Below are 115,343 nucleotides of genomic sequence, written 5' to 3'. Positions count from 1 at the left end.
ATTTGCCAGTTGGAGAATGGTTTTTATTTGGCCAAAAAGAAAAGAAATATGTTGGAAAACAATCTTATTTACTGTCTTGTGCAGCAGATGAAATCTTAATTTTCGTAAAAGGAAACACTATTATTCCTACAATTAAAGAAGATAACTATCATTTTGAACAATTAGATACTGTTTCATTAGAATTAAACCTTTATGGAACATTACCATCAAAATACGAGTTAAAGTTTAAGCTTAACCAAAATTTAATTGTAATTACTTATCAAAACCAAAAATTTAATATTTCGTCAGACCATAATTATGTTGTAAAATAGCAAGTATTTACATTTTTCCTCTAAAAAAGAGTATAATATATATGGTAATTATTTTATTGCCATTATTCCACTTATACATTTAAAATTAATACTTCTTGCTTAATACTTTAAGTAGAGGAGACATAATTATGCAAATAACGATATGAGTATTAATCATTATTGCCGTTGCAATTGGTTTTTACTTTCTTGGATTTTTATTTGAAAAATATCTAAGATTTAAATTAATTAAAAAAACAAAATTAAAAATTAAACAAGCTGAAGAAAAGGCAAAAAAAATTATTAATGCTGCAAAAGCTGACGGAAAAGTTGAGGCAGCACAAATTAGACAAGAAATGAATAATGAGTTAGCTCGTAAACGTGAAGAATTTTTAGAAACTGAAAAGTTTCTAACAAATAGGGAGCGTTTAATTATTGAGCGCGAAGAAGTATTATATAATAAAGAGCAAGAAACATTTCGCAAGAAAGAAGAATTACAGGGAAAGATTAATTATTATCAAGAAATGGTTGAACATAATCTTCAACAACTTGAGAAAGTTGCTGGCTATTCTTTAGAAGAAGCGAAAGATGTACTTTTTAAAGAAATAAGTGACCGGTACCAAAAAGAAATTGGTGAATTTTTAAAGAATGCTGAAAATACAGCAAAAATTAACGCTAAAGAAACAGCTATTAGTATTGTTACTAGCGCAATTGAGCGTTATGCAGTAAATATTGTAGTAGAAAAAACAACAACTTCTGTTTATTTAGAAGATGATAATATGAAAGGACGAATTATTGGGAAAGATGGTCGTAATATTCGGACTTTTGAAATAGCAGCGGGAGTTGATCTAATTATTGATGATACTCCAAATGTTGTTCAAATTTCATCTTTTAATCCCATTCGCCGTGAAATTGCAAAGAAAACATTAGAAAAATTGTTAATTGATGGGCGGATTCAACCAAACCGGATTGAAGAAACAATTAAGTTAGAACAAGAAGAAATTGAAATGACAATTTTAGAAACAGGTAAAGAAGTTGTTGCTGAATTGGAGTTAGATAATTTAGATATAGAATTAATTCGTCATTTAGGAATTTTAAAATACCGCACTAGTTATGGACAAAATGTTTTATTGCATTCGATTGAAGTTGCTAAATTAACAGCAATGATGGCTAGTGAATTAGGTTTGGATGCAACGATTGCCATGCGAGCTGGTTTATTACATGACATTGGGAAAGCAGTTGATTTTGATAATGAAGGAAGTCATGTTACATTGGGGATTAAATTAGCAACCAAATGTGCTGAGAATTCAATTGTTATCAATGCGATTGCTTCGCACCATGGGGAGGTTCCTGCTAATAATCCATATTCAGTTTTAGTTTCAGCAGCTGATACCTTATCAGCAGCACGGCCAGGAAGTCGTAATAATAATCTTGAAAACTATATTGCACGGATGTCAGAATTAGAAAAAATCTGTCAGACAGTGGTTGGTGTTCAGTCGGTTTATGCTTTACAAGCAGGTCGCCAAATTCGTGTTATTGTTAATCCCGTTATTAGTGATGATGATCGTACCCACAAAATTGCTATTGATATTAAAGAAAAAATTAAAAAAGCAAAGGTAATTCCAGGGGACATTATTATTACCGTAATTAGAGAGTTACGAATAACTGAAACTGTTATTTAAAAGAATAAATTTTTATTCTTTTTTTATAATAATTTTAGTATTATAATTAGTAGGAAAGCTTTTGATATAAAAAATAGAGGAGAATTAGTGATGATTGGAGACTTTTTAGCAAATCGATTGAAGAAATCAATTGAAAAAAATATGAAAAAATCAACCCTAACTAGTGATGCTATTAGTGAAACAATGCGTGAAATTAGGTTAGCATTATTAGAAGCGGATGTTAATAATGAAGTGGTAAAAGATTTTATTAAGGCTGTTGAAGCAAAAGCCCGTGGTGAATATATTTTAGATGGTTTAAATGCATCACAGATGATGGTTAAAATCGTACATGAAGAATTAGTTAATATTTTTGGAAAAACAGCAAAGGAATTATCTTTTACTTCAAAACCAACAATTGTGATGATGGTTGGATTACAAGGGAGTGGGAAAACAACAACAACTGGTAAGATTGCCAAATTAGTGGAGAAGAAATATCAGAAGAAACCATTATTGGTAGCTTGTGATATTTATCGTCCTGCTGCGATTGATCAGTTAAAAACAATTGGAAAAAATTTAAATCTTGAAGTATTTGAACGAGGAACACAAAATCCTGTTAAAACCGCCCAAGAAGCAATTAATTATGCGAAGGAAAACAAAAATGATGTTATTTTAATTGATACTGCAGGTCGTTTGCATATTGATGCAGAATTAATGCAAGAATTAAAAGAAATTAAAAATAATATTACTCCAGATGAAATTTTACTTGTAGTTGATGGAATGACAGGGCAAGATATTATTAATGTTGCAACAGAATTTAACCAATTATTAAAATTAACTGGAGTTGTTGTTACTAAGTTAGATGGTGATGCACGAGGAGGAGCAGCATTATCAATTACGCATTTGACCAAATTACCAATTACTTTTATTGGAACTGGAGAAGGAATGAGTAATTTACAAATCTTTTATCCAGATCGAATGGCTGATCGAATTTTAGGGATGGGAGATGTTCAAACTCTAGTTGAAAAAGCAAAAGATGTCTTAGATGAACGTGATATTAAAAAAACAATGAATCGAATGATGATGGGGCAGTTTGATTTACAGGACTTGTTAAATCAAATGCGACAAATCTCAAAAATGGGTAAAATGGGGGGAATTATGAAATTACTGCCTGGAATGCCAAAAATGAGTGATGAAAAAATTGCTGATGCGGAACGTAAATTAAAAGCAACAGAAGTTTTATTATCTTCAATGACCGTTAAAGAGCGTCGTGAACCACGATTGTTAAAACACTTATCACGAAAGAATCGCATTTTAAAAGGTTCAGGTCGTACAGAAAAAGAATATAATGAGTTAATTAACCAATTTGAAAAAACAAAGAAACAAGTCGATGAAATTGCTCGCCAAATTAAATCAGGTCGTATGCCAAACATTCCGGGTATGGGTGGTTTAAGTGGTATGGGCTTTAATTAAAAAACATATAAAAACAAGTTTAAGTTCCAATTTAATTGAACTTAAACTTGTTTTTAATAGTATTTATTTTTTGCTATTTCATATTAGTTCTTTGTGCTATTGAAAATTGCATGCCATATTCATTGCCATCAGCACCCAGATTTGATGCAAATGAATAGTATAAACCATTGTCAAAATTTTCACCAAAAGTAAACATAATAGTTCATGCTTCTCGTAAATTATAATCTCATTTTAGTGCTAATCATTGATCAAATATTTCTACTCCTTTGAGATTTGGCAATTGGAGGTGTTTTGTAATGTTAAATAAGTTAAGATCTTCTAAATCTTTGGCTTCTTCAGAAGTTTTAAAATTTTTTACCAAAAACTTAAGAACACTTTGAAGGCCATCTTTCTTATTTTGCTCTAATACTTTTTTAAATATTTCATTTGGAAATCTTCATTCAACAAAACTGCCAGAAATAATTCCCCCGCGGGCATATTTAATAAATTGAATAATTATTTTTCCTCAATTTGCTAATTTTTTGTCAATTGCTACTTGTGATAAATTTAAAGTAACTGTAACATCTTCGTTATTTTTATCAGTTACATAGCCAGTTAATCCGAGCCCATAGATGTTAAAATAATTTAGATTAATTCTAAAGGTTCCTAATTGTAAATCAAGGTTATCAGTAAGATTAAAAACAGAACCTACATTTTTTTTATAAAAATTCACAAAATCAGTGGGTTTAACATTATCAATGAATTCTCAACCAATACCATTGTTAAATTTCTCTCCAATTCATTTTGCTAAGATAACATCAAGTTGCTTTATTTTTTTTGATAAACCATCATATCCTTTGTTTTCTGATGTTAAGGCACCATTTTGTGTTTTTTCAATCAAATTATTATCATTATAACTTATTGTAATATCTTTAAACTTTTTTTCCTCTGCAATATAACCTTTGATAGCAGTTTTAAAAATATCGTCTAATGGTTTAGTATTTTTTGTAAAATCTCAAATCATTTGACTATATAGTGTTTTAAAAATTTCATTTTCACCAAAATTAACATTTTCTAATTTTATAAAATAGTCTTTAATATTTTGAATTAGAAAGTTGACTGCCTTATCAGAAAAAGCCTGTAAGGCAGTTACATTTTCAGTAACATTATAGATGCTTGTTATTTCAAAACTAGCATACATTTGTTTAAATTTTAATTGAATTGTTACTTTGTAATCAACCCGCACTGCTGAAAATGGCTCAGGATTAACATCAGCGGGAAACTTATTGCGCAAGTTTTCAACATTAATGTAAGTAACTTTTACAATATTTTTTTCATCATCTAAGGTTAAGGGCAATGTATTAGGAAAATAATTTGAATATTCGTTTTGTAAATCACGATTAACACTATCAAAAACGTTTTTAAAACTATTAATAAAATAAGCAGCTAATGTATTATCTTCAGGATTCTTTAATCGCAATTGGTAAGGTTCAGTATCATCTTTATTTACTTTCGAATAGATTTTTCCTAAATTATTTTGCCCACTATCAATATAAGGAATCTTTGTGATTTTTTCTTTCATTTTTGTCTCTGCTTTTGCTTGAATTTCATTAAAGACTTGAATATCTTTTGCGGTAAGACTTTCAGTGCTAAGTGGTTTTTTACTATGACAAGCAACAACATTGGGAACAACGGTTCCAGTTAATGTGATTGTTCCCAAAATACTTAATAATTTCTTCATTGTTTTTCTCCTTTTTATTATTTCATATTAAAAAATTATTGGCAGGGCAATAGTAATTTAATTAGTATTTTGTAATATTTATTTTTTTGGGTTTAAGTTAATGGTGGTGCATGTCCTTTTTTAAATTGACTAATATATTTCGAATTACGAAAATTAGTAAATAATAGTCCTTCTTGGAATTTTAAAAGTTTTGAAAGGAAGATATTTAAAATAATTATTAATGTTAATTGTTTTTTATTAATTAAAGTTTTAGAATAAAAGATTTTAATTTGAGCGGCACTTTTTTTAAGATATTTAAAAAGTTCAATTCTAGTTTTAAGACAATAAATAAAAAGAAACAAAATAACAGATGAATAATACAAATGATTATCAATTGCCAAATCAGTTTCTATCATGGTTGCATTATAAGCAAAATAGATAGTTACCAAAATAAAGTATAAAGTTAAATAACTGGTAAAGAATTTGTTTTTCATTTGTTTGTTCCTTTTTATTTATGTTAGTTATATTTATAACAATTATTTTTAAAAACAAGTGGATAGTTTTATTGGTTAATATTCTTTTATTTTTTGTGGTTTTTCGTCAAAATTAACTTTAAAATTAAAATATTAGGTGAAAATTTTATTATGCTAGCAAAAACAGTAGAACAAAAATAAGAAAACCATAAAAAGTACAATATATAAATTTTTACTTTATATAAACTTGCATTTATTATGACCATTTACAGTATATGACTTTTTATAATCATTTGCAAAAAAAAAAAAAAAAAAGGTAAAATAAAAGTACCTCAAAGGCACATAACTGATTAAAAAAATAACTATTAAAAATTTTTGGTTTAGTTGTTAATAATTTAGATATTAACTGTCTTTATCAAAAAAGTTTTTCAACTTAATTGAGGTAAACTAGGGTATTTGTTGTTTTTTAATAACAAAGCATATTTTTAATTATAAAACTTTAACATATTAGGAGGAGAAAAATGAAGAGAATTTTAACTCTTTTAGGAGCAATATCACTTGTGGGATCAAGTACTGTTTCAGTTGTTGCTTGTAATCGTTATTATCCTGTTGGAGAAAAAGTGTCAGTTGATGACATTAAAAAAGAATTAGAAGAATATACTGATACACCATTTTTTGCTTCTTCATCACAAATAACAAATGATAAATTAGCATCAGAATTAGCTAGTCGAATGACATTAGGAAGTTATGAATTAGTTGTTAAAAATGATACAACATTTTTGCAACCAAACATTACTGATGATAATGTTTTACAAGCAGAAACATTAAAGGATTTTAAACAACAACTAGCATCAACCGTAGTACAAGGCGAATTAGTTGTCAATAACGGAACTGCCGTTGTTAGTTTAAAAAAAGATGATAATGAATTATTTAGTGTTAAAATTAAGTGATCATCAAATGAATTGCTATTTTTAGCAAACACAATTAATAAGATTAATAAGGTGGGGGAGACAACCCAAAATATTAAATTTCCGTTGCCATCACTTATCCCAGGAATAAATCTTACCCTTGCTGATTTATATAGTTTTCTGGAGATAATTGACTTACCAGAAAAATTAATCAATAGTATTGATTTAACTCAAATCAGTAGTGGTCCAAATTTTGTTATTAAGTTTAATCACCTATTACAAAACATTAGTAGGAATTTAGCAAGTAAAGGTATTGGTGGTGATTTCTTAACAAAAAAAATAGCTCTTAATATTAAATTAGATGAAAAACTTTATCTTAAGGGGTACAACAATAGTAAAAAAGAAGAAGGGACAATTAGTGATTTATTACATAACATTGCCCCAGATTTTATTGCGTTATTGCAATGATACCTTAACGAAGGTCAGCAAAAGATTAAAGAAACACATAATACCGTTTTACCATTAATCCAATATTTATTATCACCAGTTAATTCAGATTTAAAAGAAAATATTAAAACTGAATTTGGTGAAAAAGAGTGATTTTATAAAAATACCACAACTAATTTTGATAGTTTAATTTTTCATTTGTTAGCAGGTTATAAAGGTAAACCAACTACAGATGATAGTCGTTATATTATTAAAATTGTTGGGAAATATGATACTAAATCAATATTCGGTGAGATAAACATTAATTTGGAATTTAATCAAAAATTCATTGGTGACCAACAGTACATAATGATATTTAAGTACGTTGCAATGGAATTAAAACCAACCTTGTTAATTGCAAGTATGTTAAATATTTTTAGCAAAAACAGTGGGCAAGGGATTGATGCTGTTGGAGAAAGCATTTTGCAATCAAAAACATGGTTAGGATTGAGTAGTTTTATCCAGGGTCTGATTCCAAATCTTAATGTTTTTTAGGGCCAAGTATTATGCAATTTGCTAGCAAATATATTTTACAAAACCTAGGTTTAAGTAATAGTGAAATAGACCACAATAATGTTACAATGATTGCTGGAACAGTTAAGTTACAACTTAAAAATAAAAATGATCAATGAGAAGATTTTAAAACAATAACAATGTTTAAAGAAGTTGACAAGACAGATAAGGATGGTAAACCAGTTACTGATAAGGAAGGTAACCCAGTGAAGGTGAAGGTTGGTCCTGATTTAAATCAAATTTTAAATGCAACTGATATAAAATTTAGTTTTATGAATGTTAAATTTAAAGTTACATTAAAAAATAATGATAAGTTTATTTATGAACCAAATAGTAACATAAATTTTGATTTATGATTATCAGATGATATAAATTAAATATTGAAAAAAGTATTTTACATTTATATTTTTTACCGAATTAGATGTACTTTGTAGTAATATAAATTACACTTTGATCTGAATGAATTATTAGTTTTTTCAGATCTTTTTTATTTGGAATTGTTGCTATTCTTTTTAATAAAGTGCTTATTAATCCTGAAGTTGTTATTGAATTTGAGATTGTATAAGCAAGTATTTTTTTAATGTTAAATCAATGAATTAAATTAGATTTTTTAATATGACTATGTTTAATGATAGTGACATCAGTAGTTCCTATTAAATTTGGTTTCATTTGGTTAAATTTATGTTTTAGTAAGTTCTTTTTGCTTATTTGATTTGATAATTTTTTAATGACAGAAACTTGTCTTACTTATTAGGGATAAATTTATGCTAGAATTCAATTTTTTTCTTAAAGATAGGATGAAATAATTGGAACCAAGACTAATTTTATTTTGCTTATTTTTTTAAAACAATTTATAATATATTAGGAATAAAAAAGAAAAAGAGAGGAATGTTATAATGGCATTACAATATAAGCGTGTTTTATTAAAATTGTCTGGTGAAGCATTAGGAAATCCTGATGACTTGTATGACTCAAAGAGAATTCATGACATTGCTAGACAAATTGTTAAATTACAAAAAGAAGGACTTCAAATTGCAATTGTTGTTGGTGGTGGCAATATTTGACGTGGTAATCGTGCTGATAGTATTAATATGAATCCGATTAGTGCAGATTATATGGGAATGTTAGCAACGGTTATGAATGCATTAGCATTAGAAGCAGTTTTAAAAAATGAAGGAAGTGAAAATGTTGTTGTAACTTCAAAAATTCAAGTTCCAGAAGTAGCATCACCATATTTATTTAAGAAAGCAAAGGCTGCTTTAGAAAAAGGGGCAATTGTTATTATGGCTGGTGGAACGGGCCAACCAAAATTTACAACTGATACTGCCGCAACGATTCGGGCAATTGAAATTGATGCGGATGTGATGTTAATGGCCAAGAATGGTGTTGATGGAATTTATGACAAAGATCCACACGAAAACTCTGATGCAATTCGATTTGATAATATTAGTTTAAATGAATTACAAGAAAAGCAATTAAAAGTGATGGATTTAACAGCATCAAGTTTAGCAATGGAAGATAATGTTAAAATTGTTGTTTTTGACATTAATGAACCAGATAATATTTATAAGGCAGCACATGGGAACGCTCGTTCAACAGTCGTTACAGGAGGAAAAAAATAAATGTCACAAGAAATTATTAACCAAACAAAAGATAAGATGACAAAAGTCTTAGGGTCATTTGAAAATGAATTAGTAAAGATTCGTACTGGTCGAGCTAATCCAAATATGCTGGCACATATTATGATTGATTATTATGGAACATTAACGCCAATTCAACAATTAGCTAATATTATGGTTCCTGAGGCGCGCCAATTAGTAATTAAACCTTATGATCGGGGAACAATTAGTTTAATTGTTACAGCAATTAATAAATCAGATTTAGGATTATCACCAAATTCAGAAGCAGATTTAATTCGTTTAAATATTCCTCCTTTAACAGAAGAACGTCGTAAAATGTTAGTAAAAGATATGTGAAAAGAAGTTGAACATTTTAAAATTGCAATTCGCAATGAACGTCGTGATAGTAATGAACAAATTAAAAAAGATGCTAATTTAACTGATGATGATAAAAAATACTACGAAGGAGAAATTCAAAAATTAACAGATAGTTTTATTAAAAAACTTGATGAAAAAGGAGCATTAAAAGAAAAAGAACTAATGGAAGTATAAACTTTCATTTTTTATTATGCCCGATATAATAAATAATAAGTAAGACAAGAAAGAAGGAACAAGGGATATGAATGTACCGCAACATATTGCTATTATTTTAGATGGTAATGGTCGTTGAGCAACAAAGCAAGGTTTAAAGCGAACCGCTGGGCATGAAGAAGGCGCAAAACGAATTAAAGAAGTTGCCTTAAAAGCAAATGCATTAGGCGTTAAATATTTAACCCTTTATTGTTTTTCAACTGAAAATTGAAAGCGTAGTAAAAGTGAAGTTGCTTATTTAATGGCAATGCCAGAGCGATTGCTGAATCATAAACAAGTAAATAATTTTAAAAATGAGAATATTGTGTTAAATCATATTGGTCGGACAACAAAAATGCCAGCAAAAACATTAGCTGCAATTAACGAAGCTATTAGGCAGACGAAGGACAATAGTGGCTTGGTACTAACTTTTGCCTTTGATTATGGGGCAATTGAAGAATTGCTTACTGCTATTAATGAAATGTTAACAGCTCAGTTATCTGTAGTTGATGAAAAAACTTTGTTTAATTATTTATATACCAAAAATTTACCACCCGTTGATTTAATGATTCGTTGTGGTGGTGAACAACGCTTAAGTAATTTTTTGTTGTTACAAAATTGTTATGCTGAATTATATTTTACAAATATATTTTGACCAGAATTTGATGAAAATGCTTTGTGAACAGCAATATTAGATTATAATAATAGAAATAGAAGATTTGGAGGGGTTAAAAGTGATGAATAATAAGCAAGATAATGTCCTTGTTGATGAAACAAATGCACCATCAGACACAAAAGGTAATAATATTACCGAAACAAATAAAATTGAACAAAAAAAAGGAATGTTTCAAAAAAAATATGTTGCTCGCCATATTACCTTTTATGTTTTATTAATTTTTTTAGGGTTATATCTCTTTACTGGTGCAATTGCCACAGAATGACATGATAAAGTTACTCATATTGAAATTGCGAATTATGTTTTTATTGGTATTAATGCCGTGATTTTAGGATTAGTTAATTATGAAATTCTACGGTTAGTGGGTGGAACAAAGTGACCAATTTATACCCAAGTTATTACTTATTTATTAATGCTTTTCTTATTTTTGTTTCCCGCTGAATCTGTTGCAGACAATTATGGTGGCATTGGGGCCATTAATTATCCGTTTTATACGTTATTAAATTGAAATTGATTAAAACCATGAATTATTTTTGTTATTTATTTATGTGCAATTTTAGTATATTATTGTTTAACTTTTAGTTCAAAAGAAATTACATTTGGAAAGATGACTTTAGTATTAATTTTTACGTTATACTTAATTTTTGCTTTAAAAGCAATGAATAAATTTATGTTAAATCCTGATTATGGTTGAAGCAGTGTTGTTTGATTAGCATTAATTATCATTTTAACTGATACTTTTGCTTTTGTTGGGGGAGTTAGTTACGGAAAACACAAATTAGCGCCAAATGTTTCACCAAACAAAACGTGAGAAGGAGCTTTGACAGGAACAATTATGGCGGCGGGAATTGCTATTGCGTATGCTGTTTTAATGTTTAATTTTGGGGATGAAAAAAACTGGGTTTTTAATTTCTTTTCAAATGATAATGATAAAAATGTCATGCGTTATGTTATTTATGTTTTGTTAGCTTTTGTGTTGAGTATTTTATCACAATTAGGTGATTTATCATTTTCTTGAATTAAACGTCGTTATGATATTAAAGATTTTAGTAATTTATTACCTGGCCATGGTGGTATTTTAGATCGTTTGGATTCATTTTCGTTAGTCTTTTTTGTAATGTTTATTATTTCGAATGTGGCATTACAGCGTTAATTGTTAATGCGCGAACTTATTATTTTTGGGGTTTCCGGATCTATTGGTCAACAAGCCTTACAAATTGTAAAAACTAATCCAAATGATTTTATCCTAAGGGCCGTTAGTGTTTATCACAATGTGGTGATTCTTGAGAAAATATTACAGACACACCCAACAATTAAGATGGTTCATGTTGCGAATGCTAATCAGCAAGCAACATTAGCTGCTAAATATCCAGCAATTACTTTTGTGACAGGTGAAGATGGTTTTGACCAAATTTTAGCAACTTTTCAAACAGCATTCGTTCTGAATGCTATAGGAGGATTTGCTGGGTTATATCCAACTTTACAGACTTTGCAAGGACATCAGCGGACTTTATTATTGGCAAATAAAGAATCATTAGTATTGGCAGGAGATTTAATTAATCAGTTGCTAGTAGCACACCAAAACCAGTTGTTCCCAATTGATTCTGAACATTGTGCTATTTTTCAATGCTTAGAACAAAATAATGCTGTACAAGAGATTATTTTAACTGCTTCGGGAGGAATGTTTGCTAACAAAACACTAACTGAATTAACAACAATTGATGAAAGTCAAGCTTTGTCTCATCCAAATTGACAAATGGGTCAAAATATTACGATTGATTCTTCCACAATGGTTAATAAAGCCTTTGAAATTATTGAGGCATATCATTTATTTAAGACAAAAAACATTACTGTTGTGTTGCATCCGCAATCAATTTTACACTCAGCAGTGCAATATGAAGATTATTCAATCATAGCACAATTATCACAGCCAACAATGTTGCAAGTTTTGAATTATTTTTTCTATTATCCACTTCGGAAAAAAAATCCTTTATTAAAACCGTTGGATTTTAGTGATTTAATGACTTTAACATTTCAAAAGGCAGATTTACTACGGTGAAAAGCATTACAATTAGCATATCGTTGTTTAAATGAAAACAATGCTTTAGCTGTTGCTTTTCATGTTGCCAATGAACAGTTGCGTTTGCTATTTTTAGCCGGAAAAATTAAGTTTTATCAAATTGTTGATTACATTGAATTTTTTATGGATAAAATTAAACCACAAAAACTATCTAATTATCAGCAAATAAAACAATTAAATGATACTATTAAAAGAGAAATTATTAATTATTTTTCCGAAAAATAATGGTACGAAAAAATATGGTTAGGAGTTAGTTAATAAATGTCAGCGGGAATGATAGTTTTAGGATTTGTAATTGGAATTATAATTTTATTAATGCTAGTTACAATTCATGAATTTGCCCATTTTGTTATTGCAAAATTGTCGGGAGCATATGTTTATGAGTTTGCAATTGGTTTTGGGCCAAAGATTTTTTCTTGAGGAAAAAAAGAAACGCGTTATTCAATTCGAATTTTTCCTTTTGGTGGTTATGTTTATATTGCTAGTGAATTGGTTGACCCCCCAAAAGGGCGCGAAGAAGAGGAAGTACCAAAAGAACGAAAAATGGAAAACATTGCCAAATGAAAACGGTTAATTTTTATTGTGGCAGGAGCTTTAATGAATTTTTTTATTGCTGTTTTTATTTTTACAACAACCTTTGCTGCTTTAAATGCTAAACCATCTGATATGACATATTGAGGGGCCAAATATGATGTTGGTGGTGCCGCATATAATGCCTTGATGACAAGTAAAATTCCAATTGGCCAAGATATTGTTATTTTAAATTATTGGTTAGGTCCGAACCAAACAGCTGTTAAAGCAGCACAAAACTTTTATCGCGATCACAATTCTGATGATCCGAACAATGCTGCTAATAAGATTTTAGCGAGTCATATTGGTACTATTCATAATATTCCAAATTATCAAACAACTGTTTATAATTTTATTAATAATTTAAAAAAACAATATGATCAAAGTGACCCCCAACACCGTGTTAATTTTATTACATTAGATTTTGTCCGGGTTAATAATAAAAAAGAAGTAACAACTGCCCCAAATGATCGTTTATTTCAAACAGAACCAGTTGAATTAAAAATAACTGGTAATACTTATACGGTTGGGATTCGAGCGCCTGATCGTCAGTTTGTTTCAACAGCCCAAGCTTATGGTTATGGTTGACGAGAAACTTTTACAGAATCAGTGACAATTTTAAAATCATTTGGATTATTATTTACTGGTCAATGGGGACAATTATCAGGACCAGTTGGAATTGCTAAAACAGTTTCATCAATATTAACAGAAGGGCCAGCATTATTTTTTATGTATGTTGCAATGTTATCAGCAAACTTATTTGTTTTAAACTTAATTCCCATTCCCCCTTTAGATGGATACAAATTCTTAGAAACATTAATTGAAGGAATTGTTGGCGGTGGGAAACGTTTGAAAGGACGTTTTCAAATTTGAAAACATCGTCATAATCCAACCGAACAAAAGTTATTACTAGAAAAATATCAAACAAAAGAACAAAATTGACAGCTCCCGCATAAAGCAAAAATCATTATTAATGTTACGGGGGCAGTGCTCTTTATTTTATTATTTATTGGAATAACAATTAAAGATGTCTTTTTTTAAAAGCGAAGGATAGATGAGGGATGACAAATGGATCAACAATTGACAAAACTATTTACAGTTAACAACTTAGAATTTACGGATAATTATTTTGCTGATGCAAAAATTGTTAAAAGTGAGTACAGTACAAGTGAATCGTTTTTTCGTGTTATTATTGAAATTAATGATTTCTTACCAACTGATGTCTTATTAAAATTAGAAACAACTTTATTAAAAAATTCAACGTTACCAACAAAAGTTTCATTTCAGGTAAGAAATAAAACTTATCAATTGGAAACTATTTTTACTTATTTAGAATACATTCGTTTTAATAAATCAGAATTAAAAAATAGTTTTTTTAGTAAATTACCACCATCACGTTTTTCTTTGGCCGATAACGTGTTAAAGATTATTGTTCATTCGGATAGTGAAAAAAAACTTGTTAGTGAACATTGTCATTATTATGAAAACAAATTACGTCGTTATGGTTTTAATAATTTACGTTTAGATTTAATCGTTGATTTACAAGAAAATAATATTTTAGAAATTAATGAACAAGAATTAATAAAATATCAGGAAAATCAACAAAAAAATGAAAGTTTAACCTTAAAGCCTGCAATTTCAACAACTCAACCTCGGAATGGAACTAGTAATTATATAAAAGGCAAAATGGGGGAAGTCAGTTATGAACGCCTTATTGATATTGATCAAGATGCCCCTAATGTAACAATTTATGGCAAAATTGTTAATAAGGACCGGCAATTAATTTCAACAAAAAAATTTATTTATACAATTACGGTAACTGACTATAGTGATACTATTGCTGGTAAATTTTTTACGCGCACTGAACAAGCAGATGATTTTTTTGAAGGATTAAAAGTCGATGAATGAGTTAGCATTTTTGGTGACATTCGCTACGATACTTATGCTAATGAACAAATGCTTTTTATTAAAAAAATTGCACGATTAGACCGCGAAGACTTATATCGAGAAGACAATGCTCTTGAAAAACGAGTGGAATTACATTTGCATACGAAAATGAGTGCAATGGATGGTGTTGTTGATATTCCAGCTCTTTTTAAAACATTGAAACATTGAAATCATTCGGCAATTGCTTTTACTGATCACTTGAATGTGCAAGCTTATCCTGAAATTTATAATATTAATATGAAATATCCAGACATCAAAGTTATTTATGGGGTGGAAGCGGATATGCTTGATGACAAAGTTTGGTATGTTAAAAATCCCCATCATCATGATTTACGAACAGCCAAATATGTTATTTTTGACTTAGAAACAACTGGTTTGAGTAGTAGTTATGATGAAATTATTGAGTTTGGAGCAGTTATTATGGATGGGATTAGTGGCGAACGAAAAATTATTAACCATTTATTTAAGCCAACAATTAAGTTATCTTCTTTTACAACAGAGTTAACAGGGATTACTGATGAATTATTAGCTGATAAACCAACTTTTATTGAATCAATTGACCAAATTTTAGAGTATTTTAAAGATGCGATTTTAATTGCCCATAATGCCGAATTTGACTTAGGTTTTATTCAATCATGGTTAGAAAAAGCAGGGCGTTCTAAAATTAATAACACTGTTATTGATACTTTGCAACTGTCAAGGATTTTAGAACCAAATTTAAAGAACTATCGTTTAGGAACAATTGCTCGTTGTTATAATGTTATTTATAATGAAGAAGTAGCCCACCGTGGGGACTATGATGCGATTGTCTTGACTGATGTTTATGAGCACCAACTACGAAAAATGATTAATGTTTATGGTGTGGAATTTGATGATGATATTGACCAAATTCATGATCCTGCAGTTTATAAAAAGTTACGACCAAAACATATGACAATTCTTGCTAAAAATCAACAGGGATTATTAGATTTATTTAAATTAATTACTGCGGCACATACGACATATTTTTATTCATCCCCAAAATTATTACGTAGTGTAATTAACGAACATCGTGCTAATTTATTAATTGGATCATCGTGTGTCAATGGTGATGTTTTTGAAGTTGCTCGGAATAAAGATCTTAGCGAGTTAACAGAAGTTATTAGTTTTTATGATTATATTGAAATTCAACCACCAAGTGTTTATAAACATTTGGTTCAAATGGGTGATTTAACAGAAGAACGTTTATTAACAGTGATTAAAGATATTATTTATACCGCCAAAAAATTAAATAAATTAGTTGTGGCAACAGGTGATGTTCATTATCTTAATCCGGAAGATAAGATTTTTCGTGAGGTTTATATTAATGCAAAAGGAATTGGGGGGAGACCACATCCCTTGTATGATTATAAACAACGAGTTACTGATTACCCTGATCAATTTTTACGAACAACAACCGAAATGTTAAATGAGTTTAAATTTTTAAATGATGAAACATTAATTCAAGAAATTGTTGTTACAAATGCAAATATTATTGCAAATCAAGTTGAGAAAGTTGAAATTATTAAAGACAAATTATATACGCCAAAAATTGATGGTAGCAATGAACTTTTAAAGGAATTGTGTTATCAAAATGCTTATAAAATTTATGGTAATCCATTACCAGAAATTGTAGCAAAGCGATTAGAACGTGAATTGAATGCAATTATTAAACATGGCTTTGCTGTTATTTATTGAATTGCTCATAAATTAGTTGATAAATCATTACAAGATGGTTATTTAGTTGGTTCACGGGGAAGTGTTGGAAGTAGTTTTGTTGCAACAATGAGTAATATTACGGAAGTTAATCCGTTACAGCCACATTATTTATGTCCAAATTGTACTTATAGTGAGTTTATTGTTGATGGATCTGTGAAGTGTGGTTATGATTTACCAGCTCGTAATTGTCCAAAGTGTCAGCAGCCATTAAAAGGAGAAGGACATGATATTCCGTTTGAAACATTCTTAGGATTTGAAGCGGATAAAGTTCCTGATATTGACTTAAACTTTTCTGGTGAGTATCAACCAATTGCACATGATTTTACAAAGGAAATGTTTGGTGAACGAAACGTGTATCGTGCTGGAACAATTTCTACTGTGGCAGAAAAAACGGCCTATGGATATGTTAAGGGCTATTTTGAAAATAAAAATATGTTACATTTAAAACGCCGAGCAGAATTAGAACGAATTGCAAAAGGGTGTGAAGGTGTTAAACGAACAACTGGTCAACATCCGGGGGGGATTGTTGTTATTCCAAAGGAATATCAAGTTGAGGAATTTACTCCGGTTAATTTTCCCGCTGATGATATTAAGTCAAATTGATTAACAACACATTTTGATTTTCATGCGATTCATGATAATGTTTTAAAACTAGATATTTTAGGACATGTTGATCCAACAGCCTTACGAATGTTAGAAGATTTAACTGGGATTGATCCAAAAACCATTCCAACCAATGACGAAGCAGTGTTGAGTCTTTTTCGTAGTTTAGATGTTTTAAAAATTAAACCAGAAGATATTAATGGTGAAAAAACTGGAGCAATTGGAATTCCAGAGTTTGGGACCTTTTTTGTTCGCAAAATGTTATTAGATACTAAACCAACTTCTTTTGCCGATTTAGTGCAAATTTCAGGGTTATCGCATGGAACCGATGTCTGAATTGGAAATGCTCAAGATCTAATTCGTAACCAAAATATTCGAATTTCAGAAGTTATTGGGTGTCGTGATGATATTATGGTTAATTTAATTTATAAAGGATTACCAGCACAAAGTGCTTTTAAAATTATGGAAGATGTACGAAAGGGAAAAGGGCTAACAGCCGAACACGAGCAATTAATGCGGAAAAATAATGTTGAACAATGATACATTGAGTCATGTAATAAGATTAAATATATGTTCCCTAAAGCACATGCAACAGCATATGTCTTGATGGCGTGACGAGTGGCTTGGTTTAAAATAAATTATCCAGTTGAATATTATGCAACATTCTTTTCAACTAGAACTGATGTTTTTGACATTAAAACAATCTTAAAGGGAGCTGAAACAATTAAGCAAGTTTTACGCGATATTCAAGTTCGTCTTGATAATAAAGACTTTAATGCGCCAAATAAGCCATCACAAAAAGAAAAAGATTTAATTCCGGTTTATGAAATTGCCCTTGAAATGTATGCACGGGGGATTAAAATGAATAATATTGATTTAAAAACAAGTATGAATAAAAATTTTACTGTTGTTGAAAATGATAATCATGAAAAAATAATTTTACCACCTTTTTCTGCTATTGATGGTTTGGGAGGGGCAGTTGGAGACAGTATCATTAATGCACGGAATGAGAAACCATTCTTATCAATTGCTGATTTACAAAAACGAACAAATATTACAAAAGCTCATTTAGAATCGTTTGAAGAACTTGGCATTTTAAAAGACTTATCACTAGATGATCAAATTGCATTTGAGTTTTAAAATAATAATTTTTTGAATGATTTTCCTTTATAATTAAGTTAACTACGAGGTGATAAAAATGACAATTAAATCAGGGTTTGTGGCAATTGTTGGCCGTCCAAATGTGGGGAAGTCAACATTATTAAATACAATTTTAAATAATAAAGTCGCAATTGTGACAGCAAAAGCACAAACAACGCGAAATCGGATTCAAGGAATTTATAATGACAAGGAAGCACAGATTGTTTTTATGGATACGCCAGGAATTCATAAAGCGCATCATGAAATGGGCAAATTTATGAACAAAGTTGCTTTGTCAACAACAAAAGCAGCAGATGTTATTTTATTTTTAGCACCCGTAAATGAACACATTGGGGATAATGATCGCTATATTATTAAAGCGTTACAAGAGCGAGGGGTTCCGATTATTTTAGTTGTTACTAAAATTGATTTAGTGTCAAAAGGAGATTTAATGGTTAAAATTGCTGAATGAGAAAAAGTGCATGATTTTACAGCTGTTATTCCAATTTCAGCATTAAAGCATGAAAATGTTCTTAATTTATTAGCACTATTAAAAGATCATTTGACAGAAGGCCCACAATATTATCCCGATGATATGTTAACTGATCAGCCAGAAAAGTTTTTAATTCGTGAAATTATTCGCGAAAAGATTTTGCTTTTAACAGAAGATGAAATTCCCCATAGTGTCGCAATTTTAATTGACAAGGTTGAAGAACAACCAACATTGTTAAAAATTATGGCATCAATTTGTGTTGAACGTGATTCGCAAAAAGGGATTGTGATTGGTAAAAATGGGCGGTTAATTAAAGAAATTGGAACACAAGCTCGTTTGGAATTAGAACAAATTTTGGGAACAAAAATATTTTTAGAATTATTTGTTAAAGTAGTTGAAAAATGACGTGATAAACCATCAATGATTGCTCGTTTAGGATATAACAAAGAAAGTTACTAAGCAATAATGACAACGAAAGTTACTGGCATTGTTATTAACAAACAAAGTTATGAAGATGACAGTGAAATTATAACGGTGTTTACCAAAGAATTAGGAAAATTAGGATTTGTTGCGCCGGGAGTTCGGAAAATTACTTCAAAAAATCAATATGCGGTACAATTATTAGCAACTAGTGAATTTGAAATATTTTTATCTTATCAGGCAAATAAACTAAGTAAATTAAAAACAGGAAATTTAGTAGTAACACGAATTAAATTAACGCAAAATTATGATGATTACTTACTAGCAACACTACTTTGTGAAATTACTGAACAAGCGGTTGAAGAACGCTTTGCTGATTTAAAATTATATGATTTACTAACAACAGCATTAGATAATTTAGTTGCTTGAGAAGATAATTTAAGTGTGGTCATTGTTTTTATGTTGCAAAGTTTGCGATGGTACGGATTACAATGAAATCTAACAATGTGTAAACGTTGTGGTGGCAAAACTAATATTAAAACAATTAGTTTTATTGAAGAAGGATATATTTGTAAAAACTGTTATTTACCAACAGATTATCTTTTTTCAATTGAATTAGTTAAAATTTTTAGTACTACCCCATTAGATAATTTTTACTTTCATAACAAAATCAATATAAAGGAAATGATTATATTATTTAAAATGTTATGTGAGTATTATTTAACAAAGGTTGGGATTTTTTCTTATAGTATTTATGAAATGCAGAAAAAATCAATCTATTTTAAATAATAACATAGTATAATTAAGGTTAGAGAAATAAGAAGGAGTTATATTTAATGCAATATACATTAGAAGAAGTTGTTAATCATTTGAAATCACAAGGTTTTGTTTTTCAAGGTAGTGAAATTTATGGTGGATTAGCAAATAGCTGAGATTTTGGTCCATTAGGTGTTGAATTAGAACGAAATTTAAAAAATTTATGATGACAACATTTTATTACAAAGTCAAAGTATAATGTTGGTCTTGATAGTGCAATTTTAATGAATAATAGTGTGTGAAAGGCTTCAGGACATTTAGGGAATTTTGCTGATCCATTATTAGATTGCAAAAAATGTAAAACCCGTATGCGTGCAGATAAATTAATTGAAGATAATTATCCGGAGCTTAATTGTGGAGGATGAAGTAATGAACAATTAAAAGCTTTTATTGAGGAAAAAAACTTGTTATGTCCAAATTGTGGGGCGCATGATTTTACTGATATTCGTCAGTTTGAATTAATGTTTAGAACAAATCAAGGGGTAATTGAAGATGAAAAATCAATGATCTACTTACGTCCAGAAACAGCCCAAGGTATTTTTGTTAATTTTAAAAACGTCCAACGCTCATTACGCAAAAAATTGCCGTTTGGAATTGGCCAAATTGGAAAGTCATTTCGGAATGAAATCACACCAGGAAATTTTATTTTTCGAACACGTGAATTTGAACAAATGGAGTTAGAATTTTTTTATGATCCAAATGATCAAACAGATTGATTTGAATATTGAGTTAAAGAAGTTACTAAGTTCTTAAATTTAATTAATTTAAATCCGAAAAATTATTTTTTCCGCCACCATGATGCGAGTGAATTAGCACACTATGCTAAACGAACAATTGATGTTGAATATAAGTTTCCGTTTGGAACAGGAGAATTATGAGGAATTGCTGATCGTGGTGATTTTGATTTGCATCAACACAGCATATTGAGTAAACAAGATTTAACTTATTTAAATCCCGAAACAAACAAAAAAATTTTACCGTATGTAATTGAACCATCAGTTGGTGTTGGTCGTTTATTGTTAGCAATATTATATGATGCTTATCATGTTGAACTAGTTGGAGATAATGATTCACGGATTGTTTTAAAACTAAGTCCGTTATTAGCACCATATCAAATTGCTGTTATTCCGTTAAGTAAACAATTAAACGAAACTGCTTATCAATTATATGAAAAATTATTAAGTCAGTTCCAATGTACTTATGATGAAACAGGAAACATTGGGAAACGTTATCGTCGGCAAGATGCAATTGGAACACCATTTTGTGTGACCTTTGACTTTGAATCATTAGAGGATCAAAAAGTTACTGTTCGTAATCGTGATACAATGGAACAAAAACGAATTGCAATTGCTGATTTAGAAGATTATCTTAATGTGCTATTAAAGTAATTATAAAAGGAGGAGGAAGGTATGGCATTAATTAGTAATGAAAAGATTGATTTAATTCGGTCAAAAGTAAATATTGTTACAGTAATGTCAGAGTATTTATCGTTGGAGAAACGCGGGCGAAATTATTGAGCTGTTTGTCCTTTTCATCAAGACTCACATCCTTCAATGAGTATTTCACCAGAAAAGCAAATTTATCGTTGTTTTGCTTGTTCGGCTGGTGGTAATGTTTTTACTTTTTTACAAGAATATGAAAATATTAGTTTTATTGAGGCGTTAAAAAAAGTTGCCCTAATGGCTAATATTTCTCTTGATGAGTTAGCCGCCTATCAAGAAAAAGAAAAATATGATGAAATTGATAAATTAATTTTTGAAATTAATCTTTTAGCGGAAGCCTATTTTAGTAATAATTTAGCAACAAAAAAAGCGCATGTTGCAAAAGAATACTTAATAACAAGAAAAATTGCCCAAGCAGAAATTGACTTATTTAACATTGGTTATGCTGAAAGTGGTTTTGATCATTTATATCGTTTTTTAATTAAAAAAGGATATTCCATTAATGATATTCAACAAACAGGATTAATTACTATTAAAAATGGTAATATTTATGATTATTTTAATAACCGTGTAATGTTTCCAATTAAAAACGAGGACAATCATATTATTGGTTTTTCTGGTCGTGTGATTGGCGAAGATGATAAAGTTGCTAAATACTTAAACACACCTGAAACAAAAGTTTTTAAAAAAGAACAACTAATGTATAATATTCAGCGAGCAAAGCCCTACATTCGACAACAAAATAATTTAATTTTGTTAGAAGGATATATGGATGTTATTAGTTTAGATAAATTAGATATTAAAAATACTGTTGCTTTAATGGGAACTAACTTAAGTGATTATCATGTTAAGGAAATTAAGAAGTTAACAGGGGAATGTTTAGTCTTTTTAGATGGTGATCAAGCCGGAATTAATGCGAGTTTAAAAGTTGCTGGAAAATTATTAGCTAATAATTTAAAAGTTAAAATTGTTTTAAATGAAACTCAACAGGACCCTGATGAATTAGTTAATAAAGGACAAGGGGAATTAATTCATACAATGTTATCCCATGCAATGCATCCAATTAATTTTGCCGTTGAGTATTTTAAAAATAAATTTAATTTAGAAGCAGCAAATGAGTTAGCAGAGTTTATTAATATTGTTGGAACGTTAATTAAAGCAAGCCCCAATCCATTAGAACAAGAATTAGCAATTAATAATTTGGTAAAAATCACTGGCATTTCAAATGAAACAATTCAAGCTCGAATTAATCAAATTAAAGCGTATCATAAACCTTTAGCGAGTGTTCCGACCTCAGAACTAGTTGCGCCAGTTTTTAAACCCAAATTAGCATCAACAATAAAAAAACCAACAGGGGTAATTGTAAAAAGCCCTGATGTTGTTAAAAAACCAAAATATAAGATTAAGAGTTTAAAACGTTATATATTAGCTGAACAAAAAATGCTGTTACAATTGCTTGGTTCTCGCAAAGCGGCTGATTTTTACCAAACAAAAATCACATATTTGAATTTTAATGGTTATCGACTACTAGCAAATGATATAATTATGTATTATAATAGACATTTAGGGGCAGAAAATGTTAATATTAATATGTTGTGCGATGAAATAAATGATCCGGATTTAAAGAAAATGTTAATGGATATTATTGATAAATCAACGATTAAAACTAAATATAATAGGAAAGAATTAGAAGACTATGCGCTGCTAATTGATGATTTTGCTAACGAAAAAGAAATTGCAATGCTATGGAATAAATTAGAAAAGGCAAATAATTTAATTGAACAACAAACCATTTCGATGGAAATTGATAAGATGAACCAACGATTAAAATTTAAAAAGGGGTAGAGAAAATGGGATTATCAAAAAAAGACATTCGAGAAATGAAAACTTTTGATGAATTTAAGGATTATATTAACAAATTTTTAGAAGAGAATAACAATGAGATTGAACAAGAAAAATTAATTACTTTAATTAATGATCATTTTGAAATTGATGATAATGATGTTGACGAGTATTTTGAAGAACTAGTTGCAAATGGCGTTGAATTTAGTGATGTTAACTTAGAAGAACCCGAAGAAGTTGAAGAAGTAGTTAAACCAGGAAAAAAACAAAGTGAAGATAAGTTACGTTACAAAGTTGGCGGTATTTCAAACGAAACTAAAATTCAAGATATTATTAAAGCGTACTTTAATGTTTTAGGAACAAGTAAAATTCTAACGCGTGAAGAAGAAATTAAATATGCAAAAATGTTAGAATCATCAGATCCCGAAGAAAAACGATATGGGCGCGAAAAATTAATTACATCAAACTTAAAATTAGTGGTATCAGTTGCTCGTAAGCATTTAAACCGGGGATTGGATTTTTCAGATTTAATTGAAGAAGGAAATATTGGCTTAATGAAAGCAGTTGACAAGTTTGATTATACTCGTGGCTTTAAGTTTTCAACATATGCAACATGATGAATTCGTCAAGCTATTACGCGGGCAATTGCTGATCAAGCGCGTACAATTCGAATTCCAGTGCATATGGTTGAAACCATTAATAAATTAACAAGAATTGAACGTCAGTTAACACAAGAATTGGGTCGTGAACCAAGTTTTAATGAAATTGCGGAAAAAATGGGGCAAGGCATGACTGGTGAAAAAGTACGGGAAATTAAACGCTTGTCAATTGAACCGGTTTCATTAGAAAAACCGATTGGAGATGAAGATGATACTCATTTTGGTGATTTTGTTGATGATAAAGATATTTTTACCCCCGATGAATATGCGGAAAAAGAGTCATTACGAGAAGTAATTGATGAAGTTTTTCATGAGATTTTATCAGCGCGTGAAGAGAAAGTAATTAGAATGCGGTTTGGCATTTTACCAACAAAATTAAGAACAGTTTTAAGATTAGCAAAAGAATGTGAAGATGAAACGTTCCCAGAATTAGTTCAGACAGTGAAAGCATTAGATATTCATTATGATACACCAATTGAAAAGGTTCAAAGTCGTAAAAATAAATTAATTGATAAACACTTGTCAAAATATGATTCGCCAAAAACCTTAGAAGAAGTGGGAAAAGAATTCAAAGTTACGCGCGAACGAATTCGTCAAATTGAAGCAAAGACAATTCGTAAATTTAAACCAAACCAAGCTAATTCAAAAGCAAAAGTATTAAAAGACTTTTTTAAAGGATAGGTGTTTTCAACTATGGATAGGTTATCAGAACGTTTATTATTAATTGCAAAACAAGTTAATGATAAAGATGTTATTTGTGATATTGGCACAGATCATGCCATGATTCCAATTTATTTAGCTAAAGGAAATTTAATTACTAAAGCTTATGCCTGCGATATTGCGGAAAAACCATTGGAACAAGCAAAAAAGAATATTGCTAAATATCAAGTTGGGGAAATTATTACCCCAATTTTAGCAAATGGTTTACAAGGACTGGCAAATATTAAAATTGATTCATGCATTATTTCTGGTCTAGGTAGTGCTAGTATTCTTGAAATTTTACAACAAGATTCAGATTTAATTGATCGTTATATTTTGTGTCCAAATGATGATCCGGCAATTTTACGAGAATGAGTTAAAGCAACAAAGTATTTTATTGAAAAAGAACTTTTAATTCAAGAAAATGAAATTATTTATGAAATTATTGTTGTTAATAAAGTTGCTGGACAAAAAATTAAAAATAAGAAAGATATTCTTTTTGGACCATTATTACGCAAAGAACGAACTAAACTTTTTCAAGAAAAGTGGTTGTTAAAAAGTGATTATTATCAAACATTATTGAATAAAATCCCAGTAAAAACAAAACGTTATCAAGAAATCAAAATAAAATTAAAAATGATAAATAAGGTGATTTAATGCTAATTAAAAAATTATATCAAGAAATTGAGACTGACTTTTCGGTAAAGACAGCCGCTAAGTGAGATTATACTGGTTATCAATGGGGCGAGAAGCATCAGGAAGTAAATCAAATTCTTGTTAGTTTAGATTTAACAACAGAAGTGCTTGATGAAGCCATTGCTCAAAAAGCAAATGTTATTATTACGCACCATCCGTTTTGTTTTGGTAAGAAAAAAATGTGATCTCAAATTCAATATAAGCAAGAAATTTTAAAACGTTTAAAGCAACACCAAATTTCTGTTTATGCCTTACATACTAATTATGATGGTTTAATGAATGAATTAATTTTACAAGAACTAAATTCACAAAAAATTAGATCACTTGCAAAAGATCCCTTTACTAAAATTGGGCATGTAACATTAACTGCTGATGAAATTATTACAAAGTTAAAAACAATTTTTAACATTAAAACAGTGCAACATAATTTAACAAATTTACAACAACCAATAACAACGATTGCTTTAGCAGCTGGTGCTGGTGGGGATGTTATTGCAAAACTTAACAATGAAGTTGACCTTTTTGTTACGGGGGAAGTAAAATGAGACCAGTGAGTGTTAGCGAATGAAAACCATCTTTCTGTTGTTTGTTTTAACCATTATATGGAAGATTTTTTTAGTACTGCTCTTGCTGGTTATCTAAGACGAAAGTTTCCAACTTTACCAGTTATTGTTTATCATATTAAAAATATTATTAACTATCGTTAGTAATATTTTTAATTATTTTTTTAAGACCATAATAATACTGGTTGAGCATTATGAAATTTTGAACTCTAGTATGAAAAATTTAAGATGTGACTTTTAAGTTAACAAAAATAATTAGGTGCTCTTTTTTAAATCAAAAAGCATCTAATTATTTTTTATATGTTTTCTAAAAAACGAATAACTTCTAATTGAATTATACTTGGTGTTGAAGCACCAGCAGTAACAGCGACACAACTTTTGTTCACTAATCAATTAGGGTCAATATCATTTTTATCATTGATACGATATGATTTGATCCCAATTTGTTCGCCCATTTCAACTAATTTTAAAGTGTTGCTACTACGTTCATCGCCAACCACTAATAAAAGATCAATGCTCGTTGGATCCAAATTTAAAACTGCATTTTGTCGTTCTAATGTTGCGTTACATAAGTCATTTTTAAAAGTAATTTCATTAGGAACTAATCTTTCAATTTTCTTAACAATTGCTTCAATATCAATTTTTGATAAAGTTGTTTGGTTAGTAATTAAAATTTTTTTATTTGGGTCAAGGTCAGGAAGAATTGCATCAACTTCTTCTTCGTTTGTAACAAGTTTAATGGTTGAACTAATTGCTAACATTGCATTTGTTTCTGGATGAAAGTGTTTACCAATGAAAATAATTTGATAGTCGTCTTTTTGCAAATATGCTTTAATTAAGTCTTTTGTTACTGTTACTCATTCACATTCAGTGTCAACAAGAGTAATGTTTTTTGTCGCCGCAATATCTTTAATGCGATCATCACTTCCGTGTGCGCTTAATATGACAACGGCATTATCTGGCAATGTTTTAATTAATTCTAAGCGGTTGAGTTTAAAGTCATTAACAGGAATCACACCTAAGCTAACAATTTCTTCAATAACATGGCGATTATGAACTAAATATCCCAACATATAAATTTCACGACCGGCATATTTGACTGCTGCTTCTTTTGCTCATTTAATTGATTTTACAACTCCGAGGCAGTATCCTCGTGGTGTTACTTTGATAACTTTCATTTTTTCACCGTCCATTTTATCTATTTATATGATAACACAACTAGAAAATGTTAGTTTTATCATTTTAAAATAATCTTTTAAAAGGTATTTATTAATTTGTCTAAATTTGATACAATTATATAGTCTATTTTAAGGTAAAGAATATGGTTTTCCTTAAAATATTACATTTATCTTAAATTAATAATATTTTAGGATGAAACTAATTTAATTAAATATACACAGCATAAAAAGCATTATATGAAAGGAGATTAAGTATGGCAAGAACAAAAACTATGAAGACTAATAAGGGGTCAACATCTAAGAAACCAGTAGCGAAAAATGGTGTGGAAGAAAAATGACTATTTATTAAGGAACAAGCAGTAATGGATTCAACTCCAGCAATGAAAAGATCAATTGATCGTTCGCTTGGAGATATTTATACTAAAACTGTCGCGGATTATCGTGCCAAAGATGGTTCAGCAATTACTACCGCAATTACTGCCCAAAGATTAATTGAAGAGAGATTAGGAAAAACAACAGCACAGCGCAAAGCAATTGAAGCAGAAAATCGTAAAGAAGCAAATGAAAAATTGCAAACAATCGGAAATGCGAAACCTGCAAAAAAAGTGTTAGCAAAAAACAGTAGTGCTAAAAAAACAAGTGCAAAAAAAACAACAGGGAAGAAAGCTTCATTAAAAAAATAAGAAAAAACAAATAGAGATAGTAACAATAACTAGTAAAACTAGTTATTGTTTTATTTAAAGTTTTTATTAATATTTTTACTGTTTTATTAAAAATAGAAAAATAAAATTAAGAATTTTAAATAATTAGGACTATAATAATCTTAAATAAGGGGAAAGAGGTTGGAATATGAAGACATTTGCAAAATGAAGTATTGCTTTAATTTGAATTATTGTTTTATCTATTTTAATTTTTGCATTAGCTTTTTTAACTGTTCATTATAATGGTTATTATTGAGAAGGAAAAGCATTGCCCGTTAATATTAATGATATTAAAACATTTAATGGGAATGGTTATCAATTAATTGCAGAATTAGGACTTGGCAAAGTAATGCAATTAGTATCAAGCGGGGGTTTTAGCTGAGGATATTCTAATTATGTTACTGTTAATGGTCAAGCAATGGACTTAATGGAATGGTTAAAACAACCAGGAAGTGTTGTTGGTGGTATCATTCAATGACCACCAAACTATGAACTTGAGATTGGCACAAATTTTGCCGCCGTAACAGGAAGCATTGTTATTGTATTATTAGTTGCTATTCCAGTTTTAAGTCTTATTGGGTTTTATATAACTGCAAAAATGATTAAGGCAATGACTCGCCCTTATTCAATTGAATATTTAGATGCTCAAAAAAATCTTAAAAAAACAAAAATACATGCTAAAAAAACATTGGCAAAAATGACAAAAGGTGTTAAAAAAGGACAGCAACAACCAACCGCTTTAGCAAAAGAAAAAGAGTACTGAACTAATTTATTAGATCAAGCCCAAGCTGCTTTTAACAAAGAAAAAGAACTTTATAAAATTGAATATAGTAAAAAACCTGTTATCAGAAAAGCAAATTTTGCCGTTAAAAAATAACAGTTTAAATGATGAAATTAGCAATAATTTCATTTTTTATTTATGTTATAATTTTGATATTGAGAGGGTGCTAACAATGAGTAATTTTGATAATTTAGGTTTAAAACATTTTTTAAATTTAGGTTTAAAACAATTAAATTTTACTGAGCCAACAATGGTCCAAGAAAAAGTTATTCCATTGTTGTTAAAACATCAAAATGTTATTTGCAAAGCCCATACTGGAACTGGCAAAACTTTTGCTTTTTGTTTACCAATTTTAAATAATTTAGATTATGAACAACAAAATATTCAAGCGATTATTGTGTCACCAACCCGTGAGTTAGCGAAGCAAATTTATGATAATATTCGTTTTTTTAAAACATTTCAGCCAGCATTACAAGTAAATTGTTTTATTGGAGGCGAAGATATTAAACGGCAAGTAGAACAATTGGAACGAAGCCAACCGCATATTATGGTTGTGACCCCAACGCGATTAAAGGATTTGTTTGAACAACAAAGTTTAAAGTTAGGGAAATTAACAACATTTATTATTGATGAATGTGATATGGTTTTTGATTTAGGTTTTATTGAAAATGTTGATTATCTTTTAAGTAAGGTTAATCCTAATGTTCAAGTTTCGGTTTTTTCAGCAACAATTCCCGAAGAATTAAAACCATTTTTAATAAAATATTTAAAAAACCCACATTATTTAGATTTAAATAGTAATCAAATAACTAACCAAAATATTACGCATATTTTAATTCCTACTAAACACCAAGAACGAAGCACTATTTTACTAAAACTTTTAAAAACATTTGATCCTTATTTATGTTTAATTTTTGTTAATAAAAAAGAAGAAATTAATAAATATTATGATTTATTATTAGAGCATAATTATTCTGTAACACAATTACATGCTGGGTTAGAACCACGTTTTAGAACACAAGTTGTAAAACGAATTCGTAATTTGGAATATAAATATGTTATTGCCAGTGATATTGCCGCACGAGGAATTGATTTTATTGGGGTTAGTCATATTATTTCAATTGATTTACCAATTGATTTAGAATATTATATTCATCGTAGTGGTCGAACTGGGCGGGCAAATTATACTGGTTATAGTTATGTTTTATATGATACAAAAAATTTAACCCTAGTTCAGCAACTAATTGCGAAAGGAATTACTTTTAAGTATCAAAAATGAAATCAAATGCAGGAATTAGTGGATGTTGATTTAGGGCTTAGTAAACCAAAAAAACAAAATTCCGAACAAATTAATAATGAAATTAATAAAATTATTCATCGTTATAAAACAAAAGATAATAACAAAAAAGTTAAACCTGGTTATAAAAAGAAACGAAAAGAAGAGATTACAGCCTTAAAAAAACAAATTCGTCGTGATCATATTAAAGCATCAATTAAAAAAATTAAGAAGGCAAAAGCAAAAGAGCGGGGGATTAAATTATTTGATAAAGACTAACAAAAGAAGATTTAAAATTTTAATTAAAAAAGTAAACAAAACCTTTTTTTTTTTTTTTTTTTTTTTGTATAATTATTTTATAATTTCTAAAATTAGAAATTATTGATTAAAATAAATAGGAGGAAAAATATGGCTCATAATGAGGCAACAAAGGTAACGAGCATTAAGAAGAAAACAAATTTAAATAAAAAAATTAGTTCATTTTTTTCAGTAAAAATGTTTCGTTATACTTTAATTAAAATGTTAAAAGCACCATCAACATATGTAATGTTTGTTTTAACATTTGTAATAGGATTAATGATTATTATTTCATTGGCAATAGGGATGGCTGATAATCTTAGTGGTGATTATAGTGAGGCAGCAAAAGCAACATCTACCATTTATTTATGAATTTGATATATGTTATACTTTGGTTTAACATCAATGTTTATTGGTTTTAAAGCTGTGCAAATAATTCGGGATGAAATTGATGATGGAACATTATTAATTTTTTCATCGATTCCAATTTCACGGACAAGAATGATTATTGAAAAATGATTGGCATTACAATTTTTATGTTTATTATATTCAATAATAATTTTATTAGGACCCCCTTTAATTTCTTTGGGAATGGGAGCAAAAGGATTTGCTATAGGAAAAGTAATTTTAAGTAAAGTTAATTTCATGATTTTAACAAGTTTTATTTTACAATTATTTTTAAGCACAATTGCCATTTTAATCTCATTAGGTTTAAATTCAAAAGGAGTTATTGGAATTTTATTTACAATTGGTTTTTTAACTGTAATTGGGGCAATGATTCCATTTATTTATAATACAAGTAAATTTTCTGATAAAGCTTCATCATATTTAGTACAGACAACAGATTTAGCAAAAAGTCCGGTTAAATTTAATGATTCTGAACTTATTAAAACATATCATAATATCCTTGATCCAACTGGATGGCCAGTTTGAATATATAGTGGCAATAAATTACAACGTGATAATTCTATGGGAAGCAGTTTATGAAGCAGAAACGCTGGTCAATTTGATTTTACTAAGTTAGGTGCAAATATTGATGCTGCAATTCAAAATGCAGTAACATCTGCTGGAGGCGGAACTATTAATTGAGAACAATTTGTAGCAGAGGTTAAGAAAACTCCAACAAATTATCCACTTTTAGCAAAGTTACTTAACAACTATGTTTTAGAGGCGGATGGTTATAATCCAACACCATTTACTGAGTATGAAAATGGTCCTGATAAAGTCGAATTTTTAAATAATACGGATAAAGGAATTAATCTTTTAGGACAATTTTATCAAGAAGTATCTGATAATAAACCACTTATTATTTCATCAGCAAAACCATCATCAGGGACTATTAATATAAATGAGTTAGATGAAAATAAGTTAAAAACTCCTGAATTAAAACAAGTTTATAAAATTATAAAAACAATGTATGATAAACATGTCTTTATACCAACAATTCTTGGTTATGATTCTAAATATAGTTTTACTTCAAATAATCCTATTTCGCCGAATGAAATAGTATGAACTATTGACAGATCTTTATCAGCTGCTAGTCGCAATAGTTTTAAAACTTTTTACCCTGATTTAGATAAGTTTTTAAGAAACAATTTATATAGCCAAAATGTATATCTTAATGACCCTGTAATGTCGCTATATTATCAATTTATTTCACAAATGTATCATTGAATGGGTCAAGGAACATATTCTGGTGATATTTTCGATGATAATACTAAAGCTACATCAGAATTATCAAATATTAAAAAAGCTTCAAATCAATATAAATTAATGGCTTACTTAAATATTTGACAACAATGAGTTGTTATGTGGACAGGGGATGCCCGCGGAAGTCTTGCGGGGCAAAACGATATTGTGTCATCAATGTTACTACCAGTAAACAATTATTTAGAAGCAAAAGTTAATGATATTGAATACAAGGTTAATAATAAGGCACCACAAACAAACTATTTCTTAATCGCTGATTTTAATAAACCAGTAACTTTAACTAACACAACAGGAATGTATATTGGTTATTTATTAGTAACGGCGGGATTAGCAGCGATAACGTTATGATGAATTACAAGAAAGGATTTTGTATAGTTATGAAAACAAAGAAAAATGATTTTACACCAAATCCTAATTTAGCGATTGAAATTCTTGGATTTACCAAAAAATTTAAAAAGTTTGTTGCTGTTGATAACATTGATATGAAGGTTGCCAAAGGAAAAATTCATGGTTTTATTGGGCCTAATGGAAGTGGAAAAACAACAACAATTAAATCGTTAATTGGGGCAATTATTCCAACCGTTGGTAATTTCAGTATTGATGGGTTAAAAGCTAATTCTTCAGCCGCAAAAAAAATTATTGGATATATTCCTGAAAATGCTCGGTTTCCAAAACATTTAAATGTTTATCAGTACTTAGTTGAAATGAGTTATTTACGTGATATTCCATTTAAAGATGCTAAAGTAAAAGCCAAAAAAATTCTAGAGAATTTAAATTTATGGAAATTCCGTAGTAAAAATCCTAATACTTTTTCATCAGGGATGAAGAAAAAGGTCTTATTAGCACAAGCTTTAATTGCTGATCCAAAAGTGTTGATTTTAGATGAACCTGCGGCTAATTTAGACCCAACGGCACGACAAGAATTATTTAATGATTTGATCCGTGTTAAGAATCAAGGCAAAACAATTTTAATTTGTTCGCATATTTTAACAGAATTACAAGATCTTGCTGATGAAATTACCATTTTAAATTATGGGAAAGTTGTTTTTTCTGGAGAGGTTATTAATTCTAGTCAAAATTATTATCAGTTTACAGTAATGGAACAACCAATGTTAAATAATCTTGAAGCAGTAGTAAAAAAACTAAATATTCCAATTATTGAAAAATTAGAAGATTCATTAATTTTACATTTGGAAAAAAATAATGAGCAAATTAAACAAATTGCACATCATGCTTTTGAACAAAAAGTAATTTTAATTACAATTAAACCATTTGTAACAAATATTACTGAAATTTATGACCGTGTTGTCTTTTCAGTTAATAAAAACTTTGGGAAAGCAAGTGCATTAAGCAATTAATTAAAGAGATATTTTCTTAAAAAACCTTAATAAATTATTTTTTTTGAGCTATAATATAAAAAGGATTATAGGTATAGTTTTAGAAATTACTTTACTTAGTAAGGTTTTTTTGTTGTTTGTAGGAGGGGGATTAAATTGTCAGAAGTTTTGACGGTTCGTGAGAAGAAATTGCGATTTGAACAACCATGAAAAGCAATTGCTTATTTTTGTATTCCAACAGTTTTTTTAATGATTGTCCAAGGACTATATAATATTATTGACAAAACATTGGCTTTATCGTTTGCTGCTCCCGATGCAATTCATGATCAGTTTTATATTGATGCTTATAATAAGTTAAAAGGAGTTACAGTTTCAGTTGTTCCATTAGCTGATATGCGTTCGTTTATTAATGTTGCCACACAATATGCTTCTCAAACATATAATTTACAATGATCATTTAGTGTTATGGTTGGTATGGGGTGTGCCATGAATTTTTCAATTGCCTATGGTCAACGCGATATTCCAAAAATGCGTCGGATTGCTGGAAATGGTTTTTCAACAACGGTGCTTTTTTCAATAATAGTTGCATTTGTCATTTTTTGTATTGTGTTTCCAGGATGAAATGCTGTCTTTATTACTTCGCAAATGGGAAATTATTATAACCCGATTACAGAGCGTTTGTGTTGGGAATATTCATTTCCAATGTTAGCAGCTGCCCCAATGATGTTTTTGAGTTATTATTTTATGTCATTAATTCGTAGTGAAGGACGAATGAAATGAGTAACAGTAATGATTTTAAGTTCAATTGTTATTAATGCTGCTGCGGCAACTTTCTTTATGAAAGTTTGTCATTTAGGAATGTCTGGGGCAATGTTAGGAACAGTTTTTGCTTGAACAGTGCAAGTAATATGAGGATTAATTATTGTTTTTAAAACAAAAAATAGTTATTCGAAATTTTATTGAAGTGATTTATTTCATATTGAAGGTAAAAATGTTGCTGATTTTGCTAAAGCAGGTTTACCAAACTTTATTAATAATGCTGCTTTAGTGGTGACATCATATGTTGCAACTTCCTTAGTTGTGCAGCTGCCAAATCAGGATTATCATAATGGGGTATCGGTCTTACAAGAACTTTATTCTTCAATTGTGCCATGAATGACATTAGTTTTATCGGCTGGGGTTGGGGTCACCCAAGGGGCACGGAGTATTATTGCCTATAATTATGGGGCGAAGAAAAATGCGCGGATTTGAGAAGTTTTAAAGCGCGTTAGTTTATTGATTATTATTTGATTTTGTTTAATGTTATTGGTTTTTATTCTATTTGGGAAAAATATGATGATGCTTTTTGCCTTTCCCTCAGAATATGCAACTAAATATCGTTGATGAATTGTTTTAAACTTTATGACATATCCATTTTGTTCATTAACTTATATTGCTTTAACATTATTTCAAGGAATTAATCGTTCAATCTTAGCAACTTTTACAAGTAGTTTACGTTCAATTATTGTTATTTTGCCTTTAATTGGTATTGGATATGGTGTTAGTCAAGCAACTGGTAATCCAATTTTCTATTATGTTTTCATTGGTTTAAACGATTTAATTGCAGCCGCAATTATTATTCCAATTTTAGTTTATTATTGAAAAAAATATCATACTAAATTAGTTGATGAACCAGATCCATATTTTAATGAGTACCAAACGGATTTACAATTAAAAAAAGGTTTAAAATTAACACATAAAAAAAATAAGAATTAGGTTGGTTCCTAATTCTTATTTTATTTCATCATTATTTTTTTCAATAAGTAGCACCCATTTATCTTTTGAAGAAAAACTATAACAATTTTGATGATAATTATTAATAACAAAGTCATTTAAAGGGGTAATGGCCATCAAGTATTTTTGATCAAGGATTTCATTATTACATTTTTTACAAGTCAAATTATTAACCATATAATTAACTGTTGATTGTTGAACGGTTTGAATATTTTTAATTTTACCTTTACTAATTTTGGTAGCAATTTGACTCAAATCATTTCCTTTTGTTTTTGTAACATATTCACTTAAATATAAATTAATTGGTCGAAACCCTAATTTGCGATAAACATTATATCCTTCCGGTGTCGCAATTAAACCTACTAAATCATAGTCTTGGCTATAAACACGATTAATTAAATGATTCATCATCAGTTTTGCTAATCCTTGACGACGAAAATTTTGATGTGTTGAAATGTCATCAATAATTGCAATGTCTTTTTCAAAATAAATGTTTCCTGTTGCGGCGGGAACATCATTTTTATATAATAAATCAATTTCAGCGATATCTTTATCTTTGTTTAGTTTTAATAATGTTTTATAAAAGGCATAGTCCCAACTTTTTGGCCCCATGGCGCTTTCTAAAATTTTGCTAAAATCAGTTAAACGCTTGTTGTCGTTAACGCGACGAAATTTAATACTTTTATCAACTTTCATTTTATGTTTTTTTCATTTTGTCAAATCAAGCACCATTCCAACTAAAACTTCATTTTGGACAAAACCAAGTGATTCAAAAAAAGCTTGTTCTTTTTCATCAATTTGTTCTCCAATGGTATATCACAAAAAATCCAAATCATTGTCAACATAGTCTTTTACTAATTCTTTAACACGTTCAGCATCTTCTTGATAATCTAGTTGGGTACTAATAGCAACAGTATAAGTTTTGTCACTATCATTGCTAATATCAGTCATATATATTTCGTTTTCAGTATCAATTAATTCATTTCGAATGCGTTTATCTTGAAAAGGGTTAGTCATATAACGAACAAAATTTTGTGCTAATTTTGTTGCCTCGTACTCCCCCTTAATTCGAAACATTCGCTTAATTTTCGGGTTCTGTCGATACTTTTTTCGCTTCATCTTTTCATCCACCTTAAGTTATATATATTATATCGTGTTTTTTCTAAACTTCCACTAAATTATTAGTTTTGGTTAAAATTAAGTTAAAAAAAATTTTTAAAAGAATTAATTTTTTTTGGTTTTTTTATACATAAGGTAAGGATGTCTTTTATGATAAAATATAACCATAGAGGCCTTTTACCAAATAATAAAAATAATAATTAAAACTATAATTTACATCATTTTGAAAAAACTAGTACTAGGTTAATAAATTGCATTACAATTTAATATTAATGGGGTTGTTTTTAAAAAGATAATTAGCACAGTTATATGAAAAAACTTGAGGAAATTCAGTTTAACTATGTTTTTGAGGACGTTACAAGTAAAAGATATGAATATATTGATATTACTCCTAGTGGTAATCAAAGTGGAAGAAGAACAATAAAAATAATTGATAGATGACGAACAATTATTAGAAATTTTAATGAACCAGAAAATATTTTAGCAAAGGCAATTAATCAACTTTTAAATTAATAAGGGAGGAAAAGAGGGATGATTTTTAAATATGAAATAAAAACATTAATAAAAAAGTTCTCATTATGAATATTAATTTTATTAAGTTTTATTTATTCGTTAATTTTTAGTATTTGTTCTCAACTAATAGTTTTTCATCATTCACTAATTTATGTATTTTGATATCCATTTATTGTTTTCTTTTTTCCAACAATAATGGCTGCTTGATTTTTACATTTTAATAGTGACTTTATTAAAAATGAAGATTATATAGTTTTTTGAAAACAAGCATCTTTAAAACCACTTAAAATTCTTTATCAAAAATTTATTTTGTTTTTATTAATTCTTTTAATATATTTATTAGTTATTTTATTTTCTGTTGGTGCCTTCTTTTTTAACCTTGATCGTGCTGTTATTAATTTAAAGGTCTATGGGGTGGCTCTTCTTAGTTTAATTATTTTTATAGTACCAATGTTTTTTATCTTATTAATATTACATTGAAAGTTTAGAAATATTGGCTGTTTTTTTTATTAGTATAATAGTTGGAATTTATAGTTTTTAGGTCTCTATGGTTTATTATTGATTGGTCATGGTCAAAATCTGAATTTTACAAGACTAAGAGATAATTATGTCTTAACTAAAAAATTACAAGAGGATTAAAATTATCAAGAACTGTATCAAATTTTTACCAAAAATGATCGTCAACAATTGAATTCAAAAGTGATTACTTTTTTAAAGGAAAAAAATCAGTTAACAACAACAATTGCTAATGAATTTAAAAATAATAAATTATACGCTTCGCAACAAATTTTTGGGGTTAATGATGTTTCTATGACGACTAGTGCAAATGATAAAAGGGTAACGATAAATGATGATTTTTATATTTATTTATATAATTTGCAGTTAATGTTAAATCCCGTGTGAAAGCAAGAAGATTTTAGTAAAAACATTATTAGTTTGGATTATTTAATTTTTAGTGTTATTAGAACAAATAATCATTTTAAACAAATTATTTTTGAAACAAGTCATAACATCTATTCACAATATTCGTTAGCTTATCTTTATCGAGATTTATTTGAAACAGAAGTAAATATAAATCTTTTACCATCAAACTTGCTCTTTAATAATATTAGTTTATTTGATAACTATAATTATAACTTTTTAGCAAATCAAGTTAATGAACAAACACAGAAAAAAATATCTTTTTTGGGTTCCATTTGGTATTACAAAATATGAGTTTGTTACCTTTAATTATTAATGATTATCATTTAGAATTTATTGGTTTTACACCTTTTTTAACAAATAATCTAAGTTTTTTCACAGTTGAAAATTTTTAAATTGGTCTTAAAAATGATAGTTTCACTAACTTAAAACCAATATGGTTAGCACCGTTATTACATCTTGTCGTAGGTAAGTGTTTGACTGCTATTTTAGTCTTTTTAATTAAAAAATATTATGGTAATTCAACAACTCCTTTTATATAATTGGTTTTAAATAAATTTAAAATTTTTCTTGATGCATTAAAGAATAATATTAGAAGATTATTAAATACCAAAGATAAAATAATATTTAGAGGAGATAATAGCAATAATTAATAAAATTCTTAAAGAAAAGCAATTGCAAATTCTGTTTTATAAAAATTATAGGAGGACATTATTTTCTATTTAAGATATAGAATTAAAATATTTAAAAGTAAAAACATCAAATATCTATGATCAAAAAGCCTATATAGTAAATAGAGTTACTTGAATAAGAAAGTTTTTTAGAAATACTATATGGTAATTTAGATGAATTGCCTTATTTAGATTTAGGCCGGTCTATTAGAAACGCAAGGCTTAATGAAATAAATACTAACTAATATTTCTGATTCAAAAATGTATCAAAATTTGTATGATATATTATTTTATGGAACATATCTATATAGATTTAGAATGGAGTCATAATAAAAAATATATTAAGGAGTATAGCATATGAGTTTAAAAAAATATTACCATTGAATATATATAAGTAAAAATGATGTTAAAACTTTTAATTCTGCTTTTACAAAAACACCAAATTTATATTGTAATGATGAAAAAGCGGGAGTTAAATGTTCTGCAAAAACAGAAATAGATGATATAAAAAATCATGATCATTGTTATGCTTGAACTATAAAAGACACTAATATAAAATTGATTCACGAAACAAACTATGGTCCATATTTAATAAAAGTAAAATGACAAAAATTAGATTTTAATGAAGAATTTAAAGATTTTTTAATTCAATTAGTATTTGAGGCTCATGAATTAGCACAGCAAATTAAAGATGAAGGTTTATATGGGGAAGTTCAAGAAGGAGCGGTTACAGCAACCATCAGTTCATTAGTTGCAAAATGAAGTTACTCAGCAGATTATTTAACTATTTTGGATTTGACTTCTGAACTATTATTTGCTTTTGCATGTAGACATAAATTTAAAAATGGTAATAAACGGACAGCTTTAATAGTTGGTGTTTTATTTTTAAAGTTTTGTGGTCTTTTCTTTATGCATACTAATGTAACTGAAAAAGACTATATGGAATATTGAGAAGAACTAATGGTAAGTATAGTAGAGACTTTCACAATTGAAAAAGAAAAAGAAAATAAACTGTTGAAGCGAATAAGTAAAACTATTGACAAATTCATAACTTTATCATATACTAGGTATATAGATTAATAATAAAGTGGGTGCAAATATGAAAAATAGAGAAAAAAATAAAATTAATTATAATACAGCATCACAAAAGTTTTCTGAATGAAAAAATGATATTATGGAAAATCCATCATTAGTTACAAGTTTAAAAAAATTAGCAGATAAATAGTATTGTAAATACTATTTTTTATACTAAATTGAATCTGTGGTTGTTTTTTCTAATTTGTGTATTGAAACGCTTTGAATTTAAAAAAGTTTTAAAATTATTATAAGATTTTACATTTAATACTTATTTTTTTCCTAAAAATTTTGAATATATAACTGTAATAAGGCATTTATTCAGAATTTTTGATATGTATTAAATATTAATTGATATATTGGTTTCCATATCATAGTGTTCTTTTCTTTTTAATTATAAAAAGCAATAAGAATTGCTTTTTCAGTATGTTTTTGTTTAACCCATAAATATCTAGATAAATGTCAGATACTGTAAATACATTTTTTAAGATTACTTAATTAAAAATTAAAAAATTTATTGAATTTTTTTAAGATAACGATATAATTAATTATGGTTGTTTCAGTTTCAACCGCTCTTTGACTTTTAAGTACCTAAAGGATATGTAATACTTATCTACTTACAAGGCGAGTCTAAACTGGAGGTGTAAAAATGTTTGCAATAATTAAAACTGGAGGGAAACAATTACGTGTTTCTCAAGGTGATGAAATATTTGTTGAAATGTTAAACGGTAACGAAGGTGAAAAAGTTAATTTTACCGAAGTTCTAATGATTGATGGAAAAGTAGGAACACCCTTTTTAAAAGGGGCATCAGTAACGGGGACAATTTTAAAACAAGGAAAACAAAAGAAAATTGTTGTGTTTCATTATAAACCAAAGAAAACACAACATAAGAAATATGGTCATCGTCAACCATATACAAAAATTAAAATTGACCAAATTTTATTGTCAGGAGCAGCAAAACCTGCTGTAGCAGAAAGTAAACTAGCAACGGCTAAACCAGAGGTTAAACCAGCATCAGCAGCAAAACCTGCAACAAGTGTTGAACAAAAACCTGTGGCAAAACCAACTGCAAGTAAACCAGTTGCAAAACCTGCAACAGTAAAATCAACACCGGCGGCAAAACCTGCCACAAAAACTTCAACAACAGCATCAACAAAAAAACCAGTAACAAAAACAGAAAAAAATGATAAATAATTATGATTAAAATTATAATTAATAAAACTGAACAAAAATTTACAAAAATTGAAATTACTGGTCATGCACAAGCGGGTGAATATGGTAAAGACCTTGTTTGTGCGGCAATAACGGGAATTGCAACAGGCGGTTTAAACGCAATTGATCAAATTAAACCAAATAGTTGTGAGTTTGTGATTAATGAAGGATTAATTACTATCATAGTAAAAGAAAATAGTTCTGATTTACAAGTTATTTTGCAAACACTGTATTATCAATTTTTAACAATTTATCAGCAATACCAAGAATTTATTAGTGTAAAGGAGGTTGAAGAATAATGATGAAGTTCTTATTAGGCTTACAGTTATTTGCTTCAAAAAAGGGAGTAGGATCGACTAAAAATGGTCGTGATTCACATTCAAAACGTTTAGGAGCAAAAAGAGCTGACGGTCAAGCAATTCGAGCTGGATCAATAATTTATCGTCAACGCGGAACAAAAGTTCACCCAGGAGTAAATGTTGGGCGTGGTGGGGATGATACCTTATTTGCCTTAATTGATGGGATTGTTAAGTTTGAAAAATTTGGACGAAACAAAACAAAAGCATCAGTTTATCAAAAACCAGCTAAATAAATAAAAAATAAAAATACTAATTTGCCTTAAAAGGTAGCATTAGTATTTTTTTAATTATATAATAATTCAAATATTTAAAAGGAGGATTAAAATGTTTTACCAGAAAGAAACTTGAAAGGACTGACGAGTTTATTATAAATTATTTTTTGCAATATTAATTGGATGTGGTATCTTTGCGGCGTTAATTGAAAGTTATGTTCATGGAATTACTGTTAATGTGAAAAATCCGACATGAACAGCAGAAGCAACAAAAAACTTTATTAATGATAAAGGTGATTATACTTTTAATTATTTTAGTTATTTTACAATGCAAACAAATCTGTTAGTGTTTGCCTGACTGCTTGGGGCAGGGTTATTTCCTAAATATGAAGGAAAAAGCAAATGATTAGGTTATAAACTAACTTTAGCAATTACAACTTATATTAGTATTACTTTTTTAATTTTTAATTTAATGTTATTACCATTTGATCAACCTCAAACTTGAAAAGCTTGGTTATATTCAACAATTCAACATGTTATTTGTCCAATAGCAATGATTGTCTATTTTTTATTCTTTATGGAACGACAAAATAATATTACAATAACAAAAGTTTATTGACGACAAGATCTTTGAAAACTTTATTTTTATCCAATTGCATGAGCAATTGTTAATATGATTCGTGGTGAATTTCGTTGACAAGCGGGGAAAGCATTTCCCTATCAATATTTTTTCTTAAATATTCATGCATCAAAAGGTGGCATTCCGGGGGCAGTATGATTTGTCATTGCGGTTATTGCTGTTTCTGGTTTAGTTTTTGGGTTAGGAACATTATATAATTATTGTTCATATAATTTGTTAATAAGAAAAAAATTGTAAAATAAGGCAATTGTTATCTTTTATTAATTAAAAGAGCGACATTTAAAAGAGTGATTGTTAATTTTATTAATAATTATTTTTTATTATTATATTAAGAAAGGAAAAAAAGTATGAAAAAAAAGAGGCATGTTAGTAAGTTTGGTTTTATTGTTTCCACATTAGGAGCAGCGATTGGACTTGGTAATGTTTGAGGATTCCCCACTTTATTAAAAGCAAATGGGGGTTTAGCTTTTTTTGTATTATATATTTTAGCAATTGTGACGTGTGCGATTCCATTATTGATTTTAGAGTTTAATATTGGAAATATGCGTCGAAAATCATTAGTTAATATTTTTGAAGAAGAAAATCCAACAGCAAGTCGTTTTATTGGTTGGTTTCAATCAGCATTTATGTTTATTGTAGCTAATTATTATACGGTTTTAATTGGTTATGTTTTAATTTCCTTGTTATTAAATTTTACAAATTTAATTAACACCCCATTATGATTCAATAATAATATTTTAAATGCTGGTGGTGTTGGTGTAACAGGAACAGTTAATTTTCAATGAATGGCGTATTTAGCATTTGTTGTGATTGTGATTACGGCTGGTGTTATTGTCATGTTTCGTGCAAAAGGAATTGAAAAAGCAAATGTTATTTTTATTCCTGTTTTATTTGTGATTTTATTAGTATTAGCAATTTATGTTTTAACAATTCCGGGGGCTTTAGCAGGACTGGGGACAGTTCTAATGCCAACAGAAAAGACCTTAACATCATTTGGTAATGTGCAAGTTTGAAGTGATGCTTTTGGGTTAGGAGTTTTTACCGTTTGTGTTGGTTCGGGATTTATGTTATTGTTTGCTGGAGCTGCTTCGAAACGACAAGATAATGCTAATAAAGCTTATATTTTATCGTTTGGAGTGTTGGCAATTTCGTTATTGACCTTAATTTTAGTATTTGGTTCAGCAGGAGTATTGGTCCATGAAACATATCCAGGATTAACATCAATTGACGATTATGCTAAGGCAATTGATCAAGCATTTCCTAATAATGATGGTGCTAGTTTTATTTTTAATGTTTTTCCCCAAACCTTTAGTGTTATTAACCAACACACTATTGTTGGGTTTGGTAATTTTTTAGGAATTTTATTTTTTACAGCATTATTATTTGCCGGGTTAAGTAGTATTATTGCAATGCTTGAAGTTGTTGTTAATAGTGTTTTTTCAAATTACAAGGTTAATGAAAAGAAAGTTATTTTAATCTTAATGTTATTAATGGCAGTGATTGGTTTAACTTTAATGTTTAAGGATACTAATCAGTTGATTTATTCGTTTCAAGCGTTAGCGGGAAGTGTTAATATGTTATTAATGGCGATAACAGAACTAATTTTATTTATCCACATTTATAAAAAATTAAAACTTGTTATTGCTTATAATAATGAACACTCATGAATTAAAATTGGTAAAACATATAAGTTTACCGTTTCATATGTAACAGTATTTTTGTTAGCTGTTAATATTATCTTTATGTTTTATGCCTTTATTAGTTCAGGTTTGTCAAAACTATGATGATTATCAGTGTTAGCAGTTTTATTAGGAATTATAATTCCACTGTTAGTTAGTCTTTTATCGATTACCGTTTTACGAAAATATCAAGTAAAAGCAATTTCAAATTATGGGAATGAAGGAGCAAAATAACAAATGGCTAGTTGATTAATTATTACTTTAGTGATTATTATTGTTTTATTCATCATTTTATTTGGTGGGTTTATCTTTTTTATGTATAAAGATTGAAATAATAATGTAAAAATTACGGAAGAAAAAGAGACCGAATATGATAAAAATAAAAGTTAGAAATAACTTTTATTTTTATTTTTAAGCGGTAAAATTAAAAGAAATGCTAAATGGAGCTAATAATGCAAATATTATTGGTTGAAAATAAAGTTAGTAAGGCAATTATTGACACATTAACAGCATGAGGGTTTTGAAGTGCAATTATTGCCACAATTTTTGTTATATTTTTAGGGTGACTTTTGACAAAAAAAGGAACTCTAAAACAAGAATGAGATGTTATTTTTATTAAAATATTAGTTGTGATTGGTTTACCAGCTTTAGTTTTTGAAGGCTTTATGTCTGATGCTACTGTTGAAGATGTTAAACAAGAGGCGGCTGTTTTATTAAGTGGTTTTTTATTTTATATTATTTTAGGAATTATTGCCAAATATTTTTATATTAAATATGATCGTGATGTCCAAGATGCTTTATCAATGAGTATGACTTTTGCTGCAACTTCATTTTTTGGGATTCCAATTGTAACCGCCTTGTTTCCAGGACCTGATGCTAAAATTGCTTCAAATATTTTTAATGTTCCGTATCATGTCTTTTTATATTCACTAGGATTTATTATTATGGGGAAAGACAATAAAGGTTATTTACAAGATAAAGTTGTTATTAAAAATAACTTTAAGAACCGCTGTAAATATGGTTGAAAGATGTTTAAAACTAATTCCAAAAAGATTCTCTTAAATCCCATTTTATTAGCAACAATTATTGGGTTTGTTTTTTGAGTAACACAATTGATTCCGGGAATTGCAGTTGTTCCTGACCAAAGTACGATTGGTAGTGGGAAGTATTTTTCACCATTACGATTAGATAATACTTTTCCCCCAATCAAAAAAATCTTAGTAACATTACAAGCAATTTGTACACCGTTAGCATGATTAGCAATTGGAATTAATTTAACAAAAGGAAAATTAAAAGATAGTTTAAAAAGTTTTAAAACATGATATGGAACAATGATGAAGGTTTTAGTAGCCCCAGTTATTGGATTAGCAATAACATTGATTGTAGCAGTAATTGGCAAAGAAACTGGGGCTTGAACAATAAATAGTATGGGATTAACAATTATTGTTATTATGTTAGCGGCGCCACCAGCTTCAGTTATTGTTGCATATTCAATTAATTTTAAAAAAGAAACCTTATTAACAAGTAATGTAACATTATTATCAACTTTAATGTCAATTATTATTTTGCCGTTTTGAATTATTATTACAACAGCAATTGGATCGACTAGCTTATTTAATTAGTTAACCACTTATCAATAGCGATAAAACCAGAAAAAAATGTAAGGTACCATACACATATCAGACCAGTTAATCTTTTAAATCTTTTAACACCAACAGAAGCTGTGTTAAAAGATTTATGCTCTTAGGCATCGGTGATGCTAAAGCGAATTATGTGTAAAATTATTTTCAATATTAATCGGAGACATTTTATGTTTAAGAACAATATTGTTTTTATTTCTAAAATTGTGTTTCAGTTTTTTCACGAGTAATTCCTTCTAATCCATCTTGCTTGTAACGGTTAATTCAATAATAAATTACTTGATCTGAAGAAATTCCTTTTTGAATTGCAAGATTTTTTATTTTTTGGCAGGTATGTACGCTTGCTTAATCTAGGTGGAGGAGTAAACCATTTAGATCTTTTTTATTTTTCTTAATAGCTTTTTTAATTGTGTTTATTATTAAATTACTATCATTCTTTTTTGAATAAATAACTTGGCGTAATTTTCTATCATATAGATTCTGAATAGAACAGCTATAATAGATTTCCTTAGTAGTTTTTTGGATAATAAATGTTACATCTAATACTCATATTTTATTTTTTTAATAAATTTTAAAATTATGATTTAATTGGTTTAATTCATAATTGTGTACAAAAATTGGTTGATCATTACTGGATTTAGATTTAATTTTTCTTTTTATTTTGTAAAAACTTGGATATATATCATATTTTTGTTTAATTCGTTTGATAACTCCTTTGGACATATAGTTACCAGCGGGTTTTCCGGTAGTAAAAAGCGAATTTAATTGTTCGTATTTTTGATGTTTCATTATTAAATTAGTACCTAGGGCATTGAAATTTTCTTTTTGCATTTTTATTAGTTTTTGATATCTTGCTTCATCTTTACACTCTAATTTTGTTGGTTTTTTATATTGCAATAATATGTTGATTTAGAAATATTGAGGAGTTTAAAAATCTTTCGTTTATTTAAAGAATATTTTTCAGTTAAGATTTTGATTGTTTTAATCGTTTCTTTTTATTGATTTTAAACTCCGATATAGTTTTTTTAATAAATCTATTTCCTCATCTTTTTTATGTAATTGATTATGCAGTTTTATTTCAATTGATATTTTTTTATTTTATCATCATGAATATTAATATTATTATGAGCACGATAATTAGATACTCAAGTGGCAATAGTGCCACTAGGAATCCCTGTTTTTTTGAAACTTCACGATAGTTTTCTTTGTTATTAACTATTATAAGTATTGTAATTGTTTTTTCTTTAATTGAGTAATTCTTAAATTTTTGACCATTTGTTGCCATTTTTATCATTCTCCTTATAAATATATTTTATTTGATTACATAAATGTGTCCGGATTTTTAGTAAGGAAGCACTTATATAAACGTGATTAAACAAAGACTACCCTCTTGTTTTTTTTTTTTTTTTTTTAAATACAATTAAATTATAAACAATTTTTGTAAGGGGGATTTAAAAATGAAAAAATTACTTAGTTTATTAGGTGCTTTGTTGTTATCAGCAACTAGTGCAACGGTTGTTGTTAGTTGTAAACCAAATGCAAAAGAAGATCCTGGTGATAATAGCCAAGATACTAATATTTTATTAGAAATAAATCAAAAAGCAAAAAGTAAAATTAAAGATGTATTAAAAAATTATTTATATTTTAATTCTGAGCAAAATCCATTGTTAGCAAATTTGTACAATAAGGTGAATGATAATAAAAAAGACTATGTCTTAACTGCTACGAATGATCACGAATATATTACCTTTTTTAATCAAGTTTTACAAAAAGTTGTTACTATAGTTAATAATGATTTAATTCAAGAATATTCTAATTACTATTTGAATTCAGTGCCAATTATTTTAGATAATAATAAGTTTAATGCCAGAGTTAATTATATTGATTTAGTAGAAATTAAAAAACAGTTTTCTGAGGCGAATATATCAGATTTGCAAGCAGTAGGAGTTTTATTTAACTCAGTAATTACAATTCAGTTTAAAAATTTGACATTATTTACTTGAATTGGTGATAAATTTGAAATTACTAATAATGTTCCTTTATATCAGAATATTCAAAAATTAGTGTCAAATGGTATTTTGAATGTTTTTCGAAAAAATATTTTTGATGCAATTAAAGCAATAATTCTTGATAAGGATACAAAATATTTTAAAGGATTATACGATAACTTTAATATTGATTATAGTAAAAATAATAGTGTTCTTTCGCAAAAGTTACAAAATTATTTTAATGATGTAATTAAAAACAAGGCAGAATTACAGCCTTATCAAATCACATTTAATGACAATGTTGATGTTATTACAACAATCAGCACGGGATTTGATGATTTTAAAATTGATCATAATAAGGCCGGGGTAGCTTTTTTCAAGTATCTGAATAGTAAAAATATTTTTGAAATAACCGAAGCAAACTCGGCTAATTTTGTCGCGTATTATCAAACTGAAATTTTACCAGATTTTAAGATTGAGGATAATAATATTATTTTAGGTCAATTTAAGATTAATTTAGAGTGTTTTAATGTTTTGGGCTTAAAATTAGTAACTAATGATTATGAACAAAACAATATTAATATTTTAATTTCAAATGCAGGATTTACCACAAAGTTAAATAATTTTGGTAATTTAATTATTAATTATTTTGAATATATTAATAAGGGGGTTATGAAAAAATATCTCAATGATGTTGTGCGTTCGGGTAATTGATTCGGCTGGGGGTATAATAGATTATCAAAACAAGAAATTAGATCCATTATAAAACCAGATGGTCTTCGTTTTAGTGATTTCTTAAAATTGGATTTACTAAGGTTTAAAGAATGACTTAATAAAAATGAAAAGTTGATTGAAGATTTCGATTTATTTTCTTTTGGTCTTTTGAATAATCAGAATAAATTATGATATGGTAAGGACAACCTTGACTTTAATGGGTGTATATATTATGATGTTTCTAAAAAAATAATTTTGGTTTTTCTTTTGGTTCAAATAGTTTAAATAGTATAAAATTTAATTTTTTTGATAATAATAGTAACATGAATGGTCTTTACTTTTGTACATAAATTAAAATAATTCAATAAATTATTATAAATATAATTTGTTTCCTTAGTTGCTGTAACTTGCCCATATCATTTTTTTAAAACCACGATGTAATTTATATAACTCGTTTTCTGTAATAATACTTGCTATCATTTTAAACCTCCTAATTTAATTTTAAAGATTTAGGTGGTCTTAAATGTGTGTGGTTTCCACAGATAAAACCAGAAAAATTGTTGCAATTAATCCAAAAAGAATTATAATAAAACCATAAATATTAGAGGAGTAATTAAACAAAATAGTTCAGAGAGTTAATTGGTGGTGAGAAATTAATTTATTTGTTTAGTGAAGGTTACTAATATTTCAACTTGATATTTTAATTAAGATAATAAGTTTGTACTTATTAAAAAAGGATGGTACCGTAATTATTAAATAATAATTGCTCCTATTATTTTGTTAAAATAATAGGAGTTTTTATTTAGATAGGAGATTCAATGGCAAAGGAATTAAGCAAAAAATATGAGCATAATCTGGTAGAAGAAGGTAAGTATCAATTTTGAAAAAATAAAGGATATTTTACTGCGGATGTAAAAAGTAATAAGCCAAGTTTTAGTATTGTGATTCCACCGCCAAATGTAACGGGGAAGTTACATTTAGGTCATGCGTGAGACACAACCTTGCAAGATTTAATTATTCGTTATAAAAAATTAATGGGGTTTGATACATTATATTTACCAGGAATGGATCATGCTGGGATTGCAACCCAGGCAAAAGTTGAGGAACGTTTACGAATAACAAAGAATGTTTTACGTCATGATTTAGGACGCGAAAAATTTATTGAGCAAGTTTGAGCATGAAAAGAAGAATATGCCGAAGTTATCCGCGCTCAATGAGCTAAATTGGGGTTAGCACTAGATTATTCACGTGAACAATTTACCTTAAACAACAATTTATCATCAGCGGTACAAAAAGTTTTTATTGACTTATATCAAAAAGGATTAATTTATCGTGGAAAGCGAATTATTTCGTGAGATCCAGTGCAAAAAACAGCACTATCAAATATTGAGGTTTTATACCAAGAACAAAAAGGTAAAATGTATTATTTTAAATATTTTTTAGAAAATAGTACTAGTGAATATTTAACTATTGCGACAACCCGACCAGAAACAATGTTTGCTGATCAATGTGTTGTTGTTAATCCAAATGATAAACGTTATCAGCAATATTGGAATAAAAAGGTTATTAACCCTGCTAATGGAGATTTAATTCCTGTTCTTTGTGATGATTATGTTGACCAGGAATTTGGAACTGGAGCAATGAAATGTACGCCAGCACATGATGCAAACGATTTTGAAATTGCGTTGCGTCATAATCTAACAATGCCAATTTGTATGAATACTGATGGAACAATGAACGAAATGGCAGGAAAATATGCAAACCAAGATCGATTTATTGCTCGCGAAAATTTAGTTGCTGATTTAACAAAACAAAATTTAATTGTTGAAATAAAAGACCATTTTCATCAAGTTGGTTTTTCCGAACGAAGTGGTGCAATTGTTGAACCATATTTATCTGACCAATGATTTGTTAAAATGGATTATTTTGCTGAAAAAATTATTAAATTTCAAAGAACAAATGAGCAAATTAACTTTTACCCTTCACGTTTTAATACAACATTAATCAATTGAATGGAAAAGATTCAAGATTGATGTATTTCACGGCAACTATGATGGGGGCATCAAATTCCAGCGTGATATATGAAAGATGACCCTACTAAAATTCATGTTGGATTAACTCCACCAGATAATACAAATAATTGATTACAAGATGAAGATGTTTTAGACACATGATTTTCATCAGCATTATGGCCAATGACAACATTAGGGTGAAATTGAGATGAAACATTATTTCAACGCTATTTTCCAACTAATGTTTTAGTAACTGGTTATGATATTATTTTCTTTTGAGTTTCAAGAATGATGTTCGATTCATTAGAATTTACTAATAAGAAACCTTTTAATGATGTTTTAATTCATGGTTTGATTCGTGATGAAGAAGGACGCAAAATGAGTAAATCGTTGGGAAATGGGATTGATCCAATGGATGTCATTAATGATTATGGCACTGATACTTTGCGTTACTTTTTAGTGACAAATAGTGCTCCAGGACAAGATTTACGATATTCACAAGAAAAAATTAACGGTGCTTGAAATTTTATTAACAAGTTGTGAAATGCTGCGCGTTATGTGGAAATGAATTTATCAAGTGATTTTCAACCATTTACAAATTTTGATCAAGAAATTAAAGAATTATTAACTAAGCATCAAGAAAGTGCAATTGATCAATGAATTTTAACAGAGTTAACAAAAACAATTAGTAAAGTTAAAGTCAATATGGAACGATATGAGTTTGTTTTAGTTGGTAAAGATTTGTATGATTTTGTATGAAATAAGTTTTGTTCATGATATATTGAATTAACAAAAGTTAATTTACAAAGTGATAATCAAACAATTAAAACAGTAACAAAACAAACATTGTTTTATGTTTTAAAGCAAATTTTGGTGATGTTACATCCCTTTATTCCATTTGTTACTGAAGAAATTTATCAAAAATTAAATTTAAAAGCATCAATTATGTTAGAAACATATCCAACAACGAATTTTAATTATGATGTTGAATACTTAAATTTAGTAACAGAAATTATTGGTGCAATGCGCGAAATACGAAACAATTATCAAATTAAAAAACAACAATTAATTGAAATTTGATTGGATGTAACAAATAATAAAACTAAAATTGATAACACAATAATCTCATTAATTAATGATTTTATTTTTAAAATGGTAAATAGTGAAATTAAAGGTATTCTAAAAGAAAAGGACCTTAAACAAACGTATGTCACAGTTCCCTTAACAAATGTAATTTTAGAAGTAATTGCTACCGATATTATTGATTTAGCAGCTGAACAAACAAAAATCACCACGGAATTAAAACGGTTAGAAGAAGAACTTATTCGTAGTAAAAATATTTTGAATAACCAAAACTTTTTAGCAAAAGCGAGTCCGGAAAAAATTCAAATTGAACAAGAAAAATATACAAAGTATTTGGAACAATATGAACAGTTAAAAGAGAAGGTAGTTTATGGTAAAACCAAAAATTAATATTATTGGTGCTGGTTTAGCTGGAACGGAAGCGGCTTATCAGTTGGCAAGAAGAGGAATGCAAGTTAACTTATATGAAAGTAAACGAATTAATAAAAACCCTGTGCAAAAGCAAGATACTTTTGCGGAATTAGTTTGTTCAAATTCATTACGAAGCGATAGTTTAACAAATGGCGTTGGTTTATTAAAGCAAGAAATGCTAGCTTTTGATTCATTAATTATTAAGGCTGCTTATGCTAGTCGAGTCCCAGCTGGTGGTGCTTTGGCGGTTGATCGTCAACAGTTTTCAGATTATATTACAAGTTGGTTAACAAAACATCCTAATGTAACTTTAATTGACCAAGAAGTTACAAAAATTGATTTAACAGCAATTACTTTAATTACATCAGGACCATTAACAACACCAAGTTTACAAAATGAGATTCAACAATTATTAGGAAAAGAGTACTTTTATTTTTATGATGCAGCAGCACCAATTATTACAAAAGAAAGTATTGATTTTCAGAAGGTTTACTATAAGTCTCGTTATGATAAAGGGGAAGGTAAAGATTATATTAATTGTCCAATGACAAAAGCAGAATTTGAAATATGAGTTCAAGCATTGATTACAGCGGAGACAGTTGCCTTACGTGAATTTGAAAAAGAAATTTATTTTGAAGGATGTATGCCAATTGAAATAATGGCAAAGCGGGGCATTAAATCATTGTTATTTGGCCCGTTAAAACCAGTTGGTTTGGAAAAACCAAATGGTGAACGACCATATGCTGTTATTCAATTACGGCAAGATGATGCAATTGATACTTTGTATAATGTTGTGGGATTCCAAACTAATTTAAAATTTCCTGAACAAAAACGTCTTTTGACCATGATTCCGGGCTTAGAAAATGCTAATATTGTGCGTTATGGTGTCATTCATAAAAATAATTTTATTAATTCACCAGTATTACTAAATCAATTTTTACAATTAAAATCCCACCAAAATATTTTCTTTGCTGGTCAGATTATTGGAGTAGAAGGTTATGTTGAATCAGCAGCAACTGGAATTATTAGTGCTCTTAATATTGCAAACACTTTAAATAAGAAAACAATGTTAACTTTCCCTCCAGAAACAATGATGGGATCATTAACAAATTATATTATTAATGCTTCGCCAACTAATTTTCAACCAATGAAGGCCAACTTTGGAATTGTTCCTAGTCTTGACCAGCATTTTAAAGTAAAAGCTGATAAGTATTTAGCATATAGTGAACGTGCTTTAACAAAATTAACCAATTTTATTAAAAACAATAAGATAAATGATGAAATTAACTTTTAATAATTTTAAAAAAGCATAGAATAAAAGTAGAATAAATATGAAAAGAAAAGAGGCAGTGAAAATGAACTTAGAATTAAATGCATTAATTAATGGCGAATTAATGAATAATGGTGATTGATTAGAAATTATATCACCACTTAATAATAAACCTTATGGACGTGTTCCAGCGTTAAAAGAAAAAGAAATTAATCAGGCTTTTCAAACAGCACGACAAGCACAAAAAGCTTGAGCAAAATTAACTTTGTTTGAACGAATCAGTTACTTACGAAAATGAGCAGATTTGTTGTTAATTCATAAAGTAGAATTAGCAAAAATTATGGCTTATGAAGTTGGAAAAAGTTTAAAAGATGGTCAAGTTGAAGTTGAACGAAGCATTGATTATATTGATTATACAATTGAAGAAGCAAAACGAGTTTTTCCAGAAACTTTAACTGGTGATGGTTGAAATGTAAAAAATAAACTTGGAATTTTTTCACGAGTTCCTAAGGGTGTTGTTTTGGCAATTTCACCATTTAATTATCCGGTTAACTTAAGTATTGCTAAAATTGCCCCAAGTTTGGTTCTTGGGAATAGCGTTGTTTTTAAGCCAGCAACAAATGGTAGTTTAACTGGCTTATATATGGCAAAGTTAGCCCATGAAGTCGGTTTTCCCAAAGGGGTATTTAATGTTGTAACGGGTCGTGGTCGTGATATTGGTGACTTATTAGTTTTAAATCCAGAAATTGATGTAATTTCTTTTACTGGTTCTGTTGCGGTTGGAAATCACATTCGTAAATTAGGACATGGAAAAGATTTGGTGTTAGAATTAGGTGGAAAAGACCCAGCATTGGTGTTGAAAGATGCTGATTTGACAAAAACAGTAAAAGAAATTATTAGTGGTGCTTATTCATACTCAGGACAACGCTGTACAGCAATTAAGCGAGTATTAGTTGATGAAACAATCGCGGATGAATTAGTTACGCTATTAAAAACAGAAGTTAGCAAGTTAGAAATGGGGTCACCATTAGAAAACAAAGCAATTATTCCACTAATTGATATTAAGGCTGCTGAATTTGTTCAAGGATTAATCGATGATGCTTTAGCAAAAAAAGCAACTTTAGTTGTTGGAAATCAACGAAAAGATAATTTGCTTAGTGCAACTTTAATTGACCATGTTACAGCAGATATGCGCTTAGCTTGAGAGGAACCATTTGGTCCTGTTTTACCAATTATTCGTTGCAAAAATGTTGAAGAAATGATTATGTTAGCAAATAAATCAAACTTTAAGTTACAGGCATGTATTTTTACTAATGATATTAATGCTGCTTTTAAAATTGCTAATGAATTAGAAACAGGAACTGTTAATATTAATGGTCGTACGCAACGTGGTCCTGATTCATTCCCATTTTTAGGGATTCATGATTCAGGACAAGGAGTACAAGGAATTCGTGAAACAATTAATTCAGTTACTCGTTTTAAAGGGTTAATAATTAATTATTAAAGTAATTTTAAAGTCCCTTTTTCCATTTTATTCTTTTTTATGATATATTTATATTTGTAAAGTAGGTGGAGAATAATATGGAAATAAAAGAAGAACAGATGTCCTTACGAGAAGAAAAAATTGAACAGTCATTAAATGAACTAATGTTAACAGTTCAAGCTGTCAATTTAGATCTTAGTGAATTGCAAGAACGAGCAAGTTTAAACAATAGTGCCGTTGTTGATGATTATGAAAATATTACCGACCAAGTAAAAAATATTGAAAAAGAAATTAGTGAATTAGAATATAAGTTTGATATTACTGAAATTTCGTTATATTTAATATTTTTAGATTTAAAACTATCATTTAATATCTTAAAAAATAAATTAGAAGTAACAAAGTATTTAATAAAACTTTTTCAAAGACAGTAATCAATTATTATTGTCTTTTCTATTATGATAATAATGGGAGGTTATTGCACATGAATTTAAAACAAGAAAAATTTTTATTTACTGATGGGAAGGAACATTTAATTTCTGCTTTTCAAAAAGAAAAGGGTTATATCTTTTATTTTTTTCCAAAAGCAGCAACAGCAGGTTGTACTTTAGAAACGGTTGCTTATAATCGTTATTATTCAAAATTTTTAGCGGCAGGCTATAATGTTATTGGTATTAGCCGAGACAATTTAAAAAAACAGACTAAATTTCAGCAAGATAATGCTGTTGAATTTCCAATGATTTGTGATATTGATGAAAAATTATCTAAAATGTTTGATGTATTGAAACAAAAGAAAATGTTTAATAATGTTTATATGGGAATTGAACGTAGTACTTTTTTGTTGAATAATGATTTTGAAATTATTGAAGAATGACGAAAAGTTGCGCCAGTTGAACACATTAAAGCTGTTTTATCAGCAGTTTTGTAATTTATCCTTATTACAAAGTATAATAAATAACAATTTTAATAACAAATGAATGGTCCAATTACAAGAATCTAATTTATAACTAATCGTTATTAATTTAGATTTTATTTATCAATGTAGAAAGAACAATGAGGAAATATAATGGAAGAAAAATTAATAATGACAAAACGTGAACATAAATTACGTTATGCAAAACCATGATCTGCAATTTGGTATTTTTGTGGTCCAATGGTTTTAATCATGGTTATTCAAGGGTTATATAACATTATTGATAAAAATATGGCCCAAAATTTTACAAGTTTAGATATTATGAATCGTTTTAATATTGATGAACATACAGCAAATAATTTAGTAAATATTACAACGGGTTATACAATGACAGCATTTTACACCTTATTTGCTTTTGCAGCATTATTTGGTGTTGGGGCATCAATTGTTTTTTCAATGGAATATGGACGACGTAATATTACACAGATGCGCCGAATTGTTGGTAACATGATTGGTTTACAAATTACTTTATCAATTGTTGTTGCTTTAGTTTTATTCTTTTTAATGAATGAACATTTTGGAGCATTATTAGTAAAAGCCCAAATGAATGGGGGCATGTCAGGACTGGCACAAAGTCGTTATATTACTTTAGCATGAGAATATTCACGAGTATTTATTTTCTGTGCGCCACTACTATTTTTATCGTTTGCTTTACCAACTTTCCTTCGCACAGAAGGAAAAGTATTTATTGTTTTAATAATGCAAATTATTTCAATTCCAGTTAATGTTTTATTTTCGTTTGTTTTTGCAAAATTAGCCCATTTACAAATGTCGGGTGTAATGATGGGTAGTATGATGGCATGAATTTTTAACATTGTTTTTTCGGCGAGTGTTATTATTTTTTCAAAGAATTCATATTGTAAATTTAGTTGAAAGGATATGATATGATCTCGTGAAATTATTAAACGCTCATTTCCAATTGGAATTGGTTCCTTCTTTCTTAATTTTGCAATGGCAATTCAAGTTTTAATTTCAACAATTTTAGTTGTTCATTTACCAGGTCAAGATGATGTTTTAATTACTGTTAATGGTCAAAAAGTATTGGCAACTTCAGTTGGAATTTATATTTGTCAATTAGTTTATTCAACCATTTCCCCATTCATTGTTATTTTTACTTCAGCCGGGGTTGGTTTAGCTCAAGGAGCAACTGCTATTTGTGCTTATGCTTTTGGAGCAAAAAAATATAAACGAATTGAACAAATTATTTTTCGCATTGCAATTTTGGAGTTAGCATGGTTTACATTTGTTTTTGCTATAATTTTAGCATTTGCTGATAAAATGATGTTAATTTATAATTTTCCGCAGGAACTAGTTGGACACTATCGATGATATACTGTTTTAGCATTTTCAACTTATATTTTTGCCTCAGTAACTTATACTTCAATGGCGCTATATTCTGCAATTGGCAAATCAACACAAACCCTAATTTGTTCAATGCTTCGTTCATTAATTGTAATGGTGCCATTATCGTTTATTGGTTATGGAGTTAGTTTATTAACTGGTAATAATATTGATTATTTTATTCTAGTTGGTTTAAACGATTTAATTTGTGCCTTTATTATTGGCCCAATGCTAATTTCAACTTGACGGAAAAATAAAACAAAATTAATTGATCATCCAGATGATTTCGAACAACAAAATCGGGATAATTTACAAGCTAATGTTGTTGACAAAATTTCTTTAGAAAGTGATATTAAATAGATTTTTATTTAATATCACTTTCTTTTTTCTAGTAATGTTTTTGAAATTACGATAAAATTAACAGTAAAGAAATTTGCAGAAAGGGAAGGGTGTTAATGAATAAAAATGTTTTTTCAAAAAATGAAATTAAGTTACGTTATGATAATTTATGAAAAATAATTTTTATGTTTTCATTACCAACTGTTTTTGTAATGGCAATTTCAGCTTCATATCCGATTCTAGACAAATTAATTGCTTTAACATTTGTAACACCTAATGCTTATCATTATTAATCTTATTTAGATTGGTATAGAGAAAATATTGATATTAATAATGGGATTTTAACTTATGGCGGGGCAAAAATCTTTGTTAATTTAGCAACTCATTTTTCAGGTCAAATCTATAACTTGCTTTTTTCATTTGCTATTTTAATTGCAATTGGGACTTCAATTACTTTTGCGATTAAATATGGGCAAAATAATAAACAACAAACGCAATCTTTAGCAGGGAATGCCTTAACAATTACGATTTTATTTTCAATTGTAGCAGCTTTTTTTGTTTTTTGTTTAGTTTTTCCTAAGTGAGACAATATTATGATTTTTATTCAATTAAGTAAAAAAGGAGCATGAATTACACAGGATTTAACTTGGCGCTATGTTTTTCCAATGTTACTTGCAAGTCCCTTAATGTTTGTTAGTTACTTACTATTAACTTTATTACGTACTGATGGAAAAGGGCGGATTGCAGTTTATATTACTATTGGTTCAATCTTGGTTAATGTCTTCTTTTCGATCATATTAGTAAAGTATGCTAATTTGTTATTAGAAGGAACGATGTTTGGGACTATTATTTCTTGAGTTTTTATTATTGTTGTTTCGTTAATTTGTATTTATCAAAATAAGGATTCATATTTACGGTTTCACTGAAAAGATCTGTTTTATTTTCGTAAAACAACTGTAAAAGAAATTTTTCGGTTAGGATTTTCATCATTTATTAATAATTTAGGAATTGTTTTAGTTTCCATTTTGTCATCAACAATTATGACTCATTTGCCAGGCCAATCTGCTGAAAAACAACAAAGTGGTTTATCATCTTTTCAATTATTTAATAGTGCGATGAGTCCATGGGTTGCTTTTTTTACAGCAATTGCATTAGGGATTGCTCAAGGAATTAAATCAATTATTGGATATAATTATGGGGCAAGGAAATATTTACGGATGTATCAAACTTGTTGATATGGGTTAATTATCATTGGGTCTTGATTATTTTTTGTGCTCTTATTATTTATTGGCCTTGGACCACAACTACTAATGACTTTTGCTTTTCCACAATCATTAGTTGAGCAATATCGGTGAACATCAGTCTTAATGTTAATGAGTTATCCGTGTGCTGCTATTTCCTTTATGGGTGTTTCATTATTTCAAGGAATGAATAATGTTCGTAAAGCGGCATTATGTTCCTCGCTTCGAACTCTTATTGTATTGCCAGTTTTAATGTTAATAGGAGCCTTTATTGCTAGTGGATTATCAGATGGAACAACAAAAAATAATATTTATTATTTTATTATGTTAGGTTTTAATGATTTAATTTCGGGGTTTATTGTAGCAACTATTTTATATTTATTCTGACATAAAAACCGTCATAGCATTTTTAATGAAGTAAATAAAATGGATCAAGAATATTTACAAAATAAAAACCGTCATTGAAAAAATAAAATATAAAAATTATATACTTTTCTTTTATTTTTGACAATAGTTTTATTTATTTTTTTGTAAATTTATAGTATAATATACTTATAAAACAAAGTGGGCATATTAAAATGGAGGGTATCACATGAATAATAGTGGAGTAAAAACTACTGAAGGAGTAGACAATCATTCGATCTCTTTTGGGCCTAACAATAATACAACTAGTGATAGTTTATTTAACCAAAAACCTCCGTTAACACCCTTGTCAAAACCAATTAAAGTTCCAACAGAAAAAGATGGTTTTAAAGCAGACCCTAATCCAGCTTTTAACCCATCATATATTTCACAATCATTAGGAATTAATGGAACATCAGTGCAGGCACAATATAATAAACCAATTTATCAACCAATTATTTACCAACCATACGTAATGCCAGTTATGAATAATACTTCTAATGTGGGGGGGATGAATCAGTATGGGATGATGCCACAGTATCCGGGAATGATGATGGGCTATCCGCAAATGCCACAGTATCCGGGAATGATGATGGGCTATCCGCAAATGCCACAGTATCCGGGAATGATGATGGGCTATCCGCAAATGCCACAGTATCCGGGAATGATGATGGGCTATCCACCATTAGCAGGACCAGATTTAACACAACAATATCAATCAATGCCGCAATATTCGTCGCAGGAAACTGGCCATTCGGGAGTTGAGGGCCATGGTCGTGATGATAATAATCATTTTACAATTATGAATTCTGATTTAATGAAACAACAACAAAAAAATGATGATGATTTTGCTGGCTTTAATAATGATTTTAATGATGAATTTGATGATGATTTTGCACCATTTACAAAAAATTTAGATAGTGATGACAATAATGACTTTGGTTCAACACCATTTACAAATCCTGATTTTAATCAAAATAATAATTTTAATTCACCAGGTAATAATTTTGCTGCTCCTGGTTTCAATGCTGAAAATAATTTTGGGCAATTAAATTCAAGTTTTAGTCCAACAAATAGTTTTAATGACCAAGGAGCAAGTTTTGGACCAACACCAGACTTTAATGCGGCTCCTAGTTTTAATACACCAACTGATTTTAATCCAGCCTCAGAATTTGATGCAAATGGTGCTGTATTAGGGAAAATTGACCCTGTTAAAATGCCATTTGCACAAAACAATGAACTTAATCAAACAATGAATAACCCAAATGTTGTAGGGTATGACGAAGAACCACGAAAACGTAGATTGCCAATCTGAGCAATAGTCCTAATTGTTGTCTTGGCTGTCTTAATTGTTGCAATCGTAACAATCATTATGTTATATTTTAATTTAGATGTAGTTCATGACTTAATTAATGGTTGATTTGGGCTTGATGTTCCGTTTGATCCCTGATTTTAAGAGAATATAAAAAACAAGGAGTAATTCCTTGTTTTTTATTTCTTTGTTATTAATAAAAAAAGCCTAGATAAGGGTTAGATCTAGACTTCTTATACATTATTTAAATTTGAAAGGTTATATTTGAAAAAATTATTTTGTTATATATTTTAGGTCGTTAATTTATTTTGCTTGTATTATTTTATAGTACTTGTGGTGGTAAAGTATTCTTTTTGACTTTAAAAAATCAAACAACAAAACCTAATAATACTAAAACAACATTTTGACTTGGTTTTGTAAAACAATTAATTTTTCGGACAATTTGTTTATTATATTGACAATTATTTTCCTCGTTAATTAAAGTAACTTCTGTTTCATTAATGACATTTTCTTGGTGAATTGAATCAGTTAAAATATATGCATAATCAAATTCTGTATCATTGCCATATTTACTACGCAAAGAATTAAAGGTACCAGGAATAAATAAACTTAATGAAAACTTAATTTTTTTAATGATATGTTTTAAAAATTTATTCATTGCCATTCACCTCTTAATTGATTAATCATATGATAACACAAAAAAATAATATTGCTAATATTTTTTTTATTTTTTTCGATGATTTTATTTTGAAATAAGGTAAGATTTAAGTATGGAAAAATAGAAAACAGGTGAAAGTTAATGGAACAATATCTTAAGATGACACGATTTATTTTAGAACATGGTCAAGAAAAAGAAGACCGCACAAATACTGGAACAATTTCTTATTTTGGTTATCAAATGCGTTTTAATTTACAGGAAGGTTTTCCATTATTGACAACCAAAAAAGTTCATTTTAAGTCAGTTGTTTATGAATTATTGTGGTTTATTAAGGGAGATACAAATATTAAGTATTTGGTTGATAATAATGTTCGAATTTGAAATGAATGACCATATGAAAAATATAAAGCATCACCACAATATCAAAATGAATCATTAAATGAATTTGTAGAAAAAATTAAAACAGATCCCATTTTTGCAACTGCTTTTGGTGATTTAGGTCCTGTGTATGGCAAGCAATGACGAAATTTTAATGGTATTGATCAATTGGCAACTTTATTAGATAATTTAAAAAGTAATCCATATTCACGTCGTCATATTATTAGTGCTTGAAATCCAGCTGAAATTGAAAAAATGGCTTTACCGCCATGTCATACTTTAGTACAATTTTATGTTTCAAAAGATAATAAGTTAAGTTGCCAATTATATCAACGTAGTGCCGATGTTTTTTTAGGGGTTCCTTTTAATATTGCAAGTTATTCATTGTTAACACATTTAATTGCGCAGGTTTCTGGCTTAAAAGTTGGTGATTTTGTCTATACATTAGGTGATTGCCATATTTATAAAAATCATTTTGCACAAATCAACGAGCAGTTAACAAGAACACCACGTAAATTACCAACATTAAAGTTAAACCCAGCAATTACCTCTTTGTTTGATTTTGTCTATGAGGATATTACCCTTGAGAATTATGATCCCGCACCTTTAATTAAAGGAGCTGTTGCTGTTTAATGATTAAGTTATTATGAGCAATGGATGAAAATAATTTAATTGGGCAAAATAATCATTTACCGTGACATTTAAAAGAGGAGTTACAACATTTTAAAACAACAACAGTTGGTCAAACAATATTATTTGGTCGTTTAACTTATGAAGGAATTGGCAGACCGTTACCAAATCGAAAAACATTAGTTTTAACAACTAAACAAGATTATGTGATTAATCATCCTGATGTTAAAGTTGTAACGAACTTGCGTGCTATTATTGACTTTTATCAGAATAATCCAACAGATGATATTTACATTTGTGGTGGAAAAAAAATTTATGAAGCAACATTACCATATGCTGATGAATTAATTATTAGTTATATTAAAGGAAAATATGAAGGAGATACTTATTTTCCAGCATTTGATTTAACACAATTTATATTAATTAAAATTGTTGAATCAGAACAATTTGTAATAAAATATTATAAGAGAAAGGAACAAAATTAGTATGTTAAATATTTGAAAAATTATTCTTACTTGGCCACGATTTTTACGAACAATTACAAAGGCAAAAAGTATCAGTAAAAAAATTAAACGAGATCCAAATATTGTTTCTGAAGAATATCGTTATCATTGATTACAAAAACGAACACGTTATATGCTTTGAGTATATGATGTGAAAATAATTGTCCATGATCGTGACAATTGGATTGATAAAGGCTGTTTAATGGTGGCAAATCACCAATCAAATGTTGATCCAGCCTTATTATTTGTTTTAAATGATTTTAATAAAACAGCACCATGTGCTTTTATTGCTAAAAAAGAATTAGCAAACGATAAAACATTTAAAAATTTTCTAGCATTAATTGATGTTTTATTTTTGGACCGCGATAATCCCCGCCAAGCTTTAGAATTAATGAAAGAGGCTAATGATTTAATTCGAGTACCAAGAACAATGGTTGTTTTTCCAGAAGGAACTCGGAGCCGCAATCAAGAAATGGGAGAATTTCATGCGGGTAGTTTTAAAATTGCTCAAAAAGCACATGCCCCAATTATTCCGGTTTCAATAATTAATTCTTATCCAATTTTTAACAAAGAGCAGAAAAAGAAGGGGAAAAAATATGTTCATATTGTTTTTCATAAGCCAATTAAACCAGATACTTTTATGACAAAACCAACAGAATTAATTGCGAATAATGTTAAACAAATTATTCAAAAGGGAATCGAACAATATCGTGATGCTAATCACAAAAAAGCTTATTTAGAATATAAAGCTTCCCTAAAGAAAAAAAATACATAAAATAAAAGGAAAAAGTAACTATGGATATTTTAGCTTTAATTAATAAAAAGAAATATGGTCAAGAATTGACTCGTGAAGAGATTAATTTTATTGTGGAAGGTTATACGTCAGGATCAATCCCAGATTATCAAATGTCAGCTTTTTTAATGGCGATTTACTTTCAAACAATGTCTATTTCTGAAATTTTAATTTTAACCGAGGCAATGATTAATTCAGGAGAAATTTATGATTTATCGTCAATTTCAGGATTTAAGGTTGATAAACATTCTTCTGGTGGAGTTGGTGATAAGGTTAGTTTAATTTATGCTCCATTAGTTGCTTCTTTTGGTTTAAAAGTTGCTAAAATGTCGGGACGTGGTTTAGGACAAACTGGTGGCACAATTGATAAATTAGAAAGTATTCCAGGATTTAAAGTTGAGATTCCTTTTAGTGAATTTGTTAAAATTATTAATCAAACAAATTTATCAATTATGTCACAAACTGATAATATTGTTCCAGCTGATAAGAAAATTTATGCTTTACGAGATGTTACGGCCACTGTTGATTCTTTGCCATTAGTTGCCGCAAGTGTTATGTGTAAAAAAATTGCAACAGGAAGTGATGGCATTATTTTAGATGTTAAATGTGGGAATGGTGCTTTTATGAAAACAATTTCAGAGGCACGAAAATTAGCCCAAATTATGGTTGAATTAGGAATTAAATTTAATAAGAAAATTGCAGCAGAGATTACTAATATGTCCGAACCATTGGGGCGAACCATTGGGAATGCAATTGAAATTTATGAAGTTTTACAGGCGTTAAAAGGAACTGGACCTGCTGATTTAAACTATATTGTTTGTGAATCAGCAGCGTTAAGTTTATGTCAAGCTGGTTTGTTTTCTGATTTAGCAACTGCTGTTACTGCATGCCAAGCAAAAATGCAGACAGAAGAACCACTAAATTATTTCCGTGCTTTTATAAAGGCCCAAGGTGGTGATTTAAATTTTATTGATAACGATCTACCTTTAAAAGATATTTTGAAAGTAAAAAATATTATTGAAATTAAAGCAACCCAAGCTGGATATATGGAGATTATTGATACAACTGAATTAGGTTTATTAGCTGTTCGTTTGGGGGCTGGCCGTGCAACAAAAAATGAAGAAATTGATTATCATGCTGGAATTTATCTTAATAAAAAGACGGGAGAAAACGTTGCTGTTGGAGATGTGGTAATGACTCTCTATACTAATCGATATATTACTGAACCGGTTTATAAATGAGCAGAACGGACTTTTAAAATTGTAACAGTAAAACCACGTGAACAAAAATTAATTTATGAAATAATTCAGTAAAAAAGTGATTTTAAATTAATCACTTTTTTCTTATAACATCTTTAATTTTTTTAAAATATCGTTATTATTAATTAAGAGTATAAAAAACAGGAGAAAGAAAATGTTAAATCTATCACGTTATGAGGTAAAACTTGATAATTTTTCGGGACCATTAGATCTGTTGTTACACTTAGTAAGGGAAAAAGAAATGGACCTTTTTGACATTAAGTTAACAGAAATTACTGATCAATTTTTAGATTATATTCGACAAATGGAACAATTAAACATTGAAATTGCATCAGAATATTTAACTATGGCAAGTTATTTGGTTGAAACAAAAACAAAGTTAATATTACCAAAAGAAGAAGTTGAAATTGATGATAACTACGAAAAAGATTCACGTGATGAATTAATTAATCGTTTATTAGAATACAAAAAAATTAAGGAAGTTAGTCAATATTTTAAGAATCAACATCAAGAGGGGATTCAATATTTGTCAAAGCCACGGACAATTATTAAAGGAAATTCAGTCAAAGAAGAAGATTTACCATTGTCGCCAAAAATTAATATTGATAAATTAACAAATAGTTTTTTAAAAATGTTGGAACGAATTAATGCAACCAAACCATTAGAATCCAATGTTGTTATCACTGAAGTTTCACCAGAGGAAATGGCAGATCGTATTATGTTTTTCCTTTTAAATGAAGACAAAGAGTGGTTATTAGAAGATTTATTAGGTAATTTTGAATTGTCATTACAAGTTTTTGTTGCTTGTTTTATTGCTTTATTAGATTTGGCTCGTCATCAAAAAATTGAGATTGAACAATATCAACATTTAGAAGCAATTTATATTCGAAAATATATGAGGAAAGAGGGGAATTAAAACTTGATGAACTTAAATGAAAAAATAGCCTTATTAGAAGGCTTACTATTTATTAGTGGGGATGAAGGAATTAATTTAAAAGAAATTGCCCATATTCTTGAAATTTCAGAGTCGGAAAGTTCTGAATTGCTACTAAACTTAAAAACAGAGTATCAAACAAATAATAGACGGGGATTAACAATTACAACATTTGCGGATAAATATCGTTTGACAACTAAAAAAGAATATTATAGTTTTTATTTGAAATTAGCAAATAATAAAATAGAAGCGCGTTTATCACAAGCAGCTTTAGAAACATTAGCGATTATTGCGTACCGGGGACCAATTAGTAAACCAGAAATTGAAGAATTACGCGGGGTTAATTCGGACAATGTGATCCAAAAATTACGCGCACGAGAATTAATTGATGAAGCTGGAAAAAGTGAATTACCAGGAAAACCAATGACTTATCAAATTACAAATGAATTTTTGAAGGTCTTTAATTTGACGTCATTAGCAGATCTGCCCCAAATTAAAGAAACAATTATCGATAATGATCAGGATTTGTTTAAATAATGGAACGATTACAAAAAATTATTGCAGCAAGAGGTTATTGTTCTCGTCGTAAGGCAGAAGAATTAATTGTCCAAGGGCGTGTAAAGGTTAACAATATTGTTGTGACAACATTAGGAACAAAAGTTAGTAAAGATGATTGAATTTATATTGATAATAAACTCCTTATTGATGAAAATAATGAGAAAGTTTATTTAATGTTAAATAAGCCTCGAAATTGTGTTTCAACAATGCATGACCCCCAACATCGTAAAACTGTTTTAAATTATATTAAAGGAGTTTCCCAACGAATTTATCCGGTTGGTCGTTTGGACTATGATACTAGTGGTTTATTACTATTGACTAATGATGGCGAATTTACTAATATTATTACACACCCAAGTCATATTATTAATAAGACCTATCATGTTTTAGTTTCTGGTTGCCTTACAAAACCCCAGTTGCAGCAATTAGCAACGGGAGTTGAAATTGAGCCAGGTATTACTACAAGTTCTGCGCAAGCAAAATTAGTAAAATACCAAGAAGATAAAGATGTTTCAATTTTGTTATTAACCATTCATGAAGGAAGAAAACATCAAGTTAAAAAAATGGTTCAAGCAGTTGGTCATGAAGTCCTTAAATTAAAACGAATTGCCATTGGTTTTTTACAGTTAGATGAAGCCTTAAAACCAGGTGAATGACGTTACTTAAAACCAAAAGAAATTAAGCGTTTTTTTGGAATGGCATCACAATTAAAAATAAAATAAAGGAGAGAAAATATAATGCGAATTACATTAGCTGGAGTTGTTGGAGTTGGAAAATCAACTGTTAGTAAAATGTTAGGAGAAAAACATCAGTATATGGTGATGGATGAACCAGTTGAAGAAAATCCATATTTAGATCAATATTATGCAGATCCCAAGGATATGGCTTTTAAAATGCAAGTGTATATGGTAATGGCCCGAAGTAAGCAATTAAAACAAGCAAAAATAACATCAAATATTATTTTTGATCGAAGTATTTTAGAAGATCCAATTTTTGTTGATGTTTTATATGAACTGGGATATATGAATAATACTGATTATAAAGTTTACAAAGAATTTTACGATGTTGTTGTTTTGCAAAGCTTATACTTAGATGAAAATATTAAGCCAGAATTAGTAGTTTACTTACGAGTTGACCCTGAGATTGCAATAGAACGAATTATCAAAAGAGGACGTGCTAGTGAACAAAATGTTGGCAGTGCTTATTGAACATTATTAAATCGTAAATATGAAGAATGATATGAACGAGTAAAAGACAAGTTTAACTTTTTAGTAATTGATGCAAATAATAAAACACCAGAAGAAATTGTGGCAATAATTTCAGAAAAGTTAACTGCTTAATTTAATAATAAAAAATACTATTGTTAACAATAGTATTTTTTATTAGGCTTGACCTAATCCTTTTTCTTTTCAAATTTGCATTACGGCATCTTTTCCTTTTGTTTCTAAAAGGTCTTTATATTCTATGTAGCGTTCTTGGCATTCTTTAATTTCTTTTAAAGCTTGGTCTAAACCACTTCATCCGTGAATTTTAACTTCTTTTTTCTGCAATGCTTTATATTGTAAGAAGAAGTTTTCAATTTCATCACGAAGATGTTGTGGAACATCTTCTAATGTTTGAATATGATTAAAACGAGGATCATCAGCAACAACTGCCATTAATTTAGTATCAATTTCACCATTATCAATCATATTAATTGTTCCTAAAATGCGAACATTAATTTGACATCCGGGAATTGTTGGATATGTAATTAGTGAAATAACATCTAGGGGGTCACCATCTCAATCTAAAGTATTTTCGATGAAACCATATTCACCAGGATAAAAATTAGCCCCATATAAAACACGATCTAAGAGAATACGACCCGTTTTAAGATCATATTCATATTTATTACTGCTTCCTTTTGGAATCTCGACTATAATTGGTAAAACATTATTTTTACTCATTGTTTTCTTCCTTTCATTAATTTCCTAATTATTAATATAACATAGAAAAATGATAATGTTATTATTTTAAATATTTTATTATTATCTTTTTACTTGCTTTTTTTTTTTTTTTTTTATAATAAAAAAGAAAAGTACATTAGTTTTGGAGGATTAAAAATGAAAAAATTATTAACTATTTTAGGAGCCTTAACGATAACTACTGTTGGAACAGTTAATATTGTTAGTTGTACGGTCAGGCCAAATGACAATAGTAGTGATACAAATGGTAGTATGCAAAATGATATGGCCATTTTAACTAAAATTGCTAGCAAAGTAAGTAAAAATATTAATGATTATGCCAATAATGGTAATTTAAAAGATTCAAATGCTTATCCGCAATTAGATTCTTTTTATGATTTAGTTTCAGAATCGCAACCAAGTATTGAAATCTCTGCTTCATCAGGTGATCATAAAGAAGGTTTAAGTATTATTAAAAATGGTTTAAAAGTAGTTTTTGAAAATGTTAACCAGCAAATAAAAGATGAATATTCAAATTATTATATTAATACAATGCCATTAAGTTTTGAAGAAACAAGAGATAAGTTTGTGTTAAATTATATTAATTTAACTAAAGTTGCTGAGATTACGGGAACAGATATTAGTAACTTAAAAACCGTTCAACTGCAATATAGTTTTATGTTAAATTTAGATTATAAAAAATTAAATCAAAAAATGCCCTTTACAATTTCATTTTTAATTTCTAATGATATTGAAAAAATTGGCAAGCTTGTTAATGGTACAATTGCAGAAGTTACAAAAGTTTTAGTTAGTTATTTTAAAGATTATATGAACATTGTTATTGATAAAAACAACGATTTTAAATCAATTTATAATAATTTTCAAGTTAATTATGTTGGAGATGTCAAAGCGTTAGATGATATTTTTGTGACTAAATTAGGTCAAAACATTAAAGATGATTCAACAATTTCGCTAAAGTTAAAACAAGGAATTGCTTTTGATGATACTGGTAACAAACGATTAATGAAAGTGGTGTCTTCAACAATTACAGCAGAGAATTCTGGACAAATTCCAAAGAACCTTGATTTAGGAAATTATCAACCAGCATTATGGGCGGGAGAAGGAGTTAATCCCACTGGATTGACAGCTAATAATTTTGTGAAAGCTTATAGAGAAAGTTTACCAGTTTTTAATGTTGATAAAGAAAATATGATGTTAGCAAAATTAAATGTTAATTTAAATTATATTAGTATTTATGGTTTGCCATTATCAGGAATATTAATGATTAATGATCAAATTTATGAAAGCAATATCTTAATTAGTCGGCAAGGGCTAAATAATAAATTAACTAATTTTGGGGAAATTATTGTTGCATTTCATAAATATTATAATATTGATATTCGCAAACGAAAAGGGGAAAATACTTGAAATAATACAATTAACAATTCTAGTATTTTTCATGTTAAAGATGTGTTATCAGATTTAAAAAATAATATTGATAGTAAGGATAAAATACTAAGAAAATTATTAAGTAATTTTAAAAAAAGTGAAGTAGCACAAGGATTAACTGATCTTAATTTATTTAATATTTATAATTTAATTGATGATACTAAGACACGAGTTGGTACTAATGGTTACACGAAGGACAAAATTATTTTTGATGTTAGTAATGGCTCATTTTGTTTAGCATTTTCTTTTGGAATAACAAGAATGGATTCAATTTTTTATGGAGCGTACGGTGCTAATAATGGGCAAGCGTCTAATCATTTTTGAAATGCATGGTTTTTAATTGACAAATAGTTTTAAAACTTACTTAATTTAATTATCTAAATTATAGTATGAAATGTAAAAGAGCAACTTAGATAAGTTGTTCTTTTAATAATATAATTGGGAAGCTTTATTTTATATTTATTCAAAAACTCTTATCATTCCAAGAAACAATTTAAATTTAATAAGTTTTGCGTTTTTTATCGTTTATCTTATCAAATTATTTTCTATTAAATATATAATTAACAAATAATTTGATAAAAATTACCACTGCTTTGTTATTTAATATTATTATATATAATAATTATAAATAAGAATATTAAATAACAAAAGGGGAAGTAATATGAAAAAAATATTAACAATGTTAACAGCTTTTATGTTAACAATAGCAAGTACAACTAGCATACTTAGTTGTACAAAAACCGGGGAGGTAGCAGAAAAAAAGATTCAAGCTGATTATACAGTTAATGTTCTGCTAACTTCTAACGATAAATTACATGTTCCATTAGATGAATTAATTAAACAAATTAGGGACACAATTATGCAAAGTAAATTGCCATCAATAATAAAAAAAATCGCAGTTGAAAAAATAACAAATTATTTGAATTCAGGCGTTCATTTCCATATTGGGAATAGTATTGTTATTCAAAATCTACCATCATCTGATCAAAGCAATGCTCCATTAACAACTACCTTAAAAATTACAACCGAGTTAAAAGCAAATAATTCAACAGAAACTAAATTAGATTTAGCAATTGATGAAATAATTAATGTTGCAATTACTAGTCTTGATGGTTTGCATGCGGATGGTAGTACTGTAATTGCAGCGGTATCGAAGGCGCTTGAGACTTCACAAAATTTAACAACAGTTGCTAAACAAAATGCTATTAATGAATTTAAAAAAGTTTTTACTAGCACATATAAACCGCCCGCTCATTTTCATATTGGTGATAGTTTTATTTTAAAAGGAATTATTACTAATAATATTAGTAATATTAAAATAAACATAAAAATAGTAACCAAACAGTTTATTTTTAAAAATAAGGATTATAAGCTTTATCTTTATAAAACAGGAGACGAGTCATATACAACACAGGAATTTTTGCAAGTTCTTGAAAAATATTTGAGTCAAGATAATAATTTAAATAAAGATGAAAGTTTTATTAAATTAGTGCTTCAGAAAATGCAGCTTTTATTAAGTAAGACAACAGTTGTATTAAAAAATATTGCTTTAAAAATTTCAAATTTACCATTAATGGTAAATAATAAAAAAACAGTTCTTAATTTAATTGTACTAATAAAGGAACAAAAAAATGATTCAGTTGTTCCTAATAAAATATGGGATATAACAATCAAATTAGATTTAAAAGATGAAAATAATAAGGCAAATCCATATTATTTTCGTGATAAAATTTCACAAGCCGTAACAGAATATATTGAAGAAATTCCAGCTCAATTTCATGGAAAAATTTATAGTAAAATAGATATGTTTGCTATGCAAGAACAAAAACAAGACCAATTAAAAAATAATCATATATATGAGATTAATAATATTACCATTGATGGCTATTGTTTAAAAATGAAACAATTATATGAAAAAGATGAGCAACTTTTTTTATTTGTTGATACTATTGAAAACCTAGAAGGTAATTTACTACCATTTGCTGACAAATATGGATGAGATTATATATATGAAAAAAACAATCAAAATGGATCAAAATACTATGTTAAAGAAACATTTGTTGGGAATGAAGAAATATTAGAGTTATCACAAACATTAACAATTAAAATAACATCAATTATTAATTAATAATTGATGTTATTTTTTATTAAATCAGCAGCAAAGAATGACAAGTTTAAATTAATAAACAATCTTTTATTAAACGCCAAAAAATTATAAAACAAAATAAGTGAATTAATAAAAAACAAAAAAATAGTTAAAATGATAATTAATTTAAGAAACAAATTAATAGATTCAATTCTAATCTTTGCAACTTTTTTATTCTAAAATTTGGTATATTATAAAAAATAATTTATAATTATAAAGGTGATAAAATGGAAATCAAAACAAAAAGATTATTTTCTTTAGATACTAAAAAAGTTGCAGCAATGGCAATTATTATTGCGTTGTATGTTTTGCTATCATGACTAAGCAAAATATTGAACTTAGCAGTTTTTCCTGTTGCCCCGTTCTTAAAAATCGAACTAACTGATTTTTTAATGCTATTGGCGGTTCGGTTGGTTGGAATTATTTATGCCAGTATTTTAACAATTAGTGTTAGTTGGTTACGAATGGCTTATTTAGGTGATGGTCCAATTGATGCTTTTGCTTTAATGTTAGCAGATTTAATCTTTTTAATTGCATTTTGATTAGGTGATGTTTTTCTTCGCAGGGGAATTAATCGTTTAATTAAAAGTAAAGCTTCAAAAAAGGCGGATTATTTAATTACAACAGGGAATGTTATTTTAGCAATTATAATCGTTTCACTTTTAATGACCTTGTTTAATTGGTTGTTTATTTATGATATGTATGCCCGTTTCTTAAATTATACACCAGAAGCAATTCAATGATTTAAAAGTATTTTAGTACCAGTAATTATTCCATTTAATTTATTAAAATTTACAATTAATGGTGCAGTTTTCATTGCAATTTATCGTGCTATTATTCATTTAGAAAAACAATTTGCTGTAGTAAAAGTAAGTTCAAAGCCAAAAGAACCATTTTATGGTTTTGATATTGTGGATGAAATTTATTTTTAAAAAGCAAACTTATTTTATTGAAAATAATCTTTAATATATGTTATGATTCTTATGGTATGCCCACGTAGCTCAGTAGGATAGAGCATGCGCCTTCTAAGCGTAGGGTCGTGAGTTCGAATCTCTCCGTGGGCGCCATTTTAATTGCAATAAAGGATAACCTTATTTAAGTTATTAAATAAGGTTTTATTTTTTTAAAAATTGCTATAATAATACTAAATAATAAATAAAATGAGAGGAAGGTATTGAATGTCAACATCATTAAATTATTACGATGAATTAGTCAATGAAATTGAAATATTGATTGATAATAATGATTATAGTGAGGCTCTTGTGAAAATTAAAACAGAGTTAACAATGCCATATATTCCTCAACATATTGAAAAAATGTTAGAAGCATTATTAAAAGAAGTTAACGTTAAAATGTTTGAACAACAGCCAAATACTAATACAACTTGGTCACTTGCAAAAATCACTGAGATATTAACAAACTCAACCGATGAAGAAACACAATTATTGGCTTTTCATTATTTAAAAGATCAAAACTTACGTAAAATTTTGCCAGTAATTCGTGAATATTTTATGAACAAAAAGGTTTCAAATTTTGCTAAAATTTATTTGTTATATTTACTAAAAGAACAAGAAATTACCGAAGTTTTTCTGGTTCAGAAAACAAATGGTCTTTTTAAACTAAATCCACAGAAAATGATTCCTTATCAAGATGAACAACAAGTTAAGTTAGTGATGCAATTATTAGATCAATGAGTTTATAACGATAATCCTAGTTTATATCATACTTGTTTGTATTTATTAGAAACATATTATTATGATTTATATCCGCATTTTATTGTAAATAATGAAATTCAAGCGTTAGCGGTTGCTATTATTTATCAAGGGCAAGTAATGTATAATGAAAAAATTGATGTTACTGAATTGGCTATGCAATTTAATGTTGCTGTCCCAACAGTTCAAAAATATTTATTATCTTTAAATAATAAAAAATTGTAGGTTAAATATAACAATAAAACAATTAAAAATAAAAGAAAAATAGTAAAAAAGGTATTTTAAACCATTCTTTTTGTTATAATGGTTTATGTGAAAAATAGTTAGGTAAGGAGTAAAATATGAAATTTAAAGCAGAAAAAATTCAAGATAAAGGAATTGGAAAATGATATGTAACTATTGATGGTACAGAATGAACAGATTATGTTAAAAAAGCAGAAACTAAAGCAGCAAATGAGTTAGAAATCCCAGGTTTTCGTAAAGGAAAAGTTCCGGTTGATTTATTAAAGAAACATTTAACTGAAGCAAAAGTTTTAGATGTAGCGCATCATTTAGTTGTTAATAAAGCTTATCAATTTGCTTTTGATCAAAAATCAGAAATTGAACCATTTTCTTCGCCAACACCAAGTGTTAAAAAAATTAGTAAAACAGAATATATTTTAGAATTAGAATTTGATTTAAAACCAGAAGTTAAAATTAATAAATATACTGGATTTAAGCATGATCACTTAAAAAAAGAAAAAATTGAAGTTCAAAAAGAAGATATTGAAAAGAATATTGATCAACTACGTGATCGCTTTGCAATTTTTAAACCAAAAACAACAGCAATTGCCAAAGGAGATACGGTTATTTTTGATTTTGAAGGGTTTGTTGATGATAAACCATTTAAAGGTGGTAAAGCAACAGATTTTACTTTAGAAATTGGCAGTGGACAATTTATTCCCGGTTTTGAAGATGCAATGATTGGATTAAAAACAGGAGACCAAAAAGATATTAACGTTACTTTTCCTGCCGATTATCAAGTTGAAGAATTAAAATCATCTCCTGCAGTTTTTAAATTAAATATTAAAGAAGTAAAAGCAAAAGAATTACCAGCGTTAAATGATGAATTAGCAAAAGATATTAATTTAAAAGGAATTGATACATTAGCTAAATTAGAAGAACATGTTAAAAATAATATTCAAGAACAATTATTAAAACAAGAATACGATCATTTTATTAGCCATTTATTCCGTTTAATTGCTGAAGACTCAGAAATTGCATTGCCAGAATCAATTATTCGAAAAGAAGCTAATCAGTTAAAACATGAGTTTGAACAAAAGCTACAAGCACAGCAAATGGATATGAAAACTTATAAAAAACGAACAGGAATGTCAGAAGAAGATATTTTTGAGGAATTATTTAAAGATGCTAAGAATCGTTTAGAAAATGGGGTTATTGTTGATGCGGTTGTTCAAGCCGAAAAAATTGTTGCAACTCCCGAAGAATGTGAAGAACAATACGAAAAATTAGGAAAACAATTTGGAATTGATGGAAAAACATTGAAAGAAACAAAATTAGTATCAGAACAACAAGTAAAAGACCAAGTTATTCATGATAAAGTGTTTTCCTTTTTATATAATAATAACGGTGAATAAAATAAAACTAACAAAAAATTGTTAGTTTTATTTTATTAAGGGAATATATTCTTCGTATCCAGTAGCTGCCATTTTTGCTAGGGGAATAAAGCGCAAAGCAGCAGAATTGATACAATAACGTAAACCGCCATCAGTTTGTGGACCATCATTAAAAACATGTCCTAAATGAATGTTTGTTTTACTAGTGCGAACTTCTGTTCGTGTTATGCTTAAGGAATGATCTGGTTTTTCTTGCAATAAGGTTTTATCAATTGGTTTGGTAAAACTGGGTCAACCACAACCAGCATTATATTGCGTAGAAGAAACAAATAGTGGCTCACCTGATAAAATATCAACATAAATTCCTTTTTCTTGATTATTTCAGTATTTATTTTGATATGGTGGTTCAGTTGCACCGTTTTGTGTTACTTCATATTCTAATGATGATAAATCAGTAAGTTGCAATGTTGTTCAAGGTTTTTTCATGGAAAGCCCGCTTTCTTTTATTAAGATAATTTTATCATTATTAGGGTTAAAAAATTATAAATTTGTTATTTTTAACGGTATAATAGGTATTAACAATAATTTATAAAAATTAGCACTTATCTATTGCAAGTGCTAATTTTTTTGTTATAATTCTTTTGTAGTTCAAATTATATTACGATATCCTTTGAAATGTGATAAGATATTGTCAATATAAAGTGAAGGAAAGAAATAGGAGGTGTTTTGAAGATGGATTCAAAAACAACACAATTAAAAAACGTACCAGTTTTAGTAACACGTGGTAGTTATATTTTTCCAGGCTTTGAACAGGTATTAGAAGTAGGACGAGATAAATCAATTTTAGCAGTGAATACTGCAAATAAGGATTTTGATAATCATATTGTTTTAGTTAGTCAAAAAAAACCATTAGAAGATGATCCAAAATTATCTGAAATTTATCGGATTGGAATTTTAGCAGAATTAAAAATTCGTAAAGTATGAGAAGATGGAAGTTTAACTGTTAACTTTAAAGCAGTTGATCGGGTAAAAATTTTAGACTTACGAGAAGGTGAATTGTATGCTGCTGACATTGATATTTTAAAATCAATTGTTAATTCAGAAGATAAAATTGCCGAAAAAATTACGGCTAATATTAAAGAATTAATGGAATTACAAGATATTTTACCAGAAGATTTATTAGACCAAATTGGTGATTCAGTTGATGGAAATGAAGTTGTTGATACCATTGCGCAATTTTTACCATTTATTCCTGTGGCGAAAAAACAAGAAATTTTAGAACAATTAGATGTTGAAAAAAGGTTACAAATTATTTTTGATCATTTAGTTAATAAACAACAAGCGAATGATATTGATAATAAAATTAGCAAAAAAATCAAAGAGCGTGTTGATGAACAACAACGAGAATATTATTTACGTGAAAAGTTAAAAGCGATTAAGGATGAATTAGGCGAATTTGATGATGCAGCTGATGAAATGAAAACATATAAAGAACGCTTAGCAAAAGAACCATTCCCGAAAAATATTAAGGAACGAATTGAACAAGAAATTACACGCTATGAAGCATTGCCACAAGCATCAAGTGAATCAAACATTATTCGTACCTATATTGATTGAATGATGCAAGTGCCATGATGAGAAAAAACTGAAGAAAAAAATGATTTAAAGTTTGCCCAAGAAGTGTTAGATAAATATCATTTTGGGTTAGACAAAGTTAAAGAACGTATTATTGAATACTTGGCAGTAAAGACAATGACTAATTCTTTAAAAGGACAAATTATTTGTTTAGTTGGGCCACCAGGGGTGGGGAAAACTAGTTTGGCAAAATCAATTGCGGAAGCAACTGGTCGTAACTTTGTTAAAATGGCCTTAGGTGGTGTTAAAGATGAATCAGAAATTCGTGGTCATCGGAAAACATATATTGGGGCAATGCCAGGTCGCATTATTCAATCAATGAAACGCGCAAAAACAACAAATCCATTATTTTTATTAGATGAAATTGATAAAATGGCGTCTGATTACCGTGGTGATCCAGCTAGTGCAATGTTAGAAGTGTTAGATCCAGAACAAAATGCAACCTTTTCTGATCATTATTTAGAAGAAAACTATGATTTAAGTAATGTTATGTTTATTGCAACCGCAAACTATTATGATAATATTCCTGAAGCATTAATTGACCGTATGGAAATTATTCAGTTATCATCATATACTGAATTAGAAAAATTCCATATTGCAAGAGATTATTTAGTACCAAAAGTATTAAGCAATAATGGTTTAGCAGATGGTCAATTAACAATTACTGATGATGCGATTAACGAAGTGATTAAATACTATACAAGAGAAGCTGGGGTTCGTCAATTAGAACGTGACTTGAATGCGGTTGCTCGGAAATTTATTGTTAAATTCTTAAATAAAGAAATGACTAATTTAACTGTAACAGCTAAAATTGTTAATGAGTTATTAGGAAAACGTCGTTTTGAACATACTGAAAAAGAAAAAGAATCACAAGTTGGAGTTGTAACTGGTTTAGCATATACCCAATTTGGTGGTGATATTTTACCAATTGAAGTTAATAGTTTCTTAGGAAAAGGTTCATTAGTTTTAACTGGAAAACTAGGGGATGTAATGAAAGAATCAGCATCAATTGCCCTTGACTATGTTAAAGCAAATTCTGATAAATTTGGGATTAGTGCAAAATTCTTTGAAACACATGATATTCATATTCATGTTCCAGAAGGAGCTGTGCCAAAAGATGGCCCATCAGCAGGGATTACTTTAACAACAGCAATTATTAGTGCTTTAAGTAATCGCCCAGTTTCAAAAGATATTGGAATGACTGGAGAAATTACCTTGCGAGGACAAGTTTTACCAATCGGGGGATTACGAGAAAAATCAATTTCTGCTAATCGAAGTGGCTTAAAAACAATTTTAATTCCAAATAAGAACATTAAAGATATTGAAGATATTCCAAAAGAAGTGCAAGAAACATTAAAAATTATTCCTGTTTCAACTTATGATGAAGTATTTAAAAATGTTTTTGGCACAAATTAAACTGACATATTATTAAAATTTCGGACATACAAAACAAACAAAATTAATTACTTGTATAATTTTACTCTTTTTGTCATAGAGTATCTATCTCATTTTTTACAAATATTAACAATTTCATCAATATTTTTGTTAATATTTGGATAGAAGGCTTCACATTTTAGACGGTTGTGTTTGCTTTCTTTTACAGTATTATCATACGGGTTACCTTTACGAGAGAAATCTAGAGTAATTTTGTTTTTATGACAGAATTCTCTAAATTTCTCGCACGTATAAACTGATGCTTGATCTAAATATAGTAATATATTTAGATCTTTTTTATTTTCAACTCTTTTTAATGCTTTTTTACTGTATTTAATACTAGATTTGTATTATTTTTCTTTGAATAAATAGTTGATTTTAATGAACTTGAATTGTATAAATCTTGAATTGAACAACGATATACTCTTTTTTATCATTTTTTGAAGTTAAGTCAGTTACATTTGTAACTCATACTTTATTTGGCTCAGTAACTTTGAAATCTTGATTTAATTTATTTAATTCATTTTCTTGCACAGCGATAGGTTTATCACATTTACATTTATTGTAATAAGTTCTTCGTGATTTATAAAAACTGGATAAATATCAAATTTTTGCTTAATTTTAATTACAACATTTCTGTGACATATACTCTATATTAGTTTTTTTATTTAAAAATAAATCATTTAAATATTCTTGTTTTTGTAGTTTCATGATTCTATCAACTCCTAATGAATTAAAATGGTTTTTATACATTTCTAAAATCTTTTCTTTTCTAAATTCGTCTTTTTGTTTTACTTTAGATGGTTTTTGGTTATCATAGAATGTACTTTTTAGAATATCAATTAATTTACATAGCATTCGAATCTTGATTTTGGGATTTTCATTTTTAAGTTTATTTATGATTTTTACTTTTTCATCTGTAATTTTCGTAGTTTTTTAAAAGCTTTTTTATAGTATCAAGTTCTTCTAACTGTTTATTTATTTGCTGTTGTATTTTGATGTCTGTTGTTAATTTTTCAATTTTTATTTGATTAATTGATATATTTTTTTCTGGACGGTAATCAGATACTCAAGTTGCAATTGTTCCGTGTGAAATTTTGTATTCTTGGGCAATATCACGATACTTTTCATTATTATTTACTATTCGAAGGATTACTTCTGTTTTTAATTCTGCTGAGTATTTTTAAATTTTTGTCCTTGCTTTGCCATTTTTTATCTCCTTATCATTTTAAATATACTATAAATAATTGAGTTAGATATGTGTCCGGATTTTTATTAAGGAAGCACATAATTTATTCCATTGAAAATAGTAAGTAATTACTTTTTTTTTTTTTTTTTTGGGGTGTAATACATAATATAACTATAAAGGAAATGAAAAATGAAAAATTATTAACATTATTAAGTGCTTTTGTTGTTACTACAACAGGAATAATACAAGTTTATGCATGTACAGCACCAAAAACAAATACTAACAAAAATCAAAATGGTTCAGATAATAATAATTCTGGTGGAGATAATAATTCTAGTGGAGATAATAATTCTGGTGGAGATAATAATTCTGGTGGAGATAATAATTCTAGTGGAGATAATAATTCTAGTGGAGATAATAATTCTAGTAATCCTAATATAAATACAAATGAAACTATTTTTTTATCAAAAGGTGGAGAGGATTATCTTAATTTTGAAGAATCACTTGATTTTGATTTTAATAACTTGTTATCTATATTAAAAGTTGTAGATGGAAAAACCTTGTCTTTAAACGATTCATTAAACGATGTTTTTGAACTTATCAAAAATAAAATTAAAAATACAACAATTAAGGTACCAGAAGTAGAAATTTTAATTGCAGATAATGAACAAACATATAATAATCAATATCAAATTTTGAATAATTCTGGTACTATTAATGTAAATTTAAAATTTAAATTGCAAGGAAATTATATGGATGCTTATCAAATTTATCGTGTTGCAATTTTAAATGTTAAAAAAATTGATCCAGTTCAAGCAGCTAAGGAAAACAATTATGATTTAAATAATCCAGATGATATTCGTTTTGATTTAAATTTTAAACCATCAGGTGATACATTATTGAAAAATGTTTCTAAAATAGATAATTATTTTAATCAAGATTTTAGAAAAACAGTATGAGATGTAGTTCTTAGTAATTATGGAAGGAATAATCCTCCAAAAAATGTACCTTTACCAAATGATGAATTATTAAAAGCGGCAAATCAATTATATTTAAGAGCAAATCCGGCTAATATTCAGAAATTTCATAATTATGTTGATAACAATCAAAGTTGAACTAATTTTGATGTTTTAGCTGAAGAAGTTAAAAATGCAACAATAATTTATGATGATAAAGGTAATTCAACAGGTGAATCGGGAGTTGATTTAAAAAATCTTGAAACTTTATTTGATCAAAGATATAAAAAAATATATGAATCAACAATGTTAAACTTATATAATGTATTTGCAAAGTTATTTCAAAATAAAGATTATGCATGTAGAATGGTTTTTAATTTATTTATAATTGATGAACCAAATATTGATATTGGAAATGGTTTTACGGTAACTGGGCGTGCTGGCTATATAGATAAGAACATTCCGGGGTCTAATAGAGGTTCATATGTTCAACTTAAAAAAAGTGTATTTTTAAATAGTGATTTTGAACATATTAGAGAATATGATACTTCAGGAAATATTTCATTTAGCTTAGATCTTTATACATTAATACATGAAATGGGGCATATTATTGAATTTTTTGTCACAAAGTCAAAAAATGAGCGTCAATCATTAGTAAATGAAAGCAATGAAGCTTCAGATCCACATACAATATATAGTGGTTCTGGGACAATATTAAGTTCTAATGTTAATTCAGGTGCGAAAATACTTCCTGCTAAAAATCCTTCAACATTTGTTTTTCCACCACAATCAAAATCAAAATATGATACATATGGTCTAGAAGGTTGGATGGGAACATACTTACAACAATATCTTGTCGATAAAATTAAAAATTATAATTTTGATAGTAAATTGTCAAAAAAAGAAATTGGAATTGCGCTTGGTAGTATGGTTGTTTCAGGAACTTATGCTGCATCAATGACTGGAGTAGAATATATAGCTGAAGCTTTTGCAAAATGGTTAACTACTCCTGATGAATTTAAGAACCGTGGTTGAGAGTTATTAAATGATTTTTTCATCAATGAATTTCCAAAATATGCAGAATGAAGAGATAAAAATCCAAATTAATTTTGAAAATAATGATATTTATCTTTTTATTTGTAATTTAGATTGTAAATGCAATTAGGATTTTTCAAGTTCTTTAACTTGCTATGAAATTGACGAAATATAGACTTGCAAAAGTCTTTTTTTATACTATCATAACCACAAGGTTATTATTTAAATAACCTAGTGCAACGATGGCCAACAACATAATGAATCGATTCAAACATAAAGAAATAAAACTAAAGATAGAACACTTGAAAAAATAAAATATATGTTTAATTTAAACACATTTGAATTATTTATTAATTCCTTAGTTTCATAGTATAATATTTGTGTAGATAACCAATGACACATGCTACGATTTTTATCGTAACATGTGTTTTTTATTTGGTAAAGAACAAATTAATAAAGGTAAATAAATATGTTAGATGTATTTCGCAATTATTTAAAATTATCGAAAAGAGGACGAAATTATGTTGCAATTTGTCCTTTTCATAGTGATTCGCACCCTAGCTTATCAATATCAGTTGAGAAACAAGTTTGACGTTGTTTTGTATGTAATGTTGGGGGAACAGTTGAATATTTTGTTGCTAAAATTGAAAATCTTTCAATTAATGAGGCTAAGCAATTAATTTCAGATAAATATAATTTAGAACAAACACCAATTATTCAGCAAGCAAAAGTCGTTCTGCAAACTGAAAAAGATAAAATTTATCAGCTAAATAAAATAACTTGGCTATTATGCTCATACTGGTTTTGATGAAAAAAATCAATTAATAACCGAAAAATTTTAAAAGATAAAAAGTTATTTATGATTTTAAATGATAAAGGTAAAAACAACTTAAATCATTATGATCAAAAATTATATAAGTTTTTAAATGAAAACTATGATTTAAAAGATAAAAAAATTATAATTCTTGGAGATGGCGCATCATGAATTAAATCACTTGCATCTCAATTTCATTGTGACATTGTTTTAGATGAATTTCATTTAAAAAAGTATTTACATAAATGTTTTAATTTTTGTCGGTTTAAAAAACTAACAAAAGGTAATTTAAATTCAGTTGAACTTAAGAAACGAGCTATATATTATGATTTGGAAGTTTTTATTCGGAATGGGGATGTACAAAATTTAAAAAAATATATTAAAGATTTACTAACGCCACCATATCAAAATAAATTAGTCTTTTTGAAACATAAAACTGTTCAAATTCAAAAACTTTTAAAATATGTTAAAAGTAATACAAATGGGATTAGTAATTATAAAAATGAATATTATATTGGTTCACAAACTGAATCACAAATTTCACATAATGTTAAATCTTTAAAATCATATGGGGCAAAGGATAGTAAGACAACATTTTAAAATATGCTAAGCATGCGTATGGCCAAAGTAAATGGATGAGATCCAATTGAAATTATTATAAATGACTATAATGATGAAATTAAAGCTAGAAAAAATTATTTTTTTCAAAATATTTGAGTAAAAAATAATATTGGTGAACAATACATTCCGAAACAAGGCTCTGTGACAATTTTGAAATCAAAGAACAGAGCATTTGCCAGGGTAGTTCGAAATACATTAAATAGTAAAAATTAACATATTAATTTAAACCTTTAACAAAGTTATTAGCTAATTTATAAAATTAGTCCTTTTTATATTATATTTTTTGTTAAAAATGGTTTAATATTTATAAGTAAATAAGATTTTTCATCTTCTAAATGTTTATAATGTAAAAATAAACATTTAAAAATATGGTCCAACAACCAAATAATTTATTCCATCTTTTGATACATTTTTTTGTTTTTTTAAATTGTATGTTATAGTATTGCATTATACAAAATATGTTATTATTTAATTAATATATTCATTACATTCTATATTACAATTTACATTATTTTAAATGTTTAAAAACAAATTGATTAATATAGATAAATTAAATACAAGGAGAAAAAAGAAGAATGCAGTTTATTAAAAATTTTTATTTAAAAATTGCTAACCGCCCCCTTGCTCTTTCTGGGGCAGCACTTGGAACAGCAACAATGGGAAACGCATGAGGAATGTTCCAAGAGACAAACATTGGTTTTTCATTTAACTGCTGATGATTAAAATATATTACAATTAGTTTTGCAATGTTAATTGTTATCTTAATTTTATTGAAATATATTTTTTCGCCTAAAACACTAATTAAGGAATTTAAAGATCCAACATTAAGTAATTTTATTCCAACAATTTTAATGACTTGCTTTGTTATTTCTGGGTTCTATGGTGAACATAATATTAGAATGTTACAATTAGTTATTTGAGTATCTTGTGTTGTTATTCATTTAGTTTATATTGTATTATTTTGTGTTTTTCATATTTATTATTTCAAATGGGAAAATTTTATTGCATCTTGGTTTGTTCCACCAATTGGAATTGTTGTTGCTTGTGTAATGTCAAAAGATGTTGGTACTAATATTTCTACTGAATTTGCATCTAGTATCCATCAGTTATCACAATTTTGTTGATACTTAGGTTTTGCATTTTATGTTGTAATGTTACCATTAATGATTTATAAATATAGTTTTACAAATCATTTATTACATAAAAAAATAGCAGCATATGGCATTATGGCAGCACCACCAAATTTATTATTAGCCGGTTACTTTTCTACTTTTAATTTTCAGGAAATCGCAAGGCATTACAACTTATTTATTTTTTTCTTAGTGTCTTTAGCATTTTTTTTACAATTTCTGTTTATATTTCAATGGTTAAAACCTTTCAAACTAAATTTGTGCCATTATTTGCTTGTTACACTTTTCCCTTAGCAATTGGAATGGTTGCAATGGTTAAATTAAGCACTTGAATATATCTTAATTTTTTAAATCAAAATGAATTAGCGATTATTATTAAAGGTTGAGCTTTGATTGAGACTATTATTGGAACTTTAGTGATTTTATTTGTTGATTTTGGTTTAATAATTTATAGTATTTACCATGTTTATTATAAACATTTAGAAAAAGAAATCATTAAATCTCGTTTTATTCGATATTTTATTTAAATAGAACAAATCAATAATATATTATTTTATAATTAATTTTTCTTAGTGATAGGATGATTAATAGTTCCTAATTGCATTCTTTATAAAAAGGTATAAAATAATAAGTATAGAAAAGGAAGTGATTACTAGTGGCAAAAGCATCAGATTCACAAGTTAGTAATTTAGTTAATATGTTAGATGGATATATGCAAAAAGGTGGGCACCATTTAAATGTTAATGTTTTAGACCGTGATGTGTTGCGAGAAGCACAAAAACGCCCGGAAGAATATCCACAATTAACAATTCGTGTTTCAGGATATGCCGTAAATTTTGTTAAATTAACAAAAGAACAACAAGAAGATGTTATTTCAAGAACTTTCCACGAAGGAATGTAATATAACATTAATGATTAAATAACTACTAACAAATTAGTAGTTATTTTTTTATGAGTCACAAAAAAGTTTCTTAATAATAAACAAGTAATGTCTTTTTTTTTTTTTTTTTTTTTATTTTGTATAATGTAAACATTATGAGCGAAAAACATATAGAGATTAAAGAATTAACGAAAAAAGTCAAAAACCAAATTATTATTGAAAAATTAAATTTGGAAATAAAAAAAGGAGAAAGAATTGCCATTTTAGGGGCAAATGGATCAGGTAAAACAACATTGGTCGAACTAATTTCTGGCATTACTAAACCCTCAATGGGAACTGTTACAATTCATACTGATGTTCCAAAAATTAAGCAAATTGGATTACAATTTCAAGAAGGATATTGACCAAAAGGACTAACCCCACAGGCCATTATTAACTATTATGTTAATAAAAAAGAATATGATAATAGTAAACTTGAAGAATTACTATTAGTTTTTGGAATTAAAGACTTTGTTAATAAAGATTTAAATAATTTATCGGGAGGACAACGCCAACGTTTTAATGCAATGCTAAGTGTTATTAATGATCCTGAAATTATTATTTTAGATGAATTAATTACTAGTTTAGATTTAAGTATGCAAATTGAGTTAATTGGTTTTTTTCAAACTTATTTAAAGCTCCATCAAGCAACACTCTTGATGGTTTCACATATTCCTGAAGAAGTTGAAAAACTATGTGAACGAGTAATATTACTTGAACAGGGGCACATTATTTACGATTTAGGTTTAACTGAAATTTTAACATCCTATGGAACAGTCCGCAAATTTATGGAAAACTATTATACAAATTTAAAACAAAAGGAGACTGCTAAAAATGACACCAAAAATTAAGTATCAAAACTTAAAACAAGATTATTTTGAATTTAATGCTTTTTTAGCGAAAAATTTAAGATTATTATTTGCATCAGTTTATAAAAACTTACGAACATACATATATGTTTATATTGTTCCAATTATTTTTATGTTAGGAGTTTATATGTATCAATCATTTGGCGGTGCTAATAAATTATTGCCACCATTAATTATGGGTTTATTGTTAATTCCGGGGTTTGGAATAGCTATTTTATTAAATACTTTAATTTCTGAATGAAAAGCCTCAATTTTTTTAAAACGAATCCATGTTATTGGAACAAGTAAATCACAATTTTTACTAGCAATTTGAATTGTTGGTTATGTAATTGGATTATCCGCAATTTTATTTGGGGCAATTATTATGGTAACAATTAATGCCATTTATTCACCTAGTGGAACAAATGATTTTTTAGAAGCCTTTAGTTTTTTAAGTTACGGGACATTTGGTCAAGCTTTTCTAGCATGAGCTGGTTTCTTTTTGGGAGCATCAATTGTTGTGTTATCAAGTATTGGGGTTGCAACATTAATTGCTGGTTCATTAAAGAGTATTTCATTAACTCAAAGTTTAGTTATTTTATTTTTATTTTTTGCTGTTATTTTTTCAGATTTATTTTTATCACCATCAACAATGGCTGGTTCAAAAGTAACCGTTGTTATGAGTTATTTTGTTCCGCAAAAGTATGGCGCTTGAACAACATTTTATGCGACATCAGATGGTAATATTAATTATTTTTTATCAAAACCAGTTTCTGCCTTGATTACTGTTAGTTTTAATAATATTTATGGACCAATTTTTGGTGGGTTAGGATATTGCACTGGTTTATTTGTTGCATCATTGTTTTTACTTAACTGGAATAATAGGGGGTAACTATAATGAAAAAATTATTGTATGTTCTTGGTACATTAACTTTAATTAACGGAACAACATTAAGCTTAATTGCTTGTCAAACAAATTTTTTAGGCATTAATTTAGCAACTTTACCAGATTATAATTGGCAAGAAGAAGAACCCTATTTTAAACAATATAATGAAGTTAATTATTTATCTGCACAGCAAGAAACACCATCTGGTGATTTATCATTACCACAGTTGTCCCGATATATTGATTATTTAAAATTTAATACTGGTTTTAAAAACCAGAAGGCCATTAAAAAGCAAGCCGTAACAGGAGTTCCTTTAAACTCAGCTTATTTGCCAAATGGTAATTTTCGCCGTGATTTTGGGGAAAGAGATAAATATTATTTATATGAAAAAATCAATAGTATTTTAGATTGAAACGAATCAACGGATTATGATTTAAAATATAATCAAGCAGATGTTCCTTTACTAAAAACAAAAAAAGTAGCAAGTAAATGAACAAAAACGCAAGATTCACGCGTAAAAGCGTTAAATCTAGGGTTGGCAGTGCAAAGTACTAGTGGAACCAATAGCATTGTTGGTAGTAAAAGAATGTTTGGAAATAATTTTAATAATTGACAATATTTAGATGGTTTTACAGCGTGAGCTGGTGCGGCGGACGAAGGAATTATTGTGCCTCCTGCAGCAGATGCTATTAATGCCGCGCATATTAATGGGACAAAAATTTATGGTAGTATTTATTTAGATGGCTATCATGGTTTGGTTAAAAATATGTTACAAGATTATTTAGTTCGGGATAACGAAGGTAATTATAAAATTGTGGATGTTTTAATTAAAATGGCAAAGTATCTTGGTTTTGATGGTTGGTTCTATAATAATGAACCTAATGGTGGGGCACCAAATGGGACAATTATGGATAACAAGGTTTCAATTGCAATTGTGCAACAATTTATGGATAAAGTCAAGGCAAGTGATAATGAGGAAATTAAAAAATTAGAAATGGTGACATATAAAAACCAAGGAACATTAGCATTTGATAAAGATAAGTTACGAGATGAAGATGCAGCTGGGTTAGCAGCAGCATCTAACGGCAAATATGTCCAAGATTTTTATGTGTGACCAAATGATTCTGAAACTTGAAATCAACGTCATCCTGAATATAATTCCTTTGAGACGTATAATATGTATAATCTTGGTGGTTGAATTGGAGGCAAAATTTTTTATAACGAAGATCGAATTGGAACACGCAATATTACTGAATTAACACAAAATCATTTGGATCCTAATGGAAACCCATATACTGATTGAAATAAGGAAAAAAATGATCTTTTTGCTAATAAATGAACTTTTAGTGGGCAAAATCGAAATTCAATTACAACTTTTGCAGCTTCAACAGCACGGGATTTAGCTAATATTTATCTTGAAAATTTAAAACGGCCATTAACTTTAAGTGATGATACTTATGGCACAATTTATCAGAATTATTATGATGATATGGTTTTTACTGGTCGTAATCGTTTTTTATCTGATATTGATCAAGGTTCAGTATCATGAGATCCAAACTATCCAGTTGACAATTACAGTTTTGGGATTGGTAATTTAGTGTTAGAAAATACGGTTTTATTCGATAATGATCCGGATGCTTTATCAGAATTTAAAACTAATTTTTCAACAGGACAAGGGCGAAAATTTGTTACAGCAGACCAACAAGTTATTGATAACTATCCGTGAAATAATCGTCGTCTTGCTGATACACAATTAACATATAAGTGAGATATTCATGATAGCGTTACCAAAAGACAAGTTCCAACTTTAACTGGATATTATGATTATTATGAGCCTTATCAAAAAGGAAATTCAATTGCCATTGGAGGTAGTTTTAATAAGGTTGATGAAAGAACGGGTGTTATTCCACCGGGAGTTTTTAATAATAAGGTTATTTGAAATATTATGGGAACTAATTATAGTCAAACAGATAAAGTAATTGGCATTCGCTATAAAGTTAGTGATGCTAAGAACAAGGTTTTGACATTATCAGACTTACAAACAAAATTTGATATTAAATTAGTAGTAACATTAGATAATGGTGATGAAAAAGAAGTTGCTCCCGATCAACTTGAAGAAGACAACAATGGATGAATTACTTTTAAAACTAATTTAAATCAAAGGCTTACTTTAAATAACGAAAAAATTGCTAAAATTGGTTTATCATTGAACCCAACCGGTGGTAAAGGCGAAGCTTTTAAAGTTAATGTTGGTGAATTTAGTGTTAATTATAATGAAAAGAAAAACACTAATATTAATTTAACTCCTGATTATATTACTAATTTGCAATCAGAGTATGCGATTAAACGGGATAATTTAAGTAGTCTTCGGTTAAATTGAACGGTAAATGAAGTCTACCGTGATGAAATTGCTTATTATGAAGTTTATTTAGCAAACAATAACAAGTATTATCGCTTGGGTGAAACAATGAATAATAATTATTATGTCAAAAATTTACGGTTGTCATCAGGAACAAAAATAATTTTACGACCAATTTTAAAACATCAAACGGGGGTCCCCACTTATCAAAGTTGAAATATTATTACATAAACTATTATAAATTATTGTTTTATAGTTTTAAAGCTGTGGATAATTAAAATTACTCGTCGCTTTCTTTTTGTTAAATTAAGGAATATAATTAATTTGTAGAGAAAAGGAGAGAAAAATGCCAGAAGTTATTGGCTACTATAGTAGTTACGAATCGTTTGGTGCTGTGGATGGTCCGGGGTTACGGTTAGTATACTTTCTACAAGGTTGTCCATTACGGTGCAAATATTGTCATAATCCTGAAACGCAAGTTATTAACAAAGAAAAACCAATTACTGTTACTGAAATTATTGATCATTATGAAAAATCAAAAGAATTTTATCGTCAGGGGGGAATAACAATGTCAGGGGGTGAACCCTTGATGCAAATTGATTTTATTATTGCTTTATTTACTGCATTAAAAAAAAGAGGAATTCATACCTGTGTTGATACTTCGGTCGTAACCTTTAGTGAAAATCCACTGTTATTACAAAAATGAAGTGAATTAGTAAAAGTTTGTGATTTGTTTATTTGTGATATTAAAGAAATTAATTCAGCGCGTCATAAGGAATTAACAGGATTAGGAAATGAAAATATTTTACGGGGAATTAAATGATTAGATGAACAAGGAGCTAATTTATGAATTCGTCATGTTTTAGTTCCAGGTTATACGGATAGCAAAGAAAATTTAACAGGAATTGGTCACTTTATTAAAGATTTAAAACATATGGAGAAATTTGAAATTTTACCATATCATAATATGATGGTGCCAAAATATAACAACATGAATCGTAAGTTTGAGTTACCAGAAGTAATTCCCCCAACCCGAGAATATTGTCAACAATGTTTAAAAATTATTAACAAAGCCATGCACGATGCATAATAAAAAAATCACATCATTTGATGTGATTTTTTTATTGGTTCTGACGAAATAAAGCCGCCTGATTGTTATGCTTATGAGTTTGAGCATTATGATAAGCATTATTAACTCACTGGGTTAAATCCATATTAATAATGTTTCAATTATACAATTCGGCATATTTATTTTTGACATTTGTCATTAGACGGAGCGGAATTGTATTTGGATCAGTTAGTTTTTTGCTAAAACCAAAGTTATTGTTGGTACTAAGAATAATTCCAAATAAACCTTTTTGCTGATTTAATATTCCAGCAATTACTCAATCTACGATTTTTTGTTTTCATGTTTCACTACCAATAAGAATGATTGCTGCTTTGGTATCGGAAATAATTGTTGTTTCAATATGTTTAATTAACATTTCATCAGTAAATAAACCATTATTAATTTCGGGCAACGTTGGGCAGATAAAATCAAAGGTTGCTTGGTATTTAGTTAAAAATGTTTTTCTTTGTTCTTCATCATTTGGATGAGAAACGAGTAAAATTTTGTCTTTTTGCATTGTTTGCCTCCTTGTATTAATTATAACGAATAACTAAAAAGAACTGGAATTTTTTATTTTTTTCAATAGTAATATCGTAAAAATTAAGATTTTAATATTTTTTATGAAAATTTTTGGTAATTTTATTAGTAAAACAATGGTAAAAAAGTAAAAATATAGTATAAATATAAATAGAGAAAGAAAAAAGGAGTAAATTTAAAGTTATGGAAAATAAAAAAATTCAAGGATTAATTGAGAAAGTCGGCGTAGCTCAAAAAGTCTTTGCTACTTTTTCACAAGAACAAGTTGATAAAATCTTCTATGCAGCAGCAGTTGCTGCAAACAAAGCTCGAATTGAATTAGCAATTGATGCTGTTCATGAAACAAATATGGGAATTATTGAAGATAAAATTATTAAAAACCATTATGCTGCAGAATATGTTTATAACAAGTATCGTGATAGTAAAACAGTGGGGGTTTATGAAGAAAATGTTGGGTTAGGATACCAATTAGTATATGAACCAGTTGGAATTATTGCAGCGGTTATTCCAACAACTAATCCAACTGCAACAGCCATTTTTAAAACAATGTTAGCATTAAAAACAAGAAATGGAATTATTATTTCACCACACCCAGGGGCGAAAGATTGTACCATTAAAGCTGCCAAAATTATTTTAGATGCCGCAGTAGCAGCCGGGGCACCAAAAGATATTATTGCCTGAGTTGAAGATGCTCAAATTCAAGATACAACTGATTTAATGCAAGCAGCTGATTTAATATTAGCAACTGGTGGGCCAGGAATGGTTAAATCAGCTTATTCATCAGGGAAACCAGCAATTGGGGTTGGAGCTGGAAACTGTCCAGCAATTATTACCGAATTAGCTGATTTAAATACCGCAACATCATCAATTATTCAATCAAATACTTTTGATAATGGGGTTATTTGTGCAACTGAAAATGCAGTAATTGTGGTGGAAAAAGTTTATGATCAAGTGGTTAAACTGTTTGAAGCTAAAAATGGTTATGTAATGACCAAAAAAGAAGATTTAGATAAAATCCGTAAAGCAATGTTTAAAGAAGGTAAATATGGAGTTTTAAATGCAACTTTAGTAGGACAAACACCACAAACAATCGCAAAATTAGCTGGAGTTACAATTCCTGAAAATACAAAATTAATTTTGTGTGTAGCAGAAAAAACAAGTTATGATGAACCATTGGCTCATGAAAAATTGTCAACTTATGTTTCATTATATAAAGCAAAAGATTTTGATCATGCGTTAACAATGGCAAAAGAGTTGTTAACAATGGGACCAGGACATACTGCTAGTTTATGAACTGATGAGGTTAAAGGTAAAACTGAAATTGCGTTATGACGTGATCAATGTAATGCCGGAAGAATGGTTGTTAATATGCCAGCAAGTTTAGGAGCAGTTGGTGATATGTATAATTTCTATTTAGCGCCATCATTTACCTTAGGATGTGGTAGTTGGGGAGGAAATTCAACTTCAACAAATATTGAACCAAAACACTTATTAAATACTAAAACTGTCGCAATGAGGAGAGAAAATATGCAATGAATGAGATTACCAGAACGAATTTATCATAAATTTGGTTGTTTACCAATCGCGTTACAAGATTTAAAAGAATGAAAAAGCAAAAAAGCCTTTATTGTAACCGATCCAATGATTAACCAATTATATGGAACACGCGTAACAAGTGTGTTAGAAGATTTAGGCATTAAATATGATGTTTTTGCCGATGTTGAACCAAACCCAACGTTTGCGACCACAACACGTGGTGTTAAATCAATGCAAAACTCAAAACCAGATGTTGTTATTGCCATTGGTGGAGGTAGTGCAATGGATGCTGCAAAAATGATTTGATTAATGTATCAACATCCAGATGTTAAATTTGCTGATTTAGCAATGACTTTTAATGATATTCGTAAACGTATTGTTAAATTCCCAATCATTGATAAATCGATTCGTTTAGTATGTATTCCAACAACATCAGGAACAGGATCAGAAGTAACACCATTTTCTGTTATTACAGATGATAAAACACATATTAAGTATCCATTAGCAGATTATGCTTTAACACCAGATATGGCAATTGTTGATCCAGAATTAACATTGACAGTTCCAAAGGGGGGAACTAATGCTCCAGCATTGGATGCCTTAACACATTTATTTGAATCATATGTTTCAGTATTAGCAACAGATTATACTGATCCATATGCTTTACAAGGAATTAAAACAATTTTTGAATATTTACCAGATGCTTATCATAATGGGCAAACAGCTGTTAAAGCAAGATGCAAAATGGCTGATGCAGCAACGCAAGCAGGAATGGCTTTTGCTAATGCGTTTTTAGGATTAGTTCACTCAATGTCGCATAAAATTGGGGGAGAGTTTGGTGTTATCCATGGTTCAGCAAATTCAATTTTATTACCATATGTTATTCGTTATAATGCTGCCACAATTTTAGATGGCGGAAAACAAACTTACTTTTCACAATATACAGTTGCGAATGCTTTAGAACGTTATGCACAAATTGCAAAATATTGTGGAGTCAAAGGAAGTAGTGATACTGAATTAGTTGATAAATTAATTGCGAATGTTCAAGCTTTATCAAAAGATGTTGAAATTCCAGCTTCATTTAAAGATTACTTTACAAAATTTAACATTGCCATTAATGAAAAAGAATTCTTGGCCGTTGTTGATAAAATGGCACAAGATGCCTTTGATGATCAATGTACGCCAGCAAACCCACGAATTCCATTAATTAGTGATATTAAACAAATTTATTTAGATGCTTATCATGGTGCTGCAGTAAAACCATTGAAAAAATAATCTTAAAAATTTTTATTAAACTTATTTTAATAAAAGCAAAGAACTATCAGAGATAGTTCTTTTTTTATGATATTATTTATAAACAAATAAAAAAGGAAGGAACAAAAATGAAACGAACAATTACATTAGCAGCGGGTTGTTTTTGAGGAACACAGGCTTATTTCGATCGTCAGCCGGGAATTATTACAACAACGGTTGGTTATGCCAATGGTCATCAACCAACAGTGACATATGATGAGTTATGTCAAAATGAAACGGGATTTGTGGAAGCTTGTCAAATTACTTTTGATGAAACAATTATTTCATTGGCACAATTATTAACTAAGTACTGACAAATCATTGACCCAACTTTAGTCAACCAACAGGGCAATGATGTTGGTTCGCAATATCGAACAGGAATTTATTATGATCAAGCAGATGAAACATGAGCACAACCAATTATTCTTAAATCACGAGATGAAATTGCAAAATATTATCAGAAACCAATTGCTACAGAAATCCGACCGTTATCGTTATATGTTTTAGCAGAAGAATATCATCAAAAGTATTTAGAAAAAAATCCAACGGGATATTGTCACATAGATTTAACAAAAGGTTAAAAAATTAATCATATTAGAAAGATAATTTGATTGCTTCATTTTCGAAAATGATTTTTGATTAGATGAGATATATCTTTCTAGTGTTCAAAAATCTTATGCTGTATGAAATCCATTTCCGAGTATCTTAACTAATGTCCTTTTGTTTGCCATTATATTGTTATTGCTAATGATTAAAAATGATTTCATCAAATTAATTGCTAAATTTTAATAATATTTTGCAAATAATTTGATAAAAATTTAATCTCTTTTTGCTTTTTTATTTTTTTTATAAGATATTACTAATAGTTTAATTTAGATTATACTATTAAGAATTGGAGAGGAACTATTTAAAAAATGCAAAAATTATTAACTATTTTAGGTGGAATAACATTAGCGGGTACAACTATTCCAAATGTTGTATCTTGTAACAAACAAAATAACAAGAATACTAAAAATAAATTAGAAAATATTTATCAAAAAGTAATTCTGAGGGGCTCATCATATCAATTAAATTTAAATTAAATTATGTGTGATTTTTAAGAAAAAGCATATGAAAAAAAAGACAAGAAAATGATGAGTACTAAATATTAATTTAATTTTTATTGTTCTTTTTCTTTTAAGTTTTATGATGTATATATTATGTTGTGCATATGGAAATCGCAACATAAAATTAACTCCACGTGTATTAAGTTATCCTGTTTCATTACGGTCAATGATTACTGAAAATGATTTAGGAACAATTAAGACAAATGGCGCACATCTTCCAGCTGAAAGTGACATAAAAAATAAATTAAAGAATAAATATAGTAATTTAAATATTAATAATATTAAGATCATAAATATTACGCAATGAGAGGCAATAATTGTCGCAAAAGATAAAAGTCCTTATAGGGGAAAAATATTAGTTAAATATGATATTAATAAAGCAACAATTGATAAGTCTATTTCATTACAAGTAAATTTGTTTTATCAAGAAACAAATTATTGATGTGGTCCAGCTACCTTGCAAATGATTGTGGACTATTTTACCAATACAATTATTTCACAACGAGAATTATCAGCCCAATTGTATACTGAACATTATCATGGAACTTATCCCGAAGATATGGTTAACAGTCTGAATCAATTAGCAACCCCTAAAAAACCGCGTTATATTAATAAGAGAATACAACAAAATTTTGGTGGTACTATTGAAGAACAAAAAATATTTTATCAAAATATTAAGTATAGTTTATCGCATAATTTCCCTGTTGCTTTAGCTATTCATGGGAAATATCCTTGGTCAGGGTATATGCGCCATTATGTTGTTATATATGGTATTAAGGCGGCACAAAAATTTGAGAATTTTAAATATTTGATTTTAGATCCAACTTTAGGAAAAATAGATATTGAGCAATCACAAATTCATAATCTTTTTAGTTTAGATAATAATAGTAGAATAAATATTTATAATTAAAATATTTTTAAATGTTCTATGTTATTTTAATTTTGATTAGAAAGTAGTAAATTTAAATAATAAAATTATTATATTATATTTTATCGTTAATAATTTACTACACATATTTTTCTTAACATATAATGGATATATTAATTTATTATAAATTAATCCAAAAATATTAATGGAATTCCACGAACATTATTGTTAATTATTGTTTTTATTTTAAAAAAAGCATATAATTACTATTAAGGAGGATTGGATATGGCGATGTTTAATAATAAAAAGCCAACTTTTGTATCAATGGATTTAGGAACAGCTTATACCTTGGTCTACATATCAGGAAGTGGAATTGTTTATAATGAACCATCAATTGTGGCTTATAAAATTAAAGAAAATCGAATTATTGCTGTTGGAAATGAAGCATATAAGATGATTGGGAAAGGAAATAAAACAATTAGAATTGTGCGGCCAATGGTCGATGGGGTTATTACCGATATTCGTGCAACGGAAGCTCAATTAAAATATATTTTTAATCGTTTACGAATTAATAAGCAATTAGCTAATTCAATTATGTTATTAGCTTGTCCGTCAGTAATTACGGAATTAGAAAAAAATGCGTTAAAGAAAATTGCAATGAATTTAGGAGCAACAAGAGTTTTTGTTGAAGAAGAAGTTAAAATGGCTGCTTTAGGTGGCGGGGTTGATATTTACAAACCTTTTGGAAATTTAGTGATTGATATGGGTGGAGGAACCACTGATATTGCTGTTCTTGCTTCAGGAGATATTGTGTTATCGAAGTCAGTAAAAGTTGCTGGAAACTACTTAAATGATGAAATTTTAAAATATGTTCGTTCACAATATGGTTTAGAAATTGGAATTAAAACAGCAGAAATGATTAAAATTGAAATTGGTTCATTAGCAAAATATGGTGATGAACGAAAAATGAAAGTGTATGGACGAGATGTTGTTTCAGGGTTACCACGTGAAATTGAATTAACGCCAGAAGAAGTTCGTGAAGTATTAAAAGTTCCAGTTTCGCGGATTATTGATTTAGCCGTCCAAGTCTTAGAAGAAACACCACCAGAATTAGCAGGGGATATTTTCCGAAATGGAATTACCATCTGTGGTGGTGGTGGTTTAATCAAAGGAATTGACCATTATTTTGAAGAAACATTACAATTACCAGCTAAAATTGGTGAACAACCATTATTAGCGGTTATTAACGGAACAAAAAAATTTGAATCAGATATTTATGACATTATTCGTCAAGAACACCAAAAAACAAAAGAATTAGATTATTAATTATTATTAGGTAACATTTAGTAATGAAAAATCGTAAAATTGTTTTAGTTGGTTGTGGTTCGGTAGGAACATCATTTCTTTATGCTGCAATTAACCAAGGTTTAGCACAAGAATATGTTTTAATTGACATTAATTATGAATGAGCAGAAGGCCATGCCTTGGATCTAGATAATTGTAATGCTCTCTTAGAACGACCATTTTATAGTGTTAAGGCCGGAACTTATGAGGACTGTGTTGACGCTGATATGGTTGTTGTAACTGCGGGACGTCCGCAAAAAGAAGGCGAAACAAGGTTAGAAATGGTTGCTGATAATGCAAAAATTATTCAAGAAGTTGCATTAGCAATTAAAGCCTCTGGTTTTAATGGTATTTCATTAATTGCCTCGAATCCAGTTGATATTTTAACGACTGTTTATCAAAAAGTAACGGGGTTTGAGTCACACACAGTTTTAGGATCAGGAACTAGTTTGGATTCTGCTCGTTTACGCGGGTTGGTTGGAAAGAAGTTAAACGTTCATCCTAGCTCTGTGCATGCTTATATTATGGGTGAACATGGTGATTCCGCAATGGTGGCCTGAAGTTGTGCTTCAATTTTGGGGAAACGAATTAGTGATTATACTGAAGAAGGACGTTTAACAGTTGAAGATTTAAAAACTTTTCAAGCTGATGCTATTAATATGGCGTATAAAATTATTGAAAAGAAAAAGTCAACTTGTTATGGCATTGGTGTTGTTTTAGCCCACATTGCCCGCATTATTATTCGTGGCGAGAACCAGGCAATCTTAATTGGGGCATACTTGAATGGTGAATATGGTCAGAGGGGAATTTATACTGGTGTTCCAGCAGTAATTAGTAATAATGGATGAGAACGAATTATTAAATTGCATATTAATAATGAAGAACAAGAGCAATTTAATAAATCTTGTCAAAAAATTCATGAGGCCTTAACCGTTGCTTTTGAAGCAATTGGGATGCAATAAAACTGATTTATTATCAGTTTTTTTATGTTATGATTTAAAAAATAGGAGTGAAAATTAATGCAACAACCATTAGCGTTCGTATTACGCCCAACAACAATTGCTGATATTATTGGGCAAAGCCATATTATTAATGATCAAAATGGTCTTATTTCTCGGATGTTGAAATATAACTATGCTAGTTCATTAATTTTTTATGGTGACCCTGGTGTTGGGAAAAGTAGTATTGCTCGAGCTTTGGCTAATGACTTACAATTAGAATATGCTGTTTTTAATGCTGAAATTGATAAAAAACAAGATTTAGAAAATATTATTAAAAGAGCTCAGAATATTGATCGTTTTATTATTATTGTAGAAGAAGTTCATCGGATGAATAAAGACCGACAAGATATTTTATTACAATATTTAGAAAGTGGACATTTAATTATGTTTGCTTGTACAACAGAGAATCCTTATTTTGTCATCAATCCCGCGTTGCGCTCGCGGGCAAATATTATTAAATTAGAACGAATTACTGTTGATGAAATGTTAACGGGATTAAAAAAGTTAATTGCAACTAAAAAATTAGCATTGGCAATTACAGCAGAAGCATTAGTTTTAATATGTCAATTAGCAAGTGGTGATTTACGAATAGCAATTAATATTTTAGAATTATGTTTAAATTTATATCCGGACGAAGAAATTACGGCAGAAATTATTACAAGTATTGCCCCCACAGCAAACTTAATTAATTTTGCCGATGGTGATGAACACCATGATTTAAAGTCGGCCTTACAAAAAGCAATTCGTGGGAGTGATGTTGATGCTGCGTTACATTATTTTGCACGGTTATTAGCAAGTGGTGATCATGAAGCTTTATTACGACGAATGTTAATTATTGCTTATGAAGATATTGGATTAGCTAATCCTGCCATTCCAATGCATGTTAAAACAGCGATTGATACTTTTCGTCAAATTGGCTTACCCGAAGGGCGCATTCCGTTGGGTTTAGCAATTATTGAAATGTGTTTAAGTGAGAAATCGAATAGTGCTTATTTAGCAACTGACCAAGCTTATGAAGATGTTTTGCAAGGGAAAATCTATCCAATTCCGCATCATTTGCGTGATAATAGTTATGCTTCAGCAGTTAAATTAGGGAATGGGATTGGATATCAATACCCCCATGATTTTCCCAATGATTATGTTGCTCAACAATACTCGCCCAAAGAAATGCTAGGAACAGTTTATTATCACCCTAAATTACATAGTGTTTATGAAAAACGAATTAATGACTTATATTATCATTTTACAAAGAAGACCAAGTAGTTACTTTAAAGTAACTACTTGGTTTATTTTTTAGCAGTGCTAGAATTAAGATATTAGAAGTGGAGATGATAATAATGACTCTTGTTAAAATTCATGTGCCTGAACTTACATGTAGTAGTTGTGCAATGGCAATTGAAAAGAAATTAAAAAAAATCCCTCACATTGAATTTCAAATTGGGGTTGTAACACGAACTGTTAAAATTACTTATGATGAAACGCTTGTTTCAAAAGAAGCAGTTTTGCAACAGATTAAAAAAGCTGGTTATGATTTTGATGAAGTTGCAACTGAACAGTTGTAATTAGGTTTATTCATATGCAAAAACAACAGAAGACCAAATTAACAACTCGACAAATTCGTGATTTGTATGAATTAATTATTGCAATTATTTTAGATATTCCGTTATTGCTAGGAATGATTCCTAGTTTAACTATTTTACATAACCAATGATTACAATTAACTTTTGCGACCATTATTTTACTTTATTGTGGTCGTCGTTATTATATTAATATGTTTAATGAAATTTTCCGGTGACATTTGTTGGGAATGAATACCTTAATTGGTTTGGGAACATTACTATCGTATGGTTATAGTATTTATTTAATTGCTAGTCATAGTAGTTATATGCTATTATTTGAAACTGCTGGAACAATTATTATGATTATGCTATTAGGAAATATTATTAATACTAGTGTTCAACGTAAAGTGACAGCTGGAATTGAAGGGGTAATTACCTTACAAGTTGAAGAGGCTAACCGTGTTGATGTTAAACAAAAGGTAACAGTTATAAATACAAAAGAGGTTAATGTTGGGGACATTTTATTAATTAAGAAGGGGGAAAAAATCCCCGTTGATGGAATTATCCAACAAGGAACAGGTTATGTCAATGAAGCAATGCTAACTGGAGAAAGCAATATTATTGTCAAAGAACTTGGAACGGAGGTCATTGGTGGTACTGTGAATATGGGTGAGCCGTTTTATCTTCAAGCAACAAAAGTTGGGAAAGATACTGTTTTGGCCAATATTTTACAGAAAGTGGATGAAATTCAAAGCCAAAAACCCCGCATTCAACGGATTGCTGATCAAATTGCAAAATGATTTACCCCCTTGATTCTAATTGTTGCGCTTGTCACTTTTTTGTGTCAGTATTTTATTTTTCACAAAGGTGATGTTGCCAAAGGCCTTGATATTGCTATTACCGTCATTGTTATTAGTTGTCCTTGTGCACTAGGGTTAGCAACCCCCTTAGCTGTTGCGGTTGGTTTTGGTAAAGCACTAAAAGAAGGTGTTATTTTTAACAACACTAATGCCTTTGAAAAAATTAATAAAATTGATGCGATTGCATTTGATAAAACCGGAACCATCACAACGGGGGAATTAACAGTGCACCAGTTTTTAGGTGATCAGGTTAATAGCAAGTACATTTATCATTTAGAAAAGTTATCGGCGCATCCAATTGCAAAAAGTATTGTAAATTTCTTTCGTTCTGAGCAAGGCGAAATTATTTTTCAACAATTTAAGGAAGAAGCGGGTCTTGGATTATATGGGGTGTATAACAACAATGTTTATCAAGCAATGAGTTATCACACGGCAGTTAAAAAAGATTTTCAAAATTTGTTAGCCCCACAAGTTGCTGCTTTATCAGCGCCTAATCCAATTTTAATTGCGTTAGTAATTAATCAAACAATTACTAATGTGCTTGTTTTAACCGATACGGTTCGTCCTGATGCTGCATCAACGATAGGCAAGTTCACAAAAAAACATATTACAACGCATATGATTAGTGGTGATAAGTTTCTTTACAACTAACTATCCCTAATACTGGGGCCGTGAAAAGCGTTGCCACACTTAGCAACAACAAAAATTTCCGCATATGATTCGTATCCTTTCGTTTTGATTGTTCTTTATTATTTGTTCTTTTTTATTATTTTATTAATGATTAAAATTTCTTAATTATTTACATTCGATTTGATACATTATTTATTAATGATATATCGTAATATATCTCATATTAAAAATAACACAAAAAATATTAAAAAAGATAATTTTTTGCTGAAAAAAATTTTAAATCAAATTACACAATAAAAATGAAAAAGGTATTAAAAAATACCTTTTTACTTAAATTTAACTTTGAAATTATTAAAAACTAATGAATTTAACAAGACTAACAACTGACTAGCACCCATCACAATTGCTCCAATTAGGGGCGGAATAATGCCTAACATTGCTAAGGGAATAGTAATTAAGTTATAACTAAAAGCTCAAAAGAAGTTTCATCAAATTAAGCGCCGTGTTAATTTTGTTAATACAAAAACCTTATAAATATTAAAAATATTTGGTTTAATAATTGTAATATCACTATTTTGAATTGCTACTTCACTCCCTTGTCCCATCGCAATTGCAAAATCAGCTTGTTTCAACGCCACTAAATCATTAATTCCATCACCAACATATGCTGTTACTTGCCCTGTTTCTTGAATGGATTCAACAATCGTTGCTTTTGCTAATGGTGAAACATTAGCATAATAACTAGTAATCCCAACTTCTGTAGCAATTGCTTTTGTTGTTGTCTCATTATCATATGACAATCCGGAAAGTCCCATTGAATTATGAAAATTTAACATTATTTTTTACAAAATATAATACTTTTAAATATAAAGGTGATTTTTTCTTTAAGGATGCCCGATTTCAAAGCGAAATGGATAAAGCGCGAATGACTGCTGATCGTACCGATAATATGTTCAAGAGTTTGTTAGATCAAAATTTAGGACAAAAAATTCGGAACTACTTTTCTTATTTGCCAAGTGAATATAACTTTGAAATTAAGAATTTAACCCATTTTAATAGCTATCAATTAAATACGCTTTATTCTTTAAAATTTCAACTCAAAATTACTAGTTTGAAAAATAACTTTAATTTTATTCAAGATAACTTAGTATTGCAATTTACTGAAACAAAACAATATGATGAACAACGATGATTAACGATTTATTTAGATTATTTAGAAAGCTGAGGAAGTTTTCTATGAGCAAAAAAATATCCTGGTTTTGAAAATAATGGCCATTTACCAAATCACCCTTTTGCAAAATGAACAACAGAAGATGATAAAAAAGCTTTTACAAAAAATAATGATGACACAGTATTAGGATTTTTGTCAAAATACTATACTAATCTTTTTAGTAATCAAGGAATCGAAGAAGATTTATGGCTTTATCAAGATAAACAATTTCAAGTAAATACGCTTGATTACCAGTATTTAGGACCAACACCGTGTGATTCTAATGGCCAAGAAGGTGTTCGTGCGCAAGTTACCTTACTTTTCACAAGTTTCGAAAATTTCGAGATTACAGCAACCAAAAGTTATGAATTATGAATGGAGTATTCTCATGTTTAGTCGTGACGAGAAGAAGGTGTTAGAAATTTTTATTGCTTTTGATAGTTATTTTATGTTATTTTTAAAATGGATAATTTTATATCCTTTGATAGCAAAACTATCAAAGGATATAAAATTTATAGTAATAACTTATTTGAAATAATTAGTTGTTATAACTTATCAATTATTAATAATATTAAACTTTATAAGTTAGAAAAAATTATTTCTATTTTTAGTTCAATCTCAATTTTAGGTGCGGAACTGTTGTTGCGACTGGTTTAACAATAGTTGCTAGTAGTAAAGCGGTGAATAAGCAAAATTAATGTTAACTTGTTAAAAATTAAAAATTAAGTTATCATTAAATAAAAGTGAGGGAATTACTAATAAACTATCGTCAGCTGTTTCAACAATTTAATTTAAAGTTATTACCAACATTATATTTAATATTTTTATGTTGATATTTTTTAATGTTGCCATTTTTTTCTATGTTAGTACCATGGTTTTTATTAGCATTAGTTTTAGCATGACTGTACAAAAAATTTAGTAAAAAAGCAATATTAGTTAGTGCTTGGTTTATTTTTCCTTTAATATTAACATTATGAATGTTTATTCTACAAATTGCTTTTATAATTTTTACCTTTAAACAATTTCATGAATTTTTATTTATTTTAGGTTTTTATATTTTATTTAAAAATTATTTAGACATTATTCTTTTACAAAACCTTGTGATCAAATGATTATTAATTGCTGATTCTAAAACTATTAGTTCTGTTTTTGAAGTAAAATCTTTTAATCAACACCAAAGTCGTCAATGATTATTATTACGCATCATTGCAATTCAAAATATCTTAAAAAAATTAAAAATTAAAAAGGTGTTATCACCACCAACTTTTTAAAATAACTAATATTTTTAGAAAGGGTGAAAGAATGACACAAGCAATAGTGATAAAAAATGTTAGTAAAAATAATATTTTAAATACCATTAATCTTGAGATTAATAACCAAGAAATTATTTCAATTATGGGTTTTAGTGGTTCTGGGAAAACTACGTTATTGAATTTAATGTCAGGGCTTGATAAACCATCAAGTGGCTTGATTGAAATCAATGGGGTAAATCTTACTACCTTAAAAGAACCTAAATTAACAAAATTTCGGGCAGAAAATATTTCATACATTTTTCAAGATTATAAATTAATTGATTATTTAACAATTAAAGAAAATATTTTAATTACCCAAAGAATTAATAAACAAAAGATTGATAATAACAAGTTAGATTATTTAATAAAATCCTTGAATTTAGAACAAGTAAAAAATTTAAAAATTAATTATTTAAGTGGTGGGCAAAAACAACGTGTGGCAATTGCTCGGGCTTTAATTGGCAATAATAATTTTATTTTTGCTGATGAACCAACAGGAGCGTTAGATTTAATTACTAGAGATCAGATTTTAAAAGAATTAATTAATAATGTTAAACATTTTCAAAAAACATTAATTATTGTTACGCATGATCCATATGTTGCTCAATATTCAAATCGAATTATTTTTATTGATAACCAGCAAATTGAATCAATTCATCAGCAAATGGAACTTACTGAAATTGAAAATAAAATGAAAGCATTATTTAAGAATGTTTAAATTTACTATTTATCAATTTAAGAAAAATTGGTATATATCATTGGGAACTTATTGTACTCTTTTTATTGGAGCATTATTTATTGGCACATTTTTAAACTTATTAATAGCTAGCTTTATTAATAGTGCAAAACCTAATACAACAAATACAACGTTGTTTTTTATCATTTATTTTGGTTTAGTTACTTTAATATCGTTATTAATAATTAAAACAATTTTAAAGTTAAATTTTAATTTAAAATTAGAACAATACATGAACTTAAGAATTTTAGGTTTTCGTATTAGTAAAATTCGATGAATAGTTTTTTTAGAAAATATTATTTTTTTGTTGCCAATTTTAATTCTAGCTTTTGGATTATCTTTTCCATGTGCGAATTATTTTATTAAAATATTGATTCAAAAAGAAATTGTTGATTCTAATTTTGTTTTATATCAAAATCCAGGATTAATTGTTGGATATGTTATTATTGGAACAATAATGGTTAATACTCTTTTATATTTAGCAACTTTAAAAGTAAAAACAATTAGTATTACAAAAATAAACAATAAGAATAAAGATAACAAAAAAATTTGATGAGTAAAAATTATATTAGGTTGTCTCTTCCTTAGTTCTGCTTTTGGGATTTATTATTCTAATGCAAGATTAGATGGTGCTACTTTTTTATTTGGTGGGTTATTTATGATTATTGGATTTAGTTTAGTTGGTAAAGACATTATAAGGCTAATTTTATTAGGACTTACTCAAATAAGTAAAAAGAGCGTATATTTTCAAAATGCTATTAAAGAGTTTTATAATGCTTTAAATAAACTATTTCAAATTATTTTAGTAACAATCATTATTATTTTTTTCTTAATATATTCATTATATGGTCTTAGGATTGGTTCTACCCCTACAGTTGTTAATGAGCCAAGTAATAATCATGAGCAATTAATTGTCTTTAAACATGCGTTAGAATTTTTAGGAACAGTTCTGCTTTATGTAATGGGTGTTTATGCAGTTGTTATTGCTATTAATTATTTATGAATTTTTATAATTAGTAATCGGACAGAATATCAACTATTAAGAAAACTAGGTTATCAAAAAAGTAAAATATATTGACATATTTTTTATCAAACAATTTTATTGAGTTTTTTTGGGGTAATTTTTAGTTACTTGCCAACATTATTTATTGGTTTAATGTTTGATGAACAACATCTTTTACAAGAACCACTTATTTGAATTTTAACGCCAATAATTTTATTTAGTGTAATTATAATCATTAGTTTTAGTATTCTTTATTATCAGTTTCAATTTAAAAATTATTTTAAAAATAGAGCTTTTAAAACTAAATTCAATCTTAAATAAAATACTTTTTTATCTATAATTTAATAAGTATTAATTTAAAAATAAAATTCTAGGTTATAACAGTAATATTGAAGATGTATTGTCTAACCTAGGAAAGCCTTAAAACGTAAGGGCAATATGGGTGATTTCATAAAAGAAAATTCAAAAATTTTCTTTTTTTTCTTTTTTTGTTTTGAAAATTATACTTATTGCTTTTAATAATTGTTTATGTTATTTTTAAAAAGGATAATCTTATATCCTTTGATAGCAAAATATCAAATTATATAAAACTATGGTAATAACTTATTTGAAATAATTAGTTGTTGTAACTTATCAATTATTAATAATATTAAACTTTATAAATTAGAAAAAATTATTTCTATCAAAAATATTAGAATCGTAATTAATAAAAATATTAATGGAGGAATTAGTTTTTATGAAAAAATTTTTAGCGTTGTTAACTGCGATGGGAATAACAGCGGCTGGTGTGGGGCCAGTTGTTAGTTGTCAAACAGGTAATAATGATAGTAATAATGTTAAAGTACCAATTACAACAGAAAATTTGACTGCTTTTTTTGCGGCCAATCAGACATTTGAGTATACGGGGGAGTTCTTCTTTAAGGATAAATCACTTCAGACTGCAGATGAAACTGACCGAATTCAACATGGTTGAGCATCAAATATTTATGATGTATTAATTGACAGTACATTTGGGCAAAAATTTAATGATTATTTTACTTATTTACCAAATGAATATAGTTTTAAATTAGGCAATGTAAAAGTATATTATAAATATACTTTGAATCAAACTTATGAAATAAAGTTTATGGTAATAATAAAAAGCAATAAAAATGATATAGATTTCAAACAGGAAAATTTAGTTTTAAAGTTTACCGAAACTAAACAATTTGCTGAACAACAATGACTTGATGAATATATTAATTATTATATTAAGTTAGGTGATGTAATGTGAACACAGAAATTTTCAGGTTTTCGTCCTCATTTATTAGATAGTCCGCTTGCTCTTTGAAATGAGCAATTTCCGCAGAAAAAGTATCAGGAAAATAATAACCCAGAGATTTTAAAAGCAATTTCTGCGCATTATGTTCAAGCTTTTTCTAGCGAGACAGATAGTCATGCAAAATGATTTTATCGTGAAAAAAGAATTAAAGCTATTGCTAATAGTTTTGAGTACTTAGGACCAATACCAGTAGGTCGCCCTGAAGGTGTGCGTGTGAAAGCAAATTTGACTTTTTCATATTTGAATAATAACAAAATAACAGCAACAAGAGATGTAGAACTATGAATGGATTATCGACATAGTTATACTATAAAATGATAAATAAATTTTTTAAATCAAAAAAAGTTATTTCTATTTTTAGTTCAATCTCAATTTTAGGTGTTGGAACTGTTATTGCAACTGTTTCAACAATAGTTGCTAGTAGAAAAACAGCAGATAATGTTTATTATAAATTTGATGGCAATGTTTTTCGTTCAAATGCTGCCTTAATGCAATATGTTAATAATAATATGAAAGTAGAATCATATTCAACACAAAATAATTACTATTTATACAATAATAAGAGTTATGGCATGAATGATTTTGCAAAATTGGAAGCTGATATGATAGCTAAAACACCAATCAAGGAATATTATACTTATCGTAATCCGTACAATTATTTAATTGATAGTGGTAATCAACTATCTAATCAAGTTTTAACATCGAATGTTGATCAGTTAACTTCTGTTTATAAAGGAAAGGATGGTAATGCTTATTTATCAAAAAAAGAGGCAATTCAGACTTATACTGATTTTCAGAAGGTTTATCAATTAGGTAATAGTAACAATAATGATACTAGTATTGAATTTCAAAACAAATATGAAGCAATTCAATATTTAGAAAATATTGTCACAAAAAACTTAGATAACAATATTCAAACTGATCGTTATGAAATGGCGGGATCTTTCTTTACAAAAGATCAAATTTTATCATGATTAAAATCAACTACTGATATTCAATATAACTATAATGGTTATCGCTGATCAAAATTAAGTCATCCTGATTTATCCCAAATGTTATTAACAGAAAGTGATAAAAATAATTATATTAAATCTTATCAACCATCAAACCAAACTTATTGGTTAAATCTTGATTCTCGAGGATTAAGTGGTAATTTTTCAGGACCATTGTATATTGAAATTGATGATTCGTTTACTACTTTAACAGATAAGTTAAAACATAATTGGAAAAAAGTTGGTTCCAATACGATTAATATGATAATGCAACCACTTGTTCTTTTCTCGAGTCTTATTAACACGCAGTTAAATTCAATTGAGGAAAATAAAGATAATAGTTGGGATATTAATAGAGACTTCTTTGCTTATACGGAGGATGGAGAAAAGAAATTTGAGAATTCATTTTTAGCGGCAAATACTACAGACTATTGAAAAGAAAATAATGGTTTTCGCTTTGAACAACTAAAGGTTGATTTAAATCGAGTCGTTGGAATGAGTCGTTGAGAAAAAACATTGGCCTTTTTACAACGAGTTTATAATTATACGTTAACCGTTAATCATTCTGGGAATGAAACTAGTGCGGTGGCATTTATTAATTTGTTACGAACAATGTTAAAAAATGTGATTAAAAGTAATACTGATATGTTTCAAGATTGTTTGGATGCTATTTTTCAAGATCAGCATGGGTTAACATCAACCCAAGAATTAATGTTAACTGATATTATTAATATGTTTATTAATCCGTCGAAATTTATGTATGAATCACCATCAAAAGTAAACAAGTTAACAACTGTAATTAATAAGATTCAGCAAATTGGGGATAGTATTTTTGATGCATATAATAAGATTCAACGAATTCATCAGAATAGTCAAATCATATCTGAAGCAGAAATTAAGTTAGTATTGTCATCATATCAAGCTTATTTAGAAAATGGGCAGAAGTATTATGTGATTGGTGGGGAAAAATTAAGTTCGCAAGAAGCCTATCAAGAAGTAGCAAAAGTTTTGCGTGGTAATTTAACAATTAATAAAGATGGTTCAAAAATTGATATGAAAGCTGGTTTCAAACCGGTTTCTAAGATAGCTAAATTTGCTGGTAAAGTTGTGGCAGGAATGCAATTTGCAAAGGCAATTTGAGATATTGGTAATCTTGTTTCACCTTTTCGTTTTAATACTTATGAAAATGATTTAGGGAAAGGGCAAAAGTTATATTATCAAACAACTGAGTTTGAAATTCCAATTCTAAATATTCCATTGTCAGGAACTAACCCAAGTAATGTTGTTAATTTAACGCCAATTGAATTATTTTCAAATGGAAGCATTGTTAGTGATAATGATGAAGAAGCGAAAAAAGAACCGATCTTTGTCGTTTTAGGAAGTATTATTGTTGGTAAAGAACAAGCTGAGAAGTACCTAAAAGAATATATTTTAGCAAATCCAAGTCAATTTCTATCAACTCGTTCTTATTATATTAATGTCATGAGTCAGCAAGAAACAGCTGAAATTGCAGTAGATAAAGATAATCCTGATGATGCTTTCCAAAAGTTAAAGCAATTTACTAACCAGATTTTTACAAAATACTTTGCAAAGCAAGCAGTAAAAATGTATTTTGATGGGATTGATAAGTTCTTCAATAATCCAATTGATGCAAGAAATAGTTTGAAAGCAAAGATTACCAATAACCAATTTATTATTAAATATAAGTTTACTGATTTAGAAGGTATTACAAAATACTATGATGATGAAGCAACATTAATTAATGAACAAAATTATTATATTGAGAATAATGTCTTAGTATCGAAAACAATTTTACAAAGTGATTTGGTAAAAACCATTCGCTTTGATAAATTAGCGCATCAAATTGGGGCAACAAGTAAAGTTTATAGTGTTATTTTTAATGGTCAAGAACGCTATTTTTTAACTGCTAATGATGCGAAAAGTTATGTGTATCGTAACTCCGATATTGTGTTAAAAACTGATAAAGTAATCAATTATTATGTTTTCTTTGGTGATTTACAGTTTAGTAACGAAAGTGCTTTTTATAAATGAGTTAAAGATAATACGCAACGCGTTAATGGTAAAGGGGAGGTTCTTGAAAATGGCAATTAATTTATTGAAAGGGTTTCTTGGAAGTTTAATTTTAACAGTAACTCCAGTTGGAACAGCAATGAGTGCGGCACCAGATTATGGAACTGATGTTTCATCACCAGAAGGAGCCTTATTTAAGATGATTAAAAACTCATCAACAACTGTTGATACTAAAACAGAATGAAATTATGATGGACAAAAATTTTATTCACAACAAGAATTAGATGGTTATATTATGCAAAATAATAAAGTAGAAACAATGCAAACATCATCTAATCCCGGGAAAATTATTAATGACTACCAGTATCGGACATTAGATCCAGAAAAGGTCTATGATATTGATTTTAATAATTACCAATTAATTTACCGTGATGCTTATGGGAATGCGACTTTATCAAAAGATATTGCCTTAGAAACTTATACTAAAAATATTACGTCAAAATATAGTTATGATGCTATTAATTGATTTGATTCACCCGAAGAAGCAAAAGCAGGATTTATTTATAAAGGAGGATTACATAAATCACTTTATTACTATGTCAATGGTCGCTATTATAATGCATTTAATTCAGCAGATCAAAAAGCATTAAAAAGTGTTTTAACAGAGGGATATAGTTTAGCACCAAGTAATTTTACTGGTCAAGTTCCAATTTATGGGACGCGTGATAGTTTGCGTAATATTATAGCTAATAACTTTCGAACATTTTGAACAAATGCTAATAATATTAATGAACCATTAAATTATGCTAATTTTTTGGCAACAAAAACAACTCAAAAAATCTTTCTTTCACCCGGAAATGGTAATTTAATTAAAGTTAGTGTTAATAAAGGGAGTCAAAAATTTTATTATGCTGGAGAGACGGTTGAAATTGGAGATACTGAAGGTAAGTTTAATATGGCCGATTTTACTTCTAGAAATGGTTGAAAATCTCATAAACAATCTGATGATGGATGAAATTCAGTTGGAAAGTATTACTATACAAGAACTTTCTCTAGCGGTGGTAAAACTTATGATTTAACTTATATGCCAACCAATTCAGGAATTGGTTGAAAATTTAGTGATTTCAACTGAGAACGAGTTGCGGCAAGCAATAAATATGATTCAACAATACTGTTATATGATAATGACATTAAGAGTACAACGAAAAAAGAATTATATCGTTGAGAAAAATTACCAATTAATATTACTAGACCACAAGAAATTCCAACGCAATATGTTCGCCAAGCTTATGACTTATGATTTAATAGTTTCTATGAGGAGAAGTTTTTAAAATTAGATAAAGTTGATGAAAATGGTGTTCCTTATAATAAATATGGTGTTAAGGCTGATGTTCTTTACGATGTTAACGGAAAACAAGGACATCGTTATTCTCTAAATGAAAGTGTTAAATATTATGAAGAAAGTCTAAAGCCACAAATTTTAGCTGGTCCAACCGCAACAAATGAAAAAGGTGAAATAACTTATAAATTACGAGATGACTTTTATGCGACAAAAGCACAAGTTGATAACTATCTTTTTCTAACGGGGATTGTTGATACACGGTTAATGTATACATACCTTGATGTGCAAGATATTTCCTCACAAGATGGTTTAGCATTAGCAATGACTGAAGCTGATGCTCGTGAGAAACAGTTTCAATATGAAAAAGGGATTTTATTAAAAAAATACTTTGCCTTTGATGTTTTTGGCAATAGTGTAATTTCCGCTGAAAGTAGAGAAGATGCTATTGCAAAATTACATAAAACAATTACTTTAACGGGAAAATACATTAACCGCAAAGAAATTGCTAGTTGAGATAATGGTGTGATGGCTTATGATAATATTATTCAAGATGGGATTTATAGTGTTTATCGGATTTATAGTCAAATTCGCGCCGATCAAGGTTTAATTCCCTATATTTATTTTGATAGTTATCATTCAGCTTTAGTGGCAATTAAAGCGGGGATTAACAAAGAAATTAACATTACAACAACCACTGTTAATATTTATTTATATGTTTATCTGGATAAGAACGGAAATAAACACTCATATACATATACCAGCGATGAGGAAATTAATGCAATTGTGGCAGAAATTATGCAATTAAGGTAATGTTCATTGAATTTAAATTAAAGAAAATTCTGCCAATATTAAGCAGAATTATTCTCTTCGGTGTAATAGTTGGTGGTATTCTTAGTGCTTTATTCTTGTTTCCGCAAGATGATCTTATTTACAATTTTAGTGGTTTAATTATTATTGCTTTTTTAGTTGTAATAGTAATTATATTATTATTAGGAAATTTAATGCAAAAACAACCAAAACAGCAAATTAGTCAAGACAAGGTGGTTTACTTTTTAACATTGTTTTTCCTTGTCCTTTTTCTGGCACTATTTATTAGTTCATATGGTTTGTATGGATTATGGTTTTTCTTATTTAAGGTTTTATCCCCAGTTTGTTTAGTGGGCTTAGTTTTTCTATTTTCCTTAATATTAACATGCTTTTTAAAAGATCTTGGTTATGCGGTTACTTTTTGTGTTCCCGTTTTCCTTTATCCGTTTATTTTTATAAATCATAGTAAAGCCTATTTAGCTTTGGGTGCTATTTTTGGTGGTATTATTTTAGGAAATATGATTGTTACTTATCTGAACTGCGATTTTATAAAGCAAGGAATGAAACGAGAATTTATTAAACAAATTTTTAGTAACAATGTTAAAATTTTTGTTTTAATATTTATTGTTAGTTTAATTTTGTTTTTTGTCTTAGGAAATGATATTTATGCTTTGTTTAGTCCAACTATTAATTTCAATGAAAAATCATTACTAATTAATTTAAGTGCCTTTGCTGTTTTTATTATTTTATTAGTTTTTCAACTCAAACCATTAATTATTTTTCTGCTTACAGTGATAGTACAAACAATTACCGCTTTTGTTTTAAAATTATTAACAGTTACTAGTAACTATAACTTTATTTCATTTCTATTGTTTCAGCAAACTGAAATGTTAACTAATTTAAGTTTATATTTATTTAGTTACTGTGTTGCAATGGTATGATTTGTAATTTTACTAGTATTAGTTAGTTTTAAAACAATGTATCGGCAATTTATGACTAATTTAGCAGTGATTCAGTATCTTAATACTGATTTTAACAAGATTGGTGATCTTGCTAATTATCAGTATAAGTATCTTTTTTATCAAAAGACTTGAATTGATTTATTAACATATCATAATCAAAGTAAAGCAATGACATTAAGACTTTTAACTGATGAAAATGAGGTTAACGTGCGTTTTGTACAAACAACAGTTATTTATCAATTGTATTATCAAACAGTACAGGTCTTGCTACCATTCTCAATTAATTTATTATGAGCCTTAGTTTGAACAAGTAATAGTTTTGGTATCACAATGTTAACAGCATATTCTTGGTTTTTAAAAGGTGCTTGAGTTTTTTATTTTGTAATTACTTTGTTAACCATTTTTATCTTGTTACCAAATATCCAAGATTGTTTTTTCTATAATTGATGGAGTTGGTTAATTCATCGAATAAAATTAGTTCAATTGCCAACTACGCGAAAAACAAAATCACGGCGAACACAAAAAAGATGAAACCAAAACCGTAAAAAATAACAAAATGAACACAATTGTGTTCATTTTTTTGTTATGATTAAAGCGAAAAGACCTATGAAATAACAAGATTATAATAATAAAAAACTAGTGAAAGATACTATTTAGAAAGGCAGGGATTTTGTGCCACGAAAATTAATCGTTAATAATTTGGTTATTGGCAATCAATTTTTAATCCCCGTTGATATTGAAAATAAGGTTATTATTAGTAATGTTCATTTTGAATTACTATGTTATGATCGCACCGCAATGGCGCGGAAAAAGGGGTACTTATTATGAGAGCACCAAATTGTTTTGAAATTATTTGATTATTATGATGTTACTAATATTTTAAAAATAACAATTATTGCCGGTTTAAAGTTTTTGAATGAGAAAGTAAAAACTGAAACAACATACCTTGCTTGTTATGATGGTATTAGTCAAAGCAGTGCGTTAGCATTTATTTATTTGGTTGCAAATAAGATTATTCCAACATTACCTTTTGAAAAAGCAATTGTTCATTTTTTGACAAATTATTATTCGTTAATGAAATTAACCCAAGGTATTTATGATTTTTTAAAACAACATTATCCTTATACAATTTTAAACGAATTGTCCCAAGCAAAGTGGCAAGATCTGCATGGCTAATTTACGAATTGAGTTAGGCAATTATACGGTTAAAATCTATCATCGCAATAAATGCCTATTTAATAATCCAAATTTAATTATTTATGATCTTGATACAGGATATTATTTATGAATGGGAAATTTGGCCAAAGAACAAATGAACGGAACTTTAAATATTGTTAAAACCCGGTTATTGGAACGAGATAAACTAGTTAATTTAGAAAGTTTATTAATTTATCTTAACAATTTAGAATTAGATTTTGTTGAAAACCAGTTTTTTCTTGTTCATAATTTTACTTGTACTGAAAATGAACGCTTGGTAATTAAGACTAATTTCCCAAATCTTAAATGAATAACGATTAAACAACATTATGGGTTAATGCTCCGGTCGAATCATTTTTATGTTGATGTTAAGACAAGAAAAACAATCATTTATCAACGCAGTACCAAAGATGTTTTTAAATTAGATTATGGGTTAATTAATTTACAAGAATCTGTCCAGTTTTATCTTGCCCGAACTTTTAATGTTATGTTAGATCCAACCGAATTAATTGCCATCATTCCGCAACTTTGCCAGGAAAAATGAGCTTCATACCAATTGCAAGGCATTAGTCTTACTAGAGAAGCTTTTGAAGATATTATTTTAACAGACTATCATCAAGTAATGCATGGTTTTTTACAATTAAAACAAAAGATTAAAGCGGTAACAAAAGGGGCATCAATCGTTGGTAATAGTAATTACGATCTTTTAGCAAATATTTAAAATAGCACAGAATAAATTATAAGAAGTGGGGGAAATTACGACAAATTGTGACTAATTTAGAGATAAATAATAAAAATTTGTTTTGTCTCAAAAAATATGATAATATGATATTGTTAATTTATATAGTTTTAGGAGTTGAAATATTATGGCTACTGTTGTTGTCAAAGCAGGAGAACCGCTAGACAAAGCTTTAAAGCGTTTTAACAAGGTTTCTTCGGTAAAACGAAAAGAAGCCCGTAAGCGAGAGCATTGAATGAGCAAAAAGGAAAAAAGACGCTATAAACAAGAGCAATCTCGTAGTTTTCGTTAAAAAAATCCCAGTTAGGGATTTTTTTCTTAAAAATTACTTTCTTTTAAAATAACATAATCAACTTTTTTAATTGCTTCCAAATCTTTTCCCCCAGCGTAAGAAATTGATGATTGTAAATCTTCGGTCATTTCTCGCAGAGTTTCAAAAATGCTGCCGCGAATTTCAATTAATTCTTTTTTACCTTCAACATAGCGTTTTTCACCTTTATTATATTCACTAGCTGATCCAAAGTATTCTTTATATTTAACACCATCAATTTCAACTTGTTTTCCAGGTGATTCTTGGTGAGCAGCAAATAAACTACCAACCATGCACATTGTCGCTCCCATTCGAATTGATTTAGCAATATCACCATTAACTCGTAAACCACCATCAGCAATAATTGGCTTTGAACTTCCTTTGCTGCATCATTTAACAGCTGATAATTGTCAACCACCATTTCCAAAACCTGTTTTTAGTTTTGTAATACATACTTTTCCTGGTCCAATTCCAACTTTGGTTGCATCAGCACCTCATTGTTCTAAATCACGCACTGCTTTTGGTGTTCCAACATTTCCGGCAATAATAAAGGTTTCTTGCCCTAAATGAGTACGAATATGTTCGATCATTCTTTTAACACTAAAGGCATGGCCATGGGCAATGTCAATGGTAATATAGTCCGGGGCTAGTTGCTCTTTTTTTAATGTTTCAATTAATTCAAAATCACTTGGTTTAACTCCAACAGAAATCGAAGTAATTAAGTTTTTACTTTTCATATGTTTAATAAATTTCACTTGGTCAACGTTAAAACGATGCATAATGTAAAAGTAGTTTTTTTCAGCTAATTTTTCACATAACTCTTCATTAACGACTGTTGCCATATTAGATGGGACAACAGGTAAATTAAAAGTATGTTTTCCTAATTTAACGGTTGTATCACATTCTTTCCGAGAATTAACAACACATAATTCTGGAATTAATTGAATGTCTTCATAATCAAATGCTTTCACTATCTATTTCACCTCACTATTTAAATGTATCATAAAAGCACGGCAAATGTATCATAATATGAGGTAAAAGGAGATAGTTTTATTTTAAAAATGTTTTAAAAAATGTTTTAAAAAACACCTTGTAATAACGTTTAGAAGGGAATATAATTAATAACATAATTCTAGAAAGGAACAGTGATTATACAAATGATGACAAAGAATTTTGGATTTACTCGTTTTTGAATTGTATTGTCAAGTATTGTTGGGATTGTGGGGATGAGTATTGCTGCTGGGACGTATTTTTATTTCCTAGGTCAATATAACAATGGGGTCCTTGTTGGTGACATCAATGCCGCAAATAGTTGATTAATGAATTCATATGCAGATTTAACAAGTTATAAAGTAGTAATTTTACTGGTAGTAATTTTCTCTTTCTTTACAACAATTATCTGTAATATTGGGTTAATCCGTTAT

At 28.4% G+C, this 115,343-nt stretch carries 102 protein-coding genes, 1 tRNA gene and 2 pseudogenes (2 of these 105 only partly in view); 92 read left to right on the top strand and 13 right to left on the bottom strand.

The features are described from left to right. From E7Y35_RS02450 to ffh, 3 genes are all read left to right on the top strand, one after another. Positions 1 to 311: the end of a TIM-barrel domain-containing protein gene (locus E7Y35_RS02450; protein WP_283272762.1), read on the top strand. It extends 1,948 nt beyond the left edge of the window; only the last 311 of its 2,259 coding nucleotides appear in the window; its start codon lies off the left edge, out of view; the stop codon is at positions 309 to 311. A gap of 128 nt (positions 312 to 439) precedes the next feature. Beyond that, positions 440 to 1,969 (top strand): ribonuclease Y, encoded by a 1,530-nt coding sequence (gene rny / locus E7Y35_RS02445; protein ID WP_283272761.1) that lies wholly within the window; start codon positions 440 to 442, stop codon positions 1,967 to 1,969. A gap of 87 nt (positions 1,970 to 2,056) precedes the next feature. Next, on the top strand, positions 2,057 to 3,418 hold the full coding sequence (gene ffh, locus E7Y35_RS02440; protein WP_349306598.1) for a signal recognition particle protein: 1,362 nt from the start codon (positions 2,057 to 2,059) through the stop codon (positions 3,416 to 3,418). Positions 3,419 to 3,491: 73 nt separating this feature from the next. On the opposite strand, the gene E7Y35_RS02435 is transcribed toward ffh, so the two are convergent. Together E7Y35_RS02435 and E7Y35_RS02430 are read right to left on the bottom strand one after the other, a co-directional pair. Next, positions 3,492 to 5,138, bottom strand: coding sequence for a lipoprotein (locus E7Y35_RS02435; RefSeq protein ID WP_283272759.1), 1,647 nt, complete (start codon positions 5,136 to 5,138; stop codon positions 3,492 to 3,494). A 92-nt stretch (positions 5,139 to 5,230) separates the two neighbouring features. Continuing rightward, entirely contained in the window at positions 5,231 to 5,611 is a 381-nt protein-coding gene (locus E7Y35_RS02430) for a hypothetical protein (protein ID WP_283272758.1), read from the bottom strand. A gap of 500 nt (positions 5,612 to 6,111) precedes the next feature. On the opposite strand from E7Y35_RS02430, the gene E7Y35_RS02425 reads away from it, so the two are divergent. From E7Y35_RS02425 to E7Y35_RS02350, 16 genes are all read left to right on the top strand, one after another. Next, positions 6,112 to 7,479, top strand: a complete 1,368-nt coding sequence (locus tag E7Y35_RS02425; RefSeq protein WP_283272757.1) for a lipoprotein — start codon at positions 6,112 to 6,114, stop codon at positions 7,477 to 7,479. Positions 7,480 to 7,490: 11 nt separating this feature from the next. Further along, on the top strand, positions 7,491 to 7,874 hold the full coding sequence (locus E7Y35_RS02420; RefSeq protein ID WP_283272756.1) for a hypothetical protein: 384 nt from the start codon (positions 7,491 to 7,493) through the stop codon (positions 7,872 to 7,874). A gap of 519 nt (positions 7,875 to 8,393) precedes the next feature. Next, positions 8,394 to 9,119: a UMP kinase gene (pyrH, locus tag E7Y35_RS02415; protein ID WP_283272755.1), complete on the top strand. Its 726-nt coding sequence runs from the start codon at positions 8,394 to 8,396 to the stop codon at positions 9,117 to 9,119. Next, positions 9,120 to 9,668: a ribosome recycling factor gene (frr, locus tag E7Y35_RS02410; RefSeq protein WP_283272754.1), complete on the top strand. Its 549-nt coding sequence runs from the start codon at positions 9,120 to 9,122 to the stop codon at positions 9,666 to 9,668. It begins immediately after the preceding gene. Positions 9,669 to 9,735: 67 nt separating this feature from the next. Further along, on the top strand, positions 9,736 to 10,431 hold the full coding sequence (gene uppS, locus E7Y35_RS02405; protein ID WP_283272753.1) for a polyprenyl diphosphate synthase: 696 nt from the start codon (positions 9,736 to 9,738) through the stop codon (positions 10,429 to 10,431). Further along, positions 10,424 to 11,515 (top strand): phosphatidate cytidylyltransferase, encoded by a 1,092-nt coding sequence (locus E7Y35_RS02400; protein WP_283272752.1) that lies wholly within the window; start codon positions 10,424 to 10,426, stop codon positions 11,513 to 11,515. Before uppS ends, E7Y35_RS02400 begins: the two co-directional genes overlap by 8 nt. A 6-nt stretch (positions 11,516 to 11,521) precedes the next feature. After that, complete coding sequence (dxr, locus tag E7Y35_RS02395; protein ID WP_283272751.1) at positions 11,522 to 12,667, top strand: 1-deoxy-D-xylulose-5-phosphate reductoisomerase; 1,146 nt, start codon at positions 11,522 to 11,524, stop codon at positions 12,665 to 12,667. 36 nt (positions 12,668 to 12,703) lie between these two features. Then, entirely contained in the window at positions 12,704 to 14,053 is a 1,350-nt protein-coding gene (rseP, locus tag E7Y35_RS02390) for an RIP metalloprotease RseP (protein ID WP_283272750.1), read from the top strand. 27 nt (positions 14,054 to 14,080) lie between these two features. Then, positions 14,081 to 18,439 carry a PolC-type DNA polymerase III gene (locus tag E7Y35_RS02385; RefSeq protein WP_283272749.1) on the top strand — a complete coding sequence of 1,453 codons (4,359 nt, stop codon included), beginning with the start codon at positions 14,081 to 14,083 and terminating at the stop codon, positions 18,437 to 18,439. Positions 18,440 to 18,497: 58 nt separating this feature from the next. Next, a complete protein-coding gene (gene era, locus E7Y35_RS02380) occupies positions 18,498 to 19,391 on the top strand; it encodes a GTPase Era (RefSeq protein WP_283272748.1) in 894 nt (297 codons plus the stop codon). A 6-nt stretch (positions 19,392 to 19,397) separates the two neighbouring features. Next, positions 19,398 to 20,141, top strand: a complete 744-nt coding sequence (gene recO, locus E7Y35_RS02375) for a DNA repair protein RecO (RefSeq protein WP_283272747.1) — start codon at positions 19,398 to 19,400, stop codon at positions 20,139 to 20,141. 47 nt (positions 20,142 to 20,188) lie between these two features. Further along, entirely contained in the window at positions 20,189 to 21,556 is a 1,368-nt protein-coding gene (locus E7Y35_RS02370; protein WP_283272746.1) for a glycine--tRNA ligase, read from the top strand. A gap of 21 nt (positions 21,557 to 21,577) precedes the next feature. Continuing rightward, positions 21,578 to 23,455: a DNA primase gene (gene dnaG / locus E7Y35_RS02365; RefSeq protein ID WP_283272745.1), complete on the top strand. Its 1,878-nt coding sequence runs from the start codon at positions 21,578 to 21,580 to the stop codon at positions 23,453 to 23,455. 5 nt (positions 23,456 to 23,460) lie between these two features. After that, positions 23,461 to 24,792, top strand: coding sequence for a sigma-70 family RNA polymerase sigma factor (locus tag E7Y35_RS02360; protein WP_283272744.1), 1,332 nt, complete (start codon positions 23,461 to 23,463; stop codon positions 24,790 to 24,792). Positions 24,793 to 24,804: 12 nt separating this feature from the next. Beyond that, positions 24,805 to 25,467: a tRNA (adenine(22)-N(1))-methyltransferase gene (locus tag E7Y35_RS02355; protein ID WP_283272743.1), complete on the top strand. Its 663-nt coding sequence runs from the start codon at positions 24,805 to 24,807 to the stop codon at positions 25,465 to 25,467. Continuing rightward, positions 25,467 to 26,213: a Nif3-like dinuclear metal center hexameric protein gene (locus E7Y35_RS02350; protein WP_283272742.1), complete on the top strand. Its 747-nt coding sequence runs from the start codon at positions 25,467 to 25,469 to the stop codon at positions 26,211 to 26,213. The genes E7Y35_RS02355 and E7Y35_RS02350 overlap by 1 nt, the downstream gene beginning before the upstream one ends. Positions 26,214 to 26,365: 152 nt before the next feature. Here E7Y35_RS02350 and ispH read toward each other — a convergent pair whose 3' ends face one another. Further along, positions 26,366 to 27,247: a 4-hydroxy-3-methylbut-2-enyl diphosphate reductase gene (ispH, locus tag E7Y35_RS02345; protein WP_283272741.1), complete on the bottom strand. Its 882-nt coding sequence runs from the start codon at positions 27,245 to 27,247 to the stop codon at positions 26,366 to 26,368. A 254-nt stretch (positions 27,248 to 27,501) separates the two neighbouring features. Between ispH and E7Y35_RS02340 the strand changes: the two genes are divergently transcribed. From E7Y35_RS02340 to E7Y35_RS02315, 6 genes are all read left to right on the top strand, one after another. Next, entirely contained in the window at positions 27,502 to 27,930 is a 429-nt protein-coding gene (locus tag E7Y35_RS02340) for a hypothetical protein (RefSeq protein WP_283272740.1), read from the top strand. A gap of 166 nt (positions 27,931 to 28,096) precedes the next feature. After that, positions 28,097 to 28,825 carry a hypothetical protein gene (locus E7Y35_RS02335; RefSeq protein ID WP_283272739.1) on the top strand — a complete coding sequence of 243 codons (729 nt, stop codon included), beginning with the start codon at positions 28,097 to 28,099 and terminating at the stop codon, positions 28,823 to 28,825. Positions 28,826 to 28,901: 76 nt separating this feature from the next. Further along, complete coding sequence (locus tag E7Y35_RS02330; protein WP_283272738.1) at positions 28,902 to 30,284, top strand: DEAD/DEAH box helicase; 1,383 nt, start codon at positions 28,902 to 28,904, stop codon at positions 30,282 to 30,284. 129 nt (positions 30,285 to 30,413) lie between these two features. Continuing rightward, positions 30,414 to 32,387: an ABC transporter permease gene (locus E7Y35_RS02325; RefSeq protein WP_283272737.1), complete on the top strand. Its 1,974-nt coding sequence runs from the start codon at positions 30,414 to 30,416 to the stop codon at positions 32,385 to 32,387. A gap of 2 nt (positions 32,388 to 32,389) precedes the next feature. Next, entirely contained in the window at positions 32,390 to 33,370 is a 981-nt protein-coding gene (locus E7Y35_RS02320) for an ABC transporter ATP-binding protein (protein ID WP_283272736.1), read from the top strand. Between the two features lie 135 nt (positions 33,371 to 33,505). After that, entirely contained in the window at positions 33,506 to 35,104 is a 1,599-nt protein-coding gene (locus tag E7Y35_RS02315) for an MATE family efflux transporter (protein ID WP_283272735.1), read from the top strand. Positions 35,105 to 35,119: 15 nt separating this feature from the next. Here the strand turns inward: E7Y35_RS02315 and E7Y35_RS02310 are convergent, their stop codons facing one another. Then, positions 35,120 to 36,241, bottom strand: coding sequence for a GNAT family N-acetyltransferase (locus tag E7Y35_RS02310; RefSeq protein ID WP_283272734.1), 1,122 nt, complete (start codon positions 36,239 to 36,241; stop codon positions 35,120 to 35,122). Between the two features lie 309 nt (positions 36,242 to 36,550). On the opposite strand from E7Y35_RS02310, the gene E7Y35_RS02305 reads away from it, so the two are divergent. From E7Y35_RS02305 to E7Y35_RS02250, 12 genes and pseudogenes are all read left to right on the top strand, one after another. Continuing rightward, a complete protein-coding gene (locus E7Y35_RS02305; RefSeq protein ID WP_283272733.1) occupies positions 36,551 to 36,754 on the top strand; it encodes a hypothetical protein in 204 nt (67 codons plus the stop codon). 18 nt (positions 36,755 to 36,772) lie between these two features. Continuing rightward, complete coding sequence (locus E7Y35_RS02300) at positions 36,773 to 37,267, top strand: hypothetical protein (RefSeq protein ID WP_283272732.1); 495 nt, start codon at positions 36,773 to 36,775, stop codon at positions 37,265 to 37,267. Positions 37,268 to 37,441: 174 nt separating this feature from the next. After that, positions 37,442 to 37,984, top strand: coding sequence for a hypothetical protein (locus E7Y35_RS02295; RefSeq protein WP_283272731.1), 543 nt, complete (start codon positions 37,442 to 37,444; stop codon positions 37,982 to 37,984). Between the two features lie 719 nt (positions 37,985 to 38,703). Continuing rightward, a complete protein-coding gene (locus E7Y35_RS02290) occupies positions 38,704 to 39,426 on the top strand; it encodes a Fic family protein (protein WP_283272730.1) in 723 nt (240 codons plus the stop codon). Between the two features lie 19 nt (positions 39,427 to 39,445). Next, a complete protein-coding gene (locus tag E7Y35_RS02285; RefSeq protein ID WP_283272729.1) occupies positions 39,446 to 39,571 on the top strand; it encodes a hypothetical protein in 126 nt (41 codons plus the stop codon). Between the two features lie 498 nt (positions 39,572 to 40,069). After that, a pseudogene (gene rplU / locus E7Y35_RS02280) lies at positions 40,070 to 40,360 on the top strand (50S ribosomal protein L21); the annotation flags it as partial. Between the two features lie 257 nt (positions 40,361 to 40,617). Beyond that, entirely contained in the window at positions 40,618 to 40,932 is a 315-nt protein-coding gene (locus tag E7Y35_RS02275; protein ID WP_283272728.1) for a ribosomal-processing cysteine protease Prp, read from the top strand. A 2-nt stretch (positions 40,933 to 40,934) separates the two neighbouring features. Beyond that, entirely contained in the window at positions 40,935 to 41,225 is a 291-nt protein-coding gene (rpmA, locus tag E7Y35_RS02270; protein WP_349306605.1) for a 50S ribosomal protein L27, read from the top strand. A 91-nt stretch (positions 41,226 to 41,316) separates the two neighbouring features. Continuing rightward, positions 41,317 to 42,081, top strand: coding sequence for a Pr6Pr family membrane protein (locus E7Y35_RS02265; RefSeq protein WP_283272726.1), 765 nt, complete (start codon positions 41,317 to 41,319; stop codon positions 42,079 to 42,081). Between the two features lie 110 nt (positions 42,082 to 42,191). Continuing rightward, positions 42,192 to 43,757 carry a sodium-dependent transporter gene (locus E7Y35_RS02260; protein WP_283272725.1) on the top strand — a complete coding sequence of 522 codons (1,566 nt, stop codon included), beginning with the start codon at positions 42,192 to 42,194 and terminating at the stop codon, positions 43,755 to 43,757. Between the two features lie 3 nt (positions 43,758 to 43,760). Then, a complete protein-coding gene (locus E7Y35_RS02255; protein WP_283272724.1) occupies positions 43,761 to 43,913 on the top strand; it encodes a hypothetical protein in 153 nt (50 codons plus the stop codon). A 62-nt stretch (positions 43,914 to 43,975) separates the two neighbouring features. Continuing rightward, positions 43,976 to 45,145 carry an AEC family transporter gene (locus E7Y35_RS02250; RefSeq protein ID WP_283272723.1) on the top strand — a complete coding sequence of 390 codons (1,170 nt, stop codon included), beginning with the start codon at positions 43,976 to 43,978 and terminating at the stop codon, positions 45,143 to 45,145. A gap of 579 nt (positions 45,146 to 45,724) precedes the next feature. Here the strand turns inward: E7Y35_RS02250 and E7Y35_RS02245 are convergent. Further along, entirely contained in the window at positions 45,725 to 46,060 is a 336-nt protein-coding gene (locus E7Y35_RS02245) for a hypothetical protein (protein WP_283272722.1), read from the bottom strand. A 196-nt stretch (positions 46,061 to 46,256) separates the two neighbouring features. After that, complete coding sequence (locus tag E7Y35_RS02240) at positions 46,257 to 46,448, bottom strand: hypothetical protein (RefSeq protein WP_283272721.1); 192 nt, start codon at positions 46,446 to 46,448, stop codon at positions 46,257 to 46,259. A gap of 172 nt (positions 46,449 to 46,620) precedes the next feature. Here E7Y35_RS02240 and E7Y35_RS02235 point away from each other — a divergent pair, with 172 nt between their 5' ends. The 9 genes and pseudogenes from E7Y35_RS02235 to E7Y35_RS02190 all read left to right on the top strand — a co-directional run bounded on the left by E7Y35_RS02235 (position 46,621) and on the right by E7Y35_RS02190 (position 59,873). Next, positions 46,621 to 48,150 carry a lipoprotein gene (locus tag E7Y35_RS02235; RefSeq protein WP_283272720.1) on the top strand — a complete coding sequence of 510 codons (1,530 nt, stop codon included), beginning with the start codon at positions 46,621 to 46,623 and terminating at the stop codon, positions 48,148 to 48,150. Positions 48,151 to 48,683: 533 nt separating this feature from the next. Beyond that, a complete protein-coding gene (locus tag E7Y35_RS02230; protein WP_283272719.1) occupies positions 48,684 to 51,350 on the top strand; it encodes a valine--tRNA ligase in 2,667 nt (888 codons plus the stop codon). Next, positions 51,331 to 52,665 (top strand): methylenetetrahydrofolate--tRNA-(uracil(54)-C(5))-methyltransferase (FADH(2)-oxidizing) TrmFO, encoded by a 1,335-nt coding sequence (gene trmFO, locus E7Y35_RS02225; protein WP_283272718.1) that lies wholly within the window; start codon positions 51,331 to 51,333, stop codon positions 52,663 to 52,665. The genes E7Y35_RS02230 and trmFO overlap by 20 nt, the downstream gene beginning before the upstream one ends. Positions 52,666 to 52,726: 61 nt before the next feature. After that, positions 52,727 to 54,145 carry an NADP-dependent glyceraldehyde-3-phosphate dehydrogenase gene (locus tag E7Y35_RS02220; RefSeq protein ID WP_283272717.1) on the top strand — a complete coding sequence of 473 codons (1,419 nt, stop codon included), beginning with the start codon at positions 52,727 to 52,729 and terminating at the stop codon, positions 54,143 to 54,145. A gap of 77 nt (positions 54,146 to 54,222) precedes the next feature. Continuing rightward, entirely contained in the window at positions 54,223 to 54,555 is a 333-nt protein-coding gene (locus E7Y35_RS02215) for a hypothetical protein (RefSeq protein ID WP_283272716.1), read from the top strand. A 50-nt stretch (positions 54,556 to 54,605) separates the two neighbouring features. Continuing rightward, positions 54,606 to 55,049, top strand: coding sequence for a peroxiredoxin (locus tag E7Y35_RS02210; protein ID WP_283272715.1), 444 nt, complete (start codon positions 54,606 to 54,608; stop codon positions 55,047 to 55,049). A gap of 138 nt (positions 55,050 to 55,187) precedes the next feature. After that, the gene (locus E7Y35_RS02205) at positions 55,188 to 56,795 is read left to right on the top strand and encodes an MATE family efflux transporter (RefSeq protein WP_283272714.1); all 1,608 of its coding nucleotides are present in this window, start codon (positions 55,188 to 55,190) and stop codon (positions 56,793 to 56,795) included. A 95-nt stretch (positions 56,796 to 56,890) separates the two neighbouring features. After that, a pseudogene (locus E7Y35_RS02195) lies at positions 56,891 to 58,495 on the top strand (MATE family efflux transporter). A gap of 112 nt (positions 58,496 to 58,607) precedes the next feature. Next, entirely contained in the window at positions 58,608 to 59,873 is a 1,266-nt protein-coding gene (locus E7Y35_RS02190; protein WP_283272711.1) for a hypothetical protein, read from the top strand. Between the two features lie 178 nt (positions 59,874 to 60,051). On the opposite strand, the gene E7Y35_RS02185 is transcribed toward E7Y35_RS02190, so the two are convergent. Continuing rightward, on the bottom strand, positions 60,052 to 60,387 hold the full coding sequence (locus E7Y35_RS02185; protein WP_283272710.1) for a hypothetical protein: 336 nt from the start codon (positions 60,385 to 60,387) through the stop codon (positions 60,052 to 60,054). Positions 60,388 to 60,528: 141 nt separating this feature from the next. Here E7Y35_RS02185 and thyA point away from each other — a divergent pair, with 141 nt between their 5' ends. The 8 genes from thyA to E7Y35_RS02145 all read left to right on the top strand — a co-directional run bounded on the left by thyA (position 60,529) and on the right by E7Y35_RS02145 (position 66,782). Then, on the top strand, positions 60,529 to 61,398 hold the full coding sequence (gene thyA, locus E7Y35_RS02180) for a thymidylate synthase (protein WP_283272709.1): 870 nt from the start codon (positions 60,529 to 60,531) through the stop codon (positions 61,396 to 61,398). After that, complete coding sequence (locus E7Y35_RS02175) at positions 61,398 to 61,880, top strand: dihydrofolate reductase (protein ID WP_283272708.1); 483 nt, start codon at positions 61,398 to 61,400, stop codon at positions 61,878 to 61,880. Before thyA ends, E7Y35_RS02175 begins: the two co-directional genes overlap by 1 nt. Position 61,881: 1 nt before the next feature. Then, on the top strand, positions 61,882 to 62,673 hold the full coding sequence (locus tag E7Y35_RS02170; RefSeq protein WP_283272707.1) for a lysophospholipid acyltransferase family protein: 792 nt from the start codon (positions 61,882 to 61,884) through the stop codon (positions 62,671 to 62,673). Between the two features lie 20 nt (positions 62,674 to 62,693). Then, the gene (locus E7Y35_RS02165) at positions 62,694 to 64,004 is read left to right on the top strand and encodes a thymidine phosphorylase (RefSeq protein ID WP_283272706.1); all 1,311 of its coding nucleotides are present in this window, start codon (positions 62,694 to 62,696) and stop codon (positions 64,002 to 64,004) included. 100 nt (positions 64,005 to 64,104) lie between these two features. Next, on the top strand, positions 64,105 to 64,866 hold the full coding sequence (locus E7Y35_RS02160) for a segregation and condensation protein A (protein ID WP_283272705.1): 762 nt from the start codon (positions 64,105 to 64,107) through the stop codon (positions 64,864 to 64,866). Between the two features lie 6 nt (positions 64,867 to 64,872). After that, on the top strand, positions 64,873 to 65,421 hold the full coding sequence (scpB, locus tag E7Y35_RS02155; protein WP_283272704.1) for an SMC-Scp complex subunit ScpB: 549 nt from the start codon (positions 64,873 to 64,875) through the stop codon (positions 65,419 to 65,421). Beyond that, complete coding sequence (locus E7Y35_RS02150; protein WP_283272703.1) at positions 65,421 to 66,164, top strand: pseudouridine synthase; 744 nt, start codon at positions 65,421 to 65,423, stop codon at positions 66,162 to 66,164. The genes scpB and E7Y35_RS02150 overlap by 1 nt, the downstream gene beginning before the upstream one ends. Before the next feature lie 15 nt (positions 66,165 to 66,179). Beyond that, on the top strand, positions 66,180 to 66,782 hold the full coding sequence (locus tag E7Y35_RS02145; protein ID WP_283272702.1) for a deoxynucleoside kinase: 603 nt from the start codon (positions 66,180 to 66,182) through the stop codon (positions 66,780 to 66,782). Between the two features lie 42 nt (positions 66,783 to 66,824). Here E7Y35_RS02145 and E7Y35_RS02140 read toward each other — a convergent pair whose 3' ends face one another. Further along, positions 66,825 to 67,388, bottom strand: a complete 564-nt coding sequence (locus tag E7Y35_RS02140; RefSeq protein WP_283272701.1) for an inorganic diphosphatase — start codon at positions 67,386 to 67,388, stop codon at positions 66,825 to 66,827. A gap of 156 nt (positions 67,389 to 67,544) precedes the next feature. Between E7Y35_RS02140 and E7Y35_RS02135 the strand changes: the two genes are divergently transcribed. The 6 genes from E7Y35_RS02135 (at position 67,545) to tig (ending at position 74,329) form a co-directional block, all read left to right on the top strand. Further along, positions 67,545 to 69,185, top strand: a complete 1,641-nt coding sequence (locus tag E7Y35_RS02135; RefSeq protein ID WP_283272700.1) for a lipoprotein — start codon at positions 67,545 to 67,547, stop codon at positions 69,183 to 69,185. Between the two features lie 310 nt (positions 69,186 to 69,495). Next, positions 69,496 to 70,962 carry a hypothetical protein gene (locus tag E7Y35_RS02130; protein ID WP_283272699.1) on the top strand — a complete coding sequence of 489 codons (1,467 nt, stop codon included), beginning with the start codon at positions 69,496 to 69,498 and terminating at the stop codon, positions 70,960 to 70,962. Positions 70,963 to 71,207: 245 nt separating this feature from the next. Beyond that, positions 71,208 to 71,912 (top strand): ECF transporter S component, encoded by a 705-nt coding sequence (locus E7Y35_RS02125; protein ID WP_283272698.1) that lies wholly within the window; start codon positions 71,208 to 71,210, stop codon positions 71,910 to 71,912. A gap of 58 nt (positions 71,913 to 71,970) precedes the next feature. Beyond that, positions 71,971 to 72,047 (top strand) — tRNA-Arg (locus tag E7Y35_RS02120). A 111-nt stretch (positions 72,048 to 72,158) separates the two neighbouring features. Next, positions 72,159 to 72,917: a DUF3196 family protein gene (locus E7Y35_RS02115; RefSeq protein WP_283272697.1), complete on the top strand. Its 759-nt coding sequence runs from the start codon at positions 72,159 to 72,161 to the stop codon at positions 72,915 to 72,917. Positions 72,918 to 73,033: 116 nt separating this feature from the next. Then, positions 73,034 to 74,329: a trigger factor gene (tig, locus tag E7Y35_RS02110; protein WP_283272696.1), complete on the top strand. Its 1,296-nt coding sequence runs from the start codon at positions 73,034 to 73,036 to the stop codon at positions 74,327 to 74,329. A gap of 27 nt (positions 74,330 to 74,356) precedes the next feature. Here the strand turns inward: tig and msrB are convergent, their stop codons facing one another. Further along, positions 74,357 to 74,794, bottom strand: coding sequence for a peptide-methionine (R)-S-oxide reductase MsrB (gene msrB / locus E7Y35_RS02105; RefSeq protein ID WP_283272695.1), 438 nt, complete (start codon positions 74,792 to 74,794; stop codon positions 74,357 to 74,359). A gap of 246 nt (positions 74,795 to 75,040) precedes the next feature. Here msrB and lon point away from each other — a divergent pair, with 246 nt between their 5' ends. Continuing rightward, positions 75,041 to 77,359, top strand: coding sequence for an endopeptidase La (gene lon, locus E7Y35_RS02100; protein ID WP_283272694.1), 2,319 nt, complete (start codon positions 75,041 to 75,043; stop codon positions 77,357 to 77,359). Positions 77,360 to 77,755: 396 nt separating this feature from the next. On the opposite strand, the gene E7Y35_RS02095 is transcribed toward lon, so the two are convergent. After that, positions 77,756 to 77,911, bottom strand: a complete 156-nt coding sequence (locus E7Y35_RS02095; RefSeq protein WP_283272693.1) for a hypothetical protein — start codon at positions 77,909 to 77,911, stop codon at positions 77,756 to 77,758. Between the two features lie 837 nt (positions 77,912 to 78,748). Between E7Y35_RS02095 and E7Y35_RS02090 the strand changes: the two genes are divergently transcribed. From E7Y35_RS02090 to pflA, 10 genes are all read left to right on the top strand, one after another. After that, positions 78,749 to 80,629: a hypothetical protein gene (locus E7Y35_RS02090; RefSeq protein WP_283272692.1), complete on the top strand. Its 1,881-nt coding sequence runs from the start codon at positions 78,749 to 78,751 to the stop codon at positions 80,627 to 80,629. A 397-nt stretch (positions 80,630 to 81,026) separates the two neighbouring features. After that, a complete protein-coding gene (locus E7Y35_RS02085) occupies positions 81,027 to 81,971 on the top strand; it encodes a CHC2 zinc finger domain-containing protein (protein WP_283272691.1) in 945 nt (314 codons plus the stop codon). 18 nt (positions 81,972 to 81,989) lie between these two features. Beyond that, complete coding sequence (locus tag E7Y35_RS02080) at positions 81,990 to 82,205, top strand: hypothetical protein (RefSeq protein WP_283272690.1); 216 nt, start codon at positions 81,990 to 81,992, stop codon at positions 82,203 to 82,205. 362 nt (positions 82,206 to 82,567) lie between these two features. Beyond that, positions 82,568 to 83,416 carry an SLAC1 family transporter gene (locus E7Y35_RS02075; RefSeq protein ID WP_283272689.1) on the top strand — a complete coding sequence of 283 codons (849 nt, stop codon included), beginning with the start codon at positions 82,568 to 82,570 and terminating at the stop codon, positions 83,414 to 83,416. Between the two features lie 17 nt (positions 83,417 to 83,433). Then, entirely contained in the window at positions 83,434 to 83,649 is a 216-nt protein-coding gene (locus E7Y35_RS02070; protein ID WP_283272688.1) for a hypothetical protein, read from the top strand. Between the two features lie 128 nt (positions 83,650 to 83,777). After that, entirely contained in the window at positions 83,778 to 84,023 is a 246-nt protein-coding gene (locus E7Y35_RS02065; protein WP_502957509.1) for a glycine radical domain-containing protein, read from the top strand. Positions 84,024 to 84,157: 134 nt separating this feature from the next. Further along, positions 84,158 to 84,892 (top strand): ATP-binding cassette domain-containing protein, encoded by a 735-nt coding sequence (locus E7Y35_RS02060; RefSeq protein WP_283272687.1) that lies wholly within the window; start codon positions 84,158 to 84,160, stop codon positions 84,890 to 84,892. After that, complete coding sequence (locus E7Y35_RS02055; RefSeq protein ID WP_283272686.1) at positions 84,876 to 85,781, top strand: hypothetical protein; 906 nt, start codon at positions 84,876 to 84,878, stop codon at positions 85,779 to 85,781. The genes E7Y35_RS02060 and E7Y35_RS02055 overlap by 17 nt, the downstream gene beginning before the upstream one ends. A 5-nt stretch (positions 85,782 to 85,786) precedes the next feature. After that, complete coding sequence (locus tag E7Y35_RS02050) at positions 85,787 to 88,366, top strand: endo-beta-N-acetylglucosaminidase (protein WP_283272685.1); 2,580 nt, start codon at positions 85,787 to 85,789, stop codon at positions 88,364 to 88,366. 115 nt (positions 88,367 to 88,481) lie between these two features. Next, positions 88,482 to 89,225 (top strand): pyruvate formate-lyase-activating protein, encoded by a 744-nt coding sequence (pflA, locus tag E7Y35_RS02045; protein WP_283272684.1) that lies wholly within the window; start codon positions 88,482 to 88,484, stop codon positions 89,223 to 89,225. A 31-nt stretch (positions 89,226 to 89,256) separates the two neighbouring features. On the opposite strand, the gene E7Y35_RS02040 is transcribed toward pflA, so the two are convergent. After that, positions 89,257 to 89,760: a TIR domain-containing protein gene (locus E7Y35_RS02040; protein ID WP_283272683.1), complete on the bottom strand. Its 504-nt coding sequence runs from the start codon at positions 89,758 to 89,760 to the stop codon at positions 89,257 to 89,259. 170 nt (positions 89,761 to 89,930) lie between these two features. On the opposite strand from E7Y35_RS02040, the gene adhE reads away from it, so the two are divergent. From adhE to E7Y35_RS01995, 9 genes are all read left to right on the top strand, one after another. After that, on the top strand, positions 89,931 to 92,591 hold the full coding sequence (adhE, locus tag E7Y35_RS02035) for a bifunctional acetaldehyde-CoA/alcohol dehydrogenase (protein WP_502957514.1): 2,661 nt from the start codon (positions 89,931 to 89,933) through the stop codon (positions 92,589 to 92,591). A 107-nt stretch (positions 92,592 to 92,698) separates the two neighbouring features. Beyond that, a complete protein-coding gene (msrA, locus tag E7Y35_RS02030) occupies positions 92,699 to 93,190 on the top strand; it encodes a peptide-methionine (S)-S-oxide reductase MsrA (protein ID WP_283272681.1) in 492 nt (163 codons plus the stop codon). 333 nt (positions 93,191 to 93,523) lie between these two features. Continuing rightward, positions 93,524 to 93,691 carry a lipoprotein gene (locus tag E7Y35_RS02025; RefSeq protein WP_283272680.1) on the top strand — a complete coding sequence of 56 codons (168 nt, stop codon included), beginning with the start codon at positions 93,524 to 93,526 and terminating at the stop codon, positions 93,689 to 93,691. 28 nt (positions 93,692 to 93,719) lie between these two features. Next, complete coding sequence (locus E7Y35_RS02020; RefSeq protein ID WP_283272679.1) at positions 93,720 to 94,625, top strand: C39 family peptidase; 906 nt, start codon at positions 93,720 to 93,722, stop codon at positions 94,623 to 94,625. A 243-nt stretch (positions 94,626 to 94,868) separates the two neighbouring features. Continuing rightward, positions 94,869 to 95,909 carry a rod shape-determining protein gene (locus E7Y35_RS02015; protein WP_283272678.1) on the top strand — a complete coding sequence of 347 codons (1,041 nt, stop codon included), beginning with the start codon at positions 94,869 to 94,871 and terminating at the stop codon, positions 95,907 to 95,909. A gap of 23 nt (positions 95,910 to 95,932) precedes the next feature. Next, positions 95,933 to 96,889: an L-lactate dehydrogenase gene (locus E7Y35_RS02010; RefSeq protein WP_283272677.1), complete on the top strand. Its 957-nt coding sequence runs from the start codon at positions 95,933 to 95,935 to the stop codon at positions 96,887 to 96,889. Between the two features lie 57 nt (positions 96,890 to 96,946). Then, entirely contained in the window at positions 96,947 to 98,191 is a 1,245-nt protein-coding gene (locus tag E7Y35_RS02005) for a replication-associated recombination protein A (protein ID WP_283272676.1), read from the top strand. A gap of 74 nt (positions 98,192 to 98,265) precedes the next feature. Continuing rightward, a complete protein-coding gene (locus tag E7Y35_RS02000; RefSeq protein WP_283272675.1) occupies positions 98,266 to 98,490 on the top strand; it encodes a heavy-metal-associated domain-containing protein in 225 nt (74 codons plus the stop codon). Positions 98,491 to 98,504: 14 nt separating this feature from the next. Beyond that, positions 98,505 to 99,998, top strand: coding sequence for a heavy metal translocating P-type ATPase (locus E7Y35_RS01995; protein WP_283272674.1), 1,494 nt, complete (start codon positions 98,505 to 98,507; stop codon positions 99,996 to 99,998). A 305-nt stretch (positions 99,999 to 100,303) separates the two neighbouring features. On the opposite strand, the gene E7Y35_RS01990 is transcribed toward E7Y35_RS01995, so the two are convergent. Further along, positions 100,304 to 100,777 carry an HAD-IC family P-type ATPase gene (locus E7Y35_RS01990; protein WP_283272673.1) on the bottom strand — a complete coding sequence of 158 codons (474 nt, stop codon included), beginning with the start codon at positions 100,775 to 100,777 and terminating at the stop codon, positions 100,304 to 100,306. 14 nt (positions 100,778 to 100,791) lie between these two features. On the opposite strand from E7Y35_RS01990, the gene E7Y35_RS01985 reads away from it, so the two are divergent. The 11 genes from E7Y35_RS01985 to rpsU all read left to right on the top strand — a co-directional run bounded on the left by E7Y35_RS01985 (position 100,792) and on the right by rpsU (position 113,901). Further along, a complete protein-coding gene (locus E7Y35_RS01985) occupies positions 100,792 to 101,583 on the top strand; it encodes a translocator protein (RefSeq protein ID WP_283272672.1) in 792 nt (263 codons plus the stop codon). A 446-nt stretch (positions 101,584 to 102,029) separates the two neighbouring features. Next, positions 102,030 to 102,458, top strand: coding sequence for a hypothetical protein (locus E7Y35_RS01980; protein WP_283272671.1), 429 nt, complete (start codon positions 102,030 to 102,032; stop codon positions 102,456 to 102,458). A 31-nt stretch (positions 102,459 to 102,489) separates the two neighbouring features. Beyond that, positions 102,490 to 103,197 carry an ABC transporter ATP-binding protein gene (locus tag E7Y35_RS01975; RefSeq protein ID WP_283272670.1) on the top strand — a complete coding sequence of 236 codons (708 nt, stop codon included), beginning with the start codon at positions 102,490 to 102,492 and terminating at the stop codon, positions 103,195 to 103,197. Further along, the gene (locus tag E7Y35_RS01970; RefSeq protein ID WP_283272669.1) at positions 103,190 to 104,539 is read left to right on the top strand and encodes an FtsX-like permease family protein; all 1,350 of its coding nucleotides are present in this window, start codon (positions 103,190 to 103,192) and stop codon (positions 104,537 to 104,539) included. The genes E7Y35_RS01975 and E7Y35_RS01970 overlap by 8 nt, the downstream gene beginning before the upstream one ends. 415 nt (positions 104,540 to 104,954) lie before the next feature. Beyond that, positions 104,955 to 105,860, top strand: a complete 906-nt coding sequence (locus E7Y35_RS01965; protein ID WP_283272668.1) for a hypothetical protein — start codon at positions 104,955 to 104,957, stop codon at positions 105,858 to 105,860. Continuing rightward, positions 105,854 to 108,643 carry a hypothetical protein gene (locus E7Y35_RS01960; RefSeq protein ID WP_283272667.1) on the top strand — a complete coding sequence of 930 codons (2,790 nt, stop codon included), beginning with the start codon at positions 105,854 to 105,856 and terminating at the stop codon, positions 108,641 to 108,643. Before E7Y35_RS01965 ends, E7Y35_RS01960 begins: the two co-directional genes overlap by 7 nt. Further along, positions 108,633 to 110,714 (top strand): hypothetical protein, encoded by a 2,082-nt coding sequence (locus E7Y35_RS01955; RefSeq protein WP_283272666.1) that lies wholly within the window; start codon positions 108,633 to 108,635, stop codon positions 110,712 to 110,714. The genes E7Y35_RS01960 and E7Y35_RS01955 overlap by 11 nt, the downstream gene beginning before the upstream one ends. Before the next feature lie 191 nt (positions 110,715 to 110,905). Continuing rightward, positions 110,906 to 112,225, top strand: a complete 1,320-nt coding sequence (locus E7Y35_RS01950; RefSeq protein ID WP_283272665.1) for a hypothetical protein — start codon at positions 110,906 to 110,908, stop codon at positions 112,223 to 112,225. A gap of 120 nt (positions 112,226 to 112,345) precedes the next feature. Next, positions 112,346 to 112,849 carry a hypothetical protein gene (locus E7Y35_RS01945; RefSeq protein WP_283272664.1) on the top strand — a complete coding sequence of 168 codons (504 nt, stop codon included), beginning with the start codon at positions 112,346 to 112,348 and terminating at the stop codon, positions 112,847 to 112,849. After that, on the top strand, positions 112,842 to 113,591 hold the full coding sequence (locus E7Y35_RS01940) for a hypothetical protein (RefSeq protein WP_283272663.1): 750 nt from the start codon (positions 112,842 to 112,844) through the stop codon (positions 113,589 to 113,591). Before E7Y35_RS01945 ends, E7Y35_RS01940 begins: the two co-directional genes overlap by 8 nt. Before the next feature lie 145 nt (positions 113,592 to 113,736). Then, positions 113,737 to 113,901 carry a 30S ribosomal protein S21 gene (gene rpsU, locus E7Y35_RS01935; protein ID WP_004028656.1) on the top strand — a complete coding sequence of 55 codons (165 nt, stop codon included), beginning with the start codon at positions 113,737 to 113,739 and terminating at the stop codon, positions 113,899 to 113,901. Positions 113,902 to 113,927: 26 nt separating this feature from the next. On the opposite strand, the gene E7Y35_RS01930 is transcribed toward rpsU, so the two are convergent. Next, entirely contained in the window at positions 113,928 to 114,893 is a 966-nt protein-coding gene (locus E7Y35_RS01930) for a GMP reductase (RefSeq protein WP_349306603.1), read from the bottom strand. Positions 114,894 to 115,076: 183 nt separating this feature from the next. Here E7Y35_RS01930 and E7Y35_RS01925 point away from each other — a divergent pair, with 183 nt between their 5' ends. Next, positions 115,077 to 115,343, top strand: partial view of a hypothetical protein gene (locus tag E7Y35_RS01925; RefSeq protein WP_283272661.1) — the 5' portion only. It continues 675 nt past the right edge of the window; the window shows 267 of its 942 coding nt (coding positions 1–267); its start codon is at positions 115,077 to 115,079; its stop codon lies beyond the right edge, outside the window.

Origin of the sequence: Spiroplasma sp. SV19, assembly GCF_030060925.1 — a bacterium.
Classification (GTDB): Bacteria; Bacillota_I; Bacilli_A; order Mycoplasmatales; family Mycoplasmataceae; genus Spiroplasma.
The sequence above is the reverse complement of the archived record's forward strand: the minus strand, read 5'-3'. Positions and strand labels throughout refer to the sequence as shown.